Raw genomic sequence first — 112,269 nt, forward strand, 5'->3', positions numbered from 1 at the left:
TTTGCCGGAACTGCTTTCAGAAAGGAAATCCCATGTCATTGCTGAAGCCGAAACTCAGCCCGGAAGTTTTAGAGGCTCTCGCAAACGGCGGCGCCATCGTGGCGCTCGAATCGACCATCATCACCCATGGCATGCCCTACCCGGCCAATCTGGAGACGGCGCTTTCGGTCGAGGCTGTCGTGCGTGAAAACGGCGCCGTGCCGGCAACCATCGCCGTCATCGACGGTGAACTCCGCGTCGGCCTCGAGCACGATGAGCTGGAAAAGCTGGCCCAGGCCAAGGGCGTGGTCAAGGCCTCCGGCCGCGATCTCGCCGTTGCCATGGTGCGCGGCCAGACGGCGGGCACGACGGTGTCCGCCACCATGCTTCTGGCAGAGCTTGCCGGCATCGAGATCTTCGCAACCGGCGGCGTCGGCGGTGTGCATCGCGGCGCCGAGCAGACATTCGACATCTCCGCCGACCTGACCGAGCTTGGCCGCACCAGGACAGCCGTGGTTTGCGCCGGCGTGAAATCGATCCTCGATATTGCGAAGACGCTGGAATATCTGGAAACCCAGCGCGTGCCGGTCATTGCCTACGGCACCGAGGACTTCCCGGCCTTCTTCACCCGCCAGAGCGGCTACAAGGCCGATCACCGGCTGGATACGGCAGAAGAGATTGCAAGCGCCATGCATTTCCACCACCAGCTCGGCACCGGCACTGGCCTCCTGATCGCCAACCCGATCCCGGAAGAAGCCGCCCTGACCCCTGACTTCATCGACGGCACGATTGCCGATGCGGTGCGCGAAGCAGATGAGCGCGGCATCGGCCGCAAGGAACTGACCCCGTTCCTGCTCGCCCGCATCAACGAGCTGTCGAAGGGCGAAAGCCTGAAAGCCAATATCGAGCTGGTCCGAAACAACGCCCGCCTCGCCGCCAAGATGGCCGTGGCCTATGCGGCGCTGAAGAAGGGCTGACATCACGTGCGGCGGGGTGCGACAGCATCCCGCCCTCTAACGCCCCCGTAGCGGAGCTGGCCGCTATCGGCGAACCTGTCCCGGCCCGCAAGCCTCCGCCATCACCAGGCGCCCGAAAGCGCATTCCCCAGCAACGGTACGCTCTTTCCCGGCTCGCTCGCGATGGACAGTGACTTCGGCATCTGCTTAGGCGACTTCCGGAACCAGTTTGCGGCAACCGAGGCGAGATCACCGATCATCGCGTGCTTGTGCCAATCCGCGAAGCGCCTTGCGCTTGCTTGCGGCTCCGACTGATAGAAGAAATCGCCGGATTGCTCGAGATCGTTGATGCTTGAAGCCATGGCCGAAAGAGGCCTCTGGAACATCTTAGAGGGCACCCGAAGCTCGGACGCGCTCTGCGAAAACGCCGGCGCCATGAAATCGATCGCCCAGCCGTCGGCCTCCACCCAGCAATGAAAATTCTCGCCAGCACCCGTGACATACCCGTCTTCGCGCTGGTCTGCGAAGAGAATGCGGGTGCCGCCGAGGTTATAGGCAGCCAGCCCACTCTTCGGCGTGGCCGTGACCCCGTAATGCTGGCGCAGGATGAACGCGCCGAACGTGCTGAAATACATTCCGGCAACGGCGGTATTGGCGTTCTCGTTGACGAGCAGGCTGTTGATGACCCGGTAAATGCGGTGATAGTCGCTCTGCTTGATCAACATGATCCGTAACCTGCCCGTTCCTGATATGGCACCCTGCCTAGGCGGCCAGCGCGGCAATGTAAACTGCAGCGTTGCAGTGGGGTTTGAACCGGTTGGAAAGGGGCAGGAGCTTTGAACCAGATTGGGGTCAATTTTCTGATTGACCCTTTTTTGGGTAAATCGTAGATTTGACCCATGATAGGGTCAAACAAAAATCCTCTTGCGATCATCATGGGTGATATCGTTCAAAGCGAGATCAGCCCATCTATCGAACGCCTCCATGAACAATTTAACGCAGCGATCGACCGTCAGAACACCGAATCTGCTCGAATCCTGGCCTCGCCGCTTACGATCACCTTGGGAGACGAGTTCCAGGGTTTCGCGACCTCGCTTGCTGGTGCGATGCGGATTGCCCGCAAGATTCGATACGATTTGATGCGCGATTCCATCGACTGCCGGTTTGCAATCGGAGTTGCCGCGTTGAAAACGCCGCTCAACCCAGAGCGCGCCTGGAACATGATGGGGACGGGTCTCGCCGCCACGAGGGCGAAGCTCAACGAGAAAGCGGCCACCACCTATTACCGGTTCCACATTCCAGGCTATCAGGTGCTCGAGACCCTGCTGGAGGCAGGCGGCGCAACGCTGACCGCCATCGAACGTCGATGGACGCCGACCCAGCGTCACGACATCCAGGCCTTTCTGGCGGGAAAGACGGCAAGCGAGATCGCGAAACTACGCAATGTTTCCGTGCACAGCATCTACAAGGTCAGAAACTCTGGAGACTTTGATCTTTACCTGCTTCAATGGAATGCCATTCAAGAGGCCCTTGCCGAACTGGACGGTTCCTTGTCGCTCGAAAGGCAGCACGCATGATCCACGCACTCGTCTATACGGCTGTCGCACTGGGCTTGCTGACTTACGGAGGCAACTGGCTATGTCGCAAGCTTTTCGATCTGACCGGCCTGAAGGACATGGTCTCGGAAAACCCTCCCTCGACCATCAGCGCCGGACGAGTGATCGGCATTCTGGAGAGGCTGATACTCGCGGCCGGGATCGTTGTTCACAGTTGGGAGATCCTCGCCGCCGTGATAGCACTGAAAACGGTCGCCAGGTTCCAGAAGCTGGATCAGCGTGAATTCGCCGAATATTTTCTGGTCGGATCCCTGTTCAGCGTCCTATGGGCACTTATTATAACCAGCGCATGGGCAGCCTACGACCACAGCCTCGGCATAGATCTTCGACAGACCATTGCCTACATGCTGGTGATCGACTGAGCGGTTTGGCGAAATCCACCATCCCTGCCCTACCATTCACCCCCTCATCTCACCCAGCTTCGCCAGCAGTGCAGCACCGGTGCGGATGCCGGCGTGGAAGAGGTCGAGCTTGAGGTTTTCGTTGGGGGCGTGGTTTGCCTGGTCGGCATTGGCATAGGGCACCACGAAAGCGGGCTTGCCGAGGATTTTGGTGAAGACGTAGTCCGGGAGGCTGCCGCCGAGGCTTGGGTAGAGAAGTGGTTCGACGCCGCGGGCTGCGACGATCGCTTCGCGGATCACGGATGCGAACGGGCTGTCCATCGGCGTCTTCGACGGCAGCATTGAGTTTTGCGGCACGAACTCCACGTCGGGAGCATATCTTTCAACATGCGCCCGGACCTTTTCGAAAACGTAGTCCGGCGTCAGGCTCTCGACGAGGCGGATGTCGCATTTCGCATAGGCTTCGCTCGGAAGAACCGTCTTCTGCCCCGGCCCGCCATAGCCGCCATGCAGCCCGTTGATGGTGAGCGTCGGCTGGAACATCAGCCGCTCGTAATAGGGACGATCCAGCGGCTCTTCGATCGCCGTCATGCCAAGCTCGGCCTTGATCTTCTCGACGTCGAGCGGCAGCGCGGCCATCGCCTGCAGTTCCAGATCGGTCGGCGGCACCACCGGATCGTAGATACCATCTATGGTAATCTCGCCGCGGTCGTTCTTCATGGTTGCGAGCAGATGCACGAGCTTCCAGATCGCGTTCGGCATGACGCCGCCGAAATTGCCGGAATGGGCGTCGCGGTTGGCAGTCTTTGCACGTAGCTCGAAGGAAGCGACGCCGCGCACGCCAAACGTGACGACCGGGCGGCCGCTGTCATGCAGCGAGCCATCCGAGGTCACGACGAGATCGGCATTGAGCTTGTCGGCATGTTCGGCGACGAATTCCGCCATATGGGGACTGCCGATCTCCTCCTCGCCTTCGAGCAGGAAGATGACATTGCAGGGCAGCTCGCCGACGACCTTGAGATAGGATTCGATCGCCAGCAACTGCGCGAAATGCTGGCCCTTGTTGTCGCCGATGCCGCGCGCATAGATCCGGCCATCGCGGATTTCAGGCTCGAAGGGCGGGCTCTTCCAGAGGTCGAGCGGCTCGGGCGGCTGCACGTCGTAATGCCCGTAGAGCAACACGGTCGGCTTGCCGGGCTGGTTCTCCATCCGGCCGATCACCATCGGGTGGTTGCGGGTGGTGATCGCCTGGGCCTGCATGCCGAGACCATTGAGGATGCCGACGAGGATATCGGCGGCTTCCGTGATCCCCTCGTTGGAGGCGCTGATCGACTTGTGCTTCACATACTCCATCACCCGTTCGACGAAACTGTCGCTGTTGGCGTCGATATGGGCGAGAACGCGGGCGAGATCGGTGTTTTCAGGTGTCATGCTCAAAAACTCATGCCGGTTCGAACAGGGTCTGGATCTGCATTTCCGGCACCAGCACGAGGCCCTTGTCGGTAATGCGGATATCCGGAATGACCGACAACGGAATGAGATTGAAGCCCATATAGGCGATCGTGCATTCGGCCTTTTCCCATTCGAGCTTCAACGCCTTCACCTCGTCGGCGACCTCGTGGACGCGCTTGTCGGACAAGAGCCCCGCGATCGGCAGCGGCACCATGGCGGTCAGCTTGCCATCCATCACCACGCAGACGCCGCCCTGGACCGCCTCGATCGCATCGAGCGCCACCTGCATGTCGCGTTCATTGGTGCCGGCGACGATGATATTGTGGCTGTCATGCCCGACCGACGAGGCGACGGCGCCCTTTTTCAGACCAAAACCGTTGAGCAGACCATGCGCGACATTGCCCGGCGATTTGCCGTGACGTTCCACGACCGTGACAAAGCAGAGCCCGTGGCGATCGAACTGGGTCTGCCAGTCGTTGGCGGGTTCGAGCGTGACGGTGACATGGCCGAGCGTGATGCCGGGCAGCTCCGTCTTGATCGTGTGGGCAATGACGGTCTCGGTCGGCAGTTCAGGCGTCAGCTTGAGGTTCTTCGGCAGCTTCACCGTATGATAGGCGGCTTCCGGATAGCGATAGGGCTTGGACAAAGCCTCATCCAGAACCGGCGTGATCTTCTTCTGGTCCACGACCAGTTCGCCGCCGTACCAGGTACTGACCGGCTCCAGGTTGTCGGAGAGGAGCACCAGATCCGCCCTGCGTCCGCCGCCGAGACCGCCGATCTCGTTTTCCATGCCGAAGCGGGTGGCGCCATGCAGCGAACCCATCGCCCAGGCCTGTTCCGGCGTCATGCCATATTTGACCGCCTCGCGGGTCACCCAGTCCATTCCGAAGGCGAGCAGATCCTCGGCGTCGCGGTCGTCGGTGCAAACGGCGACGCGCTTGTGCGAGGCGCCAAGCTCGGTGATGGTCTTGATCGCCTGTGGCAGCGAATGCCAAGGCGTGGTCGGCGGGCCGCCGCGCAGGAACAGCCAGACGCCCGCCTCCAGCAGATCGTCGGCAATATCGCGGTCGATCGCCTCATGGGTGTCGGTGACGCCGGAGGCGGCATAGGCCGCGACGAATTCACGGCCGTAGACATGGCCCGATACGGGACGGCCGCGTGACAGAGCGGCAGCGAGGATCGCATGGCTGCGTTCGTCGCCCATCGCGACAGGTACGAAATCCATCTTTTCGCCGAGCGCCACCGCTTCCGGCCATTTGTCGAACAGCGCTGCAATCTTGTCCGGCGTCAGGTCGCCGCCGGCGGTTTCCAGCTCCGGCGAGGTGGCGGGAACCGTGCTCGGCACCGTCAGGAAGATCGACAGCGGCGCCATGCGCGCGTCTTCCAGCATCGCCTCGACACCGGCGACATCCATGACATTGCCGATCTCGTGGCTGTCGCAGAAGATCGTGGTGGTGCCATTGAGAAGGGCAGCCTCCGCATAGGCGCAGGCCGTCACCATCGAGGATTCGATATGGATATGCGGATCGACGAGGCCAGGCGCGAGAATGCCGCCCTTTGCGTCGTAAATCTTGGCCGATGTTCCCTTGTAGGAACCGGTGGGCTTTACCGCGGCGATACGGCCGCCGGAGAGCCAGATTTCCCGCCCGGGCAGGATGCGCTCCGAATAGGTCGACAGCATCCGTGCATCCCGGATGACCAGATCAGGCTCGCGCCGTGCCGACGCGACGTCGGCGAGCAATCGCGTCATGGATGCCAGCGGGTGAACGGAGAAACGGTTGAGAGTGCTCATGAAATTCGGCCTCGCGGATCATCGGACTGGGGACATGGTAGGGAATTTTGTTCCCGCACGGAAGCACGCATTGGCGCTAAAGGCACACGGCAACCACTGAAACGTGAAAGGCCGCCGGTTCCTCAGGGAGCGGCGGCCTTCGATCAGTCTTTCGGAACGTGCCGCAATTTAGCGCGGCACGCCGGGAATGGCATCCTTGTAATAGGACGAGTAGCTCGAGTGCAGGCGCTCGGGCGCGCCCGGATCGGCATATTTGCGCAGCTCGCCCATCTCGGTCTTGTTGAGAATGACGCCGATCGTCTTTGCGGCAATCTGCGGTTCCGACTGAAGCACGCTCTGCACGGCCTTGACCGGGGTGACACCCCATTCGGTGACGAAGATGAAGCCGTCGACATAGGGCTCGAAGGCCTTCGCATCGATGACAGGGATCAGCGGCGCCAGGTCGACGATGATGACGTCGAACGTGTCCTTGATGCTTTCGAGGAACTGGCTCATGCCGGTCGAGGCCAGGAGCTCCGATGTATGGGCCAGCTGACGGCTGCGAGTGGTCATCGGCAGGATCGTCAGGCGCGAGCGGCGGTCGACGCGGGCGGCAGCCGTCCATGGAACCTTCTGCAGCACGACGTCGATCAGGCCGACATCCGGCTCGCTCGCCAGCATCTTGGACAGACCCGGATTGCGCAGATCGCCATCGATGACCAGCGTGCGAACGCCGTTGGATGAGATGAGGCCGGCAAGGTTTGCCGCAACCATCGACTTGCCTTCGCCGGGAAGGCAGGAGACGACGCCGATGACAGAGCATTTGCGACCCTGCAGCACGATATCGGCGGCAAGCTTGGCATTGCGCAGCGTTTCGGCAAACTGCGAGCGCGGTGCTTCGACGGCGACACGCATCTTGCGGCGAAGCGCGATCGGATCGCCCTCCGGCAGGATCTGGCCGTCGATGGCGTCGGCTGGCTTGTCGGAGCCGTTGTCGTCGGTCTGGGCGCTGCCAATCTTCGGGAGGTAACCGAGGAAGCGGACGCCGAGCTTGTCCTGCACGTCGGCGCCGGTGCGGAAGAAGCGCTCGCGGAATTCTAGAAGCGCTGCAAGTGCGCCGCCGAGCAGCAGTCCAAGCACGACGGACAGAGCCATGGTGAGCGTCTTGCGCGGGCTGGACGGCGAGATCGGCACGCCGGCTTCCGAGATGACGCGCGCCTTGGCGATCGGCAGCGATTGCAGCTGCGACGCCTGTTCGAACCGCTGCAGATAGGACTGGTAGAGCGTCTTCAGAGCATCAGCGCGCTGCTGCAGTTCCTGCAACTGCACCATGGAAACATTGGCATCCTGGTTGCGGCCGGCCACGCTTTCGATGCTGGCACGCAGCGACTGCTCGCGCGAGCTTGCGACATCCAGCTCGTTGCGGAACGAACCGGTCAGCTGCTGCAACTCGCGCAGGATCTGTTGCGCCAGGTCCTGCTTTTCAGAGCGGAGCGCTACTGCCTGCGGGTGATCGGCGCCGAACTGCTCGACCACGCCCTTTTCACGATCGTTGACCGTCGTGTAGCGCTGGCGAAGGTTCTGCAGCACCGTGTTGTCGGTATCGCGGTTGGCAACGACGGCGTTTTCGACGGCTGCTTCCGAGCCCTTGTCGATGATCACCTTGTACTGGTTGTAGCGGGCCTGGGCGCTGGCGACTTCGGCCTGCGCCGAGATCAGCTGGGTATTGAGATCGGACAGCTGCTGGGCCGACATCAGCTCGCCGCGCGGCGATACGAGGCCGTTGTCGCGTTTATACTGCTCGACCGTCAGCGATGCCTGCTGTGCGCGGATGTTGAGGTCGTTCAAACGTTCCTGGAGCCACACGGAAGCGCGCTCGGTCGCGTCGAAATTGGCATTGAGCTCTTCCGTCAGGAAGGAACTGGCATAGGTCTTGGCAAGCTGGGCGGAAAGAACCGGGTCTGGCGAGCGGACGGAGAGCGAGATGACCGAGCTGCGTCCGACGCGCTCGACGGTGATCGACTGCTGAAGGATGGCGGCAGCCTTTTCACGGCGTCCGGCGCGCACCTGGTCTTCGCTCGGCAACGGGCCGCCTGATGACACCAGCGAGACAACGCTTTTCACCATGTCCTTGGCAAGATCGACCGGCGATTTGGGCGGATCGACGATCAGGTCGTTTTCCGCAAACTTGCCCTTGTCGACGACGCTGAGCGCCAGCGCCTTGGATTTCAGGATCTCGACCGAACTGGACATGCGGTTGTCGATCTGCTGCGCGGTCTGGCCTTCGGTTTCCTCTTCCGCATAGCGGGACAGGTTGTCGTCCACCAATATCTGCGTCGCGGCCGTGTATTTCGGCTGCGCCGTAAACAGATAGGCTGCCGCAAGCGCGACCATGGCGACCACGCAGATGATGATCACGCCAAGCCGACGCATGGCTGCCGACCACAGCTTGTCGAGGTCGATGAACGTGTCAGTTTCTTTTTGCTCGTTCGGGAAGATGTTCATCGGCCTATAATTAACCTGGTCCATGGCTTTGTCCGCTTTCCGGAATTGTCGAGAGGAACGGCAGAAATGGACTGCCGTTCCTCGGGCTTTGGTCTGACTGCGACGTTGGAGCGGCCCTTAAGCCGCCTTAACCTTCGTTTCGTGGTTGGCGAGAAGCTCCTTGACGGAGTGATAGATCTCCTCGCCCATATCGCTCCGCAACATCGCGAAGGCCACATTGGCTTCGATGAAACCGCGCTTGGAACCGCAGTCGAAGGTCCGTCCGGTGTAGGGCTGTGCGTGGAACGGCTGCTTCTGCAGCAGTTTCTGCATGCTGTCGGTCAGCTGGATCTCGTTGCCGGCTCCGCGTTCCTGGCTTTCCAGCAGTTCGAAGATCTGCGGCTGCAGGATATAGCGACCATTAAGGTAATAGTTCGACGGTGCATCGGCAGGTGCCGGCTTTTCGACCATGCCGGTCACTTCGAAGCCGTGCTGCTTGTTTTCCCCGATCGCGACGACGCCGTAGCTGGACGTCTCCTCGGGCGCGCACTGCTCGACGCCAAAGACGTTGCCGCCGACTTCCTCGTAGAGATCGACGAGGCCTGCCATGCAGCCGCGGGCGCCATAGGACACCATATCCGGCAAAAGCAGCGCGAAGGGCTCGTTGCCCACCAGTTCGCGGGCGCACCAGACGGCGTGGCCGAGACCGAGCGGAACCTGCTGGCGGGTGTAGCTGACGGTGCCGGCGAGCGGCAGCATCTTTTCGAGCTGCGTCACCTGAACAGTCTTGCCGGCGCGGGTGAGGCTGGCGATCAGTTCGGGATTGCTGTCGAAATAGTCTTCGATCGCAGTCTTGTTGCGGCTGGTCACGAAGATGATGTGCTCGATACCGGCCTGCATGGCCTCATCGACCGCATATTGCACGACGGGCCTGTCGACGATCGTCAGCATTTCCTTTGGCATCGCCTTGGTAGCCGGCAGGAACCGTGTTCCATTGCCTGCAACCGGAATGACCGCCTTGCGAACAGGTCTCATTTCCATAGTGTCGTTGTCCTTTCCGGGACGCCCCCGCCCCGTCGATCGGATTGTCAAGAAACGCCGGCAGCTCTTGCGAACCGGCGCATACGGACGGCAATCGGCATACGCAGGTGCTTGAGCGCCCGCGGGTTGTCGATTGCCGTTTTCAGAATCCCGCCGAAAGATCGTTTCTTGATCTCGTCGACGAGTGTGAGGAAGGAAGCCGCTTCGCGAATGCTCTGCGTGCGACGGCGCTGTGCGCTCATTGCCCGCGGCTCGAGAGAGAAGCGCTTGAGGAACTTCTCGTCGCCGGCAAGCATCGCCGTGAGATGTTCGGGTTTGAGGACCCGTGAGATCGAACCGTGGCGCAGATGGTAGACGTAACCGGCCTCGGGCTCGATGGCGCAGACGCCGCCGCTCGCGATCGCGGACGCCAGCAGGATGTAATCCTCGCCGATCCGCAGGTTCTCATCAAAGCGCAAGCCGTGCTGATTGAGGAAATCGCGGCGGAAGATCGGCTTCATATAGCCGAAATTGAACGTGCTTTCGAAGATGATGTTGGATTCGATGAAATCGGCGAGCTCAAGCGTCTTTCGCGCTTCAAGATCGGCGCGCGAAAACATCGCTGTCGGCTGGCCACCTTCGAGCGGGACGACGTCGATATTGTCGACCACGATCCGTGCATCCATCGCCCCGGCGCGTGCGATCATCCGCTTCAGGCGCTGCGGATGGATCGTGTCGTCGGCATCGAGCACAGCGATCCAGCGGCCGGTTGCGGCATCGAACCCGGCATTGCGTGCGGCCGCAGGTCCGCCATTGACGGGCTGGACGATAAGCTTCACGCGATCGTCGCGATCGCGGCAGCGAAGCGCAAGCTCGCGGGTGCCGTCGCTGGAGCAGTCGTCGACGACGATCACTTCCAGGGACACGTCGACCTGGGCAAGCGCGCCATCGATCGCGCCTTCCAGCGTCTCCTCAGCATTGTAGGCGGCGATGACGAAGCTGACATCGGGTGCGGTAACAACGGAAGTCATGTGGCCTCCACCATGCCGTACTGGCGGATCTCGCGCATGCCGAGCGTCCCCATGACCGAACCGGCGTGAAGTGCTGCGCGCAGGGCATAGCGTGTACGGGTGACAGGAACGGCGACCGCACCCACCGTCACCACGGCGCAATAGCCAAATTTCACCGCAGCGATTGCGGCCTTCTTGATCCGCGACAGACCGGCACTCTTTGCCGCAACGATGCGGCCATGGGTCTGACCGGAGCGGAAGCGGCGTTTGGCAAGCCACGAGAAGCTGGCGCGCTTCTGCGGCACAGGCTCTTCCAGCAGGGCGTCACGGGCAAACTCGATTTGTCCGCCGGCATCGGTCAGCTGGGTGAAATAATGCGTATCCTCGCCACCGCTCTGGCCGAGTGACAGCGCGAACTTGCGCGCAGCAAGCTTCGGCGAGCGCATGTCGAGAAGCACGTTGCAGGTATAGCCGGTGACGATACGGCCATTGACCCAGACGGGATTGGTCGAGTGGAAATCACCGCTGCGCATCCAGGCCGGAACATCGTCCGGATAGATGGCGCGCACGGGTCCGAGGATAGCATCGGCCGACGTCGCTTCGGCGCGGTCGACAAGCGCTGCAAGCCATCCAGGACCGGCCGTCTCGTCGTCGTCGATAAACGCCAGATAATCCGCCTGGCAGGCAGCAAGGCAGGCGTTGCGCGCAATCGAGATGTTCGATTTCGGGCAATGGACATACTCGATCTCGAAGGGCGAGACGGCTTTCAGCCGCTCCACCAGCGCTTGCGCACTCGGCTCCGCGTCGTTGTCGGCGACGATCAGCCGGACCTGCGTGTGTTCAGGCACGTCGAGCGCAAACAGCGACCGCAACGTGACCTCCAGTTCCGGGCGCCGATAGGTGCAGATGCCGATATCGATGCGGAGCTTGCCGCTGCCAGCCACGATCATGCACGCCTCCTCGATTTGATGCCGATCAGTTCCAGCCAGAAGCCTGCCGACCAGGCGAAATGCATGATCATCGCCGACACCGCGGCAAGCGGACCGAGCGGGTTATTTTGGCCAACAGCCATCCAGACGCCGTAGCCGAGGCAGGCGACCGCCCAGACAACCAGCGGAATGGCCGCCCACCAGTAGAGGACGGCAAGCACGGCGCCGATCACGACAGGTGCGACCGCCAACGGAATGGCCTGGCGGATCTTGGGGATCGACCGATGCTTCAAAAGGTTCTTTGCCCGGCCGCGGCCATAGCCGAGATACTGCCGGAACAGCGCCGAGGCGGTGGAGCGCGGATAATAGGTCATGTAAGTCTTGCCGGTCATCCAGATGCGGAAACCGGACTGGCGAAGGCGGAAATCCAGTTCCGCATCCTCGTTATGGCTGAAGCTCTCGTCGTAACCGCCGACAGCCTGAAACGCGAAGATGCGCATCAGGGCGTGGTGGCCGTGATCGACCCACTCGCCGCCGCCGCCGGCCCGGTGCTTGGAGCCGCCATTGCCGAGCTTGGAGTTTTGCGCCGCAGCCGTTGCCCGCTGGAACAGGCCAAAGCCCACCGTTTCCATGCCGACCACGATCGAATCCGCTTCCAGCGACACCGCTTCCTGCAAAAGCGTCCGGCAGTAATCGTCGGGATAATCGCCATGCGCGTCGATGCGGATCAGATATTCGAACTCCGCGCCGAACCGCTGGACGGCGAGATTGATCGCCGCACTCTGGATGCGCTTGGCATTGTGCATCAGCGCCACGTTCGGCAGTTCCTGCGCGACGCGAAGGACGATCTCCTGCGTGCCATCCTTGCTGCCGCCATCGGCAACGACGATCATGTCGCTGGCCGAGCTTCGCTGCTGGTCAAGCTTGCGTAAAAGCGGCTCGATGGTCTTTGCCTCATCAAGGCACGGGACGACGATCAGTGTCCGGATCAAGGACAGGTCGCCATGGGAAACATCGGCATTCGAAGGCACACGCATGACTATCTCACCTCACGACTGCACGGTTGAAATGGCCGGTACCGACGGTACGGCCAGCGAAATATTGCGATTGAGGCCCGCAAGCCTGTCGACCAGCGCGCGGCAATCGTCAGCATCGGTAACCCACTGGCTCCGATCGAGGGTCGCAAGCCGTGCGAAGCGATCGAAGTAGAGTGCGTCGGTCATGCCGGAGAACAGGGTTTCCAGATCCCCCGGCGTCGCGTTGTCGAGAAGAATGCCGATATCGCGCTTAGCCACAAAGCGGCCGGTCTCGGTGCGCGACAGCGCGATGGGAACCGCGCCATGCAGCCCGCCTTCATAAAGACGGTTCGGCAAAAGCCACTCGGAGTTCAGCCCTTCCTCGAAGAAATCGATCGCCCAGGTGAACTGGACCTCGTTGTAGATCTCCGCCAGATCCTCCGGATTGCGGTAGGGACCCTCGAAACGCACGAACGGCGCGTTCTTCACCTGCGCATCGAAATCGGCAAACTCGCTATAGGCCGGCCGTCCCCGGATGATGACCTCGACCCCGCCGTTCATCTTTTCGGCAAAGGCCGTCAGGATATCGAGCGACTTGCGGCAGCGGATCGCACCGAACCAGCCGATCTTCCAGGGCTCACCCTGCTTGGGCAGACGCGGTTGCGGCTTTGCGACGGACGCTTCGCCCAGCTGCAGAACCTTGTTCTCGAGCAGAAGGACCGGAAGATCGAGCCCGGATTTCGGCTTGAAGAAGTTTTCGACAAAGGCCGGCGAGCTGGTGATCAGCAGCCGGGCCGACTTTGCGAAATGCCGCTGCACGGCACGCAGCACCCGGCCCTTGGCGCCCTCGTCGAGAAGCAGCCGGTGGATATCGAGACATTCGTAGACGACAGGCACGTCGCCGCCGAACAGCGACGCGGCGCCATCGGCGAGAACCAGCATTTCGAGATTGCGGGCAATGATGACATCCGGCATGGGAACGCCGGCAAGTCTCTTTTGCAACTGCATCCGGGCACTAATCACGGCCTTGATGCGCTGGCTGAACTGTCCGTCCTGCGTTGAACCGAGATCGATGGAGCGCACGCCTTCCTCCTGACCCAGCAGGTTTCCCGCGCGCCTGAAGCCTGCGACCGTGACGCTGGCGCCGCCGGTCTTCAACGTCAGCACCCGCCGGCGAATGGCCGGGTCGGCAAGATCATGGGCCAGATAGAGGACCTGCAGTGTCACGTCGTTCAACTCCCTGTCGAAAGATCAGTCGAGCGTGCAGAGCACGGATTGCGGGAAAGCACAGTCTTCGCCGAGCGCCGTATAGGCGATGCGATCGACTTCCATCGTGGTGGGGCCGGAATAGGCGAACGGGCCCATCCAGGATTTCAGCGTATCACTGCCCCACAGGCTCAGAAAGATCTTCTGGGCGTTCTGCGGGATCTTCGACGGGTCGGTGACTTCCTGCACGAGCTTGCCGTTGAGGAAGTAGCGCAACCGCTCCGGCTCCCAGATGAAGGCGTAGTCGTTGAAGCCCTTGTCGGCGCCACCGGCGACGGGAACGATCTTCTCGTTCTTGCCCTTGCCATTGATATACTGGTTGAGCTGAACCTGATCGACATTCTTGCCGAGCACCTCGAAATCGATCTCGTCCCACGGCTTTTTGTCGGTCGGGCCGATATAGGTGAAGAAGGCTGAGTTGAGGCCAGGACCGGTCGCCGACTTGTAGCGCGCCTCATAGGTACCGTAACCGAAGCGGGCGCGGGTCTGGATCTCGCCGCAGACGTTTTTGCGGTCCTTGTTCTGGCGCTCCTCGAAGGTGAGCTTCAGATTGCCGCCATCGGTCGTCACCTGGCGCTGCGACCAGGTGCAGTTCTGATGAGCGCCATTGTTCCAGCCGTTCGAAACGAACCAGAACGACCGGTCGAGCCGATCAAAATTCTCGACGAAAGACGTGCCCTTGGCATCCGGCTGCGGCTTGCCGCCCGGATGGGGTTTGGTATCAGGACGGTGCTTTGCGGCCGGATCCTGCGCTTGGGTCGCCGGAGCTTCGGGGGCTGGCGGTGCCTGGGCATAAGCTGGAGCGCAGGCGAGCACTGCCAGCGCGGCGAATGCCCTTGCAGCGGCTCGGAAAGCGGGTCGAATCTGTCTGGCTGGTGCCGTCATGTTTCACCTCTTCTGTGGGTCAGGGCGGGCTCGCGGCCATGCGCGGAATGCCCGGACGAATTGGAGTTCTGTGTCTGCGCAAGCTTTGCCTTGCGGCCGCGACTGCCCGTCAGCGTCTGGTAAAGGCCGGGCATAAGGCGCGACACCAGCGCATTCGAAATCACCAGGATGATGAGGGCCGAGGCAATCGCGCCGACATAGAACAGCGGGTAGAGCTGATCGCCGGCGATGCGGTTCCAGACCATCCACATCACCACGAGCAGCGGGTAATGGGCGCAGAAGATCCAGAAGCTGAGGCTGCCGGTGGCGGCCAGCCGTTTGCCGAGCGTCGAGCGGATAGCAAGTGCCGACATCAGCCAGAATCCGCCCGCACCGATGATCGACAGCGCGTTGCGCAGAAGCTCGAGCGACCAGGAATAGTCCGGTCCCGTCTGATAAAGCGCGATCGACAACAGGACGGCGGCGGCGACAACCAGTGCCGTTCCAGGAATGGCGAAACGGTCGAGCGCCGAGAGATCGATGCGGTTCAATGCGAGGAAGATGCCGAAGGTAAAGGAGAACAGGATCGACTTCTTCAAAACGATGAAGAGCGTGAGATCCGGCAGGATCGCCACCACGAACAGGATGACCAACGTCGGCACCGCAGCCTTGCGCACGAAGAAGGCAAGGATTGGCGACAGGGCGATGCAGACGACAAGATCACGCAGGAAATAGAGCGGGATGTCGACGGGAAAATTCTCGCTCGCAAACGCATAGTTCGCCAGTTCACGGGAGGATGCATTCCACAGGTCCGGGAAATACCCGATGCCCATGCCGGCGCGCTGCACCAGAAGGACGACGGCGAACAGGCCGAGGTTCCACAACAGGAACGGCACAAGCACGGTCCGCGCCTTGGATTGCATCACCTTGCCGTAGTCGAAAGCATCCCAGCCACGGCGAAACAGCAGATAGCCGGAAATCGCGCTGAGGCACGGCACGCCGATACGAAACAGGCTGTCGCCAAGAAACACGCGGAGCCAATCGAAGAAACCGTTCTGGCCGAGGAACGGGCTGGTCTGCGGATCGAACGGGACGTGGACGAACACGATGCCCGAGATCAGAAGGATGCGCATCAAATTGATACGGGAGGAAATGGTTTGATCAACAGTCAAACGAACTACCCTTTTTGGGCGGCGCCTCCCGTCACCACCGTTTCAATCAGAGCAGACTTTGAGCCCGCATTTTCGAGTGCCAAGGATCAGGTGCAGTTTGGCACAAAATGTGGCGGCGCAGCGAAAAGCCGGGATCCGACCGGCCCGCAGCGGCATCCCCTTACCCGTTCCATTCGCGAGTTCTACTTTCGCGAGTGCTGAAACGCTATGGATTCCGGGGGGATCACCGATTTCTTATGCTGCACTGCACAACAGAGAAAAAAATCAATTCGTCGTGAAAATAACTTCGACCTCAGACGACACTCAATCAAATCGGTTCGCATCCTCGCCCGATTGCGGCGCGATTAAGGCGAAAATGCGTCTCAACGATGAGGCAAGGGCATCCTTCGTTATGCAGGAGGTGCGTCCGCAACCGACCCACCACGACGCCGCTTGACCATGCCGATTATTTTTTTGACGAGCGCCCTTTCCGTCACGAGGAACATGGCGCCGTAGAGCACGCCGCCCACGACAGCGCCAACGAGGAGCTGGAGATAGGGACTGGTGAGCTGTGCTTCGAAGGTGGAAAGGGTCAACCGGACCCCGACGCCCATGACGAGCGAGGTGAGCATCGACCGGCTGCTGGTCATCAGACCCCAAAAGAACGGAATGCCGTCGACCCGGAACACGGCCCAGGAATAACCGACCAGAGTGATGGCGTTGACGACGCAGAGCGCCACCATTGCATCGACAAGGTTGCCATAGGTGGCACCGAGGATGATGGCGAGTGTCGTTGCAACGGCCCGCAGCACCGCCGACCAGAACAGCACCCGGCTTTGGCCGGTGCCCTTGAGATAGGGTATGAACGTGCTGCAGGGCGTCACGATTGCCTTCGACAGCGCGAGCAGGCCAAGCACCGGCCAGGCATAGGCCCATTGCGGCCCGAACAGCACCAGCATAGCCGGTTCCGCCACTGCCCACAGCCCGAACATGGCCGGCGCCAGCACCACCGTCATCACCTGGGTGGACAGCATCAGCGCGTCGGTGCGGCGCTTGCGGTCGTCGCCCATCAGACTGAAGGCCGGGAAGAGCACGCCCATCACCGCGGACAGCACGACCTGGTTCGGAATGCTGGCAAACCGGTTGGCGGCCGAATAGGCGCCCGCATCGGCAAGCGTCAGCATCCGCGCGATCACCACCATCGGCGCCTGAAAGGTCACGAAATTGGCGATCTCGGACCCCATCAGCCCTGAAGAATAGCGCACCAGCGGCCCCATCCGATTCGGCTTAATGACGAAACGCGGCACATAGCGCGTGATCGAGTACAGGCCGACAAGTCGGATCACCGCCGAGGAAAACAGCTGCACGACCAGCGCCCAGATGCCGAACCCCATGAAGGCGAGCGCCAGGGCGACCAGCGCCGCCGTGGTTTCCGATACGGTGCTGAGGATCGCGTCCTTGCTGAAATTCATCTCACGGGCGAGCAGCGAATAGGCGACATCGGCCGTCAGCTGCAGCGGAATGAGAAAGGCCATGATACGCAGGAGATCGGCGCTCTGGGCCGCACCCATCCAGCTGCCGATGCCGTTTGCGCCGAGGAAAAGGATCACCGACATGATCAAAGACATCGCGAGATTGGCCCAGAAAACGGTGTGCACCGTATCCATGCCACTGTCCCGATCGACGATCAGTGCCGACGTCAAACCGGCACCACCGATCATCGCCAAAAACTGTACGACGGTGAGTGCGACAGCCACCGTTCCGAAATCTTCCGGGGTCAACAGTCTTGCCAATATCGGTACAGTGACAAATTTCAGCCCGAATGTGGCGGTCTTTGACAGCACACTCCAACCGACATTTGTCGTGATCGTCTTCACGCCTTGGGTTGGGGCCATCTTTGAATTCCTATTGTTGGATACTGATTGAGAGCCAGCGTGAAGCCGCAATCCAAGCCGTCCAGGCGGCTAGCGGTTTGCAATTCTTGAAAAAAGCAGGGGCAGAAACATGGCGACATTCACCGTAATTATTCCATTTTATCAACGGGAACCGGGTATCCTTACCCGGGCCCTGCAATCTGTTTTCAGCCAGAGCTTCGTGGATTTTGATATCATCGTCGTGGACGACGAGTCACCCCATAACGCAAAAATCGAACTTCAGGACGCCGATCCGACCTGGCTCGAGCGCATCCGAATCATCGAACAAAAGAATGGCGGGCCGGGGGCGGCGCGCAATACCGGGCTGGACGCGGTGCCCGCCGAAACGCGTTTTGTGGCGCTTCTCGACAGCGACGACGTGTGGCTTCCGGATCATCTCACCAACGCATTCGAGAGCATGAGCCGCTTCGGCGCCGAGTGCTACTGGGCCTCGATGCAGGCGAGCGAAGAGTTCTATTACCACTTCGGCATGGCGCAGCTGGAGAAGACCGAAGGCGGCACACGGCTATCGGAAAAGCCGCTCATCATCGAGCTTCAGGACCTGGCAAGCGTCATGCTGCGCAACTGGAGTTTCCTGCATCTCACCTGCATGGTGATGTCCCGCCCGGTCTTCGAGGCTGTCCGCTTCGACCCTGAATTGAGACTGGCTGCCGAAGACGTGCTGTTCTTCTGCGACTGCATCCTGAAATCGAAGCGGACGATCCTCTGCGACGAGCCGGGCGCTGCGCGCGGCATGGGTATCAACATTTTCCACTCGATCGACAACCAGTCACCGGAATTCCTGCGCCAGCAGTTCAACACGTGGGTGGCGCTCGATACGCTGGAACAGCGTTTCAGCAACAGGCCCGGCGACGTCGCCTCGATTGCAGGTTATAAGAACACCGCAAGACGGCAGGCATTGTGGAGCCAGGCCGGGCGGATGAAGCGGCGCCAGAGCCCGGAATTCGGCCTTCTGGCCAAGTGGGTGATGCGCGATCCGGCACTCATCCGCGCGGCCTTCGAACTGGGCGCGGGAAAACTCGGTATGGGTGCGCGCGAGCGCTCGGCGACGTAAATTTCGCATTCTTTCACAAAGACTTCACTCCCATCAGGAGGCTTGCATGCAACCTTATTACTGGGCATCCCACCACGGCAATTTCGGCGACGACCTCAATCTGTGGCTCTGGGATTATCTTCTTCCGGGCTTTCGCGACGTCCACGCCGATACGATGCTGGTCGGCGTCGGTACCGTTCTCAACCCCGTCCTGCTTCCGCCCGGGCAGAAAAAACTGGTGATCGGCAGCGGCTATGGCTATGGCGAGGCACCCGATATCAATGATCCCGAATGGGACGTGCGCTGCGTGCGCGGACCATTGACGGCGGCGAAGCTCGGTCTTCCCCTCGACAGAGGGATCACTGACCCCGCGGCTCTCATCCCCGATATGCCGGAATTCCAGAACCTGCCAAAGATCCACAAGAAGACCTTCGTTCCCCATTGGGAATCGGCGGAATTCGGCATGTGGCAATCGGTCTGCGAGCCCGCCGGACTGACTTGGCTCGACCCGCGCGGCGAGGCGAAATCGGTCATCCGGGCGATTGCCCAGTCCGAGATGATCGTTGCCGAATCCATGCATGGCGCGATCCTGGCCGATGCATTCCGGGTGCCGTGGATTGCGGTGAGCACATCCAGATCTATCAACAATTTCAAGTGGAACGACTGGGCACAGTCCGTCGGTGCGACCTACAATCCGCACTTCGTGCCGGTTTCGACACGCGCCGAGGCAGTGGCCAAGAAAACCAAGTTCTGGGGAATGAGCTTCGACGGCGGCGGCGGCCAGCAGCAGCCGGCCCATCACGAACCTGCAAGCGCAGATGCATCGGTAATGACGCGGACCGCTGCCCCTGCGGCTCCTGCTCAGTCAGGCCTTCGCGGCATGGCGAAGCAGGTCCTTGCGGCACCGTCGATCCTGGCGCTCTGGCAGGCCAGCCGGACCGAGCCACAGCTCAGCCCGGATGCGATGCTTCAAGACAAGAAGCAGCGTTTTCGCGCTGTTCTGGACGAGATCCGCCGCGACTACTTCTGAACGGCGGCAGGGTCCGCTGCGGCCGGAACCCCGGCAAGCAGATAGCGCATGGCATGCGGCGTGGCGACCGGAACCGGTCCGCCACGTCTTGCCTCCATCTTGTCCAGCAGGATCGCCTGCGCGACATAGGGCAGGAACTGCGGCCGGCCGAACATGTAGCTAGCGGCCGCGACAATTCCCGAATTCGACTTGGTATCGAGGAAGGCGCGATGCTCGTAGCGTTCCCGGATGTGGTCGCGGTGACGGGTAATCACCGCCCTGGCCTGCGTCGGCAGCAGCGGATCCGACAGGATCGCCTCGTCCGCTTCGTATAGCGTCTTGAGGTCATGGGTGCGGTGGCGGCTGCTGAGCGAATCGGCCCTGACGACGGCGCCGTAGCCGCAATGCTCGATCACCTTGTAGCGCGCACCCTTGGCCAGAGCCCGCAGATAGAGATCGTAATCCTCGCCAAGCCTCAGGCCCTCGTCGTACCGAAGACGATGGGCATCGAGGAACGAGCGACGAATGATCGGCTTCAGAAACCCTGTCTCGCCGCGCGGCTTTCCGCGCTCGGAAATATTGCCCTCGACGAATTCGATGAGCGAGATCGTCCGCGCCCTCGACTCGAACTTTTCGGGCGGCACTGCGGCGGCAGGATCGGAGATGAAGGCGATGTTGTCGGCCAGCATGTCCCAGTCGCCGAGCGCCAGCATTGGCTCGAACCGTCCAGGAAAGAAGAAATCGTCCGCATCGAGAATGGCGATCAGCGGTGCACTGGAGGCGGCGATCGCCCGGTTTCTCGCAGCAGACGGGCCCTGGTTCTTCTCCAGCGAGATGATCTGCAGCCGCCCGCTGCCATCATCCGCACTGCGGGCAGCGCCGGCCGTGTCGTCGCTCGAGCCGTCATCGACCACGACGACTTCGCTGACAAGCGCTTCATGCAAGGCGGACCGGACGGCGGTGGCGATCGTGTCTGCTGCGTTCTTGGCTGCGATGACGACGCAAATCGTCTGAACATCGGGGTGGGCCGTTGCGCTCTCCATGAGACTGTCTCCATCGTTCGTCGTGCGAGCACCTGAACGCAGGAAGATGGCCTCCATATGGAAGCACTGCAACAAAAACCGAAATGGGACTGAGAGCGCCGGCTAGATATCCCGGGCAGGCAGGTGTGACGTCACGTCGGACGGAAGGTTGGAAACCTCTCTGGAGCGCGCAGCGACGGCGGTATCTGTCCGACCCCTGCTACCCGCGAGCTTCTCGCGGTGAACGAGGTAAACGATGCCAACGAAATAACCCACCTGGATAATAACCGCGCAGAGGAGCGTGTGTATAAATGCTGTGTAGACGGACCCGCTGATGAAAAAGGACGCGAGCGCGAAAACGACCAGGACGCAAAGGATACTTATAAATACGCGCGGCGCATACATGATCGCCCTCCCGAGCAGCTTATAGTTCTTGGCTTCTAGACGCAGGCTCCTCCCTGCACCGTCACGATAGGACCGGCAGTAGTCGGATGCAAGCAATACAGCATCTGCTATGCCGAGTATTAATGAAACTTTCGTAAGGTTTGCCGGTTCCCTGCCCCGCCTTGGCAGTTCCTTGCGATTAGCGTGAATGGATTCTTACCTTGGTACCACAGCGCCCAATCGCATTTCCGCCACAATTTGGACGTGAAGCTCGCCGTCTGGAACATTCCGCTGCTGGATGTCGCAGACTCAGGGTCACCGGCGTTCAACTTTTGTTACAAAGGTGACGAGGCCCGACGAAGCCATATTGCACTGCATCATTGTATTGCGGTGCGAAATGCGTAGGCCTTTGGTCTTATACCCAAGCTACTTCCTGGCCCTGCTCAAAGAAGCAATCACAGGTTTAGCTCTGGACTGGCCCTGCGCAGAAGCCCCCCAATACGCTAATGGCACGGGTATTATTCTAACTCCGGGTATAGTTGCCAGAAAAGAACAGTAGACCTGGGGTCGCTATTCAATCGATTGTAAAAAAATCGGAGTGTTGATCGGATTTCGGCGCGCGTCGACCCGCATCGGGACAGCGCTCCCGGAAAAAATTGGCTGGCATCAAATTCCGAACACAGACTTATTATCAAATTGTCGACGAAAAGACCCGCCGAAAGGCATCACCGACTATCGCAAAACCTAAATGGAGTTACCCTCTATGAAGTCAGCGACACGTTCGGCTAGTTCGCCGTTTGTAGACTCCGACCAGGCCTTCGGTACCCTCCCGATCGGTGGCCTCGCTAAACGCAGCTTCGATATGACCGCAGCTGCATGCGCGCTGATCCTGTTCAGCCCGCTATTTCTGATGATCATGGCCCTGGTGAAACTCACCGATAAGGGCCCGGCCTTTTATGGCCATAGCCGTATTGGCCATAACGGACGCATTTTCAAATGCCTCAAGTTCCGGACCATGGCGACCGACGGCGACGAATTGCTGCGCAACTATCTGCGTGACAATCCGCATGCCGCGGAAGAATGGCGTCTGACGCGCAAGCTGAAAGACGACCCACGCGTGACGTCTGTAGGCAAAGTCCTGCGCAAGCTCTCTCTCGACGAGCTGCCGCAGTTGCTCAACATCGTGCGTGGCGAAATGAGCGTGGTTGGACCGCGTCCGGTCGTGGACGAGGAACTGAAAGTCTATGACGCGTTTGCCGTCTATTACCTTCGCACCCGTCCTGGCCTCACAGGCCTGTGGCAGATCAGCGGTCGCAACGATGTGTCCTACGAGACGCGCATCGCTTTCGACACGCAATACGTCCAGAACTGGTCGCTGGTTCGCGACATCGCCATCATTGCAAAGACCATCCCTGCGGTCTGCTTTGCCCGCGGCAGCTATTGATCTGAGTTTCTTTTGATAGCCTGAGAAATCCTGGTCGGTCACCGGCCGCAAAAAAAATCAAGAACAAGTCACCAGACGAACTCAACAGTCGAAACAAGCGCGAGCCGACCTCCCACGGATTTGCGTTTGAATGCGATTGAAGGACCCGTAGATGTTGAAGAACGATCATTCGAAAAGCGGTTCGCCGGCGCTCCTTTTTGCAGCCGGCGCCCTGCTGCTGAGTTCAGTCGCGCCAGTCCTGGCGCAGGACAAAGCCCCGAAGACCACACAACAGACCTCCACTGAGGCCGAAACCGCAACACCTGGCAAGGCTGCGGCACCCAAGACCCCTGCAGCGGTTGCCGCAAGCGGTCCTGCCAGCGGCGGCTATAAGCTCGGCGTCATGGACAAGCTGCGCATCCGCGTGGCCGAATGGCAGCCGGCCGATGGCACGGTGCGCGACTGGGACGTGGTTGGCGGCGAATACACGGTCGGCCCGTCCGGGGCGCTGTCGCTTCCGTTTATCGGCGATCTCGACGCAGCCGGAAAGACGACCGCCGAAGTTGCCGGTCTGATCGGCCAGCAGCTGCGCGACAAGTTTGCGCTTCGAAACCTGCCCTCTGCCTCGGTTGAAATCAGCCAGTACCGGCCGGTCTATCTCGCAGGCGACGTCACGACCCCGGGAGAGTTTCCCTATTCCCCGAACCTGACGGTGCTGAAGGCGGTAAGCCTTGCCGGCGGCTTGCGCCGTTCCGACGCGGGTCAGCGCTTTGCCAAGGACTTCATCAACGCGCAGGGCGACGTTGCCGTCTACGACAACCAGCGCGGCCGCCTGATTGCACGTCGGGCACGGCTTGTGGCCGAGGTTTCCGGATCGCGCGATCTGCCGATCCCGGCGGAGCTGAAAGACGTGCCCAATGCCGCGCAGCTGATTGCCAGCGAGACATCGCTGATGAAATCACGCCGCGACCGCTATGAGCTGCAGCTGCAGGCCCTCAACGAGCTGCGCAGCCTTCTCGAAAGCGAAGTGAAGTCGCTCGCGCAAAAGACAGAGACGCAACAGCGCCAGCTCGATCTCGTGTCGGAAAACCGGGACAAGATGTCCCGGCTCACCGAACAGGGTCTGGCTACCAGCAGCCGCCTCCTGACCATCGAGGAGCGCACGGCCAGCATCCAGTCGACCCTGCTCGACATCGACACGTCGACCTTGAAGGCAAAGCAGGATATCAGCCAGGCGAACCAGGACGAGATCAACCTGCGCAACGACTGGGAAGCAGACCGGGCAAAGGAGCTTCAGGATACCGAAGCGGAACTTGAAAAGCTCGGCCTGCAGCTGACCACCAGCCGCCAACTGATCTCGGAGGCAGTTGCACAGTCCGCCGAGGCGCTGCGCTTCGACCCGAGCAAGACAGCCGCGACGATCAAATACACCGTCGTGCGCGACGAAGGCGACGGCCCCAAGGAAGTGGCTGTGGACGAGAATGCCCGTCTGATGCCGGGCGATGTGGTGAAGGTGACCTCCGAACTGCTGATGCAATAGGGGTAACCGGATGAAGATTGCCAAGTCGTCCCTGATCGACCCGGAGAAGAACGAGATCTACGGGATTGCTGCTGTCGCGCTGTCCTTTTTCGTCTTTGCCTATTCGAGCAGGTTCGGGCAGATCTCGATCCTTGCCTATTACGGCGTATGGTTCCTTCCGGTCGTGACCGACTACCGACGGGTGCTGGGCCGCTATTCCCGGTTTCTCTGGATCTTCTCGTTCGGCATCTTCTGCTTCATCTCCGCTTTCTGGTCGCCAGCCTTTGGCGTGTCGCTGCGCACGGCCATCCAGTATCTGACGCATATCGTCTGCGCATTGATTGCCATGCGGATGCTCAGCACAAAGACGCTGCTGCGCGGCGGCCTGATCGGAACCGGGATCGTGCTCGTCTATTCGATCCTGTTCGGCACCTATCTGATGGACGCGATGGACAATACGTTCAGCTTCGTCGGCGCATTTTCCTCCAAGAATCAGCTGGGTTTCTTCGCGTCGCTCGGCGTGATCTTCTCCTATGCGGCGGTGATGCTGTTTCGCATGCGCGGCATCTGGATGATCGGTGCCGGCGGCAGCGCGCTTCTGTCGGCCTATTGCCTCCTCGCCTCGCAGTCTGCGACCTCTGTCATCACCACGGCCGGTGTCGTGGCGCTCTGCATCGGCCTGCAGGGGTTCATGTTCTTTTCGCCGAAGCACCGACGCGGCTTCTTTGCGATTGCGCTCGTGTTCGGGCTTGCCGGCATCGTCGGTGCGCTGCAGTTCGGCGCGATGGATGCGATCCTCGGCGTGTTCGGCAAGGACTCGACCCTGACGGGCCGCACCTATCTATGGCAGCAGGGCATTGCCGCCGCTGCACAGTCTCCCATCATCGGCATGGGCTACCAGGGATACTGGGTTCCAGGCGCCTCCGAGGCCGAACGCCTCTGGCAGGAATTCTTCATTACCGGCCGCAGCGGATTCCATTTCCACAACACCTATATCGAAAGCATGGTGGAGACTGGAATCATCGGCACGGGCCTGCTTGTCTTCATCCTGATCGCCTGCCTCACCGGCCATCTGAAACGGCTGCTGACCATCTCGCGCACGCCGGAATCGCTGCTGTTTGTCGGGCTGTCGACCCTGCTTGTGATTCGGTCCTTCGTGGAGATCGACATCCTCAACCCATACCAGGTCGGGTCTTTCCTGTTCTACTTCATGGCCGGTCGCCTGACGCTGGCGGTAAGACCGGTCAAGGCAAAGGCGGACCGCCCTCAATACGGTTTCATGCCGAATTCACCCACGGGGCCTGAGCGCGGGCAAAATGGCGAACCGGGCATTCCGGCAGGCTGACACGCCCAAACGGGCGTCGAAGGACGTGAAGACAATGCCTACTCTCTATTCGATCCAGTATCTAAGAGCCTTTGCGGCGCTGGCCGTGGTGCTGTTTCATGCCGGCGAGAAAAGCGGCCTGCACTTCACCATCGGTGCGGCGGGTGTCGACGTGTTCTTCGTCGTCAGCGGCTTTATCATGATGGCGATCAGCGACGCCCGCTCGGCAAGTCCCGGCAAGTTCTTCAAAAACCGGCTGCTGCGCATCGTGCCGATCTACTGGGCGGCGACACTTCTGATGATCGCCGGCGCCCTCGCCGGTGCGTTTCCAAACCTCGTGCTGAGCCTGCCGCATGTGCTGGGCTCGCTGCTGTTCCTGCCCGTTGCCTCGCCCAGCACCGGCGCACTCTGGCCTGTCCTCGTGCAGGGCTGGACGCTGAACTACGAGATCTTCTTCTACGCCGTGTTTGCGCTCACCCTGTTTGCGCGCCCATCGGCCCGGCTTCCGTTGCTGGCGCTGGTGTTCGGAACGCTTGTCGCAATCGGCCTCGTCATGCCGCCCGAAAATCCGTCGGTTGGCTTCTACACGGCCCCGGTCATTCTGGAATTCGTGGCCGGTGCAGCACTTGCGAAACTCTGGCAGCGCGGCGCGGTCCCGCCGGCCACGATCGGGCTGGCGCTGATCTGCCTGTCGATCGCCGGGTTCGCGGCGATCCAGATTTTCAAGCTTGAATTCGATGCGTGGTCCTGTGGACCGCTTGCGATCATGCTGGTGACCGGCGCGCTCAGCCTTGAAAAGAGCCGCTCGGTCCCAAAGATCCCTGCCCTCGCCTATCTCGGCGATGCGTCATACTCAATCTACATCTGGCATACGTTTGCGGTCTCGGTCGCCGTCAAGATCCTGTCGTCTGCATCCCTGCCGCCTGTCGCGGCAACCACGATCGCCGTAGTCGCCGGCACGCTGGTCGGCGTCCTCGCCTATGAAGCGCTGGAGCGGCCGATGCAGGCACTGGTGAGGGGAAAGCGGACGGGCCTGTGGCGCCTTCCGGCGAAGCAGACAGAAAGACGACCGGTCCCTTGACCGGCCGTCCGTTCATCGTGGTGAGCCGCTAACTCAGGCGTATTGCGGCGGATCGTCGTTTTCATCCGGGTTCGGCACCGGATCTTCGTCCGGCAACCTGTCGGGCTCCGGCTCACCGATCGGAGGGACCGGCGGAGCGGGTGTTGGCGGGATTGGGCCGGGTACGGGTTCAAATGGATCCTGGGCCATGGGCACTCCTCTCTCTGTTGACTAAAGGGAACATCGCAGCCTCAGGCTGCCATGCGTTCCTCGACCGAACGCCAGTTCACGAGCTTGTCGAGGACAGCGCGGATATGCTCCGGCTTTCGGTTCTCGTAATCGACGTAATAGGCATGTTCCCATATATCGATGCCGAGATAGGCGGGACGTCCGACAGCAATCGGGTTCTTGCCGTCCTCATAGCCGATCAGCGCCAGCTTGCCGGCGTCATCCCGAGTGAGCCACACCCAGCCGGTGCCGAACACGGTATCCGAGATATCGACGGCGCGCTTGATGAAGCCATCATAGTCGCCGAACGTCTCGTTGATCGTCGTCGCAACCTCGCCCTGCGGCCGGTTCGGGCCACCGGGTACGAACTGATCCCAGTAGGCCACATGGTTCCAGGCCTGGGCGGCGTTGTTGAAGATCTTCTTGTCCGCATCGGCATCGGACTTGGCTGATTCCACAACGATCGCCTCAAGATCCATGTCGGCATATTTGGTGCCGGTCGACAGCGTGTTCAGCTTGTCGAAATAGGCCTTGTGATGCTTGCCGTAGTGCAGGCCCACGGTCTTTGCGGAAATGACCGGCGCCAGATCGCCCTCGCCGAATGGCAGCTTCGGCTGTGCAAACGGCGCGGCGGCCCGTGCGATATTGGGAATTGGAAACACCGCAGCGGCCGCTGTGAAAGCGGTTGCGGTGAGAACGGTTCGACGGTTGAGTTCCATGAATTGAGCTCCTTCCCTGTTACCTCTAGGAAAGAACAACCCCCGAGACGCGGATCGGTTTCCCGATCCCGCCTGACAATTGCGTGTTGCGGAGCACGGACGTCATGCGTCCGGCACGTTGTCCTTGAGCTCTTTGATCCAGATCCGGCCATTGCCATCCGACGGTGCCCGCCAGTCGCCGCGCGGCGAGAGCGAACCGCCCGACGTGACCTTCGGCCCGTTCGGCGAAGCCGAGCGTTTGAACTGGCTGATGGTGAAGAAGCGGAATAGGAACGTCTCCATCCAGCGCTTGATGACGGGCAGATCGAACTGCCGCTTTTTCTCCTCCGGGAAATGCGACGGCCAGGCGCCAGCGCCGGCATCCTTCCAGGCCTGCAGCGCCATATAGGCGATCTTCGACGGCTTCAGGCCGAAACGGGTGAGATAGTAGAGCGTGAAATCATGCAGATCGTAGGGACCGATCTTGTCTTCCGTGCTCTGCATGGCGCCATCGGCGCCCGCCGGCACCAGTTCCGGCGAAATCAGCGTATTGAGGATGCGCTGCAGCGTTGCATTGGTTTCGTCATCGAAGCTCTCGGCCTCGATGACCCAGCGGATGAGGTGCTGGATCAGCGTCTTCGGTACCGAAGCGTTGACGTTGTAATGGCTCATCTGGTCGCCGACCCCGTAGGTCGACCAGCCAAGTGCGATCTCCGACAGGTCGCCGGTGCCGAGCACAAGCGCATTGCGCTGGTTGGCAGCGCGGAACAGGAAATCGGTGCGCAGACCCGCCTGCACATTTTCAAACGTCACGTCATAGACCGGCTCGCCGCCGCTGAACGGATGTTTGAGATCGTGCAGGAGCTGGGTCGAGAGAGGCTTGATGTCGACCTCTTCGGCCGTAATGCCCATGCCGCGCATCAGCGCCCAGGCATTCGACTTCGTGTCGTCGCCGGTGGCAAAACCCGGCATGGTAAAGCCGAGAATATCGGTGCGCGGCCAGCCGAGCTGGTCATAGGCCTTGGCTGCGACCAGCAGCGCATGGGTCGAATCGAGGCCGCCTGAGATGCCGATGCAGAGCCGCTTGATGCCGGTCGATTTCAACCGCTTCATCAGGCCCTGGACCTGGATGTTGAAGGTCTCGTAGCAATCCTGATCGAGCCGTTTCGGATCTGATGGCACGAACGGATAGCGCTGGATGGCCCGCTCCAGATCAAGCGTTTCTTGCGGCCGCTCGAAGTCGAACAGGACGCGCCGGAACGTCTTGCCTGCCGTCAGATGCAGCGTTGCGGCATCGTTGAACGTGCCGGTGCGCATTCTCTCGAGACGCAGCCGCTCGACATCGATATCGGCGACGCACATCTGCGGGCCGGCCGGAAACCGCTCGGTCTCGCCCAACAGATCGCCCAGTTCGTAGATGCAGGCCTGGCCGTCCCAGGCGAGATCGGTGGTGGATTCGCCGGGGCCTGCGGCCGAATAGAGATAGGCGGCAAAGTTGCGCGCCGACTGGGTGGCGCAAAGCAGCTTGCGCATCTCCGCCTTGCCGACGGTGATGTTGCTGGCCGACAGGTTGGTGAGGATCAGAGCACCGGCCATGGCGCCGAAATCGCTCGGCGGCGCTGGCAGCCAGACGTCTTCGCAGATCTCCACGTGGAAGATGAAATCGCGGATATTTTCAGCGGCAAACTGCAGATCGATGCCGAAGGGCACCGATTGTCCGGCAACCGAAATCATCATGTCGCGCACGCTGCGGCCGGATGCGAACCAGCGCTTCTCGTAGAATTCGCGGTAATTCGGGATATGGGTCTTCGGCACGACGCCGAGAATGCGGCCTGCATGGATGACGACGGCGCAGTTGAACAGACGTCCTTCGTGACGCAGCGGTGCGCCGACAAGAAGCACGGGAAGCAGCGCCTTGCTTTCCTCGACGATCGTTGCAAGCGCGCTTTCGACCGCATCGAGAAGAACGTCCTGGCCGAGCAGGTCGTCGATCGAATAGCCGGAAATGCCAAGTTCCGGAAACACCATCAGCGCAACGCTGCGCGCGTGACCTTCACGGGCCAGATCCAGCGTCGCACGCGCGTTGAAGTCCGGGTCGCCGAGTTCGCAGACGGGCGTGCAGGCGGCGCCGCGAATGAAGCCGTGGCTATAGGGCGAATGGAAATTCATCTGGCACTCCGAAGGCATGGTCATTGGCCGCGATCGTGACGTCTCGCATTTGCGACTGCCCGAGACGCCTACCTAAATCATTGGCCTGTATAGCACCTCTGTAAACACGCGCCAGCATAGCGACATCAGAATCGGGTGACGTTGGAAATGGCGACGGCGATTGGCAAAATCGAATTTCCGTGACAGCTTGTCCGAACGTGTGACCGCACACGGTTTTTCCCGCATGCAATTTTTCAAGAAAGCCAAATTCAAACGTCATATTTTGGAGCGTTGTCATGTCCGTACTGGATGATCTTCTTCGCCAGAAAGCTGAGATCGAGGCACGCATTCTCGATGCCCGGGCGCAGGAAATCGATCGCCTCAAGCTGGAATTTGCCTTCCTCGCGCTCAAGCTGCGGGAGCTGAACGGTCTGCCGAAGCCGCTTGTGGACCTGTTCACCGACAAGGGAGGAACGTTCAACTCATTCCGGGCGCTGAACGTCAAGAAGCCATAGCCGCCGGCGTCAGAGGGCCCTGCAATGGACCTGGCGCAGCTTGCGAAAAATTTAGCTCTCACCGAGCGGACACGACTGAAGATACTGCGTTCGGGCTTCACCATCAGCGGACACAAGCTCTGGACGGATGAGGAAGACCTGATCTGCCGGATCTTTCATCCCGATTACTTTGCCATAAGCCAGGTTCTGCATGCCCGGTCGAAAAAGGCCATACAGACACGCTGCCAGAGACTGGGTCTTGCACCACGCCGGCAGGCCTGGGGATGGTCGGCCCGGCAGAAATTGCGCAGGCTCTATCCCGACGCAGACCGGAAAGAGATCTGCGACGCGTTTCCGGGCGTCAGCTGGGACCGGATCCAGGCGGCGGCCCGCTATTACGGTTTTCGCCGCAGCCGGAAGCCCTACAAGCTGACAGGCATTCCGGCGCTCGATCAGCTGCGAAGCCGCTGCTACGCGATCCGGTGGATCATGCGCGATATGGATGAAGAGGCCGGCACCGGCCAGTATTTCCAGACCCGCGGATACAAGAGCCGCTACCCGGATTTCAAAGCCATCGACAAGGGCGTCCGGGCGCTCGGCGGCCATCTGGAAGTCCGCTGGGACGACGCAAAAGGCGGGCATGTCCCGCCGGACATACCCGCCTTTCAAACCAGCCTTGGGAGGCTAACTCGTTAGGTCGTTCAGGCTGCGGCCTGGGCGCTCGCATTGAGCGGGATCTCGACGTCGATCTCCAGGATAGTGCAATGTTCGTCGCGATCCATCTTTACCGTTACGCGGTCGGCGTCCAGCTGGACGTGCTTGGCGATGACGGCCAGAATTTCCTCGCGTAGCACGGCGACCAGATCGGTGCCGACAACCATGCGTTCATGAGCAAGCAGTACCTGGAGACGCTCGCGGGCCGCGGGCGCCGATTTCGGCCTGTTGAAAAGGCGGAACATGTTCATGCGGCCTTCCTTCCGAAGATCTTGCCGAAGAGACCGCGCTTTTCGCCCGGGATGGTCATTGGCAGGACCTCGCCGGCGAGACGCCGCGCGGCATCGAAATAAGCCTGGGCCGGAGCGCTCTTGGCGTCGGCCAGCGTCACCGGTGCACCGATGTTGGAGGCACGCAGCACATCCATGCTTTCCGGAATGATGCCGATCAGCGGGATCGACAGGATTTCCAGAACGTCGTCCACCTTCAGCATGTCGCCACGCTCGGCACGGTTGACGTCGTAGCGGGTCAGCAAAAGATACTTTTCCATCCGCTCACCGTTCTCGGCCTTGAGCGTCTTGGAATCGAGAAGACCGATGATGCGGTCGCTGTCGCGCACCGAAGAGACTTCCGGATTGGTGACCACGACGGCCATATCCGCATGGCGCATGGCAAGCGTTGCACCGCGCTCGATGCCGGCAGGGCTGTCGCAGATGATCCAGTCGAAGTAGCGCTTCAGATCGGCCATCACGCGCTCGACACCTTCGGATGTCAGGGCATCCTTGTCGCGTGTCTGCGAGGCGGGCAGCAGGAACAGGTTGTCGAGGCGCTTGTCGCGGATCAGGGCCTGCGGAAGCTTCGCATCGCCCTGGATGACGTTGACGAGGTCGTAGACGACCCGGCGCTCGGCACCCATGACGAGATCGAGGTTACGCAACCCGACATCGAAATCGACGACGACGACCTTTTCGCCGCGGCTGGCGAGCGCCGCGCCGAGGGCCGCGGTCGAGGTCGTCTTGCCGACCCCTCCCTTGCCCGAAGTCACAACTATGACTTTCCCCATACCAATCTCTCCTGTGTCCTGCCGGCCCGTTATCATTTGCTTTTTTTCATTTCTTAACTGAGCGTTTCTGCCATGATGATGTCGCCGTCGAGCCAGAGCTGGACCGGCTGCCCGCGAAGGCTTGCGTCCATGTCCTCGGCCATCTTGTAGATGCCGTCGATCGCGACCAGTTCGGCCTCGAGCTTGCGGCAAAAGATCCGCGCCGTTGCATTCCCCAATGATCCAGCCATGACTCGGCCGCGTATTGCGCCGTAGACATGCACCGAACCGCCAGCAATCACTTCGGCACCGGAGGCAACCGAACCGATAACGGTCACGTCACCTTCCGCGAAGATGACCGACTGACCGGAGCGAACCGGCTCGTTGATCACCAGCGACTGGATGACCGGCCGGACCTCGGCAACCTTGATCGGCTCGTTGCGGAGCTGACTGTCGGTATCCGTTTCCGGCTGCTTGGCACCTTGCTTGGTAGCAACGCCAACTTGTCCGGAGCTTTCTTGAGCCGACTTATCCTCGGACTTTTCCGGGACTTCGAAATCGGATGCAGCCTTGCCGCCCCGCATCGCCGGCGGCATGCCGGGGCCAAGCATCGACGGGCGAGCGCCTTCGATACCCATGATCCGGACATTGCGTTCGGCCAGCTGTTCGAGCAGGTCCTTCAGCTCGATCTTGTCGATCGAGACCTCGGAAATATCGAGCACGACCGGCCGGTCGAGAAAGAAGCCGGCCGAGCGGGCAGCCAGATCGTCAAGGCGCGCGAGCCAGTTGTCGAGCGGCAGATCGGGGGACAAGACGACCGCCAAAAACGAGCGGCCCTTGATACGGATTGAGCGAGCGTCTGTTAGCACTTTGGTCATCTACGTAAACAAATCGTTGACGTTAGATGTAGCGCCGGGGTGGTTAACAAAAGGTTAACGCACCCCTCCAAAGCTTTAACGAAGACCCCTTCTAGGTCAATTTCAGCCCCGCCGTTTCGGCAGCCTCGATCGCCTCGTCATAGCCGGCATCCGCATAGCGGATAATGCCGAGCGAGGTGTCGGTGGTGATCGAATGTTCAAGCCGTTCGGCGGCTTTTTCCGTGCCGTCGGCAATGATCGTGACACCGGCAGATGTCATGTAACCCGCATAGCCACCACCGCCCGAATGGATGACGACGAGATCGGCCATCGACGCACACATCGTCATCGCGTTGATCAGCGGCCAGTCGGCGATCGCGTCCGATCCGTCCTTCATGTTCTCGGTCATGATATTGGGATGCGCCATGGCGCCTGCATCGAGATGGTCGCGCGAAAAGGCAATCGGCCCGGCAAGTTCGCCGCTTGCGACCAGCGCGTTCACGGCCAACGCGAGCTTGGTGCGTTCGCCATGCCCGAGCCAGGCGATGCGTGCTGGCAAGCCTTCGAAGGGCACGTTTTCGCGCGCCAGCCGGATCCAGTTGGTGACGATGAAATTATCCGGGAAAAGCTCGAGCACGAGATCGTCGATGCGGGCGATATCGCTTTCCTCGCCCGACAGCGCCATCCAGCGGAACGGCCCGATCGCCTTGCAGAAGAGCGGCCGCAGATAGGCTTCGGTAAAGATCGGAATGTCGAAGGCGTTGGCAACGCCGCCTTCGCGCGCCTGGGTGCGGATCAGGTTGCCGTTGTCGAACACTTCCGCACCCTTTTCCTGCAGGCTCAGCATGGCGCGGACATGGTCGGCGATCGAGGCGCGGCTCGCTGCCATCAACTGACCCTGGCCCTCCTTGCGAAGACGCCGCACTTCCTCAAGGCTCATCCCCCTCGGGACATAGCCGTAGACGAGATCATGCGCCGAGGTCTGGTCGGAGACGATATCGGGCACGATGTCGCGCTTGACAATCTGCGGGTAGATGTCGGCGGCATTGCCGACGAGGCCGATCGAGACGGCACGTTTCTCGCTGACCGCCGCATCGATCATCGCAAGCGCCGTATCGAGATCTGATGCCACCTCATCGAGAAAACCGATCTCGCGGCGTTTGGCGACCCGTTCCGGATCGATATCCACCACCAGGATCGCAGCGCCCGCCATGCGACCGGCGAGCGGCTGCGCGCCGCCCATGCCGCCGAGACCTGCCGTCAGGATGAAGCGACCGGCAAGCGAGCCGCCGAAACGCTTCTCGGCGATCCGCATGAAGATTTCATAGGTGCCCTGAATGACACCCTGGCTGCCGATATACTGCCACGCTCCGGCCGTCAGCCCGCCCCAGCAGATCAGACCCTTTTCCTGCAGCGCGTAGAAATACTCGGCCTTCGCCCACTGCCCCACGATGTTGCAATTGGCCATGATGACGAGCGGCGCCTTGTCATGGGTCTTGAGCAACCCGACCGGCTTGCCGGACTGGATGATCAGCGTCTGATCCTCGTCCATCGTCTTCAGTGTGCGCACGATCGCCTCATGCGCCGCCCAATTGCGCGCCGCCTTGCCGAGCGCCGCATAGACGATCAGATTGTCCGGATCCTCGCCCACTGCCAGCACGTTTTCCAGAAGCCGCAGCAGAGCCTCCTGCCGCCAGCCCTTGGCACGCAGTTCGGGCCCGCCGGGGATCGGGAAGTTCGGATGGCGCGGGTTGGGCTTTGGCATGTGGATCGTGTCCTCTTTGATGTCGGGGACTTAGCCCCTCACCTGTTCTCTCGTCGCGTTGCTGCCCCTCACCCTAACCCTCTCCCCGCTCACGGGGAGAGGGGACGTGCCCCGATTCGGGCAGGGAGCGAGCGGCTTGCGTCCTTCTCCCCGCGCGCGGGGAGAAGGTGCCGGCAGGCGGATGAGGGGCAAGCCAAAACCCCCTCTGGCCTGCCGGCCATCTCCCCCACAAGGGGGGAGAAAACCTGCTGCACGCTCCCTGCCCGAATCGAGGCACGTCGCCTCTCCCTGCTCGCGGGAGAGGGTTAGGGTGAGGGGCAGCCAGACCCCCTCTGGCCTGCCGGCCATCTCCCCCACAAGGGGGGAGAAAATCTGCGGCACTGTCGCGTCCCAAAAAGGCTGTGACAGTGCGGCAGGTTAAGCCCCTCCCCCTTGTGGGGAGGGGTTTGGGGCGGGGTCTGCTCCGCCCTATCCCAGCGCATAATCCGCAATGCTGATTCCCAGCGCCGTCTCGCAGATCGGGTAAACCGACGGATCCTTGACGCTGGACGACAGCGGAATGAGCGTCTTTGGCACATGCAGCAGAAACACCGCCATGCCGACCTCGAGTTGACCGACGCTCATCGGTTCGCCCTGCGGAGAGAGCGTCGTGATGATATCAGGGAAGGTTGCGAGCCGGTTGCCGCCGGCATCGTCCACCGCCATGTATTCGTTCATGACATGCAGCGTGATCGCCCCGTCGCCTGAACCGACCGTGATCGTGCCGACATCGAAGGCTTCCTTGGTATAGACGACCGATTTGGCGGTTACCTCGGCCTCTACCAGGATCGTCCCGCCGGTGGTCCTGACGATCGCGTCGATGACGGCAGATCCACCTTTCGCATCGGCTTCGATGATCGCCTCGCCGAGCGTCAGCGCCAGGCTGATGCCGCCCAAGGCTGCATTCTTGCGTACATAGGAGGCGCGCAGCGGATTGCGGCAGGAGGCGATGAAGCCGCCGGACATGTCCGAAGCCGTGCGCAGGATCGGCGAGACCTTGGCGGTGGCGCCGCGCACGACGAGTTCGATATAGCGGTTTTCCGCCCGGTTGCCGCCGACTGCCGTCTGGATCATCTGCTCGGGCGAATTCGCCATGCCGATCGAGCCCATGTCGCCGGTCGGATGGGCGCGCACGTCTCCAACAGCGTCGAGCACCTTGGTACCGAGAATGGCCGATGGCAGCCAGCCGTTAAGCGTCGAGGACTTGCCGTTCTGGCCGATCATCAGGGCCGCGACCTTTTCGCCGAGCGCATCCTGCAACAGCTGCACCGCCTTGACGTAGTCGATGCCCTGCATTTCCCAGGCGGTGGTCGAGGCCGGTGCGCCGATCGCGGCAGCCGTCGCCACCCAGTCGTCGTCGGACAGTTCGTCGATCGACACGAGTTCGGGCCGGCCGATCGAGACGGCGGCATAGCCAAGCATCCGTCCATGATCCGACCAGCCGCCGCCGCCCGCCGCATAGACCGAGCCGCCGCGCACCGCGGCCTCGACATCCTTCTCCGTCAGTATGCGACCCATCCCAGGCTCCCTTTATCGTTTGTCCAGTTCCAGCACCGCTTCAAAGAGAACGGCAGCGCCGAGCGCGATATCGTCGTTGTCAGACCATTCTTCCGCCGCGTGACTGCGGCCATCCTTGCTGGCGATAAAGATCATCGCAGCCGGCGCCACCTTTGAGAGAAAGGCCGCATCGTGACCGGCGCCCGACACCATCGGTCGGCTGGTCGCGCCGATCCGCTGCGCACTTTCGGCAAGCACGCCGGTCACCATGTCCGACATCGGCGTCGGCGCCGCGTGCGAGACCCGGCGCGGGTCGGCGATGGTTACGCTACGCTCACTCGCGGTCTGTGCACAAAGCGCGGTGACGGAAGCGACGAATTCGTCCATCACGGCATTATCGACGGCACGCGCATCGATCAGCATGCGCACATGCGAGGGGATGACGTTGGCGGCGTTCGGCTCCATCGAGAACTCGCCGACCGTGCCAGCGAAATAGCTCTGACCCGACGCAAGCTCCCGGGCGATCTCCTCGATGCCGAGCACGATGATCGATGCGGCCCCTAGCGCATCGTAACGGGCATTCATCGGCGTGGTACCGGCATGATCGGCGCGGCCCTCGACAAGGATCTCGAACCGCGAGATGCCGGTGATGGCGCCGACGATGCCGATATCGACGTTTTCGCGCTCCAGCACCGTGCCCTGCTCGATATGCAGTTCGAGGAAGACTTTGATATCGGTGCGCGTGAAGACGGTGTCGGGATCTCCGCCGACCTGACGGATGCCGTCTGCCAGCGTGACACCATCGGTGCTGCGCTCCAGCCATTCGGGCGGGCGAACGCCGGTCAGGCCGCGGCTGCCGATGCAGGACACACCGAAGATCGACACTTCCTCGGCCAGAAAATCGACGATTTCCAGATCGTGTTCGAGCTTGATGCCGGCGTCGGCAAGCGAGCGCGCCACTTCGAGACCAGCAATCACCCCGGCGATGCCATCGAACCGGCCGCCGTTCGGCACCGTATCCGTATGCGAGCCGAGCATGATCGTGCCCTTGCCCTCCACCGTTCCCTTGCGCCGCCCGGTCAGGTTGCCGGCGGCATCGATGTGGGTTTCGAGCCCGGCCTCGCGAAAGATCTTCTCGACATAGGCGCGGCCTTTGAGAAACATCGGCGTGAAGGCACGCCGCGTCCAGGGCTGGTCTGGCTCGGTGATATCAGCCAGCGCTTCGATATCGGCAGCGATCCGGTCGGCGTTGACGGCGAGATTGGAGGTCATGCGATCAAAAATCCTGAAGTGAAAGGTTGGCCGGGGGCCGCACGAACCGGCCGGTGCCGGGCTGCGCCAGCACCGTCGATCCGTCATAGGCGAGTGTGCCGCGAAGATAGGTTCCGGCCACCTTGTAGGGCAAGGTCATTCCGTCATAGGGCGACCATCCAACGACGTTGTTGCCGGTCTTCGACGCGTCGAACACATGCTCTTCCGCCGTCAGCACCGCGATATCCGCGTGTTTGCCGACTTCAAGCGCGCCCTTGACGTGATCGATCCGGAAATGCCGGGCGGGATTGAGCGCCATCAGCCTCGCGGCCCAGGTGAGCGGCACACCGCGCTCCAGCGCACCCTTGATAAACAGCGGCACCATCGCTTCGAGACCCGGCAGGCCGGAGGCATTGGCAAGCATATCCGGATTGGTCTTGCGGTCGAGCGACCAGCTGACGTGATCGGTGGAGAGAAGCGTGACATTGCCGGCCGCCAGATGCCGCCAGAGCTTTTCCACCTCCGCCCGCGGCCGGATCGGCGGATTGCATTTCGACTTGCCGCCGAGCCTTCTCGCATCGGTTTCCTGGTCGAGCGTCAGGTAGTGGATCAGGCATTCGACCGTGGCGCGATGCCCTTGCGCGCGGTAACCGGCGGCAATCTCGTAACCGCGACCAAGCGAGCAATGCACCACATGGGCCGGACAGCCGGTGGCCGCACCGATCTCGTAGATCTCGGTCATCGCCAGAAGCTCGGTCAGTGGAGGACGCGACATTTCGTGGGCACGGTAATCGGTAATGCCGGAGGCCTTCACCTCAGCCATCGCCCAGCGGACATATTCGTCGTTCTCGTTGTGGACGCCGGCCGTCAGGCCGGTTGGCGCGATCGCAGCAAAGCACTCGGCCATCAGCGGCGCGAAGATGCGCGGAAAGCGCTTCGGGTCTGTCCCGAAGGTGGAGAACTTGAAGGCCGCGACACCGGCATCCACCTGTTCGCGGATGCGCACCGCGCCTTCCTGCGGATCGACGGTGCCATAAAGCGCAAAATCGACCCGCGCTTGGCTTTCCGCATGAGCAACTTTGCTTCGCACCGCATCCGCCGAGCAGACCAGATTGCCCTCGTCATAGGGCATGTCGACAATGGTGGTGACGCCACCGGCAGCTGCCGAGCGGGTCGACCAGATGAAATCCTCCTGGTTCTTCTGGGAAAGCGAATGCACCTGCGCATCCACAGCACCCGGAAGGATCAGCGATGCGCCGAGATCGTGGCTTTCGCGGGCGGACGGCATCTGGCCCTGACCAACAGCCGCAACCAGACCGTCGCGGACTGCCACATAACCTTGGGGAACGATGCGGTCGGCAAGGACCAGCGTGCCTTTCAGAACAAGATCGAAATCCGACATCGGCCTGTCTCCTTGAAGCCTTGAAGCCTTGAGCCCTTGAGCCTTGAGGCGCGCGTTCGATCGGAACCGCTTGGGAGGGCAGACTAGGAGAATTTGATGGGCAGAGGGATATCCCATATCGTGAACGCACGATATCATTGCTGTCATCCTCTTATATGCTCACCCGGAAGCCGCCATGGACCTTGCCTCGCTGCTGATCGCCCATCATGTGCTCGCCTTGGGCGGCATCCGTGAAACGGCGAAGGTGCTGGATCGGCCTGTCTCGAGCGTCTCTGCCGCGCTGGCACGGTTGCAGTTTCATATCGCCACACCGCTGACGACGACATCCGGCAACCGCATCCAGCCAACGCTTGAGGGCGTCAGGATCGGTCGCGATCTGCAGCGAGCTGCCATGCTGGTCGGCGAGCTCTCGGGTCTCGGCGACAAGGACGGCTCGCCCGAAGACGGAGCCCGGCTTTCCGTACCGCTTCTGGCGCTGCAGCGTTTCCTCGTGGTCGGCCGCAGCGGCAGCATAAGGCGGGCGGCGCAGGAGATCGGCATCGGCCAGCCGCAGCTGACGCGGCAGATCCGCAGTCTGGAGCGCGATCTCGGCCTTCCCCTTCTCGACCGGGCGGCCGCCGGCGCCGTTCCCAATGCGAGCGGGCAACGGGTGATCGCTCTCGGAGAAGAGCTCGAAGCGATCTGGCTGAAAATTTCTGACCATGCCGGCGACCGTTTCCGGCGTGCCGCATCGACGACCCGCGTCGGCTCGGTGACGCCGCTCGGACGCGAAAGCCTAATTGCCCGGATCCTCGCAAAGCTCGCCGCCGACTGGCCGAAGCACATGCCGCGACGGCCGCTCTATATCTCCAGCACCAATGCCGAGGAGCTGCTGTCTGGTATCACCGACCGGACGTATGATCTCGTGCTGGTCGACACGCTCGACATGCCGCCCGGCGTCGAGCACCGGGTGATCTCACGCAGCGGACTTGCCATGGTGGGAGCAGCCGACGTGATCGCTGACCATCGTGGCGACCTGCGGCAATTGCTGTTGCGTCATCCGATCGCGCTTCCGAGCCTCAAAAGCGGGTTGCGGCAGAAATTCGGAACGCTGACCGAGGACATCCTGACCACGGACGAACGGGCGGCACTGACCTTCGTCGAAATCGATTCCATTCCCGTCATCGCAAATCTGGTCAGCGATCACGGCTATATCGCGCTTCTGCCGCTCTGGGCCATTCCGCAGCCGGACGAGCGGATGGCGGCGATCGCGCTTCCCGAGGCCTACGACATGCATCTGTCGCTTGCGTGGAAAAAGGGAGCGGCCGCCGAGACGATCGCTCGCACGGCCGAACACATTCTGGGCTCGATGGCTTTTCCGGTTACAGGACGAAATCCACCAGCAGCTTGATGTTGAGGGCGCCGATGACGATGGCGATCAGCCAGGCAAAGGCGCGCAGCCAGAGAGGTGCAACGAACACGCCCATTTTGCGCTTGTCGGACGTGAACATCACCAGCGGAAAGACCGCGAAGGAGAGCTGCAGACTGAGCACGACCTGCGTCAGGATCAGAAGCTCCGCCGTGCCGCCATCGCCATAGAGTATGGTGACCGCTGCCGCCGGAATGATGGCGATGCCGCGGGTGATCAGCCGCCGCACCCAGGCTGCCAGCCGGATATGCAGGAACCCTTCCATGACGATCTGGCCCGCCAAGGTCGCTGTCACCGTGGAATTCAGGCCGCAGCAGAGGAGTGCGATCCCGAACAGCGTCGGCGCGATGGCATAGCCGAGAACCGGTGAGAGAAGATTGTGCGCGTCGCCGAGTTCCGCCACCGCCGTATGGCCGTTGGCATGAAAAGCGGCGGCCGCCAGAATGAGGATCGATGCGTTGATCAGCAGCGCAAACATGAGGGCGACGGTGCTGTCGATCGTCGCGAACTTGATCGCCTCCCGCTTCTCCTCGACGCTGTCCCCGTAATTACGGGTCTGGACGATGCCGGAATGCAGATAAAGGTTATGCGGCATGACGGTGGCGCCGAGAATACCCAGCGCCAGATAGAGCATGTTGGGATTGGTGACGATCTCGGTGGTCGGCGCAAAGCCACGAATGACCTCGCCCCAGTTCGGGTCCGCCATGGCGATCTGGATGGCAAAACAAGCGGTAATGACGCCCAGCAAACCGATGACGAAGGCTTCCAGGAACCGGAATCCGAGCTTCTGCAGGTAGAGAATGAGGAAGACATCGAGCGCGGTGATGAGAACACCGATTTCCAGCGGAATGCCGAAGATCAGGTTGAGACCGATCGCGGTGCCGATCACCTCGGCGATATCGGTGGCGATGATGGCGATTTCGGCAAACAGCCAGAGCATGTAGGCGACGGGACGCGGGAAGGCGTCGCGACAGGCCTGTGCGAGGTCTCGGCCGGAGGCGACCGCCAGCCGGGCGCAGAGCGATTGCAGCACGATCGCCATGATGTTCGACAGGAGTGCGACTGACAGAAGCAGATAGCCGAACTGCGAACCGCCGGCGAGCGACGTCGCCCAGTTGCCCGGATCCATATAGCCGACCGCAACGAGATAACCGGGACCGAAGAACGCGAACGCCCGCCGGAGCTTCGATCCCTGGCCGCGCACCGGGATCGAGCGATGAACATCCATCAGCGAGGCATCACCGCCGCTTTTGAGCCAGCCGCTGGAATTCATTCGGGATCGGATATCCATCGTCGATCGTGCTCTCGTTGTTGCAATTGCAATTCATTCGCACATAAAAATCGTAGTTGCAAATTATTCGCAATAAAAAATCCGAAAAGCGGGAAACTGTTCCGCGCAGCTTCACATTTTGCGAAACAGCAGTATTTCAGCCATGCTGGGGAGATCTGGCTGCTTCGCGAAACGTGACGCAGGACCGGTTGATCGGAGAACGACATGGCGCATGATAACGGCATCCGCGAGAACGAGGTTCAGGTGACGCCGCCGGAGGCGAACGATGCGGGGCTGATCTTCATCGGACGCATTTCGACCCCCTGGACCGCACGCAGCGAGACGCCGCGTCAGGGCAGCCATAGCGGACCGATCTGCCGGATCGAGATATTCGAGCCCTGGGTTGCGGCCCTGAAGGGCGTCGAGACATTTGAGAGGCTGGAAATCCTCTACTGGCTGCATCAGGCGCGCCGCGATCTGGTTCTGCAGAGCCCCGCCAGCAGCGGCAAGGTGCACGGCACCTTCTCTCTGCGCTCTCCTGTCCGGCCGAACCCGATCGGGACGTCGATCGTGGTTCTTGAAGGCGTCGAGGGCAATGTGCTTCTGGTGCGCGGCATGGATTGCCTCGATGGCACGCCACTTCTTGATCTCAAGCCCGACCGGAGCCTGTTCAAGCCGATCGTGTCGCCACAGCCAGGCGAAGCCGAGCCTGACAGTAATGCACCGACGGCGCATTACTGTCAGAAGGCGTGAGGGGTCAGCCCTTAAGTGCCGGGCTGAAACGGATCAGGCTGAGGATTTCGAACAGCATCTGAGCGCCCGCATGGGCCGTGTTGGTGGTCGTATCGTATTGCGGCGCCACTTCGACGACGTCGCCGCCGACGAAATTCAGACCTTTGAGCCCGTGCAGAATATCGAGCGCCTGGCGGCTCGTCAGCCCGCCGATTTCAGGCGTGCCGGTGCCCGGCGCATAGGCCGGATCGAGGCTGTCGATATCGAAGGAGAGATAGGTCGGGCCATCGCCGACGATCTCGCGCGCTTTGGCGATGACGGCGTCGATGCCCATCTTGCCGATCTCTTCGGCATGAATGACGGTCATGCCGCTTTCGAAGGAGAACTCCCAGAGATACTCGGCTGCACCGCGAATGCCGATCTGGATCACCCGTGTCGGATCGAGCACGCCGTCGAGAACCGCATTGCGGAACGGGCCGCCATGGTGGAACTTGGTGAGGTCGTAGGCGCCGCCCGTATCGCAGTGCGCGTCGATATGGATCATCCCGACCGGTCGGTCGCGGCCGACCGCCTTGAGGATCGGATGCGTGATCGAATGATCGCCGCCGACCGACAACGGGATGACGCCCGCATCGACGACCTTGTTGAAATGCGCCTCGATATCGTCATGGCTCATCTCCAGCCGGTAACGGCTGCGAAACGGCACGTCGCCGATATCGGCCACCTTCATCTCGAAGGTCGGAGCAGTCTTCAGGACATGGTTATAGGGACCGACGCGCTCGATCGTCCGCAGCGCCCGCGGCCCAAAGCGGGAGCCCGGACGGTTGGTGACGCCGAGATCCATCGGCACGCCGATCAGCGCCACCTGAAGATCGCCGAAATCCGGCTTGTCCGCATCGATGTGGACGAGCGGCGCATCGAGAAGCGTCGGCACGCCCGCATAGGGCGCCGAGCGCGTGCCGCTTGCGGAAAAGATCCGGTCCGCAACGGCGCGAAATTCCGGATCATGGATGCTGCCGCCGTGGCCTTCGCCGTATTTTGCTCGAAGCTCTTCCAGCTTTTTCGTGTCGAACGTCATGTCGGTTTCTCCAGGTCTTTCTTAAAGCTCTGCGCGGGCCGCTTCCAGCGCGTCGAAATGGTCCGATATCTCGGCGCCGGTGGCAATCCAGACATCGGTTCTGCTTTGCACATGCATGAGGAAATCGCGCAGCAGATGCCAGCGCATCGGCCGTCCCGAAACCTGCGGATGGAGGACCAGCGTCGTGACGCCGCCCCAAGCATGTGTCGCCTCGAATTCGTCAATCCACAGCTGCAGCACCGCGTCGCGTCCGAAGATCGGCCGTGAACTGGTGCGGCTCGTCATGCCGAAATTCCAGTCGTCGAAGGCGAAATTGACCGGAATCTCAATGAGGCCGCGCAAGCCGCCATGATCCGCATGCCGATAAGGCAGGATGTCGTCGCGGAAGGAGCTGGAATAGCGCATGCCGGATTTCGAGAGATAGGCGAGCAGTTCCGGGAAATTCTCACCCGATGGTGCACGGTAGCCGATCGGCCGTACACCAAGCACCTGGTGCAACGCATCATAGCCGCGATCGATTTCCTCGTAGGCCTCGTCCAGCTTGTCGCGGTCGGGCAGCTTGTGGAGATAGCCGTGATGGCCGATCTCGTGGCCGGCCTTGAGGATCGCTTCGCACTGGGCCGGATGCGCCAATGCCGTCCAACCGGGAATGAAGAACGTCGCCGGCAGCGCCAGTTCATCCATCAACGACACGATCTTCGAAATGCCGACGCGGGCGTCGTAGCCGCCATGCGAGGTGGTGACCATGCGATCGACATTGGACGGATTGTTGCCGATCCAGGCGGTTTCCGCATCCACGTCGAAGCCGATGAAGAGAGCGCTTTTCGCGCCGTTCGGCCAGACCATCTCGGGTGTGGCAGGCGCCGGATTGAGCGGACGGGGAGAAAGGTCGAAGGGCATTATAAAACCTCCGGTCAGGAAGAATGCAAAGCCGGGCCACCGCTGAACAGATAGCCCGGCTTCCGATGCAAAACGGACTGGTCCGCCGACCGTCCGGCCTGAAGGAGATCAGGCCGGAGGCATCCGTTCTGCGAGACGTGAGAGCTTACTTCTGGGCTTCGCTGTTGACGTAGATGCTGTCGAGGGCAGCCGATTCCAGGTTCCACTTGGCAAGGATCGTCTTGTATTCGCCGCTGGCCATCAGGGCCTTCATCGCGCCGATATAGGCGTCGCGCAGTTCGGTATCCTTCTTGGAGAAACCGATGCCCTGGTAGATGGCGGTGAACGGCGCGCCGATCGACACGTAAGCACCCTTTTCGAGCGTCATCAGGTAGGGAACGGTTTCCGAACCCTGCACGGCGGCATCGACGCGGCCCTGCTTCAGCTGGGTGCGGGCATCGGCCGAACCTTCGGTTCCGACGACCTTGACGGCCGGCAGACCCTTGGCTTCGCAGTTGGCAGCGCTCCACTTTGCCGTCTCGTCCGGGAACGAGGTGCGGCGGCTCATGCCGACATTCTTGCCGCAGAGATCGGTTTCGGACTTCAGTTCGTCCTTGCGGGCCGCCGTCGTATAGAACTGGGCGCCGGACTTCATGTAATCGACGAAATCGAGAGCGTCGCGACGCTTCGGCAGGTCGCTCATGCCCGAATGGATGATGTCGACGCGGCCGGTGGCAACCGAAGGGACCATCTGTTCAAAGCCGATATCCGACCATTCGACAGTCACGCCGAGCTGCTTGGCAAGCGCCAGGCCGAGATCGATATCGAGGCCCATCAGCGTGTTGGTGGCCGGGTCCTTGTATTCCATCGGCGGATAGTTCGGCGTGTTGGCAACGACGATCTTGCCGGCGGTATTGATACGCTCCGGCAGGGCCTGAGCTGAAACCGAGCTGGCCGCAGCAACGGCTGCGAGGGCGACGATTGCGAATGTCTTGGTCATGATATCCCCTGTTCTCTTGTTTTTGGTCGACTGGTTGAACGTGAAGGCGGTCAATTATGGACTGCCCGGATGAATTCCGCGGTGCGCGCGCTTTTCGGCGCCGACAACACTTCCGAAGCGGGGCCGGTTTCGACGACCTTGCCCGCTTCCATGAACGTGACGGTGTTCGCAACGTTGCGTGCAAAACCCATTTCGTGGGTGACGACGATCATCGTCATGCCGGACGCGGCCAGATCCTTCATCACATCGAGCACCTCAGACACGAGCTCCGGATCGAGCGCCGACGTCGGCTCGTCAAACAGGATGAGGTCTGGTTGCATGCCCATGGCACGGGCGATCGCGACGCGCTGCTGCTGGCCGCCGGAGAGTTCCGAAGGGTAATGGTTCGCCTTGTCGGACAGGCCGACGCGGGCGAGAAGCGCGAGCGCATCTTCGCGCGCCTTGGCAGCCGGCTGGCCGAGAACCTGGACCGGTCCTTCCATGACGTTTTCGACAGCCGTCTGATGCGGAAACAGGTTGAAGCGCTGGAACACCATGCCGATGCGGCGACGCTGGCGGGAAATTTCCTTGTCCGCCAGTTCATGCAGGTTGTCGCCTTCGCGGCGATAGCCCATCAGCTCGTCATTGACCCAGATCGCACCTTCGTCCATCCGCTCCAGAAGGTTGATGCAGCGCAGGAACGTGCTCTTGCCGGAGCCGGACGGGCCGACGATGCACGCGACTTCGCCGCGCCGGACTTCGAGGCTCACCTTGTCGAGCGCCTTGAACGCATCGAAGCTCTTGGTGACGTCGATTGCCTTGACCAGAATATCTTTCGTCATGTCCAACCTCACATCGATGCTCTGATAGATTTCGATCCGCGGCCATAATAGCGCTCGATGCGCTGCTGGATGACGGACAGAACGGACACCACGACGAGATACCAGAAGCTTGCCACCAGCAGCAGTTCGAGAACGCGGGTGTTGGCGTAGTAGATGACCTGCGCATTGTGCAGGATTTCGGAAAACTGGATGACGCTGGCAAGCGAGGTGAGCTTGACCATGCCGATCACTTCGTTACCGACAGGCGGCACCATGACGCGCATGGCCTGCGGCAGAACGATGCGGCGCAGCATCTTCATCTGCGTCATGCCGATCGTGCGGGCTGCCTCGTACTGGCCGCTATCGACCGACAGAAGACCGCTTCGCACCACTTCCGACGTGTAGGCGCCCTGCTGGATACCGAGACCGAGCATCGCCGCCACAAACGGCGTCATGATATCGACGGTGCGGAATTCGAACAGGCCGGGAATGCCGAGCGTCGGAAAGATCAGCGCCAGATTGAACCACAGCATCAGCTGCAGCAGTGCCGGCGCGCCGCGGAAGATCCAAAGATAGCCGATCGCGATCCACGACAGAACCGGGTTGCCGGAGATGCGCATGATGGCGATGACGACGCCGAGCACGATGCCGATCGCCATGGCAGCAACCGTCATGACCAGCGTGTTGACGAGGCCCTGCAGAATGACGGGCGCAAACAGGAAGTCGCGCACATAAGACCATTCGATCTGGCCGACGCTGAAGGCGCGGATAAGCGCTGCCATCAGCAGAATGACGATGCCGGCGGCCACATTGCGGCCGATATGCCGCTTCGGCACCAGCTTCAGATGGGCGACCTCGTATTTTGCGCTGTCGTCTACAGCAACGGTCGTGGGTGCGCTCATCGTGTGCCAGCCTCCGCAGAGTTTGCGGCAACAGCCGTCTTTGCGCCGATCTCTTCCAGCGCGAACTGACGGCGGGCGTCGATTGCTACCTCGAACCGGCGGATCTGGTCGCGCACCGCAGCGGGTGCCGTGCAGCCGTAACCGGTGCGGCTGGCAAGCGCATGTTCGAGCGTGATCGCCTCAAGCAGGCCGGGGCCGAGGCGCGGATCGATCTTCGGCAGATCTTCGACGGTCAGCCCTTCAAGATCATGGCCGCGCTCTTCGCAGTAGCGCACCACAGCGCCGGTGATTTCGTGGGCTTCGGCAAAGGTGACGTTCTGGCTGACCAGCCAGTCGGCCACTTCCGTTGCGAGCGTAAAGCCGCGCGGCGCTTCTGCCCTGAGCTTCTCGACGTCGAACTCAAGCGTCGCGACCATGCCGGCAAAGGCGGGAAGGATGAGCTGCAGCGTATCGATCGTCTCGAACAGGACCTTCTTGTCCTCGGCAAGATCGCGGTTATAGGCGAGCGGCATCGCCTTCATGGTGGCCAGGAAGCCGGTGACATTGCCGATCAGCGTGCCGGACATGCCGCGCGTCAGCTCGGCGATATCAGGGTTCTTCTTCTGCGGCATGATCGACGAGCCGGTGGAATAGCTGTCATGCAGGCGCACCCAGGAGAACTGCTTGGAGCTCCAGATGCAGATCTCTTCGGCCAGACGCGACAGGTTGACGCCGATCAGCGAGGCGATGAACAGGAATTCGGCAACGATATCGCGCGAGGCGACCGAGTCGATCGAGTTTTCCGCAGCTGCCGAATACCCGAGCTCAAGTGCCGACAGGTCCGGCCGGTTGACGATGCCGGAACCGGCAAGCGCTGCCGCACCAAGCGGCGACCGGTCGAAGCGGCGATCGAAATCTCCAAAGCGTTCGAGATCGCGCAGCAGCGACTGCGCATGCGCCATCAGGTGATGACCAAGCACGACGGGCTGCGCCGGCTGCAGATGCGTGAAACCGGGCATGACCGTTTCCACATGCTGTGCCGCCTGCTCGCGGATCGCGTCCTCGACGTCGATCAGGCCGGCGGAGAGCTCACGCGCCATGCGGCGGAGATAGAGACGGGTGTTGTTGGCGGTCTGGTCGTTGCGCGACCGACCGGCGCGCAGCTTGCCGCCGAGAGCGCCGAGACGGGCCATCAGCAGCCGCTCGAGAAACGTATGCACATCCTCATCGCCGGCTACAGGCGTTTCGCGGCCTGCCGCGACATCGGCCTCGATCGTGTCGAGCGTCGAGCGGATGGCCGAAAACTCGGCGGCATCCAGCACGCCGGCGCGCTTCAGCTCGGACGCATGCGCCCGGGAGCCGGCGATGTCTTCGCGATAGAGACGGAAATAGGAGGCAGGTGCCCGTGAAAGATTGGCCAGAGCTTCGGAAGGGCCGGACTTGAAACGTCCACCCCAGAGCTGTGCGGATGCCGACATGAGCAAACCCTTCTGTTCAGATAATGGGCAGGGATCCCATGTGCACCACGAATGGGCAAGCGAACTTATTTCCTTGGCCCTATGACAAAAACGACTAGCGCAAAACGGCGCGCTGGCGATAATGGATCGAACGCATCCCGACAAAACAGCGAGACCCTGATGGAGCAACGTCGCAGGCGCCTGCCGTCCACCGCATCGCTTCAGGTTCTGCTGGCGGTGGCCGAACGCGGATCGACGAGTGCTGCCGCGGAAACGACGGCGCTCTCCCAGAGTGCTGTGAGCAAGCAGCTGCTGGCACTTGAGGAACTGATCGGCAGCCCCGCCTTCCTGCGCACGCCGCGCGGCATGGTGGCGACCGAGGCCGGCCGCATCTATATCGACCACGCGCGCACGGCACTGAAAGCAATGGAAGACGCCGCGCTTCTGGTGGCCCGGCTGAAACCCGGCCCCGGCGTGCTGCGCCTGCAGGTCCTGCCGATTTTCGGCGATCGCTGGCTGTTGCCGAAGTTTCATCTGTTTGCGGAACAGCATCCCGATATCGAGGTGCAGTTCACGACCTTCATCTCGCCGTCGCAGTCTGAAGTCCCGGACGGCATTTTCGAGTTTGCGGCGACGCCACAACACCGAGACAACAGCACCTATCTCTTCGGTCAGGACGTGCTTCTGGTGAGCGCACCGAACTATTTCGCCAAGGCCGGAACGCCTTGTGACATCGACGACCTTGCCGAACACGTGATGCTCGAACATCCCCAGACGCCGTTTCACTGGCAACATTTTGTAGCTCATCACAACCGCGACGGGGCCACTGTTCGCCACATTACCCGCTTCGGCTATTACACGATGGTGATCCGCGCCGCACTTGCCGGCCAGGGCTTGGCACTGATCCCACGCGGCCTGATCCTCGACGAGATTGCTACCGGCAGGCTCATCAATCCGGCCGGCCTCGGTTACCGGAGCGATTTCGGCTACTGGTTCAGCACGCCCCATATCCATTCCAGCCCGTCCATGCTGACATTCAAGACATGGCTGACCGCGCAGCTGGGACCTGAACTGGACCGCCCGTAACCGCGACTGTCCACAGCCAGATCTGGCATGCCTGCCCCATACCCGCACACTTCTGTCGCAAAAAAGGACGGCACGAACAGTCGTGTCCAGAAATGGGAGCAGCTTGTTCAGCCCGCCAGCGGTTCGCGCTGTGCGGTGCAGCATCGACGCGGTAGCCTGAAACAGGGAGCTCTAACGAAACGGAGGAGAAGACCAAAGGTCAACGTTTTTCAAACAGGAGACACTTTGATGACCAAAACCGTTTTGAACGCCCTTGGCGAAACCTTGTATTACAGCGGCACATCCAAAGCCTGGATTTCAGCAACAGGTGCCGGCACCGCACTATCAGGCACAGCGGCCAATGATTCCATGTACGGCGACAGCGCCGTCAACGTGACCATGCGCGGCGGCACCGGCGACGACATCTATTACCTCTATTCCAGCATCAACCGGGCCGCTGAAGCGGCAGGCCAGGGCATCGACACGGTCGATACCTGGATGAGCTACACGCTGCCGGACAATATCGAAAACCTGCGCGTCACAGGTGACAACCGCTTCGCCTTCGGCAACGATCTCGACAACATCATCTCGGGCTCGTCCTCGCGCCAGACCTTCGATGGCGGCGCAGGAAACGACGTGCTGACCGGTGGCGGCGGGGCCGACACATTCATCGTCGCCAAGGGCAATGGCAGCGACCTGATCACCGATTTCAGTGCCGACGACAAGATCCGCCTCGATGGCTACAGCTTCACTTCCTTCGAACAGGTGGGCAACAGCCTGACCCAGGAAGGCGCCAATCTGCGGCTTGACCTCGGGGACGGCGACAGCCTCGTGTTTGCGGGCACGACAGCCGATGACCTGTCTGCCGACCAGTTTGCGCTCAGCCTCGACCGCTCGGTCCTGACGAAGACATTCGGCGACGAGTTCAACGCGCTTTCCCTGAACAACGGCACGAGCGGCACCTGGGACGCAAACTTCCACTGGGCGCCGGACCAGGGCAGTTCTCTGCCGACGAATGGCGAAAGCCAGTGGTACGTCAACCCGCTTTATGCCCCGACCGCCGGCTACAGCCCGTTCTCGGTCTCAAACGGCGCGCTGACAATCACCGCCAAGAATACTCCGGATGCGATCTCGGACGCGGTCAACGGCTACGACTACGTGTCTGGAATGTTGAACACCCATTCGACATTCTCGCAGACCTACGGCTATTTCGAAATGCGCGCCGACATGCCGACCGACCAGGCGACATGGCCAGCCTTCTGGCTGCTGCCGGAAGACGGATCGTGGCCACCGGAAATAGACGTGGTGGAAATGCGCGGCCAGGACCCGAACACGGTTCATGTTTCCGCGCATTCCAATGAGACCGGCAAGCAGACCACCCAGACCTCTGCGATCAGCGTTCCCAGCACCGAAGGCTTCCACACCTACGGCATGCTGTGGACCGAAGAGGAAATCGTCTGGTATTTCGACGACGTGGCGATTGCCAGCGCCGAGACACCGTCAGACATGCATGACCCGATGTACCTTCTGGTCAATCTGGCCGTCGGCGGCGCGGCCGGCAAGCCGGGCGATCTGTCCGGCGGAGCCAAGATGGTCATCGACTATATCCATGCCTACGAAATCGACGACGACGCAGCGCCTACGTCGTCGATCTCGAGCGCTTCGGACGACGGCCTCGTATAGGCCGTCTGCTGCTGCCGCATGATGGCGGCCGCACCAAGCACTACGTCTGCGACCTGCAGCAACTGCTTGGCAAGCGGCGTCGAATTGCGCCAGATCATGCCGATGCTGCGGGCCGGTGGCGGTGAATCGAACCGCGAAATGGAGACCCGCGCGGAGCGGGTCTCGACCGGCACCGCCATTTCCGGAATGAGCGTGACGCCGATGCCGGCACCGACCATCTGCACCAGCGTCGACAGCGAGCTTCCCTCCATGATTTCCCGAGACAGGATCTCGCGCGGGCGGTTCGACCCGATGCCGCAGAAGGACAGCGCCTGATCGCGGAAACAATGTCCCTCCTCAAGAAGGAGAAGCCGCATTTCCTTCAGCGCATCCGGCTCGGGTACCGGCTTTGCCCCATCCTCCCGGCTCCGCACCAGCACGAATTCCTCGTCGAACAGTTTAAGCTCCGTCAGCGACGGTTCGGACACCGGCAGCGCGACGATCGCCACATCGAGCCCGCCCTGCATCACTTCCTGAACCAGCCTGGTCGTCTGCGTCTCGCGGATCTCGACCCGGATACCATCGAAGGCGCGGTTGAGCTCGTTGATAACAGACGGCAGCAGATAGGGTGCCACGGTCGGAATGACGCCGATGCGAAGCCGCGATAGAAACCGGTCCCGCGAGGCACGGGAGAGATCCGCGAGTTCGTCGGCAGCCCGCACGATGTCGCGGGCCCTCAGAGCAAAAAGCTCGCCGAACGCGGTCAGCCGGACGTCGCGCGTGCCCCGATCGAACAGGGCCCGGCCCACCTGATCCTCAAGTTCCTTGATCTGCATCGACAGCGCAGGTTGAGAGATCGCGCAGGCTTCCGCCGCCTTGCGGAAACTCGCCTCGCGCGCCAAAGCTTCGAAATAGCGGAGCTGCTTGAGAGTGAAATTAGTCATAAGGTGAAATTATCGCAACCATCAGGAAATCCAACTTAAATTTATCGAAGTGTTCCTGTAGAACTCTCGGCAACGGGTTGAGACACACAATCCTCCCCTTTTCATGCAATGCACACAGACAATCTAAGGAGAATGTCATGGACACGAAAACTGACACTGCGGGCAAGTGTCCCGTTGCACATGGCCAGAACCCCCAGGGCAATACGCCGCGCGGTCGCTCGAACCGCGACTGGTGGCCAAGCCAGCTGAACGTTCAGATTCTGCATACCCACACGGCACTGGCCAACCCGCTGGGCAAGTCGTTTGATTATGCCGAAGAATTCAAGACGCTCGATCTCGACGCCGTGAAGCAGGACCTTCATGCGCTGATGACCGATAGCAAGGACTGGTGGCCGGCCGATTTCGGTCATTACGGCGGTCTTTTCATCCGCATGGCCTGGCACAGCGCCGGCACCTATCGCATCACCGACGGCCGCGGCGGCGCCGGCATGGGCCAGCAGCGTTTCGCACCGCTCAACAGCTGGCCTGACAACGTCAACCTCGACAAGGCTCGCCGCCTTCTGTGGCCGATCAAGCAGAAATACGGAAACAAGATCTCCTGGGCCGACCTGATGATCCTGACCGGCAACGTCGCGCTGGAATCGATGGGCTTCAAGACCTTCGGTTTTGCCGGCGGCCGTGCCGACGTGTGGGAGCCGGAAGAACTTTATTGGGGTCCCGAAGGCAGCTGGCTGGGCGACGAGCGCTATAGCGGCGAGCGCGAGCTGGCCGAACCCCTCGGCGCCGTGCAGATGGGCCTCATCTACGTCAACCCGGAAGGCCCGAACGGCAACCCGGACCCGCTGGCCTCGGCCCGCGACATCAGAAGCACGTTTGCCCGCATGGCGATGAACGACGAGGAAACCGTGGCGCTGGTCGCCGGCGGCCACACGTTCGGCAAGACCCATGGCGCCGGTGATCCGTCGCTGGTCGGAACCGACCCGGAAGGCGGCGAGCTGGAATCCCAGGGCCTCGGCTGGGCGAGCAAGCACGGCACCGGCATGGGCGCCGACACGATCGGCAGCGGTCTCGAAGTCACTTGGTCGCAGACGCCGACCCAGTGGAGCAACTACTTCTTCGAAAACCTGTTCGGCTTCGAATGGGAACTGACGAAGAGCCCGGGCGGCGCCCATCAGTGGCAGGCAAAGAACGCCGAAGCTTCGGTACCCGACGCGCATATCCCCGGCCGCAAGCATGTCCCGACCATGCTCACCTCCGACCTGGCGCTGCGTTTCGACCCAATCTACGAGCCGATCTCGCGCCGCTTCCTCGAAAACCCGGCTGAATTTGCCGACGCGTTTGCCCGCGCCTGGTTCAAGCTGACGCACCGCGACATGGGCCCGAAGGTTCGCTACCTCGGCCCGGAAGTGCCAGCCGAAGACCTGATCTGGCAGGACGTCATTCCGCCGGTCGATCATCCGCTGATCGACGATGCTGACATCGCCAACCTCAAGGAAAAGGTTCTGGCAACCGGCCTTTCGGTTCAGGAACTGGTGTCCACCGCCTGGGCTTCGGCGTCCAGCTTCCGCGGTTCCGACAAGCGCGGCGGTGCCAACGGTGCCCGCATCCGTCTGAGCCCGCAGAAGGACTGGGAAGTCAACCAGCCGGAACAGCTTGCCAAAGTTCTCCGTCAGCTGGAAGACATCCAGACCGCCTTCAACACGGCCCATGCCGGTGCAAAGAAGGTCTCGCTTGCCGATCTGATCGTGCTGGCTGGCGCTGCCGGCGTTGAAAAGGCGGCGAAGGCTGCTGGTCACGATGTCGTCGTGCCCTTCTCGCCCGGCCGGATGGATGCCTCCGAGGCGCAGACCGACGCCCTGTCGTTTGCAGCACTCGAGCCGCGCATCGACGGGTTCCGCAACTACGTGAACGAAAAGCGCACGCAGTTCATGCAGGCGGAAGAAGCACTGGTCGACCGTGCCCAGCTTCTGACCCTGACGGCACCGGAAATGACCGTTCTGGTCGGCGGCCTTCGTGTTCTGAACGTTGGCACCCCTGAGCATGGCGTGTTCACGACTGCCAAGGAGACGCTGACGAACGACTTCTTCGTCAACCTCCTCGACATGGGCACCGTCTGGGCACCTGTTGCCGGCGAGCGTGGCGTCTATGAAGGTCGCGACCGCAGCACCAGCGCGCAGAAGTGGACTGCCACCCGCGCCGACCTGATCTTCGGCTCGCATTCGCAGCTGCGCGCGATTGCCGAAATCTATGCCCAGGCCGATGCCAAGACGAAGTTCGTCAAGGATTTCGTGGCCGCATGGGTGAAGGTGATGAACGCAGATCGTTTCGACCTGCGCGCCTAAAACAAAACCGGCCGGACGCAACACACGTTGCGCCCGGCCGATCTCTTTCTGGCGTCAGCGCTGGCTGAAGAACGCCGAGAGAGCATCGATATCGTCGTCCTGAAGATATTTTGCGGCATTCACCATCAGATGGCTCGATGACGTGCCGCCACGAACGGCGCCTCGAAACAGATCGAGCTGCTGCTTCAGATAGGCGGCATTCTGCCCCGAAAGTTTCGGATAGGCAGGGTTCGCACCGTCCTTGTCATGACAGCTGAGACAGACGGGGATCTTGTCCGCTGACCGTCCCTTTTCGGCAAGCTCGCGGCCTCTTTCCACAAGCGCCTGGTCCTTCGGCGGCATATCGCGTTTCGGACTTTGCTGACCGGCATAGTAGCGCGCCAGTTCCGGCAGGCTTTCTTCCGGGAGCGTGCCGACTGCGACACCCATGATGCCGCTTGGCCGCCTGTTGTCGTGATAGGCCTTGAGGCTTTCCAGCAGATAGGTCTCCGACTGTCCTGCGAGGCGCGGAATTATGCTGCCGTCGTTGAGTTTTGCCTCCGCATGACAGCTTTCGCAGGTGATCGGCAGCGGCGATACTTCGCCCGCGGTTCCCATGCCGTGCAGACCTGATGCTGCGATATAGGCCTTGCCGTCCATCTCAGGCAGTTTGCGCAGAAACGCCACCATCGCCCAGACTTCGTCGTCACGCGTCTGCACCGGCCAGGCCGGCATGCCGGTAAAGCGAACGCCGTGCTTGACGATCTCGAACAACTGCGCGTCGGTCCAGGTCGGCACGACTACTTTCAGATCCGGCGGCGGCGGAAGCATCGACAGCACGGCATCGGACCGGCCCTGTGCCGGCGACCCGTGACAGGTGGCGCAGCCGCTTTCGAAATGGCCGGCGCCCGCAGGCACCAGGGCCGGATTGTCGAGCGGTGGCGGATCGACGGACATTGAGGCAGTGCTGACCGAATTGCGCATTACCCAATGCAGGAACCAGTCGGTCGCCGCCCAGTGTCCGGTCGAGGCGCGCACGCTGATCAGGCCCGACCACGCGACGCCGAGGCCGAGGATCGGCGCAAGGATGGCAAGAATGATCAGATGCTTCCAGCGGATCGTCATCATGCGTTCCCCTCAAGCTCAGGAGCCGGATCATGCCTCAGCATGCCGGCGAGCAGCGCCACGCCGCCTGCAAGATAGACGATAGCACCAACCAGCAGCATCACCACACCGCCTGTCTGCTGATCGGCGAGTGCCGTCAGCGAAATGCCGAAACAGCTCACCTCGCCCGCCCCGTATAGCGGCCGCGGCGAAAGCGACAGGAGCGCGCCGAGCAGCGTCATATGCATCGAGGTAAACAAGAGGCCGAACGTGCCGGCAAGTCGACGCGCCTCGCGTCCCGATGCCGCACCGCCGAGACAGGAGAGCCACAGCGTCAGCCCGGCCGTGAGAAATACCATCTGCTCGAGAGCGGCGAACGGGACCGACCCTTCCGATAGCTCGCGCATGGCCGGAATATGCCAGCCCCAGACGGCAAACAGTTCCAGCACCGAGGCGAGCATCGGTGTGAGCCAGAGATGACCGGCCGTGAAATCGAAGCGGCTTCCGGACATGCCGAACGCGATCAGCGGCGACGCGATGGCAACGACACCCATATGGGCGACCATATGCACCGAGAACGAGCCGCGATCGGAAAACGGCAGGATGCCGAACCAGAGCAGACCGAGGACCAGCGCCCCCGCGATCAGCGCAAGGCGTTTCATGGCTGGCACTCCGCAATGAAGATCAGCGGAATGGCCGCATAGACGACCGACACGAAGCTCAGGCCCGACAGCAGCAGCGTTGCAAACCCTTGGAACAGCGTGCGCGACGAGCGCGTCGGTTCGTCATGCGGCGCGTCCTTGGCACCGAACCCCCACTGGCGCCAGGCGAGATAGGCAGAAAGCACGATCATCGCGAGCGCGGCGAGTGTCACGACGACAAGCACGATCCGGACCGTGTCGAAGCTGAACGACGCCGGCAGACGCTTGGCGCAGAAAACCGCGACCGTCGCATAGCAGATGATGAAATGCAGCGCCCAGACCACTGGCGCCGTAAACAGGGTCCAGAGAGTTTCGACCTCGCGGGGGATAACGCTCTTCATGATGCCACCAGCGGAAAGAGACCGAGCACGCCGAACGTGACAACGGCGGTAAACGCCATGAAATGCCAGTAGAGCGTGACGTTGCGGATATCCTGATCGTATTCGCCTGTCATGTTGCCGGTGAGGCTGCGGGCAAGGCAATAGAGCTGCATCACGACGCCGACCACGCCGTGGATGACGGTCCAGAGGGCAATCACCCAGACGGTGGCCGGATAGACGTTGGAGGTCGGGTCCATGCCGGTAAGATATGGACCGGCGAGACCGGCAAGCGAGGCGGCGATGGTAACGGCTGCGGCTGCAACGAGGGCCAAGCGGCAACCCGTTGGGCCCTTCTCGTTCAGCTGCCGGGCCAGCATCGTCAGGCCCCAGGCCGCTAGATAAAGCAGTAGTGCCACCATCGGCCAGAACACGCCGGGCCCGGCACTGACGCCGGTATAATCGTCATGCACCGTCCAGTAGAAGAAATAGCCGAAGATCAGGCTGGCAAAGGCGGTACCGTCACCGACCATAGTGATGAACATCGCCCACCATCCGACAGACGCGGGCCCGGAGACATAGACCGGCAGGCTTAAGCCCAGCCCGACATCGGTCTCAGCCGTATCCGGGATCTGCGCCGTGCCCGTCCACAGCCAGTAGATGATGGCGACAAAGGTGATGATGGCGCAGATGATGGTGGGGATCCACCAGTGGAAGGTGAGCGCGATAAACACGCCACCCAGCGACAGCGCCGCGATGATGGTGACATAGGAGACGCCGCCGACGCGCAGACACTGGATCGGCTTTGCATCGAGCACCGACGTGACCAGCGTCTCGCGCCGACCGGATTTCGCATCCGGCAGATAGAACCGGCCAGCCTCGATATCGGCCTGCAGGTTCGGCTGGTCCCACAGCGGGTAACGGCTGGTGATGATCGGCACGGAGCGCATGCCCCAGCTCTCGTCCGGATCGTTGGTCCATTCCAGCGTTCCGGAATTCCACGGGTTGAGATTGCGTTCCGCGGGCTTGGGTTTCGGGCGGAAGATGTCGATCACGAAGGTGGCGACACCCGCCGCAAAGATGAAGGCGCCGATGGTCGAGATAAGGTTGAAAATATCCCAGCCGAATTCTTCCGGGTAGGTGAAGACGCGTCGCGGCATGCCCCGCAGCCCGGAAAAATGCATCGGGAAGAACGCGGTGTTGAAGCCTGTAAACATCAGCCAGAACGACACCTTGCCCCAGCTATCCGACAGCTTTTTGCCGGTCACGAAAGGGAAGTAATAGTAGATGCCGGCGACGATCGGGAAGAACATGCCGCCGATCAGCACGTAATGCAGGTGCGCCACGATGAAATAGGTGTCATGCGCCTGCCAGTCGAACGGAACGAGCGCCACCATGACGCCGGTCAGCCCGCCGATCACGAAGATGATCAGCCCGCCCGCCCCAAACAGCATCGGCACGGAAAAGATCACCCGGCCCGCAAGCATGGTGGCAATGAAAACGAAGATCTGCACCCCGGTCGGGATCGCCACTGCCTCCGATGCCGCCGAGAAGAAGGCGAGCGAAATCTGCGGCAGGCCGGTCGCGAACATGTGGTGGACCCACAACCCGAAACTCAGGAAACCCGTGCCGACAGCCGCCAGCACGATCCAGGAATAGCCGACGATCGGACGCTGCGAGAACGTCGGCACGATCATCGCCATCAGCGCGATGGCCGGCAGGAAGACGATGTAGACTTCCGGATGCCCGAAGATCCAGAATAGATGCTGCCAGAGCAAGGGATCGCCGCCGCGCGAGGGATCGAAGAACGGCCAGTTGAACATCCGCTCCATCTCGAACAGGATGTCGCCGGCAATCAGCGGCGGGAAGGCAAACAGAATCATGCCCGCGACGATCAGCAGATACCAGGCAAACATCGGCATCATGTTGATGCGCATGCCGGGGGCGCGGCATTTCATGATGCCGACGATGATCTCGACGGCTGCGGCAATCGATGCCACCTCGATGAAGGAGAGGCCGAGCAGCCAGATGTCGGCGCCGATGCCGGCATATTCCTTGTCGGTGGCAAGCGGCGGATACATGAACCAGCCGGCATTGGGTGCTGCGTTGAAGAAGATCGAGCCGCAGACGAAGATGCCACCAAGCAGGAAGCTCCAGTAGCCGAAGGCCGATAGCCGCGGGAACGGCAGTTCGCGTGCGCCGAGCATGGACGGCAGAAGAAAGATCGCGATCGCCTCAAAGATCGGCACCGCGAACAGGAACATCATGACCGTGCCGTGCAGGGTGAAGACCTGGTTGAACAGCTCGGCCGACATGAAATCGTTGTTGGGGACGACGAGCTGCATCCGAATCAGCAGTCCGAGAACGCCGGCAAACAGCATGAAGACGAATGCCGTGACGCCGTACCAGAGGCCGATCTCGCTGTTGTTGACCGACGTCCAGTAGCGCCAGCCCTTGGGCGTTTCCCAGGTGTCGCGCAGCCTCTTTTCCTGGGCGGCGCGCTCCTCGGGCGAGAAATTTCCGAGTTCAACGCTCATCGAAGCCCCTTCAGATACTGTGCAATGCGATCGGTTTCGGCTTCGGGCAACATGTTGTAATGCGGCATCCGCACACCGGGCTTGATGCCGGCCGGATCGCGCAGGAAGCGGGCGATATCGGCGGTGGTATTGCCAAGCGTGCCGGCCCCGACCGAACCGCGTTCGCCGAATGCCGTCAGATCCGGGCCGATGACGCCGCGCGCCTCGGTGCCTGAAATCGCATGGCAGGCGGAACAGCCGTTTTTCAGAAACAGCGCCAACCCCTCGGCATCCCCGCCACCGGACGCGCTGCGGCGGGATGCGAGCCAGGCGTCATAGGCCGGCTTTTCCATCACCTCCACGGTAAAGCCCATCAGCGCATGCGAGGTGCCGCAGAATTCGGCGCAGACCCCGCGATAGGAGCCGGGCTTGTCACCCTCCAGCGTCAGCACGTTTCGACGGCCGGGGATCATGTCCATCTTGCCGCCAAGCACCGGGATCCAGAACGAATGGATGACATCGGGTGAGGTCAGCTGAAACGCCACCCGCTCGCCGACCGGCATGCGGATCTCGTTGGCGGTCTCGAAGGCGACAGAGCCGTCCGGATCGAGATAACGGACGCGCCACCAGTACTGCTCGCCGGTGACATCGATCTGTTGCAGCCCCTCACCGCCTCCCGAGAAAAACGGACGGACATTCGGCATCAGCCACATGGCGTAGGATAACAGCGCGCCAAGAACGATGCAGGGCATCACGGCGCCGCCCCATAGGATCAGTTTGCCCGCCCCCTGTTCGGAATGGGCGTTCTTCTTGCGCGCCGCATAAAACAGAAGCGCCACGACGCCGACCCAGATTACCGCGCCGCCGATCAGCATCGCGAAGAACAGTGTCGCGACACCCGCGGCTTCCCGTCCCGCGGGATCAAGCACCGACTGCACGCCGGAGCAGGAAACCATCAGCGGACAGAGGAGAATTAGGGAAAGGACTGCTTTCGCCGCAGGCAGAAGGGCGCGGACGATGACATCGTCGAAATAGGTTTGAGATCGGGTTGGCCGGCTGTCGCCGGTCACGCGGTCATCGTTCATTCTGCTCTTCACCCCCGGCTCGAACAGGCGCAATGCATGACTTCTAATTTTGTTCCCACCCCAAACGAATTTTTTTTACACGGTGAAAACGATGAGCGTTAAGGGCCGCGTCTCATCGAACTTCATGACAACCGCTCGCGAAAAGGAACTATCGCCCTCTGGCTCCGTTACGTCACGTTCGTTGACGATCTCGCCGTCAAGCAAGGGAGCAGGTTGATATGAGTGCACCACGTGCCAACTGGAAAGGTCATATCAAGTTCGGCGAGGTGAGCTGCCCTGTCGCGCTCTACACAGCGGTTTCATCGTCGGACCGGATCAGCTTCAACATCCTCAATCGCAAGACCGGAAATCGCGTGCGCCGCGAGTTTGTGGACAGCGAGACAGGTGACCCCGTCGAGCACGACGACCAGGTGAAGGGCTACGAGACCGGCAGCGGCAAATACGTGGTGCTGGAACCAGACGAGATCGCCGCCGCTATCCCCGAGAGCGACAAGACGCTCGATATCGACGCGTTCATCTCCTGCGCGGAGATCGACGACATCTATTTCGACAAGCCCTATTATCTCGCGCCCCAAAAGCTCGGCGAGGAAGCCTTTGCGCTTCTGCGCGACGGCATGAAGGAGGCGGGCGTCGCAGCGATCGCGAGCACCGTGCTTTTCCGGCGGTTGCGGACAGTGCTGATCCGTCCCCACGGCGACGGGCTGATCGGCACCACGCTCAATTTCGATTACGAGGTCCGCTCGACGGACAAGGCCTTCGAAGACGTGACAGAGGTCAAGATCGACAAGGAGATGCTCGAACTCGCCTCCCATATCATCGGCACCAAGAAGGGTAGCTACGACCCGACCAAGTTCGACGACCGGTATGAAGAAGCGCTGGCCGAACTGGTGAAGGCGAAGCTCGAGGGCAAGAAGATCCCGAAGCGGAAGGCCCCGACAGCCTCCAAACCATCCGATCTTCTGCAGGCCCTGCGTGAAAGCGCCGGCATGGGCGGCAAGTCCGGATCAACGGACAAGCCGAAGGCAAAGACCAAGGCGCCCGCCAAGCCGAAATCCGCCAACACCAACAAGACGCCACGCAAGACTGCCAAATCCGCACCATCATCCTCGACAAGCACGCGCCGCAAGGCCGGTTAAGGGAAACGACAGCCATGGCAATACGTCCCTACTGGAAAGGCTATCTGAAGCTTTCGCTCGTCACCTGCTCCGTCGAGATGACACCGGCGACCTCGGAAAGCGAGAAGGTGCGCTTCCACACGCTTAACCGCGAAACCGGCAACCGGGTGCAGAGCCACTACGTGGATTCGGTGACCGGCAAGCCCGTGCGCGATGACGATGAAGTCAAAGGCTATCAGCGAGGCGAAGACGACTACGTGATGCTAGAAGACGAGGAGCTCGACAATGTCGCGCTCGAAAGCACCAAGACGATCGATATCTCGACCTTCACGCCGCGTTCCGACATCGACTGGATCTGGCTCGATACCCCCTACTATCTGACGCCGAACGAGAAGGTCAGCGAAGAGGCATTCTCGGTGATCCGCGCCGCCATGGACAGCCAGGAGATGGTCGGCATTTCGCGACTGGTGCTCGGCCGGCGCGAACGGGCCGTTATGATCGAGCCCCGCGGCAAGGGCATCGTTCTCTGGACGCTGCGCTTCGGCGACGAGGTGCGCGAAGCCAAGGACTATTTTGACGGACTGGACAAGGCCGAGCCCGAGAAAGAGACATTGCCGCTGATCCGCAAGCTGATCGAACAGCAGACCCGCCCCTGGGACGCGAAATTCGTGACCGATCCGGTGCAGGACAATCTGCTCGACATCATCAAGTCGAAAAAGAAACAACGCCGCCCGACACCGAAAATGGCCGAGAAGGAAGAGTCGGACAAGCCCAGCAACGTCATCGACATCATGGATGCGCTGAAACGCTCGCTGGCGGCAGACAAGCGGAAAAGCAAGTAGGCTAACGGCTTTTGGGGAACGGTGGCCTCAGGCTGCTGACAACCACTGAAGAAGCTACTGCTCAGGATGCAGGCGATACCTCGGTCGCGCAGGCCTTGAAAGTCCCCCAGCCGCGCGTTGCTTGACGAGAGCGACGCCCCACTTCCCTCATCCTCACCCTTGTGGCGGGGATCCAGCGACACGACGCCTGTCGGGTCGAAGACTCTTGTCAGCTCAAGGACTTGAGCTGACTGGATCCACGCCACAAGGGCGAGGATGAGGGGCGTTTGGGACTAGGCTCACTTTTCCAATTGACTGTAGAGTTGTTCAATAACAGCATTGTCAGCTGCGTGAGTAGGCCGAACGCCGGCCTACTGTCCTCACCACTCAACCTCGAGCCTCAACCTTCTTCAACCGCTTGATCGCCTCGGCAAGCGGCCGTTCGGCGTCGCAATAGTCTTTCCACGCTTCGCTTTTCGCAATCAGCGCCGGCACCGTATGAATGGTGAAGCGATGCGGGTCGAGGTCGGCTTTGACCTGGGTCCAGGTGAGCGGCATGGAGACCGTCGCACCCTCGCGCGCACGCGGCGAAAGCGGCGCGACGGCTGTCGCCATGCGGTCGTTTCGCAGATAGTCGATGAAGATGCGGCCTTCACGCAGCTTCTTCGACATCTTGATGAGATAGAGATCGGGATCGTCCTGCGCCATCAGGTTGGAAACCCGGTGCGCGAAATCCTTGGCCTCATCCCACGTCAACTCCTTGCGGCCGCCCGTCTTCAGCGGCACGACCACATGCAGGCCCTTGCCGCCCGTCGTCTTGCAAAAGCTCATCAGCCCCAGTTCGTCGAGACGGTCCCGGATTTCACGAGCGGCCTCGACTACCTTCGGAAAGGCGACATCGGGAGCGGGATCGAGGTCGAAGACGAGCCTTCCGGGAACCTCGGGCTTGTTCGGCTGGCAGTTCCATGGGTGCAGTTCCAGCGATCCGACCTGCGCGAGAGCTGCCAGTCCCTCGATGCGATCGACCTGCAGATAGGCCTTCTTGTCGCCATGGACCTTGACCAGTTCCAGAAGGTTCGATGTGCCCTGCATGGCATGCCGCTGGAAGAACTGCTCGCCGCCGATCCCGTCGGGCGCGCGGATGACCGAGCAGGGCCGACCCTTGATGTGCTCTATCATCCAGCCCGCGACCGATTCGTAGTAATGGCCGAGATCCTCCTTGGTAACAGGCGTGTCACCGTTCTGGGCATCGCTTGGCCAGAGCGGCTTGTCGGGATTGGAGAGCATCACGCCCATCACTTCCGCCTTGCCGCCCCTGCCGCGCGGCACCTTCGTGGGTTTCGCGCCGCTGGCGGTCTTTTCCGCCTTTGGCTGCGGCGTCTCCTGATCCGGTGAAGCCGGCTTTTCCGCCTCAACTTCATCAGCCGGCTTGTCTTCGCGCAGGCCCTTGAATGCCGCCTGGCGCACCTGGCCATCATTCGTCCAGCCCGCAAACTGGATCTCGGCAACCAGCTCCGGTTTCACCCAATGCATGTCCTTGGTCTTCTTGGGCGCCCCGATACCGGTAAACGGGCTTTTCTCGGCAGAAAGCGGCTCGAGCTTGGACACCAGATCCGCCGCCCTGCCCGCGCCAAACCCGGTTCCGACACGACCGACATAAACGAAATGGTTGTCGCGATAGACGCCGGCGAGAAGCGAGCGGAACTTGCCCTCTGTCGTCGCATAGCCGCCGATCACCACTTCGTGGCCGGCCCGGCACTTGGCCTTGACCCAGGTGTCGCTTCGCCCCGACCGGTACGGCGCGTCCGCCTGTTTCGAGACGATGCCTTCGAGCGAGAGACGGCAGGCGGAACGCAGAACCGCATCGCCACCGGTTTCGAAATGGTCGACATAGCGGATCCGGGCGCCCGCTTCCGCCTCGGCAATCAACTGCGAAAGTCTCGATTTGCGCTCATCGAGCGGCATGTCGCGCAGGTCTTGGCCCTCGTGGAAGAGGAGATCGAAGGCGAAATAGACGAGGTCGTCTGTCTTGTCCTCGGAAAGTGCCGCCTGCAGCGCTGCGAAATCCGGCGCACCGTCATGATCAAGCGCGCAGATCTCTCCGTCGATGACCGTATCTGGCAGGACCGCAGCATCTTCGGCGATCTGCGAAAACCGCTCCGTCCAGTCGAGCCCCTTGCGGGTTCTCAAGATGATCTTGCCATCCTGCACGCGCATCTGAACCCGATATCCATCGAACTTGATCTCATGCAGCCAGCCTTCTGCCGATGGTGGACGGTCGCGGATCTGGCAGAGCTGCGGTGCGATGAAATCCGGCATTTTTTCCGAGGCCGGATTCGCCTTATCTGCGCTCTTGCCCTTACTTGCACTCTTGCTCCCAGCCTTCCGTTCGTCAGCCGCCAGCCCTTCGCTGCTGTCCCACACAGCATCCGCATCGACCGCGCTGCTGGTCAGCATGAAAGGTTTCGGCTTGCGTCCCTTGCCCGCAGCAATCGTCGCCATGTCGCGACCGGAAGCGACCGAGGTTTCCATCTCTTTCAAGACCGCATCGCCGTCCTTGTCGACCGAGTGATCGTCGTGATGCTTGATCAGCAGCCAGTTGGTGCGCTTGCCGCCATCTCGGTCCTTTTTCATCCGCACCAGCACGAAGCCGCCCTGCAGCCTCTCGCCATCCAGGATGAACTTGAAATCGCCCTTGGCGAGCGCCTTTTCGAGTGGAAGCGCGCCATCGACTTCCCAGTATCCCCGATCCCACAGCATGACCGTGCCGCCGCCATACTCGCCTTTCGGAATGGTCCCTTCGAAATCGCCGTAATCGAGAGGATGATCCTCGACCTCGACCGCAAGGCGCTTGTCCTGAGGATCGAGCGACGGGCCGCGGGTCACCGCCCAGGACTTGAAAACGCCGTCCATTTCCAGCCGCAGATCGTAATGCAGCCGCGTCGCATCGTGCTTCTGAATGACGAAGCGGCCGCGCTTGGACGGCCGCACTTTAGCGGCGCCGCTCGGCTCCTTGGTCTTCTTGAAATCACGCTTGCTGCGGTAGGTTGAAAGAGTATCGGACATGGAACGCTCCCGGCACGGCTAGGGAGTCCGAATGTCCCACCGGCGCAATAGTTCCACAACGCACGGTGGACGGATCGAACACCGTTAATCACCTCAACAGCAGGTGACAGAATGCCCTCGCCTTGCTGCCTAACTCTCTTTTCGATACAAACGCACTCAAGGTCGACAGCAGGGGACACGCCGCCATGAGCATCCAGCAGAAGCCGGTCTTCACGGCGGAAGACGTGGCGCGGGCAGAGAGCTACAAGGCGCGCGACTATCCTGATAATGTCGATCCGAAGGTGGAAGACCTCGTCCGCCAGATGATCTCGGGCTTTGCCGACAAGTGGACGGTGGTCATCCTCGATACGCTGTGGGACGAAGGTATCTTGAGGTTTTCCGACCTCGCCCACCGCGTCACCGGCATCAGCCAGAAAATGCTGACCCAGACGCTTCGGCGCATGGAACGCGACGGTCTGGTCATCCGCAAGACCTATGCCTGCGTGCCGCCGAAGGTGGAATACAGCCTCTCGCCGCTCGGCCTGACGCTCGGGGCAGCCTTCTGCAATGTGTGGATCTGGGCGGTCGAGAACCACGATGCGGTGGCAAAGGCCCGGACAGCATTCGACGACGAAGGCTGAAGGCCCCGGCGATACCGGCGCCTCCACATCGTTCCGCCTTCAGCTCGGGTTGATCATCGAAAAGACCTTGTCGAAGTTGCCAGTGGCTTCCGCCGTGCGCTGCCGCATCACCCGCTCAACCATCACTTCCGAGGGCGTCGGATCGGCGCAGAGCAGCCCGACGGATTCGGACACAAAATCAGCCAGCGGCATGGCCGTCGCGAACTTCGACTGGCCGGGCGTCAGCTCCGTCGCCACCTGCGGCGGGGCAAGCTCCACCACGGCAATCTTGGTGCTGCGCAATTCGTGCCGCAGGCTCATTGTCCAGGAATGGATGGCCGCCTTGGTGGCGCTGTAGGTCATGGAATCGGTGCGCGGCACGAAGGCGAGACCCGAAGAGACGGTGACGATCGCTGCTTCCGGCTTCTGGCGCAAATGTGGAAGCAGTGCCGAGGTCAGCAAGATCGGCGCGAGAAGGTTCGTGGTGATGGTACGCTCGGCGACATCAACGTCGTAGACGTCAGCGAGCACGTTCTCGCGCTCCATGATCCCGGCATTGTGGATGACGACATTGAGATCCGGATGATCCGTCACGACCGAAGCGGCAAACTCGTTCAGGCCGTCCTTGTCCGTGACATCGAGCTGGCATCCGGAAAGCGCCGGATTTTCCTTCAGCGTTTGATTCAGACTCGCCTCGTTGCGCCCGGTGACGATCACCTTCGCGCCGCGTTCGGAAAGGGCGATGGCGAGACCGCGGCCGATGCCGGAATTGCCGCCGGTAATCAGGATTGTTGCTTTCGTGAAATCCATTTGCATTCTCCAATGCTGCTGATGCGCTTCAATATCATCCATAGTAACTTCTAGTAAGAAGGCACCTTTTCGTAAGAAATGGGAAATCGGATGGGGCCATCACGGCAATGTGCCGCACGCGGCGTGTCCGGCAAGGGGCGCACGGTTTACAGGATGGCCGGTTCTGATTTACAGCTTCGCCCGAAATCTCGTCGGGAATACAAGGATAAGCCGATGGCGCTGACAGCTTCCACCACCCATGCCCGTAAAGGCCTCGGCCATGCGGTCATCGTCACGCTCGGCATGGCGGCAACCGTCGGCACGGCGCTCGGCTTCCAGTATCTCGGCGGCTATATTCCCTGCGCGATGTGCCTCCTGCAGCGCGAACCCTATTACTACGCAATTCCGGTCGGCATTCTTGCCATGGGTGCCCTGGCATTCGGCATGCCCGCCTGGATCGGCCGCACGCTTCTGATCCTCGTCGGCCTGATGATGCTGGTCGGTGCCGGCATGGGCGTCTATCACGCGGGCGTCGAATGGGCCTTCTGGGAAGGTCCCGCAAGCTGCGGCGGCGGCGCGGGTGTCACGACCAATGCCGGCAGCCTTCTCTCCGATCTCAACACGGTGCACGGACCATCCTGCACGGAAGCAGCACTCCGCGTGCTCGGTCTGTCCTTTGCTGGCTGGAACGTGATCGCCAGCGTCATCCTCGCGGCTATCGCCTTGATCGGCGCCAAGAAGGCCGCGTGAGACGTAACCCTTACGGCTGCAGCTCGGAATCCCAGTAGAGATAGTCCATCCAGCTTTCGTGCAGATAGTTGGGCGGAAACAGCCGGCCGTTGTTATGCAGGTCCTGCACGGTCGGCGCATAGGGCTTCTGGTGTGGGAACATGCCGGCCTGCTTGGGAAGCTTGCTGCCCTTGCGCAAATTGCAGGGCGAACACGCCGCCACAACGTTCTGCCAGGTCGTTTCGCCGCCATGGGCCCGCGGGATGACGTGGTCGAAGGTCAGATCGTCATGATCGCCGCAATACTGGCACTCGAACTTGTCGCGCAGGAACACGTTGAAGCGGGTAAATGCGGGATTGCGGGTCGGCTGGATATAGGTCTTCAGGCTGACGACGCTTGGCAGTTTCATCGAGAAGCTGGGCGAACATACCGAATGATCATATTCGGCAATGATGTTCACACGGTCGAGGAATACCGCCTTGATCGCGTCCTGCCAGGACCACAACGACAAGGGATAATAGCTCAGTGGCCGATAGTCAGCGTTCAACACGAGCGCCGGTAAGGCCTGCGGGGAGACTGCAATCGTCAAATGACGCTCCTAACGGATTCGGCATCTATCTCCTCTATATTAGGACCGTTGTTACAGGATTGTGAAGCCCTTTAAATACAAGCGGCTCCGTCACTCAAACTTCACAAAATCGGAGAGACGTCCCGCTTGGTCCGAACCCCGTAATAGGACCAGAAAAGCCTCGTCGCGACCGAGCGCCAGGGACGCCAGATGAGCGCGATGGCGGCAAGTTGCTTTTCTGTCGGGCGCGCTTCCATGCCAAGCCCATCGGCAACCGCTGCCTGCAGCGCCACGTCGCCAGCGGGGAAGAAATCCGCGTGACCTGCGGAAAACATCATGTAGCACTCTGCCGTCCAAGGGCCGATGCCCGGAAGTGCGATCAGCTGCCGCGTCGCCTCGGACGCCTCCAAGCCTCCGATTGCATCAAGATCAAAGCCCTTCTCAGCAATCGCCGTCGCAAGATGCGTGAGCGTCGCAGCCTTAGCTCGCGAAAGCCCGAAACTTGAGACGACCTCGGGATCGAGTGCTGCAAAAGCCTCAGCTTCGGTGGCACCGACAGCTGCCATGCGCTTCCAGATCGCGTCGGCGCTCGCCCGCGATACGACCTGCGAGACGATGATGGAGGCAAGGCCGGCAAAACCCGGTTCGATGAGCCGCAGTGGCAGCTCGCCGGACATCGCTATTATGGGGGCGAGGCGCGGATCGGCAATCACCAGTTCGGCTAAGCCCTCGTCGATATCCGATCGGTCGCGGATGATCCGCACGGTTTTCTCCATGGTTGCGCATCACAAATCATGGCAGAAGGAGGCATGCCAGCCGCCCAAATCGCCACCGATCCTGATAGACCAATCCTGCGTTTCGCGCCAAGCCCGAACGGACTGCTGCATCTCGGGCACGCGCTGTCGGCCATCCTCAACCACGACATGGCCCGGGACATGAATGGCCGCTTCCTGCTGCGGATCGAGGATATCGACCTTGCTCGCTCGACGCCTAACTACGAGGACGCCATCTACCGCGACCTTCACTGGCTTGGCCTTTCCTGGGAAGAACCGCCGCGCCGCCAGTCCGAGCATTTCGAGACCTACCGCCAGGCACTTGCTGAATTGATGGAGATGGGGCTCGTCTATCCGGCCTTCATGACGCGCGGCGAGGTGAAGGCAAGGGTCGCAGATTTCGAGGGCGATGGCGCGACATGGCCGCGCGACCCGGATGGGTCACCGCTCTATCCCGATCATGACCGGCACCTGAGCGAGACCAAACGAAAGACGCGGATCGAAAGCGGCATCCGCCACAGCTGGCGGCTCGACATGGACAAGGCGCTGGCGAGAGTTTCGGACGCTTTGACATGGCGGGAGATAAGCGACGGCGCCGAATGGCTAGTCCCGGCGGATCCGGCAGCCTGGGGCGATGTCGTCCTGTCGCGCTCCGATGCCCCCTCGAGCTACCATCTCTCCGTCACCGTCGACGACGCGGCGCAGGGCATTACCCACGTGGTGCGCGGCATGGATATCTATCACGCAACCTCGGTTCACAGGCTTCTGCAGGAACTGCTCGGCCTGCCGCAGCCGATCTACCACCATCATCGGCTGATCCTTGGCGAAGACGGGCGAAAACTGTCGAAAAGCGAGGGATCAACCGGGCTTGCGGCCCTGCGCGACGCGGGTCTCAGCCCGCTCAACATTCGCGGCCTCCTCGGCCTTAAGGGCTAGAGCCGAAGCATCGCCCCGGCGGCGACGCTCTTTCCGGACGCGGGAGAAGACCGAATAGATCCGGTACTTCATCAACGCCGCATTGAACTCGGCGCCGAGCATGAAGATCACGCCCACCATATAAAGGAAGATGAGCACGATCATGATCGACGCCAGACCCGCGTAGGTCGCTGCGTAATTGGCGAAGGTCGAAAGATAAGCCGCGAACCCGAAGCCGAAGCATGTCCACAAAAGCACCGTCAGCGCCACACCCGGCATGATGTCGATCAGCCGGCGATCTCCCGCCGGAAGGTATTTGTGCGACCCGAGCAGACCGATCATCAGGAGAAACGCCGTGCCGACGAGACCCCAGTTGGCGGCCGCGTTGAGATCGCTGATCAGCCACGGAAAACGGGTCTGGGCAAACCGCGATGCGACGGGCACCGCCAGCAGAAGAATGCTGATGACCGCAAAGATCACCACCGCCAGGATGACGTAACCCAAACTAGCAAGCCGCGTCACATACCAGGGCCGCGTTTCGGTGACCCGGTAGGCGCGGTTGAGCGAGATGCGCAGCGCCTCGACGCCGTTCGACGCAAAGTATGCAGCCGCCAGCACCGATACGGTCAGCAATCCGCCGCGCGGTATTTCCAGCACCCGCTGCAGTTCAGACGCGATCGGATCGGCGACATCGGCCGGCCACGTATCAAACAGGAGGTGCACGGTCGTTTGCGAAAAGCCGCCGGCACCGAGAAAGCCGGCAAGTGCCGTGCCGAAGATCAGGAATGGAAACAGCGCCAGTAGCCCCGACAGCGCCACGTGGCTCGCCATCGCCCATCCATCGTCCTCCGAGAAATGCCAATAGGCATCCCAGAGCACCTTGAACGCCAGTCTCGGCCACCTGACCGGGGAGTTTTCTTCCAAAGGCGGCATCTCCCTGAGGGCTTCGGTGGAGGATGAGTTGAGGCTTATGACAAAATATGGAAGGTAGGCGGCAACTTGTACAGAGAGACCTTAACGGTATGCAATCGGCATGACAGACGGAAGAACGATTATCGTGACAGGCTGTTCCTCAGGGATCGGCGCTCATTGTGCCCGCGCGCTGAAATCCGAGGGATGGCGGGTGTTCGCGACCGTGCGCAAAGAGGCCGATCTGGCAGCGCTGGATGAGGCCGGCATCGAAGCCCTGGTGATGGACTACACCAAGCCTGAAACGATCGCGGCGTTGGTCGACACCGTTCTCGCCCGCACCGGCGGCCGCATTGATGCGCTCTTCAACAACGGCGCCTATGGCCAGCCAGGTGCTGTGGAAGACCTTTCGACCGACGTGCTCAGGATCCAGTTCGAGACCAATCTGTTCGGCTGGCATGACCTGACGACCCGCATCATCCCTGTCATGCGGCGACAGGGTCATGGACGCATCGTCAACTGCTCCTCCATTCTCGGCATCGTTCCCTACCGCTACCGCGGCGCCTACACCGCCTCGAAATTCGCGCTGGAAGGTCTGACCGTGACGATGCGGATGGAGCTTTACGGAAGCGGCATCCATGTGAGCCTGATCGAGCCCGGACCGATCGACACGCAGTTCACGGCCAACGCGCTCGCCAAGGTCAAAGAGAATATCGACCTGGTCAATTCGCCGCATGCCGAACAATACAAGCGGCAATTGCAGCGGCTGGACGGGAGCGGGCCGGTCAACCGCCACAAGCTGGGTCCGGACGCCGTTCACACGGTACTGAAGCATGCCTTGACCGCCGACAACCCGAAGCCACATTATCTGGTGACGAAGCCGGCCAAGCAGGGCGCGTTCCTGAAACGTATCCTGCCGGCAGCGCTCTTCTACAAATTGATGCAACGGATCGACTGATCGCCCGCAAGCGGAAAGCAAAATCTCGATGGCCACCTTTACCACCGTTCTGACCGTGATCGTCATCGGCCTGGTCGTGCTCGTGCTGATCAAGGGCCTGTTCAACATGGTGAAGGGCACCGATGCCAACCGGTCGAACAAGCTGATGCAGTTGCGTCTGCTGCTCCAGGCCGTGGCCGTCATCCTCATCATGTTCACGCTCTGGCTGACCGGCGGCGGCCGGCCGAGCTAGAGAAATGCCGAACTAAGGAAATTACAGTCTTCATGGTCAAGCTCAACAAGATCTACACGCGCACCGGCGACGACGGCACCACCGCACTGGTATCAGGCCCGCGGCGCGACAAGCACGACATCAGGGTCGAGGCCTATGGCACGGTCGACGAGGTCAACTCGACGATCGGCATGGCGCGGCTTCATACGGCAGGCATGGGCGAAGTCGATCAGATGCTGTTTCGCATCCAGAATGACCTGTTCGATCTCGGTGCCGATCTTGCAACGCCAGATACCGGCGAAAAGCCCGAATACGAGCCTCTGCGCATCATCGAAGCGCAGGCGACACGTCTGGAAACCGAGATCGACACGCTGAACACCGATCTCGAACCGCTGAAATCCTTCGTCCTGCCCGGTGGTTCGCCGGCTTCCGCCTATCTGCATCTCGCCCGCACCGTATCGCGGCGTGCCGAACGGCTGATGGTCGAGCTTTCGAGGCATGAGGCGATCGGCCCGGCTGCGCTCAAATATATCAACCGCCTGTCGGATTTCCTGTTTGTCGCGGCCCGCGTCGCCAACGAGAATGGCAGGACCGACATTCTGTGGGTGCCCGGCAAGAACCGATAGGCGAAAGCGCGACCAAGGCGCGACGGACGGGAGGAGAGGAAGCGACGCATGTTCATTCCCCTGCATGATGCCGTCGCGCTGAAATACATCCGCGTGCAGTGGGTGACGTTCTCGCTGATCGCCGCCAACATACTCATGTGGCTGTTCACGAGCCTTGCTCCATCGGAAACGACGGAGATCGCCTCGCTGGGTCTCGGCTTCATTCCGGCGATCATCTTCGACTATGCGGTGCTCGATCCCTCGGCCGTTCTGGTCCCGGAAGACGCGACCTTCGTCACCTACGCCTTCCTGCACCTGGATTTCTGGCACTTTGCATCGAACATGCTGTTTCTCTGGGTGTTCGGCGACAATGTCGAGGACGCACTGGGGCATGTGCGCTTCCTGATATTCTACCTGCTTTGCGCCGCAGCCGGCGCGCTGGTGCATGGGCTGGTCGGCCCGATGTCCGAGGGGCCGCTGATCGGCGCGTCGGGCGCGGTCTCCGGTGTCGTCGCCGCCTATTTCCTTTTGCATCCGCGCGTCCGGGTATGGGTGCTCGTTCTGTTTCGAATACCGTTGCCGCTTCCGGCCTTCATTCCGCTGACGCTCTGGATCGTTCAGCAATTCGTGATGCTTTGGCTCGAAGCCGATAGTGCGGTGTCCTGGGGCGCGCATGTCGGCGGAATTCTGGCGGGCGCCGCACTCGTCATCGTGATGCGGCGCCGGGGCGTTCCCCTGTTCGACCGCGAGATCGTCACGCCGAAGGCCGTGCTGCACAAGCCGAGCATATCGCAAGAGACGCGACCGGCCGAATAGGCCTATGAGAAAACCGCAACCCAGATGGGATAATCCACGTTGTCATCAGGGCAAAAATGGGTATCCATGTCGCCCACTGACAAATGGATAAGCCGCAAATGTCGCAATCTGCGGCTGGAGAAAAGTCAAGGAAGGACCCCATGAAGATCCTGGTGCCTGTAAAGCGCGTCGTCGACTACAACGTGAAGATCCGCGTCAAGCCGGATGGATCCGGTGTCGAGCTTGCCAACGTCAAGATGTCGATGAACCCGTTCGACGAAATTTCCGTCGAGGAAGCCCTGCGCCTGAAGGAGGCTGGCAAGGCAGAGGAAGTGATCGTCGTATCGATCGGTCCGGCAAAGGCTGAAGAAACGCTGCGCACGGCGCTTGCGATGGGCGCCGATCGGGCGATCCTGATCGAGACCGACGAGACGGTCGAACCGCTTGCCGTTGCCAAGCTGCTGAAGGGTGTCGTTGACGCCGAACAGCCGGGCCTCATCATCGTCGGCAAGCAGGCGATCGACGACGATTCCAACCAGACCGGTCAGATGCTGGCAGCATTGCTCGGAACCGGCCAGGCGACCTTTGCCTCGAAGATCGAACTTTCCGCCGACAAGGCTGTGGTCACCCGCGAAGTCGATGGCGGCCTGCAGACCGTCGAGGTCAAGCTTCCAGCCGTCGTCACCACCGACCTGCGCCTGAACGAGCCGCGCTACGCGTCCTTGCCGAACATCATGAAGGCGAAGAAGAAGCCGCTCGACAAGAAGACGGCAGCGGATTTCGGCGTCGATATCGCCCCTCGCCTCAAGGTTCTGAAGACCGAGGAGCCGGGCGGCCGCAAGGCAGGCATCAAGGTAAAGTCCGTCGAGGAACTGGTCGGCGCCTTGAAGACCGCCGGCGTGATCTGATTTTAGGGAGATAAACTCATGGCCATTCTTCTTCTGGCAGAACACGACAATGCCAGCCTCAACGACCAGACCGCCAAGGCGCTGACGGCAGCTTCGCAGATCGGTGGCGAGGTCCACCTTCTGGTCGCCGGTTCGGGCGCGCAAGCCGCAGCCGACGCGGCGGCGAAACTCTCCGGCGTCTCGAAGGTCCTGCTTGCCGACGACGCAAGCCTTGCCAACAGCCTTGCCGAACCGCTTGCAGCACTGATCGTGTCGCTGGCCGGATCCTACGACGTCATCATGTCTTCGGCGACAGCGTCCGCCAAGAACGTCATGCCGCGCGTTGCCGCGCTGCTCGATGTGGCGCAGGTTTCGGAAATCATCGAGGTGATTTCGCCGGATACATTCCGTCGTCCGATCTATGCCGGCAACGCCATCCAGACCGTCCAGGCAACCGATGCCAAGAAGGTGATCACCGTGCGCACGGCATCCTTCGCGGCAGCCGGCGAAGGCGGTTCCGCTTCCGTGGAAACCGTGGCAGCCGCAGCAAACCCTGACGTCTCGTCCTTTGTCTCCGATGCGCTTGCCTCCTCGGACCGTCCTGAACTCGCATCCGCCAAGATCATCATCTCCGGTGGCCGCGCACTCGGGTCCTCGGAAAAATTCCAGGAAGTCATCCTGCCCGTCGCCGACAAGCTGGGTGCCGCGGTTGGCGCTTCGCGCGCAGCGGTCGACGCAGGCTATGCTCCGAACGACTGGCAGGTCGGCCAGACCGGCAAGGTGGTTGCTCCGCAGCTCTACATCGCGGTCGGGATTTCCGGTGCCATCCAGCATCTGGCCGGCATGAAGGATTCCAAGGTCATCGTTGCGATCAACAAGGACGAGGAGGCACCGATCTTCCAGGTGGCCGACTTCGGTCTCGTGGGCGATCTCTTCGAGATCCTGCCGCAGCTCGAAAAGGCCCTGTGAGGCCGACCGGCTTTTTCGCACCGCAGTTCGGCGACGCGAAAATGCTGGCAAAAAACACGCTAGCAGACTAGAAAAATGCCGGGCTGTCTCACGCAACCCGGCATTTTGCTGTGAGACGCCGTACGGTTATGATGAATGCGAGACGCGGGCGAAAACCGCACCCAGGGAGCGAGTGAGATCATGAAGAATATCGGCGTCATCGGCGCAGGCCAGATGGGCTGCGGAATTGCACATGTTTCGGCGCTCGCCGGCTATCACGTGCATATCTATGATCTCTCCAAGGACCGGATCGAAGGCGCACTTGCAACGATCAATGGCAACCTCGCCCGCCAGGTTTCCAGCAACAAGCTTTCCGACGACGATCGTAACGCGGCCCTGTCCCGCATCACCGGCTCCGCCGACGTCAACGACCTCGCACCGATGGACATGGTCATCGAAGCTGCGACCGAAGACGAAAGCGTCAAGCGCAAGATCTATGCGCAGGTCTGTCCGGTTTTGAAGCCCGAAGCGCTTCTCGCCACCAACACCTCGTCGCTGTCCATCACCAGGCTTGCCGCCGCGACCGACCGTCCCGAGCGCTTCATGGGTATCCATTTCATGAACCCGGTGCCGCTGATGAAGCTGGTGGAACTGGTTCGCGGTATCGCCACCGACGAGCCGACCTTCCGGGCCGCCAAGGAATACGTGGTCGCGCTGGACAAGACCGCGACCGTTGCCGAGGATTTCCCCGCCTTCATCGTCAACCGCATCCTGCTGCCGATGATCAACGAGGCGATCTATACGCTGTATGAAGGCGTCGGCTCGGTCGAGGCGATCGATACGGCCATGAGGCTTGGTGCCAACCATCCGATGGGACCGCTGCAGCTCGCCGATTTCATCGGCCTCGACACCTGCCTGTCGATCATGCAGGTGCTGCATGACGGCCTCGCTGACAGCAAATACCGCCCCTGCCCGCTTCTCGTCAAATATGTCGAAGCCGGCTGGCTCGGCCGCAAATCCGGCCGCGGCTTCTACGACTATCGCGGCGAAGTCCCGGTCCCGACGCGGTAAGGATCAGCCTTGTGGCGGTCCGCTCCGCAACCGCTTGACTGCACGCTAGAAGCGGTCGGCTGAGGTGAAGGGCAAGACCTTCATCCGCAGCCCTCAAGCGCCCTTGGCAGCCGTCACCAGCGCCTTTGCATCGTCGCTATCCCATGCGGCGGGGCCGTTCATGGCGCCGATCAGGCAGCCCTTCTTGTCGAGGATCAGCGTTGCCGGCAGGCCGAAGGCGAGGCCTTCCTTTTTAAGGGCGTTGAACGTGCCCATTGAACTGTCGCGGTAGAAGCCGAGCTTGTCGATCTTGTACTCTTCAAGAAAAGTCTTCGGTTTCTCGTCGGTGCCGGTATCGATGTTGATGGCGACGACCTCGAAATCAATGCCACCCATCGCCGCCTGCAACCCGTTCAGCGCCGGCATCTCTTCGCGGCAGGGCACGCACCAGGTGGCCCAGAGGTTAAGCAGCACCGTTTTGCCGGCGAGATCTGCGGTCGTCATGTCCTGTCCCGCCGGTCCCTTGAAGGACAGGGAGAGCGGGCGCGGTGGCTGTGCCTCGACCATGGCGGCAACCTGGCCCTTTGAAAAGGCGCCGACGGACTTCGCCAGGTCCGCGGAGCCCTCGCATTGCCCGGCCGACGGGGAGAGTGAGGCCTCTGCCGCCCCATCCAAACCATTGCCAGACCCCATGTTCGTCACGTATACGGCGACGGTGCCGGCGACGATCCCGAGGACGGCGGCAATCAGGATCAATCGGACAGACGGAAGGCCAAGCGGTCTTTTGGACGTCATCAACTACTCCAGGACTGAATTCATGGCCGACACGAAGGACGCGACATCTTCCAACCAGATGTGGGGCGGACGCTTCGCTTCCGGGCCGGATGCGATCATGGAGGAGATAAATGCCTCGATCGGTTTCGACAAGAAGCTGTTCGCCCAGGATATCCGCGGTTCGATCGCCCATGCGACGATGCTGGCGGAACAAGGCATTATTTCGCACGAAGATAAAGACAAGATCGTTTCCGGCCTGAACACGATCATGTCAGAGATCGAAAGCGGACAGTTCCAGTTCTCGCGCAAGCTTGAGGACATTCACATGAACATCGAGGCGCGACTGGCAGACCTGATCGGTCCCGCCGCCGGTCGCCTCCACACCGCCCGCTCCCGCAACGACCAGGTCGCGCTCGATTTCCGCCTCTGGGTCAAGGAAGAGCTTCTGAAGACCGAGAAGATGCTGACGGCGCTGATCGCCGCGTTTCTCGACCGCGCCGAAGAGCATGCCGACACCGTGATGCCCGGCTTTACCCATCTGCAGACGGCACAGCCGGTCACTTTCGGCCATCACTGCATGGCCTATGTGGAAATGTTCGGCCGTGACCGCGCCCGCGTTCGCCATGCGATCGAGCATCTCGACGAAAGCCCGATCGGTGCCGCAGCGCTTGCCGGCACGCCCTACCCGATCGACCGCCACATGACGGCGAAGGCCCTCGGTTTCCGCGAGCCGACCCGCAATTCCATCGACACCGTCTCCGACCGCGATTTCGCGCTGGAATTCCTGTCGCTGGCTGCCATCTGCGCCGTGCATCTGTCGCGTCTTGCGGAAGAAATCGTCATCTGGTCGACGCCGCAATTCGGCTTCGTGCGCCTGTCCGACGCGTTTTCGACCGGCTCCTCGATCATGCCGCAGAAGAAGAACCCGGATGCCGCCGAACTGGTGCGCGCCAAGACCGGCCGCATCAACGGTTCGCTGGTCGCGCTGCTGACAGTCATGAAGGGTCTGCCGCTCGCCTATTCCAAGGACATGCAGGAAGACAAGGAGCAGGTGTTCGACTGCGCCGAGAACCTGGAACTGGCGATTGCCGCCATGACCGGCATGATGCGCGACATGACCATCCGCGCCGACAAGATGCGCGCCGCAGCAGGCGCCGGCTTCTCGACCGCGACCGACCTTGCCGACTGGCTGGTTCGCGAAGTCGGCCTGCCCTTCCGCGAAGCGCACCATGCCACCGGCCATGCCGTGGCGCTGGCGGAGAAAAAGGGCTGCGACCTCTCCGAACTCACGCTTGAAGAACTGCAGGCGATCAACCCTGCCATCACTGACAAGGTCTTCGACGTTCTCTCGGTGGATGCATCGGTCGCAAGTCGCGTCAGCTTCGGCGGCACGGCTCCCTCCGAGGTGCGCAAGCAGATCGCCTGGTGGCGCGAGAGAAACTGACGCCTGCGCGACGAATGAAGCGGCAAGGATACTGCACAAGCGCGCGGAACTTCGCTATGAAGTCTGCGTGACCGTGCCGGAGAAGGAAGAGAATGTCGAAATCCCTGGTGAAAATCGCCCATGTCAGCCTGATCCTGGGCGTCGTCAGCCTCGTTGTCGCCGGCTGCGGCCGCAAGGGCGACCTCGACCGCCCCAGCACGCCCGTCGAACAGCAGAACATCCGCAAGAGCAGCAAACCCGGTGACGCCAACAAGGAACCGGTTGCCGAGCGGCCGTTCGTCCTCGACCCGCTTCTGTAGTTCCCAGACCCCTTCAGTTTTCCGAGTTTTGACGTGAATCATTTCCACTACATCGACGGCGTCCTTCACGCCGAAAACGTCGCCATCCCGGAAATCGCAAAAGCCGTCGGCACGCCATTCTACGTCTATTCGACCGCCACGCTGGAGCGCCATTACAAGGTGTTCGCGCAGGCGTTTTCCGATGTGGACACGATGGTCTGCTACGCCATGAAGGCGAACTCCAACCAGGCCGTGCTGAAGACGCTGGCAAAGCTCGGCGCCGGCGTCGACGTGGTCTCCGGCGGCGAATTGCGGCGTGCGCTGGCGGCCGGCATCCCCGCCTCCCGCATCATGTTTTCCGGCGTCGGCAAGACCGTTGCCGAAATGGATCTGGCGCTCGAGGCCGGGATCTACTGCTTCAACGTCGAATCCGAGCCTGAACTGGAAGTGCTGAACCTGCGCGCTCTCAAAGTCGGCAAGCGTGCGCATGTCTCCTTCCGCATCAACCCGGATGTCGATGCGGGCACCCATGCCAAGATTTCGACGGGGAAGAAGGAAAACAAGTTCGGCATCGCTTACGACCGGGCCCGTGACGTCTATGCCCATGCGGCAACGCTTCCCGGCATCGAAGTCACCGGCATCGACATGCATATCGGCAGCCAGATCACCGAGCTCCAGCCGTTCGAGGATGCCTACCGGCTCCTGCGCGAACTCGTCGATGTCCTGCGCGGCGATGGCCACACGATCAGCCACGTCGATGTCGGCGGCGGTCTCGGCATTCCCTACAAGGACGACAACACCCCGCCGCCGCTGCCCGACGCCTATGCGGAAACGATCAAGCGGCAGCTGCGCACGCTCGACTGCAAGATCGTCACCGAACCCGGCCGCCTGATCGTCGGCAATGCCGGCATTCTGGTGACCGAGGTCATCTATGTGAAGGATGGCGGCGAAAAGACCTTCGTGATCGTCGATGGCGCGATGAACGATCTGATCCGCCCGACACTCTACGAAGCCTATCATTCGATCCGCCCCGTCGTGGTACCGCCGGCCGATGCGCCGCGGATCAAGGGCGACGTTGTCGGTCCCGTCTGCGAGACCGGAGACTATCTGGCGCTCGACCGCGAGATGGCGGAACCGAAGCCCGGTGACCTGATCGCCGTCGGTTCTGCCGGTGCCTATGGCGCCGTGCAGGCCGGCACCTACAATTCCCGCCTGCTGGTGCCGGAAGTGCTAGTGAAGGGCTCCGAGTTCCACGTGATCCGCCCGCGCGGCTCCTATGATGACCTGATCGGACTGGATTCCGTGCCTGCATGGCTCGGCTAGCCCCGCGCAGAAACGTTCACTTTTGCGGCAAACCGCCTGGAAATATCGGGGCCGGCATGTCGCCGCCCTCGTCTTCGCCACAAACATTGTTATGTTGATAGCTTGATTTGGGCCGCCACGATCGGAGACGGACCGCATGAGCTTGATCCGCAAAGGTGCATTCGAAACACATCCGGCGCTCGCAAGACGCGTTGCGCTGAAACGGTCGTTTGCCCGTTTCGTGCTGTTTTCCGAACGCCTTCTGCCGAAGCTTCTGGCCCCGCTCGCGGTCGTCGCCCTGTTCTTCTCCGTCTCCTGGTTCGGCCTTTTTCGCGTCACGCCCGATCTGCTGCGCTGGATCCTGCTCGGCTTTTTTACCTTCGCGTTCCTGACCTCTCTCCTTCCCTTGGCGAGACTTCGCTGGCCCGATGCCGCCGATGCGGACCGGTTGCTGGAAGATCGTAACGGCCTGCCGCACCAGCCTGTCGCCGTGCAGGAAGACCAGCCGGCGTTCGAGACGCCGTTTGCGCGAGCACTGTGGAAGGAACACCAGATCCGCATGGCCGAGCGGATCGCAGCGCTCGATACGGGAATGCCGCGCCCGGATATTGCCAGCCATGACCGTTTCGCGCTGCGCGCCGTGCCGGCGCTCATGTTTGCCGTGGCGCTCGGCTATTCCTTCTCGAACGGCGGCGGTTCGCCCGCAGACGCCTTCCGTCCGGCACCACTGGCTGCAAGTACCAACCCAGACCTTCGCATCGACGCCTGGCTGACACCACCATCCTACACCGGCCGCGCCCCGATATTCCTGACCGGCCGCGACACGGCGCCCGCAGCCGCGGGCGATACGGCCGGCAACACGGCATCTGTGCCGCAGAATTCGGGCCTGACCGTGCGCGTAACCGGTGGCGAGGGCGAGGAAGCGGTCGTCTTCACGCCGAAATCCGGCGGCGAGCCCCTGACGCTGATCACCGAGGAAGCGCGCAAGGCAGCCGAAGAGGCGAGCAAGCAGGCACAGGGCAACACCGCAGGCACACCCGCGCCCGAGGGCCAGCAGGCCAAGCCTCAGCCACCTGTCAAACAGCCGCAGACCGCACAGACCGTGCCGCCGCGCAGCTACGCCTTCAATGTGGACGAGAGCGGCGAACTGACGGTCAACGGTCAGACATGGGCCTTCGACGTCATTCCCGACCGCCCCCCGGAGATCGCCTTCGACGGTCAGCCGAAGCGGTCCGTCAATGGCGCGCTGGAAATCGGTTTCCGCGGCAAGGACGATTACGGCATTCGGGAAGCCCATGCGCTGATCGAACCCGTCGGCCCTGTCGACCCGGCGGCCACGCCGCTTTACCCGAAGCCAGAATACCGCCTCGACCTGCCGCGCCAGAACCGCGGCCAGGAGGTGAAGGCCCTGACCAGCCGCAGCCTGGTCGAGCATCCGCTGGCCGGAAAGCGGGTCAGGATTACGTTGATTGCCAAGGACGGCGCCGGTCAGACCGGCCGCAGCCCCGCCCATGAAATGGTAATGCCGGGCCGCGGCTTCTCGGAACCGCTGGCAGCAGCCGTTGCCGAACAGCGCCAGGTTTTCGCGCTCGACACGCGCCAGGTGCCGCGCGCGATCGAGCTCAACGACGCGCTGGCGATCCGTCCCGACGAGACCATTCCGAACCTTGGCCACTTCCTGGCAATCCGCTCGGCCCGCGAGCGCATGAAGATTGCCCGCAACGAGGAACAGCTGAAGGACGCCGCCGACTACCTCTGGGAAATCGCGCTCGGCATCGAGGACGGCGATCTTTCCGCCGCCGAACGCCGTTTGCGCGATGCCCAGCGCAATCTGTCGGACGCGCTCGAGAAAGGTGCCGGGGATCAGGAAATCGCTGCCCTCATGAAGGAACTGCGCGAGGCGATGCAGCAGTTTATGAACGAGCTCGCGCAGCGCATGCAAAACGCACCGCCGGGCCAGCAGAACATGCAGGCGCAGAATGTCATTCGCCAGCGCGACCTGCAGAACATGATGGACCAGATCGAAAACCTCGCTCGATCCGGCAATCGTGACGCGGCCAAGGAGATGCTGTCGCAGATGCAGCGGATGATGAACAACCTGCAGGCCGGACACCCGCAGCGGGGCCAGCAGGGTCAGCAACAGCAGCAGAACAGCCAGATGCGCCAGCAGATCGACAAGCTCGGCCAGATCATGCAGGAACAGCAGCGGCTGATGGACCAGACATTCAAGCTGGACCAGGCATTGCGTGATCGCATGCAGCGCGGCGACCCCGATCCGCAGAGCGGTGAACAGGGCGAGCAGCAGCAGGGCCAGAACGGCCAACAGGGTCAGCAGGGCCAACCGGGTCAGCAAGGCCAGCAGGCACAGCGCGGGCAGCAGGGCCAGCAAGGTCAGGGTCAGAACGGCCAGGGCGGCGAACAGAATACCGCCCAGATGACAGCCGAGCAGCTGCGTGAGGCGCTGAAGAACCTGCGTGCCCAGCAGGAAGGCCTCGGAAAACAGCTCGGCGAGCTACAGCAGGCGCTGAAGGGCATGGGCATGGATCCAGGCCAAGGCTTCGGGGAAGCCCAGAGTGAAATGGGCAGCGCCGGCAAGGCGCTCGGTGACGGCCAGGGCGAACAGGCCGTCGAAGGCCAGGGCAACGCACTTAACGCGCTTCGCCAAGGCGCCCAGAGCATGATGCAGCAGATGATGCAGGCGATGCAGCAGGGCCAGGGCCAAGGCGAAGGCCAGCAGGACGGCCAGGGACAGGGCATGGCCAACCAGGGCGGCCAGAACGGTCGCGATCCCCTAGGTCGCCCCCGCGCAACGTCAGGCCCGGACTTCGGCGATCAGGTGAAGGTGCCGGATGAAATCGACGTGCAGCGCGCCCGCGAGATCCTCGATGCGATCCGCGAGAAGCTGGGCAACGCCCTATCAGGCGATGCCGAGCGGCAGTATCTCGAGCGGCTGCTCGAGATCCGCTAAATCCACCTGCGAGAGATCAGGCCGCGCAGGAAGTCTGCACGGCAAGCGCCATGGCGACAGCCTTGCGGATTTCTGGCAATGCGAAAGGCTTCTGCACCACATCGACGATCTTCGACGACAGGTCATCGGCGCGTTCGCGCTGTTCGGCATAGCCGGTCATCAGCAGGATCTTCATGTCGGGATACTGGGCGGCGGCTTCGTGCGCCAGCGCAATGCCATCCATGACAGGCATGCGTATGTCGGAAAGCAGAAGATCGAACGCGCCCTGCTCGAGCTTTTCGAGGCCTTCGGCGCCATCGCCGGCCTCATGCGTCTCATGGCCATCCATCCGGAGAGCGCGCGCAACAAACATGCGCAACGTGTGTTCATCCTCGGTAATAAGGATCTTGGCCATAGCGATCATCGCTCCCGTTTTGTGTATCAATCCGGGAGCAATTCACCAGAGTTTGGTTGTCGAGGAGTAAACAGGCGAGGCTCAAACCGCGCCATGGTTAACACCTTGCGACCGGATGGCGGCAGATTTCTGCCCCCATCCGAACCAAAATCAACTCACGCGTCGCCAGTCACGACGCCGACGAAAGGCAGTTCGCGGAACGCGTAGGCGACGTCCATGCCGTAGCCGACGACGAAGTAGTCGGGGCATTCGAAGCCGACGTAATCCGCCTCAAGCTCTTCCTTGCGCTTCACCTTCTTGTCGAGAAGAACGGCCAGCGAAACATGGCGGGCGCCGCGCTCATAGAGCAGTTCCTTGGCGAATTTCAGCGTGCGGCCGGATTCCAGGATGTCGTCGATCAGAAGAACATCGCGGTCCTTCACGTCGCTGTCGATATCCTTGACGATGCGAACGCCCTGCGAGACCGTGCCGGTGCCGTAGCTCGAAAGTGTGATGAACTCCACTTCCGGTGCAAGGCCCGTCTCATGCAGCGCGCGCAGAAGATCCGCTGCGAAAATGAACGAGCCCTTGAGGACGGCGATGACGAGCAGATCCTTCGTGGGACCGGTCGCGATCTGCGCTGCGATTTGGTGATTGCGCTCGGCGATCTGTTCGGCAGTGAAAAGCGGCTCGATGTTTTTGCCGCGGACGACGGGCATACGGATACTCCTGATAGATCGGAAGCGCCGCGATAACACAATCAGAGGCGGGACGCATCCCGTTCCGCAAAGGTGAGGCGCAAATCCGGGAGTTTTCCGCCGGGATGCGGCACCCGCGCCGAAAATCCGCGGCTTTGGCCGGCGGCAATGGCGGATGCCGGCGGCGCAATCAGCGTCGAGGCGACGAGCTTGTTGCCGGCCATCAGTTCGGCCCGGATCGCGGGCATGGTCGTTGCATCGCTGGTGCGGTTCTCGACAATCCCGTTGATCAGCAGAACCCGCATGCCGTCCGCATCGCGCGGCATCATGGTGATATGGGTGATATCGAGCGAAGGCTCGGCTTTCGCCTCGCCGCTTTCGTTGAACAGAAACGAGAAGCCACCGGCACTCGCAAACACCAGCACGAATGCCGCCGCCACAAGCGCGCAGAAGAGATCGGCCGAAAGCGTATTCAGCACACGCTCGACCTTGCCCACGAAGCCATTCGGCACCGAGGCGGCCGCAGCACCGGACCTCACGCTCTCTGCAGGCTTGCCGGTCGCACGGTTCGTGGTCCTGTTGTCTGAATTGTCGTTGTGCGAACGCGGTCTGGACCGTTGCCACCCGCCATCGGTGACGGGCACGAATTGCGCATCCACCACGGGACCACGCGCCTTCACCCGGCCCTTGGGGCCTGTCGTGGGTTCGGGCGGCAGGATGTCCATGCGGACGATCGTCTTGCCAGCGCGGCTGCGGAACGTGTTCATCGGACCTCTTCGGCGCCGCTTGTCCCCCGATATCGAAAGAGGCGGCCATTGAAACGAATCCCCCCTAGTCGTAAATTCGATTGGTTAACCGTTTGCAAACAGCGCCCGAAATAAGCCCTTTTCGGCCGGCGTTTTACCTTTCGTTTACCTTCATCGTTAAGAGATGGTCAGGTGCGAATCTGAAGGGTTCAGGGATTTGGTCTTCCGTTGATTCATTTCGAAAATGTTGGATTGCGATACGGCATGGGCCCGGAGATTCTCCGGGACATGACGTTCGACATCCCGAAACGGTCATTTCAGTTCCTGACCGGCCCATCGGGTGCCGGCAAGACGACGCTTCTGCGCCTGCTTTTCACCTCACTCTACCCCACCCGCGGCATCATCCGCATGTTCGGCCGCGAGCTGTCGCAGATCCCGCGGAGCGAGCTGCCGATGCTGCGCCGGCGAATCGGCATCGTCTACCAAGACTTTCGCCTGCTCGACCATCTGACCACCTATGAGAACGTCGCCCTGCCGCTTCGGGTGCGCGGCAAGGACGAGGCGTCCTATCGCAATGACGTGATCGAGCTCCTCAAATGGGTCGGCCTCGGCGAGCGCATCAATGTGCTTCCCGCGGTGCTTTCAGGCGGCGAAAAGCAGCGTGCGGCGATTGCCCGTGCCCTGATGGACCGGCCGGAAATACTGCTCGCCGACGAACCCACCGGCAACGTCGACCCGCCCATGGCCCGCCGGCTGCTCAGCCTGTTCCTCGAGCTCAACCGGCTCGGCACCGCCGTCGTCATCGCGACGCACGATCTGGCGCTGATGGATCAGGTCGATGCACGGCGGATGATCCTCACCGAAGGGCGGCTCGATATCTATGAATGAGCCGCGCCCTCCCAAGAAGACCAAACCGGCTAAGACGGAGAAAGCCCCGGCACCGGCAAACGCTTGGCAGGAGAAAGGCGCCGAGACAGCGACCGACCAGGGTCCGCGCCGCGCCTCGATGCGGGTGCGCCCGACAGCCCCGATCCTGCCTCCCTCCAATATCCAGGGCAATGCGCTGATGGTGGTGATCGCCATCATGGCCTTCCTCGCATGCCTGACGCTCGGCGGGGTCAGCATGGTTCGCGCCACCGCGGCCGGCTGGCAGAGCGAGATCGCCCGCGAAATCACCATCCAGATCAAGCCGGACGATGGCCTCGACATGGATGCGGCGCTGAAGAAGGCGCGCGATGTCGCACTGACCTTTGTCGGCACCCGGGACGGCACGATCATGGATGACAGCGCCACCGCGCGGCTGCTGGAACCTTGGCTCGGCACCGGCCTCGACCTTGCCGACCTGCCCGTGCCGCGGCTGGTGATCATCACGATCGACGAGCAGAACCCGCCCGATTTCGCAGCCATGCGCGACCTCCTGAAGACCGAGGTGCCGCAAGCCTTTCTCGATGACCACCGTACCTGGGTGGACCGGCTGGTCTCGATGGCGCGCACCACGGTGCTGATCGGCATGGGTGTGCTGATCCTCGTCTTTACCGCGATGATCCTGACCGTCGTGTTTGCCACCCGCGGCGCCCTGTCCGGCAACCGGCATATCATCGAAGTCCTGCATTTCGTCGGCGCCGAAAGCGGTTTCGTCGCCCGCGAATTCCAGAAGCATTTCCTGAAGATCAGCATCAAGGGATCGGCAGCCGGCGGCGCGCTGGCCGCACTGCTGTTTGCAGCTGCCAATCTGTGGCAGTCGAATTCGCGCGCAACGCCCCAGAGCGAGCAGGCGACCGCCTTGTTCGGATCCTTCACGATCGGATTCGGAGGCTATCTCGGAATTTTTGCGACGATCCTCGTGATCGCCCTTCTGACGACGCTGACCGCCCGCCTGACGGTGATGAAAACCATCGACGAGATCGACCTGATCCGCTCCGATCCGGCACGGGCGGATGGCGCGCCGAAATCATAACCCGCACGTGTTTTTTGAAGTGAACCCGTTGTGGGACTAGGCGACAACGAAATCTAGGTCTATCAACGAAATCATGACACTCGGCCAGACCCCTCCCGATGTGACGGACGACCGGACTTCGGACCGGAGACGAAGGGCTTTGCTCTCGCGCCGGAGCACGTTTAGACGAATAGCAAGACGGATCGTCATGGTGGCGTTTATCTGCGTTGCGATCGTCGTCGGCGGCTTCCTCTGGTTCGCGGACGCGGTCACATCGTTGCGAGCGCCCGATGGCGTCAAGGCCGATGCAATCGTTGTTCTGACAGGTGGATATCTGCGCATAGAACAGGCGCTCGGTCTGCTGCGCGACGGGGCCGGCAGGCGGCTTCTGATTTCCGGCGCGCATCCATCCACCACGCCGACGCAGATCCGCAAGGTCACGCAGGCCTCGCCCGATCTCTTCAAGTGCTGCGTCGATATCGGCTATGATGCGATCGATACGATCGGCAATGCCAACGAGATCTCGCGCTGGATCCACGACAACGACTACAAATCCGTGCTCGTCGTGACCAACAACTACCACATGCTACGCAGTCTGCACGAACTGCGCCGCGCAGATCCCGCGACGGAATTCATTCCCTATCCGGTCATCAATGCAGATCTCGCTCGCCGCGCCTGGTTCGCCGAGCCGGATACGCTGCGCACGATGCTGTCGGAATACGTCAAGGTGGTGCTGGCAACCATTCGCGACTGGGTGGGCATGCAGAAGGGCAGCGGGCTTCGAACCGACGGCGATCCGACCGGGTCGGTGCCGAAAAAATCTCCCTGATCTGAGCAGGCCGTCGATCTCGCGCTTTTGTCCGCTCGAGTTCTCGTGTAGGCAACGGGCAGTCTGCAAGAAAGCCCGTTCCATGCTTCTCATCCGCTCCGTCGTGTTCAATACCGCCTTCTACGCCAACATGATCCTGCGGATGATCGTGTTTGCTCCCTATTATTTCCTCGCATCGCGCAAGGCCGCATTCAGCGTTCCCAAGGGCTGGGCTTCGTCCAGCAACTGGCTGATGGGCAAGATCGTCGGTGCCACTTTCGAAATCGAGGGCCTCGAGAACATTCCGGAAGGCGGCTGCATCTTTACGCCCAAGCACCAGTCTGTGTGGGACACCTTTGCGCTGATGCCCCACTATCCCGACCCGGTCTATATCCTGAAGCGCGAGCTTCTGTGGATCCCGTTGTTCGGATGGTACCTGGCCAGGCAGCGGATGATCCCGGTCAATCGCGGCGCCCGCGGCAAGGTCATGGTCGAGGTGATGAAGCGCACCAAGGAAGAGATGGCGAGCGGCCGCCAGCTGATCATCTACCCTGAGGGAACCCGTCGCTCGCCTGGCGCCGAGCCGGACTATCGCTACGGCATTGCCCGCATCTATCGCGATGCGAAGGTTCCGGTCGTCCCGGTCGTTGCCCATTGGGGACTGTTCTGGGGACGCCGCAAGCTGGTGAAATACCCCGGTCATTTCAAGGTCCGCATCCTTCCGGCCATCCAGCCGGGGATGGAGCCGGATGCCTTCTACAAGCACCTGATCGAAACGCTGGAAACGGCAAGTGACCAGTTGCTGATTGAAACCGTGGCGGCGAACCCGCATCTGCCACTGCCTCCGACCGCGTCGAAACGACTGGCGGAACTGAAGGCCGAACAGAAGACAGAGCAGACGTCGGTTTGACCGGGTAGCCTCACGCGGCTAGCGCTGCGGCGACCCCTTCCAGCCACAGGTCGCGAATGCCGATCTGGGCCAGATGCTCGACCGTGTTAAACACATAGGCATCGTTGGGCCCCGACTGGCCGGCCGCGTGCCGCACGATCTCGGTGGCTCTCTCGACGCCCATCGCACCGGCATATTGCCGGTGTGAGCGATCGACGACATAGGTGACGGCCTTCACCTGCCGTCCGTCGATAAGCGTGATCGGCACGATCTTTTCACGATAGACATTGGTGACGAGTTCGCGACGACGCAGGTAGTCGATCGCGTCGTCCCAGGCGTCACCTCCCACCCTGAAGGCTGCACCCTTGCACGATCCGCCGAGATCGAGACCCATCACCAGGCCCGGATGATCCGGCGTTCCACGGTGCACTGTCGACCAGATGCACAGCGACCGGCGAAAGCCGTAAACGCGGGCCTGCGCCTTCTCTTCGAACGGAAAGCCCGGGTTCCACATCAGCGATCCGTAGCCAAACACCCAAAATTCGTCCATATCGCACGCCATGCCGTCATCGAGATTTGCGAAAAGACCATTGGGAGAACAACATGGCAGCGTCAAGCCGAAGCGGCGTCAGCAGAAAACTATGGATCCTGGCGAGTGCCGTCATTCTGGCGATAGCCCTTTATACGGCAGGCTGGTTCTATGCGGCATCGGTCCTGAAGCAGAATACGCTGGCGCTGCTGGGTAGCCAGCAGAAGCGCGGCATCGTCGCCGAATGCACGGATGCCGAATATCGCGGCTATCCGTTTCGCATCGGCCTGTTCTGCTCCAAGGTCACGGTCGATGACCGCGTAAACGGTATCTCGGGCACGTTCGGCGCGCTGCGCTCGGCAGCCCAGATCTATGCGCCCGGCCATATCGTCTGGGAACTCGACGCACCCTCTGAAGTGCGCACCAGCCACGGCTTTTCCGTTTCCAGCACCTGGAAATCGCTGCAATCCAGCATCGCTGCCAAGCTGAAAGGCGTCGAGCGGGCGTCGATGGTCATCGAGGGATCGCGCGCAAGCGTCGTTTCCGCGGCAAACACCCAGCCCGTCGACATCACCACCGACCGGACGGAAATCCATCTGCGCCAGAACGGCGACGATCTCGATGCCGCGATCTCGCTCGACGGCACCTCCACAACGGCCGAGGGCATCGCCCAGCTTCTGCCCAAGATGAACGCTCTCGTGGACGTAACGCTTGCCGGTCGCGCCGGCATGATCGACGGCAGCGATCCGAACGGCACCGCACTCTACAATACCAAGGGCGAGCTTCGTTCCCTGAGGGCCGATCTCGGCGAGGGACGGGTGGCGAATATTTCCGGCCCCTTCTCCTTCGATGACGAAGGTCGCATGTCGGGCAAGCTGAAACTGCGCGTGGAAAAGATCGACGCGTGGCAGCAGAGCCTGGGCGAAGTGTTTCCGGATCTCGCATCGACCATCAAGACCGCGGCAAACATGCTGGCAGCGCTTGGAGGTGGTGAAAATGCCTCACTCGACATCACCATCCGGCGCGGCAAAGTTCTGGCGGGCGGGCTGATCCAGATCGGCGAAATTCCGCGGATCTAGTGCAGACAGACCTGCTTATTTCTTCACATCCAGTGCGTGCCGGCCAAAGTCCGGCGCGTCCACATCCTGGCCGGCCTGAACGATGGAGCGGCGGATGGTGCGGGTGCGGCTGAACAGTTCGAACAGCTTGTCGCCCTCGCCCCAACGGATTGCCCGCTGCAGGTAGGCGAGATCTTCCGAGAACCGGGCGAGCATTTCCAGGATCGCATCCTTGTTGTGCAGGCAGACGTCCCGCCACATGGTAGGATCGGAAGCAGCAAGACGCGTGAAGTCGCGGAAACCGGAAGCGGAATACTTGATGACTTCCGATTCCGTCACCGTTTCCAGATCATCCGCCGTGCCGACAATATTGTAGGCGATGATATGCGGCAAGTGCGAAACGATCGCGAGCACCTTGTCATGGTGTTCGGGATCCATCTCGTCGATGCGCGAGCCGAGCGCTACCCAGAAGGCCTTCAACTGGTCGAGCGCCGCCTGATCCGTTTCCGGCAGCGGCGTGAAGATGCACCAGCGATCGCGAAACAGACCCGGAAAGCCCGCATCCGGACCGGACTTCTCGGTACCGGCCAGCGGGTGACCGGGAATGAAATGCACGCCATCAGGCATATGCGGCGCCATCTGCGCGATGACAGACGCCTTGGTCGAGCCGACATCGGTGACGATCGCGCCCGGCTTGAGGCTGCCCGCGATCTGCTTGGCGACCGCTTCAGACGCACCGACAGGAACGGAGACGATGACGAGGTCGGCATCCTTCACCGCATCGGCTGCAGACGCGGTATATTCGGTGCCAAGCTCCAGCTCTTCGGCCCGCTTCAGCGTCTCGCTACTGCGTGTCGAGATGACGACGTGATTGGCGAGCCCGAGCTCCTTCACGTCGCGCGCAATAGATGAGCCGATCAGGCCGATGCCGATCAGAGCGATCCGATCGAACTGCGGATGGGTCATGATATCAGTCCCGTTGCTGTCAGCGTGCCAGAAATTCGCCGAGCGTTTCGATAACGCCGCGATTGGCCTCTTCCGAGCCGATCGTCATGCGCAGCGCGTTCGGCAGGCCATAGCCCTTGACGACCCGCAGGATATAGCCGCGGCTGGTGAGGAAGGCATCGGCATCCGGCGCACGCTTGCCGTCCACATCAGGGAAATGGATCAGCACAAAATTGGTGACCGACGGCGTGACCTTGAGCCCGAGCGTTTCAAATGCGTGGGTCAGCTTGTCGAGCCAGAGCGTGTTGTGCTCGACGGCCTTCTCGACGAACGCCCGATCGCGGATGGCCGCAGCACCTGCGGCAATCGCCGGCGCATTCAGGTTGAACGGTCCGCGGACGCGGTTGAGCGCATCGAGAATGGCGGCCGGGCCGTACATCCAGCCGATCCGCAGCGCCGCAAGACCATAGGCCTTCGAGAAGGTCCGGCACATCACGACGTTCTTGCTGTTCGAAACGAGCTCAAGACCGGCCTCGTAATCGTTCTTCTTCACGTATTCCGCATAGGCCGCGTCGAGAACGAGGATGACGTTTTTCGGCAGGCCGGCATGCAGGCGGCGGATGTCGGAAACCGGGACATAGGTGCCGGTCGGATTGCCCGGATTGGCGATGAACACCATCTTCGTGTTTTCCGTCACAGCCGCGAGGATCGCGTCGACATCGACGGTGCAATCCTTCTCCGGCACTTCGATCGCCTTGGCGCCGGCACCGGTGATCTGGATCTTGTAGACCAGGAACCCGTGCTGGGTGATGATCGCCTCGTCGCCGGCACCGAGATAGACATGGCACAGCAGGCCGAGCAGTTCATCCGAACCATTGCCGCAGATGATGTTGGCAGCGTTCAACCCGTGCACCGAGCCGATCGCTTCGCGCAGCGCCAAGGCCTGGCCATCCGGATAGAGTTCGAGGTGACCGGCTGCCTCGCGAAAGGCTTCGATCGCAGCGGGGCTCGCACCAAGCGGCGTTTCGTTGGACGAGAGCTTGAACACGCGCGCAACGCCGGGAGCATGATCCTTGCCGGGCACATAGGCGGCGATATCCAGAATGCCTGGACGCGGAACGGGCTCACTCGCAACGATGCTCATCGATTGGACCTTCTCGGTAATGTCTGTGGGCAGGGTATGCTCAGGCATTAAAGCTCAAAAGGCCCAATGTCGAGCCGGTTTTAAGAGCCTTTGGGTGTCTCGGGCTGCGTCCGCGTCGTCGGCACGCCGCGCGGTGCCATGACCGGCACGAACACACGTCTCGACGCGCGGGCTGCCACCGGCAGACCCTGATACAGCCGCTTTTGCGCCTCCAGCACTATGACGCCGGAAAACACCGGCCAGAAGCGGCGACCGATACGATCGAACACCTGCCGCATCTTCATGATCGTCCGCGCCTTCGACGGCGGGAAAAACAGTGCCTCTGCGCTGGCGCCTGGCGTGAAGTTCGTCTCGCGCATCAGCGTCGTCAACTGCCCGCGCGAATAGGGGCGACCGGAGCCGAAGGGCGTATGTTCCATGCGGGCCCAGACGCCGCGACGGTTGGGAACGACGATCACCAGGCGCCCGCCTGGCGCCAGCACCCGCCAGATTTCCTTCAGCGTCTCACGCGGATTTTCGGCAAATTCCAGCGAATGCACAAGCAGCACGCGATCGACCGAACTGTCCGGCAGCGGCAATTCCTCGTCGAACACCAAAGCCGTGCTCGAAAGCTCGCCCGGCGGCCAGTTCACCGCCCCCTGCCCGGCCGGCATGAAAGCGAAGGTGCGCTCGGTATCGGCCCGGAAGTGATCGAGATAGGGCACTGCGTATCCAAGCCCGACCAGACGCTCCTCCGGCAGGCGCGCCCAGAGCGACGACAACGCCACGACGATCGACTGCTCGGCAAACCGGCCAAGAGCAGAATGATAGAACTCACGCAGATCGACGATATCGACGGACAAGATAAATTGCTCGCTGAAGGTGGTTGGACTTCAAGGCACCAGTCTCTACATTGTCTGCCAAGTGGAATTGAGCAAGAGGTGAGGCAGAATGAAGCCGTTGGAACTCGAAGTTTTTCCCTGCCGGAGCGATAATTTCGGCGTCCTCGTGCACGATCCGGAAAGCGGACTGACCGCTTCGATCGATGCGCCGGAAGAACAGCCGATCATCGATGCCGCCGCCCGCCGCGGCTGGACAATCACACACATCTTCACCACTCATCACCACACCGATCACGTGGAAGCCAATCTGGCGTTGAAGGAGAAGTTGGGCCTGGAGATCATCGGCCCCGTCAACGAGGCGGTGGCGATCCCCGGCCTCGACCGGACAGTCGCAGATGGCGACGAGTTCCATTTCGGCGACCATCTCGTTCGCGTCATCGAAACGCCAGGCCACACGGCCGGCCATATCTGCTTCCATTTTCCGGACGACAAGATCCTGTTTGCCGCCGACACACTGTTTGCGCTCGGTTGCGGTCGCCTGTTCGAACGCTCCGCTTCCGACATGTGGTCTTCGCTGCAGAAACTCGCGGTCCTGCCGGATGAAACGGCGATCTACTTCGGCCATGAATACACGCTTTCCAACGCCCGTTTCGCGCTGACGATCGATCCGGACAACGAGCGGCTAAAGACCCGCGCCGCCGAGATCGAAGAACTGCGCGCCGACGGAAAGTTCACCATTCCGACGATGATGGGCCTGGAAAAGGAAACCAACCCGTTCCTGCGCCCCGCCGATCCCGCGATCCGGCGCAACCTGATCATGGAAGGCAAGACCAACGAAGAAGTGTTTGCCGAAATCCGCAAGCGCAAGGACAATTTCTAAAACGATGACTGCGCAAGAGATCATCACTACTCTCGGCATGCAGCGCCACCCGGAAGGCGGCTGGTATGCGGAGACGTTTCGCGATGGAGACGGCACCGGGCGCGGTGCCTCGACGGCGATCTACTACTTGCTTCAAGCCGGCGAGAAATCGCACTGGCATCGGGTGCCCGATGCAGCGGAAGTCTGGCACTATTATGCCGGCGATCCGCTGCTTCTGAAGATCTCGGATGGAAAGACCGTCGAGGAAATCCGGCTCGGTGTGGATCTGGCCAGCGGCGAGCGGCCTCAAGCCGTGGTGCCGGCCGATGCCTGGCAGGCAGCAGAACCACTCGGCGCCTACACGCTGGTGGGCTGCACGGTCGCGCCGGGATTCGAGTTTGCGAGCTTCGAGATGGCAGCGCCTGGCTGGGAGCCGGGTTAAGGGCGTGCACAAACCCGAGCACAAACCGGTGTGGAGCGCCTAGTCTTCCTTGCGCTTGCCATACTTCCGTTCGTGCTGTCGCACTGTGAAATAGGCATAGGCCCATCCCAAAGCCGCGATCGAGAGCGGAAGAACGATGAACGCATATATCTGCAAACCTGTCATAGCAGTTTCCTCAATATACGCTTGCCGCCCCAGTGTAGAATAGCAGCGGCAAAAAGCCAACCGGGTCCCACAACCGAAAGTATAAAAGCGTTGCCAGTCGAGACCGAAGGCGCATAGATCGCCGCGGCAATCGGAGCGAAGACACCAACCGTGAGACAGGACGTCGACGCCCGGTCGAAGGAATTGGCGACGTACTTGGTTCGTTCGTTATGGATGATCGACATCGTCGGCAGATCACTCGCTGTTGCGATGGCAATCTAGCGGATAAGTTGCAGGCAACACACCCAAAGCCTGACGCTCAGGCTGCTAATCTGTTTCGACAGCTTTCGATTTCGGCCGCAGCATATCACGTGCAGCGAGCACCGCTCCACCGGTGATCAGTACGCAGGCCGCGAGGATGCGCCAGTCCGGTTCGGCAAAGCCGGAAAGCACCAGGATCAAGGTCGAGAGCAGGGGCGCGGCATAACTTGCGGCGCCGATCACCTGGATATCGCCGTTCTTCACGCCGTAATCCCAAGCGTAGAAGGCAGCGCCAACCGGCAGCAGGCCAAGGCCGACGACCGCCGCCCACTGGCTGGCGTCCGCCGGCCATATCGTCGTCTCCAGCGCCAGATGGCACACAAGCGACAACAGCGATGTGGCGAGGCAGAACCCCGTCACCACGTCGGTCGAGACACGATCGAAGCTGCGGGTAAGCAGCGAGTACCCCGCCCAGGTGAAGGCGCAGATGAAGGCTGTGCCATAACCCAGCGTATAGGCGCCGTCGAACGACAGGCCGTTGCGCGAAACGATGGCAATCGTGCCGCAAAGCCCGGCAAGCGCACCGGCGACGTGGTACCAGCGCAGCCGCTCGCCCGGCAGGAGCGCCGAGCCGACGACGATGAGCAGCGGCCAGAGATAGGCGATCAGACCCGCCTCGACCGCCGGCGCATTGCGCAGCGCGGTGAAATACAGGAAGTGGTAGCCGAACAGTCCGCCGATACCGATGATCCAAACCTTGGCAGGTTGCTTTAGAAGCTGGATGCGCTGCGGCCTGAAGGCGAAGAGGATCAGCCCCGGCAGACTGCCGATCGCAAACGTCATAGCGTTCATCTGGAAGGGCGGAACCTTGCCGGATGCCGCCGTCATCAGCGCCAAAAGCGACCACATCAGAATGGCCGTAAAACCGATCAGCGTACCCCGGATCTTCACTATGCCTCCTTCGGCATGAGCCGATCTGCTAATCGCCAATCTTCACGGCCGTCACGTATAGCGGCCCCATCCTGGTCGGGATACGGGCATAGACGGGAGCATATACATTTGCTCCCTCGGCCTTGGCAAACCAGATTTCCATCGGCGTCTTGCGCAGATACTCGATATCTGTGCGTCCGCGACGGAACCCGGATTTGGGCGTATAGCGGATCGAGCAGACGATGGCCTCTCCCTTGAACCCTTCCGCCGCAAACGGCTTGGTGCCCATCGGCGACAGCACCAGATCCATGCGCGATTCACCGTCATAGATCGGCAACCGGTTCGGGCAGATCTTGGCATCCGCCGGAAAGATCAGGCCGCTCAACGGGTCGAGCACGGCGCGAAGATCCTTGTCCGTCACGGGCACCCAGTTTTCCCGGTTGCGACGCGGCGGCGGGGTGACCTTCGTATCGGTCACATTACCGTTGCTGTAGGAGATATCGTAGACGCGCTTCCTCTTTCCGACATTGTAGACAAGATTATAGCGGTCAGCCTGCAGCTTCTGGCCCTCGATGCGACCCGTCACGCTGGTTTCCGCCGAAACCTTGCTGATGATATCGGCGATACCTGACGATTTGAACGTTCCGTTGATCTTGTACTGGCCGCCGTCGAATTCGCTCGAAAAGCTCGCCGTCGCGATCGGCAATATCCCGAGCGTGATACTGTAATGGCTGACCTGCCGGGTTTCGGCCGCCATCGAAGGCGTTGCTGCACCGAAACTCACAAGAGAGGACAGGGCGACGGCGAAATATGTGCGAGAAAGCATGAACGGCCCTGACGGATGAGATGGAAGCGACTTGCCTGGCGATAGTGACTGACCATAATGGCAAGAAAACAGCGACGCGCCAGCCGCAAAAGCACCAAGCGACGCCTTGAGAGTCGGAAACACAAGGTTTTGGCTTGACGCGCCGGACCTCACTGACTATAGAACCGCAACTTTCCAATCAGGACCAATTGGATCGGCATGTCGGGCATTGCCCGGAAATTGCTTCCGATTGCAGAATAGAACAAAGGTGTATCCCATGTCTCGTGTATGCGAACTGACCGGCAAGGGCGTAATGACCGGCAATAACGTCAGCCATGCCAACAACAAGACCCGTCGTCGGTTCCTACCGAACCTGTGCCAGGTCACTCTGATCTCCGATTCGCTCGGCCAGCGCTTCCGTCTGCGGGTTTCCGCTCACGCGCTTCGCTCCGTTGAGCATCGCGGCGGTCTTGACGCTTTCCTTCTGAAGTCCAGCGAGACTGAGCTGTCCATGCGCGCTCGTCTTCTGCGTCGCCAGATTGCCAAGAAGACTGCAGAAGCAGCGACTGCTGCTGCTTAATCAGCACCTTCGACATCACCGGCTTTGAAGAGGGCTTGACCGGATAACCGGACAAGCCCTTTCTCATGGTCATATCCGCAACTGGTGGCATACCCCAGGATAAAAAAATGCAAGCGAAACGCTATACCCTTATCTATGCCCTGCTGATGGCAGCGGTCGTCGTCGCCTCGAACTTCCTCGTACAGTTCCCTGTCACAGGAAGCCTTATCGGAGTAGCCCTTGGCGATCTCCTGACCTGGGGCGCTTTCACCTATCCCTTCGCCTTCCTCGTCACTGACCTCACCAACCGCCAGTTCGGAACGACAATCGCACGCCGTGTGGTTCTCGTCGGCTTCATCTTCGGCGTGACGCTGTCGCTCTGGGCATCCGCTCCGCGCATCGCCATCGCCTCGGGCACCGCCTATCTGATCGGCCAGCTTCTGGACATCTCGGTGTTCAACCGCCTGCGTCGCCAGTCCTGGTGGCAGGCGCCGCTGGCAGGCTCGCTGCTCGGATCGGCGCTTGATACGCTGCTGTTCTTCTCGCTGGCATTTGCCCCGATCTTCGCCTTCCTCGGCGCCAATGACGACTTCGCCGTCGGCTGGTCTCCGATTCTGGGCGCACTCTCGACCGAAGCCCCGCGCTGGGTCTCTTGGGCGCTCGGCGACCTCGTGGTCAAGATCCTAGTCGGCATCGTTCTGTTGCTGCCCTATGGCGCGCTGATGACCGTGTTGCGGCCGATGCCGCAGGTCACTGCAAAGACCGTGTGACATAATCAAGGGGAGCCTGCAGCTCCCCTTTCTTATTCCGCGAGCCGAAATTCCAGCATCAGATTGCGCTGCAGGAAGTTGCCGTTGTCGTCCGAGACGAGGATGAGATGCGGGCGGCCGTCCGGCGCTGTGATCACGTCCAGCCCCTCCATATTGTCGACCGCGTAGGTCACGTCCGCTTCCAGCAGGACTTCGCCGTCGATTAGGGCACCCGGACGGATCTGCGCGCCATCGAAGCGGCGGATGCGCATGCCGAGGCCGCCGAGGAAGCTGAAACGGCGCTCCAGCAGCAGAAAGTCGCCGTCAGGCAGAAATGCGCCATCGGTCGCGTCATAGGGGTCGTGACGGACGATCTTGAAAACGCCCTTCAGCGGTCCCTCGAGAATTGCCGCAAACATGTTGCCGTTCTGATCGAGGCTGCGTTCCGTGACCGTCACGAGCGAGCCCTTGAGCGGGCTGTCTTCAGGCGAGAGTGCCAGCGTTTCCATGCCGGCATTCATCCGCAATTCCCTACGGGGAAAGACGAAGTCTATGGTGCGCGTCGGGCCTGAAGCCTCGAAACCGGGATCCGGATAGGTTTCGATGCGGTGCAGCTGCTCGAAGCTTACCACCGCCTCGCCCTTACGCAGGGCAAGACCCTCCGCATCCGAATGGAACTTCGACCCCGGCCGCCCGCCCCTGTAGAGCAATGGCGACACCTGCAGTCGACTGAGACCCGACAGCCGTCCTTCCGCATCCCGTTCGATTTGGCCGGTCAGCCAATGACCGGTATCGAGCACCGAAACGAAGCTCTTCCCGTCCGGCCGGAATCGGATCGCTGATAGCGATTGCAGCGTGCTGTCGTTTGACGAGAACTGCAGCCCGCCCAGAAATTCGAGCTTGCCGAAACGCGCGGCGTCGGAGCCCGTCTTGAAACGGGAAATAGTATGGACGGTCGCTTCTATATCAGGACCGGCGGCACCGGCCGGCGGAGCGAACACTGCGGTCGACATCAGAACCGCAGCAGCGGCCACGCAGAAGGATTTCACCGAAGCCCTCAGCTTGCGCGTCGCATACGGCCACCGCGGGCACCGCGCGCGCCACGGCCGCCCTGTGCCGACGACTTGTCGGCAAACAGTTCAGCCAGTTGCTCTGTCATCGCGCCGGCCAGTTCGTCTGCATCGACGATGGTGACTGCATTGCGATAGTAGCGCGTCACATCGTGGCCAATACCGATCGCCAGCAGTTCGACCGGAGACTTGGTCTCGACCTGTTCAATGACGGCGCGCAGATGCCGCTCCAGGTAATTGCCCGGATTGACGGACAGCGTCGAATCGTCGACCGGCGCACCGTCCGAGATCATCATCAGGATCTTGCGCTGTTCCGGCCGCGCGATGAGACGGTTATGCGCCCACATCAGCGCCTCGCCGTCGATGTTTTCCTTTAGCAGGCCTTCGCGCATCATCAGGCCGAGATTGCGGCGCGAGCGGCGCCACGGTGCATCGGCGGACTTGTAGACGATGTGGCGCAGATCGTTGAGACGGCCGGGCGTCGCGGGCTTGCCGTTCGCAAGCCAGTTCTCGCGGCTCTGGCCGCCCTTCCAGGCTTTGGTGGTGAAGCCGAGGATCTCCACCTTCACACCGCAGCGTTCCAGCGTGCGAGCAAGAATGTCGGCGCAGGTTGCCGCAACCGTGATCGGACGGCCGCGCATCGAACCGGAATTGTCGATAACAAGCGTCACGACCGTATCGCGGAACTGCGTATCGCGTTCTTTCTTGAAGGAAAGCGGCTGCATCGGGTCGATGATCAGGCGCACCAAGCGGGCCGGATCGAGATAGCCCTCCTCCAGGTCGAAATCCCAGGAACGGTTCTGCTGCGCCATCAGGCGGCGCTGCAGCCGGTTGGCCAGACGACCGACGGCGCCCTGCAGATGCGCAAGCTGCTTGTCGAGGAAGGCACGCAGCCGCTCGAGTTCTGCTTCGTCGCACAATTCTTCGGCGGTGATCTCCTCGTCGAATTCCTGCGTGAAGATGTGATAATCCACCTTCTCGTTAAAATCGTCGAACGGGCTGTTGGGGCGGCGGGTTTCGCCCGGCGTCTCGGAGTGATCGTCGCTTTCGTCGGACATCTCCTCGTCCGACATTTCGGCGCCGTCCATCTCGCCTTCGTCCATGTCGTCGTCGGCAACGTCGCTCTGTTCGGCGGGCGCGGCGTCCGATCCGGCTTCTTCCTCGACTTCCTCGTTCTCGGTCTCGCCGCTGCTCGGCTGTTCCTCGTCGTTCTGGTTGTCGATTTCCTCAGGCTCGCTGTCGTCGCTGGCGAGATCCTCGGCCATCTGCATGGATGACAGCATGCGGCGCACGACCTTGGAAAAGGCCTGCTGGTCCTCGATGACATTTCTCAGATTGTCGAGATCGCCCGACGCCTTGTCCTCGATGAACGGACGCCAGAGGTCGAGCACCTTGCCGGCGCTTTCGGGCGGCTTCACGCCGGTCAGCTTCTCGCGAACCAGCATGGCGATCGCTTCGCCGATGGGTGCGTCTTCCTGACGCTCGATGCCGGTGAAATTCGCCTTGGCGTATTTTTCCTGATGCATCGAGTTGAGGTTGGAGGCGACGCCGGTCATCCGCAGCGCGCCGATCGATTCGATCCGGGCCTGCTCGACCGCATCGAACACGGTGCGCGCATCCGATCCCTGTGGCGCCAGATTGGCGTGCACGGCCGTATCGTGGCAGGCAATCCGCAGCGCCATAGAATCGCCGAGGCCGCGGGTGACGGCCAGTTCATGGGCCGTCGGGCGCCTGGAGATCTCAGGCAGACGAATGCGATCACCGGCAAGTCCGGGGCGCTCGTTGGCGAACGACACCTCGACCTCGCCATTGGCGGCAATCGACCGGACGCAGCCGGTGATCGCCCGGCGCAACGGCTCGGTATCGACCATGCCGCTGGACTTGGGCTTCGAATTGTCTCCACGACCTGACATGGCCTGCATTTCCTTCGCTTGGCGCGTTAGGTCACGCCCCTGTCGACGTTAAGCGCCAAGAACCATGTTGGCGGCACTTTCCTTGAGCTCGACACCGAAGGCGCGCTGATACTGTTCGGCCACCAGCGTACGCTCGAGCTCGTCGCACTTGTTGAGGAAGGTGATGCGGAAGGCGAAGGCGACATCACCGAAGATCTCGGCATTCTCGGCCCAGGTGATGACCGTACGCGGGCTCATCACGGTCGACAGGTCGCCGTTGATGAAGGCCGAGCGGGTGAGATCGGCGACGCGCACCATTTTTGATACGGTTTCGCGACCTTCAGCCGTCTTGCCGAACGACTTCACCTTGGCGGCAACGATATCGACTTCCTTTTGGTGCGGCAGGTAGTTCAACGTTGTCACGATCGACCAGCGGTCCATCTGTGCCTGGTTGATCTGCTGGGTGCCGTGATAAAGGCCGGTCGTATCTCCGAGGCCAACCGTGTTGGCGGTCGAGAAGATGCGGAATGCCGGGTGAGGACGAATGACGCGGCTCTGGTCGAGAAGCGTCAGGCGGCCCGACGATTCCAGCACGCGCTGAATGACGAACATCACGTCCGGACGACCTGCGTCGTATTCGTCGAACACAAGTGCGACATTGTGCTGGTAGGCCCAGGGCAGGATGCCGTCCTTGAATTCGGTGACCTGCTTGCCGTCCTTCAGCACGATCGCGTCCTTGCCGACGAGATCGATACGGCTGACGTGGCTGTCGAGGTTGACGCGCACGCAAGGCCAGTTGAGGCGGGCGGCAACCTGCTCGATATGGGTCGATTTGCCGGTTCCGTGGAAACCGGACACCATGACGCGGCGGTTATGGGCAAACCCTGCGAGGATGGCGAGCGTCGTGTCGCGGTCGAACAGGTAGTCCGGATCAAGGTCCGGAACGTAAGGGTCGCCGTGGCTGTAGGCCGGAACCCTCAAATCGGTATCAATGCCGAAAACATCCCGGACAGATACTGTGGTGTCGGGAAGGTTGGAAATGTCTAAGTCGATCTTGCTCATCATAACTCCAGGGCACGGGCAAATGCCCGGCCTTCATCCTCGCTGCCATATGTTTTTACGGCTTAGCAGAAACCCGCCTGCTTCAACAACTGGTATGCTTGAATGACAGCGCGAAAACGGTCTTCAGAACCGCGGTCTCCGCCATTGGCATCCGGGTGGTGCTTCTTGACCAGTTCCTTGTAGCGCCGCTTGATATCGGTCGAATTCGAGTTTGCCGCCAGTTCCAGCGTATCGAAAGCCTTGGCTTCCAGCGTTTTCAGCTTTCGTCCCTGCGTTTCGAACCGTCCACCGGTGCCCGCCCGGGCCTGAGAAACGAAACCGAACGGATCCTTGAAACGCTGCTGCGCGTAAGCGGTTCCGCTGGCACCGCCTGCACTGGAGCGCGCGCTCGAATGCAATGGGCCGTCTTTCGCCGCCTTATTGACGCCAACCGTCCATGTGGGGCGATGACCGGTGATCGCTTCCTTCTGGTAGCGCGCAATCTCGCCATCCGACAGGCCGGAGAAATAATTGTAACCCTTGTTGTATTCCTTCACATGCTCGAAGCAGAACAGGAAGAACTGTCCCTCGGCATTTCGACCCACGGGCGCGCGGTGGGCGCCGGGCTTGTCGCACCCGTCCCACTGGCAGGTCGGAGCCTGCGCAGCCGTTTCCTGCTGCCTGTTCCGGCGCGTCCGGATACGGTCGAAATATTTGGAATCGAGTTTCATAAGGCTCCTATTATGGGGCCGCCTTCAGGACGGGACAAGAATTGACAAACCGGTTTGTTGCTGGTTTCTGAGATGCCCTTCTGCGTCGCCCTGTCTGCCATCAAAGGAAACCGAACATGACCGTAAGAGCCCGCATCGAAGCCACGCTTCGCGACAACCTTTCCCCCGATCGGCTCGAGGTGATCGACGAGAGCCAGCATCACGCCGGACATCAGCCGGATATTACAGGAACCGGCGAGACCCATATGCGGGTGCGGATCGTGTCTCCGGCATTTGCGGGAAAGAGCCGGCTCGACCGGCACCGGGCGGTGAATGCGCTGCTGAAGCCCGAACTTGACGCAGGCCTGCACGCGCTGGCCGTGGAAGCCGCAGCACCGGGCGAAGCCACCCGCTGGTAGCGGAGACTTATTCGCCTGGTAGAGCCGTCTCAACTGCCGGGCGGATTCTGAGCCGCGTGATGCGGTTCTTCTCGCGCTTCAGGACGATGAAACGCTTGCCGTGGAAGGTGAAGGCCTGACGCTCTTCGGGGATGAGCTTTGATTCGTGAATGACGAGGCCGGCGATCGTCGTCGCCTCTTGGTCGGGCAGGCTCCAGCCAAGCGCCCGGTTGAGATCGCGGATCGGCACCGAGCCATCGACCAGGATCGAGCCGTCGGCTTCCTGGCGCACGCCACGGACCTCGATATCATGCTCGTCTGCGATATCGCCGACGATTTCCTCGAGAATATCCTCCAGCGTGACGATGCCCTGTACCTCGCCATATTCGTCGACCACGACGGCGAAATGCACCTTGCGCTTCAGGAACGCTGCAAGCTGATCCTTGAGACTGGTACTATCGGGCACAAACCACGGCCGCTGGGCGATCTTTACGACATCGACAGGGGCCCCGTCGGCCTCCACGTCGGCAAGTGTGCGCAACAGGTCCTTGGCATGCAGCACACCGATAATGTTTTCGGTCGAATTGCGCCACACCGGCATGCGGGTATAGGGGCTTTCGAGCACGGTGCGCACCAGAACCTCAGGCGGATCGTCGGCGTTCAAGGCGCGCATGACGGTGCGGTGCCGCATCACGTCGGAGACTTCGAGCTCCTGAAGCTCGAACAGACCGCTCAGCCGGTTGCGGTCCCGCTGCACCGGATCGCGCTCGCGGTGCCTGGCCTCGAGTGCGGAATGCAGATCGTCGCGGTCCGCAAAGACCAGCGTTTCCGGCGACAGCGTCAGGCCGGACATGCGAAGCAGGCGGCGGATGACCGCGTTCAGCAAGCGCGATGGCAGGCTGCGTTTCGCGCTCATCGGCTCCGCTTTTCGTCAAGAAAGCTCAGCACTTCGGAAGACGGTACATCGTCGGCAACAAAGGACTGGCCGATCCCGTGGGTGAGGATGAAGGTGAGCTTGCCGCTCTTGACCTTCTTGTCCTGCGCAATCGCATCGAGAAGCCTCTGCGTCGGCGGCAATTCGCCTGGAATGTCGCTGATCCGGGTCGGCAGGCCGACGGCTTTCAGATGCGCCTCGACCCGGCTGGCATCATCGGGGCTTGCAAGGTTCATGCGGGCCGAGAACTGGTAGGCCAGAACCATGCCGATCGCGACACCTTCGCCATGAACGAGGCGCTTTCCATCATAGTCGACGGCAGCCTCCAGTGCATGGCCGAACGTGTGACCGAGATTGAGGAGCGCGCGACGGCCGGTCTCGCGCTCGTCTTCGACCACCACATCGGATTTCGACTGGCAGCTTCTGGCAATCGCCTCGATCCGCTCGGGCGCACCTGAGAACACGGCCTTCCAGTTCTTTTCCAGCCAGTCGAAGAAATCCGGCTGGTCGATCAGCCCGTATTTGGCGACTTCGGCGTAACCTGCCCGAAACTCCCGCTCGGACAGCGTGTCGAGTGCTGCGGTATCGGCGAGAACCAGATCCGGCTGGTGGAAGACGCCGAGCAGGTTCTTGCCGTGACGGGTGTTGATGCCCGTCTTGCCGCCGACGGACGAATCCACCTGCGCCAGAAGCGAGGTCGGGATCTGCACGAAGCGCACGCCGCGCCGCACGATGCCCGCCGCAAACCCTGCGAGATCGCCGATCACGCCGCCGCCAAGCGCGATCACCGCATCGTTACGTTCAATCCGCGCCGACAGAACCATGTCGCAGACGGTTGACAGGTGTTCGAGGCTCTTGGTCTTTTCGCCAGCCGGCAGCGTCAACGACACGGCTTCGATGCCGTCGGTCTGCAGACTGTCCATCAGTGCTTCGAGATAGAGCGGCGCCACATTTTCGTCCGTGACGATGGCTGCACGGCGACCTTTCAGCCGCGAGGTGATCTCGCCGCCGGCGCGCTCGATGAGGCCGGGGCCGATCAGAATATCGTAGGCGCGCCCTTGGAGCGGCACATGCACCAGGCGTTCGGAAGCACGGGAGAATTGGTTCATGGCATGTCACCTGTCTTTGCAAGGCCGGCCTTGGGAAGCCCGGCCAGCGCTTTTAGCACCTCGTTGACCATCACGTCCTTGCGGACATTATGCGACAGCACGGTGAGATCGGCTTCGGCATAGATCGGGTAGCGCTGGATCATCAGGTTCTCCAGCGTCTGCTTCGGGTTTTCGGTTTTCAGAAGCGGGCGGTGATCGCGTCGGTTGACGCGCTCCCACAGAACATCCAGATCCGCCTTCAGCCACAGCGAAACGCCGCCGGCCTTGATCTGCGCGCGGGTCGCCTCGTTGATGAAGGCGCCGCCGCCGGTGGAGACCACCCGCGGTCCCTGCTTCAGCAACCGCTCGATAACCCGCGTTTCCAGCGCCCGGAACTCCGTTTCGCCGTATGATGCGAAAAGCTCCGAGATCGTCATGCGGGAGACTTTTTCGATTTCCGCGTCGGTATCGACGAAGGGCACGTTGAGCGCCTGGGCGACCAGCTTTCCGATCACCGACTTGCCCGCACCCATCAGGCCGACAAGGGTCAGGTTGCGGCCACCGAGTGCCGCGCTCGCCCGCTGCTTGAGCGACTGTTCCGCAATGGATGCAACTTCGTTCATCGTCTCGTCCGTTTGCGAAACGGTATCGACAAATGCGGCATGGGCGTCAAGCCGGGACAGGTCCGAAACACTGCCGTCACCGTTTCTTCTTGTCGATCTATAAACATTTACGGATATAGTGCAGCGCAACCATGCGGAGTTCTTGATGCCTACCCTGTTCCGGTTTCTATTCGTGCTCGCGGTGATCGCTGGCATCATCTACGGAAGCATGGTGGCACTGGTCTTTCTGGTGGAGCCGCGCGAACGCGATGTCACCGTGCGCGTGCCCTCCGAACGGCTGAACCCGCCCGCCCAGAAGCCCTGACCGCCTGACAAGGATAGGACGAACCAATGGCCGACCTGTCTCGCGCTCACATCGAAGCCTTTCTGGAAATGATGAGCGCCGAGCGCGGTGCGGCGGTGAACACGCTGTCCTCCTATGAACGCGATCTGGAGGACATGCATTCCTTCCTCGCGACCCACAAATCGACGCCGTCGTCTGCGCAAAGTGCCGATCTGTCGGCCTATCTTAGCCATCTCGGCAAGCAAGGCTTTGCGGCTTCCTCGCAGGCACGGCGGCTATCCGCCATGCGGCAATTCTACAAGTTCCTCTATGCCGAAGGCCTGCGCACCGACGACCCCACATCCATTCTCGACGCCCCGAAGAAGGGTCGGCCGCTGCCAAAGATCATGACCGAGGCAGACGTGACCCGTCTCTTAAGTCTTGCCATGGAAGAAGCGGCACAGCCGGGGCCCGACCAGATTTCCCGCGCGCGCATGCTGGCGCTGCTTGAACTTCTGTATGCAACGGGGATGCGGGTGAGCGAACTCGTGTCACTGCCGGCAAAGGTGCTGGACCAGGAAGGCCGGTTCCTGATGGTGCGCGGCAAGGGCAACAAAGAACGGCTGGTGCCGCTCTCCCGCTCGGCCATCGCCGCGATGAAGGTTTATGGCGAGATGCGTGCCGGCCGCGAAAAAGATGCGGACAGCATCTGGCTCTTCCCTTCCAGCAGCAAGGAAGGTTATCTTCCCCGCCAGGTTTTCGCCCGCGACCTCAAGGGACTGGCGGCGCGGGCGGGCTTAAAAACCGCTGCGATCTCGCCGCATGTGATGCGTCACGCCTTTGCAAGCCATCTTTTGGCAAACGGCGCCGACCTTCGAGTGGTACAGGAACTGCTTGGACATTCAGACATTTCCACCACTCAAATATACACTCATGTCCTGGAAGAACGGCTTCGCCAGACGGTGCAAACACATCACCCTCTTGCAAAACAGGCCAAAAACCGGGATTAGAAGCCCCGATCGAAAATTGGAACGCTACGTTCCTCAAGAGAAAAACAACCGGAAACCGGATCTCATGCAAACGTATCTCGACTTCGAAAAGCCAATCTCTGACCTCGAGGGCAAGATCCACGAGCTCAAGAAGCTCACGGACGAGAATGAAGGCATAGACACGACCGACGAGATTACCCGCCTTGAAGGCCGGGTGAAGGAAGCGGTCAAGGACATCTATTCCAAGCTCGGCGCCTGGGAGAAGACGCAGGTTGCCCGCCATCCGCAGCGCCCGCATTTCGTCGATTATGCCGCAAAGCTGTTTACCGATTTCACGCCGCTTGCCGGCGACCGCAATTTCGGTGAAGACGCGGCGATCCAGGCAGGCCTTGCCCGTTTCAACGGTATGCCTGTCGCGCTGATGGGCCAGGAAAAGGGTCACGACACCAAGAGCCGCCTGAAGCACAATTTCGGCAGCCCGCGTCCCGAAGGCTATCGCAAGGCGATCCGCATCATGGAAATGGCCGACCGCTTCGGTCTTCCGATCATCTCCCTGATTGATACGGCAGGCGCCTATCCGGGCGTCGGCGCGGAAGAGCGCGGCCAGGCGGAAGCCATCGCCCGCTCGACGGAAATGTGCCTTGGCGTGAAAGTCCCGTTGATCTCCATCGTCATCGGCGAAGGCGGCTCCGGCGGTGCGATTGCCATCGCCACCGGCAACCGGGTCTATATGCTCGAGCACTCGATCTATTCGGTCATCTCGCCGGAAGGCGCCGCCTCCATCCTGTGGCGCGATTCGACCCGCGCCCGTGAAGCTGCGACTAACATGAAGATCACCTCCGACGACCTGAAGGGTCTCGGCATCATCGACGAGATCATTCCGGAGCCGATCGGCGGCGCGCATCGCGACCCGGAAACCGTTATTGCTGCCACCGGCAAGGTGATTGCTTCGGCTCTGGAAGAACTTGGGAAGCTCTCCGGCATCGAGTTGCGCAACCAGCGCCGGCAGAAATTCCTCGATATCGGCCGCAACCTGTAGGATTAGGCGTAAAACCGATCGTCTGCCCCTGAAATTGCCAAAATCGCCGGTATAGGACTTTGGCAATTGCCGGTGTGCGGTGAAAACCGCGGCGGTTTCGCTAGACAGCCGCGTGCAAGCGTTTAAGAAGATGTAAAGCTTACCGTCTTATTGATCGTGTCTCGTACGGTTTTGTTCGCCATTCCTGATATGTGGTTTGTCTCGATGCGCCTGAAACACATCGCCTTCGCCCTTCTTGTCGCAACGGCCCTTACCGGCTGTAACGATACGCTGGACTCTGCAAAGATCGATCTCTCGACCGTCAAGAACAAGAAGGAGCAGCCTCTTCCTTCCAGCATCGTTGCCGAGATGCAAAAGAGGAACATGCCGCGCCAGTCGCCGATCATGATCCGCATCCTCAAGGAAGAGGGTAAGCTCGAGATCTGGAAGGCGAAGGCCGACAACCGCTTCGACGTCATCAAGAGCTATGACATCTGCGCCTGGTCCGGAAAGCTCGGACCGAAGGTGAAGGAAGGCGACCGTCAGGCGCCGGAAGGCTTCTACAGCCTGACCCCTGCGCACCTGAACCCCAATTCGCAGTATTACCTCGCCATCAACACCGGCTTCCCGAACCGCTACGACGCCGCCAACGGCCGCAGCGGCACCAATCTGATGATCCACGGCGCCTGCTCGTCGTCGGGTTGCTACTCCATGACCGACGAACAGGTTCTGGAAATCTACGCCTTTGCACGCGACGCCTTTAAGGGCGGCCAGACCTCGATCCAGCTGCAGGCGCTTCCCTTCCGCATGAGCGCGGAAAACATGGTGCGCCACCGCGACAACCAGAACTATGACTTCTGGAAGATGATCAAGACCGGCTACGACAATTTCGAAGTGACGAAGCGCCCGCCGGAAGTGAACGTCTGCGAAAAGAAATACGTCTTCAACCAGCAGGCGGACAGCAACGGCAAGTTCGCACCGGCCGCCGCCTGCCCGACCATGTCGACGCCGCCGACGCTGGTATCCGCACTGTCGTCCTATTCCAAGACCTACGAACTCGCCTATCAGAAGGCGATGGACAAGTATGACGGCAAGGTCTGGTACGAACCGACGGAAGCCGAGCGCAAGGCCGTCGTTGCCGGCAAGCGCAAGGGCCGTGAACTCGCCTATGCGCCGACAGGCACGTCGCTGGAAGCCGGCAAGCTGCTGAGCCAGTCGGAATTCAAGCAGATGATGGAAAAGCGCATGGCCTCGGGCGGCGAGAAGCCGGCGACCACCGTGCTTGCCTCCGCTGGCCCGACGTCTGCCCGTCCAGCCTCGATCAACGAGCGTATGATGGTAAAGCAGGACCGCCTGCCTGCAACGACGACCGGCTCGATTGCCAATACGCAGTTGCGTGGCGCCCAGACCGCCAGCGTTCCATCGGCGCCGGCACCACAGGCTGCAACGCCGACCGTTCAGACAGCGCAGGGCACGACCGTTGCCGTTCCTGTGCCGGAACAGAACCCGCTTGCCTATACGGCAACACAGCCGGTGACCGAGACCGCCAAGAAGCCCGCCTGGAAGTTCTGGTCCAAGGACTGACGCCAGTGCCTGGGGAAGCCCTCGGAGAGACCTATGATCTTCGCGGGCTGAAATGCCCCCTGCCCGTGCTGAAGACCCGCAAGCGTCTGAAGTCCATGGAGACGGGCGCGTCTCTTACCCTGGAAACCACCGATCCGCTTGCAGGCATCGATATCCCGCATTTCTGCAGCCAGGACGGCCACGTCCTGCTCTCGTCCGAGCGGACCGAGACGGGCCACAGGTTCGTGATCCGCAAGGGTTGATTGCGCAACAGCATCAAATCGAAAATTGGAACTGGCGATGCAGCCTTAGAACTGCATGCCCGGCACGGCCAGCGGATTGTCTTCGAGCGCCGCACGATCCGGACGATCAATCTGCGGCTTGCCCGTGAAGGCCGCGAAAAGATCCTGCACGAACGCCTCCGGCAGATCCTGGGTGATCAGCACCATCCGCGTCAGCCGATCGGAGCCTTCAGGCCATTTCGCCAACCGTTCCGGCGGATGGAAAATGCTCTGCACGCCGTGCAGCACCAGCGGACGCTCGAGATTATCCGACATCGCCACGATCGCCTTCATGCGCAGAAGCTTTTCGCCATGCGCCGAACGCAGCAGATCCACGAACATGCTGAGCGCCATCGGCTCGATCGGCTTGTCGTGGACGATCGAGAAGGAGCGGATGTTGGCGCCGTGCCGGTTTACATCGTGATGATGGTGGCCGTGATCATGTGGATCGTGCTTATGGTCGTGATGCTCGTGGTCGTGCCCGTGCCTATGAGCCTCATGAGCGTGATCGTGCGCCACCTCTTCCCGCAACCAGCGGCCGACATCGGCGATCTTTGTTTCCGGATCGTAGAGCCCGTTGACGAGGATCGCGGCGGCGCCGGTGCTTTCGTCATCGCCATCGACGATGGGTGCCCGCGGGTTGAGCGCGCGCAGCCGGGCCCGGAGCGCGTCGCTCTCCTCCGGTGTCGACATGGAAAGCTTGGAGAGAACCAGCCGGTCGGCGACCGCGGCCTGCTTGACCGCTTCCGGATGACGATCGAGCGTCGAGATACCGTTGACCGCATCGACGACGGTGACGACGCCGTCCAGCTCGAAATTCTGCGCGATGACGGGATTGCCCATGACCGACTGCATGACAGGCGCCGGATCGGCAAGGCCTGTTGTTTCGATGACCACCCGGTGGATCGGCTTCAGCCGCCCGGTCTGCACGCCGTCCATCAGCGTGGCGAGCGTATCGATCAGTTCACCGCGCACGGTGCAGCACAGGCAGCCATTGGAAAGCTCGAGCAATGCATCGCCGGAGCTTTCGACCAGGAAATTGTCGATGCTCACATCGCCGAATTCGTTGATGATGACGGCCGTGTTGCTGGCGGCCGGATCCTTCAGGATCCGGTTGAGAAGCGTGGACTTGCCCGCCCCCAGAAAGCCGGTGAGGATGGAAACCGGAATGCGACCGCTAAAGGACATGTTTTCGTACCTTAAAGTTCAGCCAGCCCTTTAGAGATTGGCTGGGCGCGGCTGCGGGATCGGTACGGACTTCGTGCCCGTATTGGCATCCGGCACGTCTTCGCCGCCGAGGATCAGGCTTGTCACCGCATATTGCGGCGGCCGCGTCATCTCGTGAATATAGGGCGAATGCAGAACGGTTCGCCCGGCATCGTCGCGATTTTCACTGCGGACTTTGGCAGCCTTCGGATTGCAGATCTCGGCGCTGACATCATTCACCTCGGCCGTGTTTCCATAGGGCGGCAGCGAGGCGAGCGGCACGCCTTCGTTTGCCTGGGAGGTGAGCCCCTGCTGCAGAAGGTTCGCAGTATCATCCGCCCGGCCGGCGAGACTGTCGGACCCGAGCACGACCGAAATCACCGTGCGGCCGTTGCGGGTGGCCGAGCCGATCTGGTTGAAGCCGGCGGCACAGATGAAGCCGGTCTTCATGCCGTCGGCCCCATCAAAGCGGCCGATCAGCGTGTTGAAGTTCGGATACTGCTTCTTGCCGGTATCGATGCCTTCCAGCGAGAAATAGCTCTGGTACTGCGGAAATTCCCGCTTCAGCGCCAGCGTCAGCACGGCAAGATCGCGCGCCGTGGTAAACTGGCCCTTGCCGGGCAAGCCATGCGGATTGATGAAGTGGCTGGACGCCATGCCGAGCCCCTGCGCTTCGGAATTCATCATCTCCACGAACTGGTCGAGCGAGCCGCCCACCGTTTCGGCGACGGCCACGGCGATATCGTTGGCAGACTTGACGAGAAGGATCTTCATCGCATTGTCGAGCGTCAGCCGCGTGCCCGGTTTGAAATACATCTTGCTGGCCGGCTGGTCCGTCGCCTTCTTGCTCATCACCACCTGGGTTTCGAGCGAAAGACGGCCGCTTTTGATCGCCTTGAAGGTGACATAGGCCGTCATCAGCTTGGTCAGTGAAGCCGGATACCATTTCAGGAACGCATCCTGATGGGCGATGACCCGCCCGCTCTTCACATCAACGATCAGCCGCGGATTGGCCGCAGCGCTGCCGGCGGAAACGAGGAGGCCTAGTGCCGCAATGGCGGAGACCACCCGAACGGCGGTCGCGGATTTCAGATGCAAGAATGACAAGAGCGTTCCTCGTCGCTGGAGCCGGGAATGGAGGCCCGAAACGTTTGGCGCATATGTGGCCACTGTGGCCAAGCAATGGCAAAGATGATTGATTACGTCAATCAGGCGAGGCACACTCCCTTCGGGAGGATGGGTCACAACCTTATGAGCAGCAGCATAGGAAATCCGAATGCCCATCTTGAACCGAGCCGCCGAACTTCAAGGCGAAGTCAGCGAATGGCGCCGACACCTCCACCAGAACCCCGAAATCCTCTATGACGTCGTTGAGACCGCAGCCTTCGTAGCCGCTAAGCTGAAGGAATTCGGCGTCGACGAGGTCGCGACCGGCATCGGCCGCACCGGCGTCGTCGGCATCATCAGGGGCAAGGGCGGCGCAGACGCGGGTACAGGCGCAAACGCCAGCGGACGCACGATCGGTCTGCGCGCCGACATGGATGCGCTGCCGCTGACCGAGCTCACGGGCAAGCCATGGGCCTCGAAAACACCTGGGAAGATGCATGCCTGCGGCCATGACGGCCACACGTCCATGCTGCTGGGTGCCGCAAAGTACCTCGCCGAAACCCGCAATTTCGAAGGCTCCGTCGCGCTGATCTTCCAGCCCGCCGAAGAAGGTGGCGCCGGCGCGCTGGCAATGATCGAAGACGGCATGATGGAGCGCTTCGGCATCGACGAAGTCTACGGCATGCACAATATGCCGGGCATTCCCGTCGGCCAGTTCGCGATCCGCAAGGGCGGCATCATGGCAGCACCCGACCGCTTCACCATCACCATCAAGGGCCGCGGCGGCCACGCAGCCCAGCCTCACAGGACCATCGATCCGATCTTCATCGGCTCGCAGCTGGTGGGCAGCCTGCAGGCAATCGCCGCCCGCAATGCAGACCCCGTCCAGTCTGTGGTGATATCCGTGACCCGCTTCGATGCCGGCACGACACACAATATCATCCCCGACAACGCGATCATTCTGGGCAC

Annotated in this window: 109 protein-coding genes and 1 pseudogene (1 of these 110 only partly in view); 48 read left to right on the forward strand and 62 right to left on the reverse strand. The window is 61.4% G+C overall.

The genetic code is table 11. The features are described 5' to 3' along the window. Window positions 1-32 precede the first annotated feature (32 nt). Complete coding sequence (locus ACQY1P_RS20060; protein WP_430255117.1) at window positions 33-956, forward strand: pseudouridine-5'-phosphate glycosidase; 924 nt, start codon at window positions 33-35, stop codon at window positions 954-956. Between the two features lie 101 nt (window positions 957-1,057). Here the strand turns inward: ACQY1P_RS20060 and ACQY1P_RS20065 are convergent, their stop codons facing one another. Further along, window positions 1,058-1,660 (reverse strand): DUF2026 family protein, encoded by a 603-nt coding sequence (locus tag ACQY1P_RS20065; RefSeq protein WP_092659498.1) that lies wholly within the window; start codon window positions 1,658-1,660, stop codon window positions 1,058-1,060. Window positions 1,661-1,870: 210 nt separating this feature from the next. Here ACQY1P_RS20065 and ACQY1P_RS20070 point away from each other — a divergent pair, with 210 nt between their 5' ends. Both ACQY1P_RS20070 and ACQY1P_RS20075 read left to right on the forward strand, forming a co-directional pair. After that, complete coding sequence (locus tag ACQY1P_RS20070) at window positions 1,871-2,512, forward strand: SatD family protein (RefSeq protein WP_113111834.1); 642 nt, start codon at window positions 1,871-1,873, stop codon at window positions 2,510-2,512. Further along, window positions 2,509-2,913 carry a hypothetical protein gene (locus ACQY1P_RS20075; RefSeq protein WP_430255119.1) on the forward strand — a complete coding sequence of 135 codons (405 nt, stop codon included), beginning with the start codon at window positions 2,509-2,511 and terminating at the stop codon, window positions 2,911-2,913. The genes ACQY1P_RS20070 and ACQY1P_RS20075 overlap by 4 nt, the downstream gene beginning before the upstream one ends. Window positions 2,914-2,949: 36 nt before the next feature. Here ACQY1P_RS20075 and ACQY1P_RS20080 read toward each other — a convergent pair whose 3' ends face one another. From ACQY1P_RS20080 to ACQY1P_RS20130, 11 genes are all read right to left on the reverse strand, one after another. Then, window positions 2,950-4,323 (reverse strand): M20/M25/M40 family metallo-hydrolase, encoded by a 1,374-nt coding sequence (locus tag ACQY1P_RS20080; protein WP_430255121.1) that lies wholly within the window; start codon window positions 4,321-4,323, stop codon window positions 2,950-2,952. 10 nt (window positions 4,324-4,333) lie between these two features. Then, the gene (locus ACQY1P_RS20085; protein ID WP_430255123.1) at window positions 4,334-6,136 is read right to left on the reverse strand and encodes an adenine deaminase; all 1,803 of its coding nucleotides are present in this window, start codon (window positions 6,134-6,136) and stop codon (window positions 4,334-4,336) included. A gap of 168 nt (window positions 6,137-6,304) precedes the next feature. After that, window positions 6,305-8,644, reverse strand: coding sequence for a Wzz/FepE/Etk N-terminal domain-containing protein (locus ACQY1P_RS20090; protein WP_113166844.1), 2,340 nt, complete (start codon window positions 8,642-8,644; stop codon window positions 6,305-6,307). A gap of 93 nt (window positions 8,645-8,737) precedes the next feature. Continuing rightward, window positions 8,738-9,640 (reverse strand): UTP--glucose-1-phosphate uridylyltransferase, encoded by a 903-nt coding sequence (locus ACQY1P_RS20095; protein WP_430255125.1) that lies wholly within the window; start codon window positions 9,638-9,640, stop codon window positions 8,738-8,740. Between the two features lie 47 nt (window positions 9,641-9,687). Continuing rightward, complete coding sequence (locus tag ACQY1P_RS20100) at window positions 9,688-10,650, reverse strand: glycosyltransferase family 2 protein (protein ID WP_430255127.1); 963 nt, start codon at window positions 10,648-10,650, stop codon at window positions 9,688-9,690. Beyond that, entirely contained in the window at window positions 10,647-11,579 is a 933-nt protein-coding gene (locus ACQY1P_RS20105) for a glycosyltransferase family 2 protein (RefSeq protein ID WP_430255129.1), read from the reverse strand. Before ACQY1P_RS20105 ends, ACQY1P_RS20100 begins: the two co-directional genes overlap by 4 nt. Beyond that, complete coding sequence (locus ACQY1P_RS20110; RefSeq protein WP_174197067.1) at window positions 11,576-12,595, reverse strand: glycosyltransferase family 2 protein; 1,020 nt, start codon at window positions 12,593-12,595, stop codon at window positions 11,576-11,578. Before ACQY1P_RS20110 ends, ACQY1P_RS20105 begins: the two co-directional genes overlap by 4 nt. Window positions 12,596-12,607: 12 nt before the next feature. Next, window positions 12,608-13,801, reverse strand: coding sequence for a glycosyltransferase (locus tag ACQY1P_RS20115; protein WP_430255131.1), 1,194 nt, complete (start codon window positions 13,799-13,801; stop codon window positions 12,608-12,610). A gap of 24 nt (window positions 13,802-13,825) precedes the next feature. Continuing rightward, entirely contained in the window at window positions 13,826-14,725 is a 900-nt protein-coding gene (locus ACQY1P_RS20120; RefSeq protein ID WP_430255133.1) for a family 16 glycosylhydrolase, read from the reverse strand. Then, window positions 14,722-15,876 carry an acyltransferase family protein gene (locus ACQY1P_RS20125; RefSeq protein ID WP_430255135.1) on the reverse strand — a complete coding sequence of 385 codons (1,155 nt, stop codon included), beginning with the start codon at window positions 15,874-15,876 and terminating at the stop codon, window positions 14,722-14,724. Before ACQY1P_RS20125 ends, ACQY1P_RS20120 begins: the two co-directional genes overlap by 4 nt. A gap of 389 nt (window positions 15,877-16,265) precedes the next feature. Then, the gene (locus ACQY1P_RS20130; protein WP_430255137.1) at window positions 16,266-17,750 is read right to left on the reverse strand and encodes a lipopolysaccharide biosynthesis protein; all 1,485 of its coding nucleotides are present in this window, start codon (window positions 17,748-17,750) and stop codon (window positions 16,266-16,268) included. A gap of 109 nt (window positions 17,751-17,859) precedes the next feature. On the opposite strand from ACQY1P_RS20130, the gene ACQY1P_RS20135 reads away from it, so the two are divergent. Beyond that, window positions 17,860-18,843, forward strand: a complete 984-nt coding sequence (locus tag ACQY1P_RS20135; protein WP_430255139.1) for a glycosyltransferase family 2 protein — start codon at window positions 17,860-17,862, stop codon at window positions 18,841-18,843. A gap of 46 nt (window positions 18,844-18,889) precedes the next feature. After that, window positions 18,890-19,852 carry a polysaccharide pyruvyl transferase family protein gene (locus tag ACQY1P_RS20140; RefSeq protein ID WP_113111826.1) on the forward strand — a complete coding sequence of 321 codons (963 nt, stop codon included), beginning with the start codon at window positions 18,890-18,892 and terminating at the stop codon, window positions 19,850-19,852. On the opposite strand, the gene ACQY1P_RS20145 is transcribed toward ACQY1P_RS20140, so the two are convergent. Together ACQY1P_RS20145 and ACQY1P_RS20150 are read right to left on the reverse strand one after the other, a co-directional pair. Next, window positions 19,843-20,874 (reverse strand): glycosyltransferase family 2 protein, encoded by a 1,032-nt coding sequence (locus ACQY1P_RS20145; RefSeq protein WP_430255141.1) that lies wholly within the window; start codon window positions 20,872-20,874, stop codon window positions 19,843-19,845. The genes ACQY1P_RS20140 and ACQY1P_RS20145 overlap by 10 nt on opposite strands. Window positions 20,875-20,976: 102 nt before the next feature. Continuing rightward, complete coding sequence (locus tag ACQY1P_RS20150) at window positions 20,977-21,258, reverse strand: exopolysaccharide production repressor protein (protein WP_082472025.1); 282 nt, start codon at window positions 21,256-21,258, stop codon at window positions 20,977-20,979. Window positions 21,259-22,000: 742 nt separating this feature from the next. On the opposite strand from ACQY1P_RS20150, the gene ACQY1P_RS20155 reads away from it, so the two are divergent. The 4 genes from ACQY1P_RS20155 to ACQY1P_RS20170 all read left to right on the forward strand — a co-directional run bounded on the left by ACQY1P_RS20155 (window position 22,001) and on the right by ACQY1P_RS20170 (window position 26,584). Then, complete coding sequence (locus ACQY1P_RS20155) at window positions 22,001-22,681, forward strand: sugar transferase (RefSeq protein WP_062461596.1); 681 nt, start codon at window positions 22,001-22,003, stop codon at window positions 22,679-22,681. A 151-nt stretch (window positions 22,682-22,832) separates the two neighbouring features. Further along, window positions 22,833-24,200 (forward strand): polysaccharide biosynthesis/export family protein, encoded by a 1,368-nt coding sequence (locus tag ACQY1P_RS20160; protein WP_082471974.1) that lies wholly within the window; start codon window positions 22,833-22,835, stop codon window positions 24,198-24,200. A gap of 10 nt (window positions 24,201-24,210) precedes the next feature. Beyond that, a complete protein-coding gene (locus ACQY1P_RS20165) occupies window positions 24,211-25,524 on the forward strand; it encodes an O-antigen ligase family protein (protein ID WP_174197073.1) in 1,314 nt (437 codons plus the stop codon). A gap of 34 nt (window positions 25,525-25,558) precedes the next feature. Next, window positions 25,559-26,584 carry an acyltransferase family protein gene (locus tag ACQY1P_RS20170; RefSeq protein WP_430250960.1) on the forward strand — a complete coding sequence of 342 codons (1,026 nt, stop codon included), beginning with the start codon at window positions 25,559-25,561 and terminating at the stop codon, window positions 26,582-26,584. 33 nt (window positions 26,585-26,617) lie between these two features. Here the strand turns inward: ACQY1P_RS20170 and ACQY1P_RS20175 are convergent, their stop codons facing one another. From ACQY1P_RS20175 to ACQY1P_RS20185, 3 genes are all read right to left on the reverse strand, one after another. Continuing rightward, on the reverse strand, window positions 26,618-26,773 hold the full coding sequence (locus tag ACQY1P_RS20175; protein WP_092659468.1) for a hypothetical protein: 156 nt from the start codon (window positions 26,771-26,773) through the stop codon (window positions 26,618-26,620). A gap of 41 nt (window positions 26,774-26,814) precedes the next feature. Then, window positions 26,815-27,510: a superoxide dismutase gene (locus tag ACQY1P_RS20180; protein ID WP_062581865.1), complete on the reverse strand. Its 696-nt coding sequence runs from the start codon at window positions 27,508-27,510 to the stop codon at window positions 26,815-26,817. A gap of 102 nt (window positions 27,511-27,612) precedes the next feature. Continuing rightward, window positions 27,613-29,658 (reverse strand): NAD(+) synthase, encoded by a 2,046-nt coding sequence (locus ACQY1P_RS20185; RefSeq protein WP_430255144.1) that lies wholly within the window; start codon window positions 29,656-29,658, stop codon window positions 27,613-27,615. A 275-nt stretch (window positions 29,659-29,933) separates the two neighbouring features. Between ACQY1P_RS20185 and ACQY1P_RS20190 the strand changes: the two genes are divergently transcribed. After that, window positions 29,934-30,152 (forward strand): hypothetical protein, encoded by a 219-nt coding sequence (locus ACQY1P_RS20190; RefSeq protein WP_062461605.1) that lies wholly within the window; start codon window positions 29,934-29,936, stop codon window positions 30,150-30,152. A gap of 24 nt (window positions 30,153-30,176) precedes the next feature. Then, window positions 30,177-30,827, forward strand: coding sequence for a hypothetical protein (locus ACQY1P_RS20195; protein WP_430242105.1), 651 nt, complete (start codon window positions 30,177-30,179; stop codon window positions 30,825-30,827). Window positions 30,828-30,832: 5 nt separating this feature from the next. Here the strand turns inward: ACQY1P_RS20195 and minE are convergent, their stop codons facing one another. From minE to ACQY1P_RS20230, 7 genes are all read right to left on the reverse strand, one after another. Then, complete coding sequence (gene minE / locus ACQY1P_RS20200; protein ID WP_062461607.1) at window positions 30,833-31,096, reverse strand: cell division topological specificity factor MinE; 264 nt, start codon at window positions 31,094-31,096, stop codon at window positions 30,833-30,835. Next, window positions 31,093-31,908, reverse strand: coding sequence for a septum site-determining protein MinD (minD, locus tag ACQY1P_RS20205; protein WP_062461610.1), 816 nt, complete (start codon window positions 31,906-31,908; stop codon window positions 31,093-31,095). The genes minE and minD overlap by 4 nt, the downstream gene beginning before the upstream one ends. A 53-nt stretch (window positions 31,909-31,961) precedes the next feature. Further along, window positions 31,962-32,765 (reverse strand): septum site-determining protein MinC, encoded by an 804-nt coding sequence (minC, locus tag ACQY1P_RS20210; protein WP_062461613.1) that lies wholly within the window; start codon window positions 32,763-32,765, stop codon window positions 31,962-31,964. 91 nt (window positions 32,766-32,856) lie between these two features. Continuing rightward, entirely contained in the window at window positions 32,857-34,509 is a 1,653-nt protein-coding gene (locus ACQY1P_RS20215; protein WP_430255146.1) for a urocanate hydratase, read from the reverse strand. Window positions 34,510-34,977: 468 nt separating this feature from the next. Continuing rightward, entirely contained in the window at window positions 34,978-36,066 is a 1,089-nt protein-coding gene (locus ACQY1P_RS20220) for a DUF917 domain-containing protein (protein ID WP_430255149.1), read from the reverse strand. Between the two features lie 12 nt (window positions 36,067-36,078). Beyond that, window positions 36,079-37,317: a Zn-dependent hydrolase gene (locus ACQY1P_RS20225; protein ID WP_430255151.1), complete on the reverse strand. Its 1,239-nt coding sequence runs from the start codon at window positions 37,315-37,317 to the stop codon at window positions 36,079-36,081. Between the two features lie 4 nt (window positions 37,318-37,321). Further along, window positions 37,322-38,698, reverse strand: coding sequence for a dihydroorotase (locus ACQY1P_RS20230; protein ID WP_430255152.1), 1,377 nt, complete (start codon window positions 38,696-38,698; stop codon window positions 37,322-37,324). Between the two features lie 175 nt (window positions 38,699-38,873). Between ACQY1P_RS20230 and ACQY1P_RS20235 the strand changes: the two genes are divergently transcribed. Then, window positions 38,874-40,088, forward strand: coding sequence for a LysR family transcriptional regulator (locus ACQY1P_RS20235; RefSeq protein WP_430255154.1), 1,215 nt, complete (start codon window positions 38,874-38,876; stop codon window positions 40,086-40,088). On the opposite strand, the gene ACQY1P_RS20240 is transcribed toward ACQY1P_RS20235, so the two are convergent. After that, window positions 40,060-41,397: an Nramp family divalent metal transporter gene (locus ACQY1P_RS20240; protein WP_430255156.1), complete on the reverse strand. Its 1,338-nt coding sequence runs from the start codon at window positions 41,395-41,397 to the stop codon at window positions 40,060-40,062. The genes ACQY1P_RS20235 and ACQY1P_RS20240 overlap by 29 nt on opposite strands. A gap of 204 nt (window positions 41,398-41,601) precedes the next feature. Here ACQY1P_RS20240 and tsaA point away from each other — a divergent pair, with 204 nt between their 5' ends. Beyond that, window positions 41,602-42,129 (forward strand): tRNA (N6-threonylcarbamoyladenosine(37)-N6)-methyltransferase TrmO, encoded by a 528-nt coding sequence (tsaA, locus tag ACQY1P_RS20245; RefSeq protein ID WP_430255158.1) that lies wholly within the window; start codon window positions 41,602-41,604, stop codon window positions 42,127-42,129. A gap of 4 nt (window positions 42,130-42,133) precedes the next feature. Here the strand turns inward: tsaA and speB are convergent, their stop codons facing one another. From speB to argH (ACQY1P_RS20275), 6 genes are all read right to left on the reverse strand, one after another. Next, window positions 42,134-43,186, reverse strand: coding sequence for an agmatinase (speB, locus tag ACQY1P_RS20250; protein ID WP_430255160.1), 1,053 nt, complete (start codon window positions 43,184-43,186; stop codon window positions 42,134-42,136). A gap of 21 nt (window positions 43,187-43,207) precedes the next feature. After that, the gene (locus ACQY1P_RS20255; RefSeq protein WP_430255162.1) at window positions 43,208-44,086 is read right to left on the reverse strand and encodes a polysaccharide deacetylase family protein; all 879 of its coding nucleotides are present in this window, start codon (window positions 44,084-44,086) and stop codon (window positions 43,208-43,210) included. A 145-nt stretch (window positions 44,087-44,231) separates the two neighbouring features. Next, window positions 44,232-45,065 carry an ABC transporter substrate-binding protein gene (locus ACQY1P_RS20260; protein WP_430255164.1) on the reverse strand — a complete coding sequence of 278 codons (834 nt, stop codon included), beginning with the start codon at window positions 45,063-45,065 and terminating at the stop codon, window positions 44,232-44,234. A gap of 50 nt (window positions 45,066-45,115) precedes the next feature. After that, window positions 45,116-45,886, reverse strand: a complete 771-nt coding sequence (locus tag ACQY1P_RS20265) for an amino acid ABC transporter ATP-binding protein (protein WP_113166437.1) — start codon at window positions 45,884-45,886, stop codon at window positions 45,116-45,118. An 8-nt stretch (window positions 45,887-45,894) separates the two neighbouring features. After that, on the reverse strand, window positions 45,895-46,767 hold the full coding sequence (locus ACQY1P_RS20270) for an amino acid ABC transporter permease (protein WP_092659444.1): 873 nt from the start codon (window positions 46,765-46,767) through the stop codon (window positions 45,895-45,897). Beyond that, window positions 46,764-48,224 (reverse strand): argininosuccinate lyase, encoded by a 1,461-nt coding sequence (gene argH, locus ACQY1P_RS20275; RefSeq protein ID WP_430255166.1) that lies wholly within the window; start codon window positions 48,222-48,224, stop codon window positions 46,764-46,766. The genes ACQY1P_RS20270 and argH (ACQY1P_RS20275) overlap by 4 nt, the downstream gene beginning before the upstream one ends. Before the next feature lie 159 nt (window positions 48,225-48,383). Here argH (ACQY1P_RS20275) and ACQY1P_RS20280 point away from each other — a divergent pair, with 159 nt between their 5' ends. After that, complete coding sequence (locus tag ACQY1P_RS20280; RefSeq protein WP_062461655.1) at window positions 48,384-49,289, forward strand: LysR substrate-binding domain-containing protein; 906 nt, start codon at window positions 48,384-48,386, stop codon at window positions 49,287-49,289. A gap of 228 nt (window positions 49,290-49,517) precedes the next feature. Further along, entirely contained in the window at window positions 49,518-50,951 is a 1,434-nt protein-coding gene (locus ACQY1P_RS20285) for a family 16 glycosylhydrolase (protein WP_430255168.1), read from the forward strand. Here the strand turns inward: ACQY1P_RS20285 and ACQY1P_RS20290 are convergent. Next, the gene (locus ACQY1P_RS20290; RefSeq protein WP_430255170.1) at window positions 50,882-51,874 is read right to left on the reverse strand and encodes a hydrogen peroxide-inducible genes activator; all 993 of its coding nucleotides are present in this window, start codon (window positions 51,872-51,874) and stop codon (window positions 50,882-50,884) included. The genes ACQY1P_RS20285 and ACQY1P_RS20290 overlap by 70 nt on opposite strands. Before the next feature lie 137 nt (window positions 51,875-52,011). Here ACQY1P_RS20290 and katG point away from each other — a divergent pair, with 137 nt between their 5' ends. Continuing rightward, window positions 52,012-54,216, forward strand: coding sequence for a catalase/peroxidase HPI (gene katG / locus ACQY1P_RS20295; protein WP_430255172.1), 2,205 nt, complete (start codon window positions 52,012-52,014; stop codon window positions 54,214-54,216). A 54-nt stretch (window positions 54,217-54,270) separates the two neighbouring features. Here the strand turns inward: katG and ACQY1P_RS20300 are convergent, their stop codons facing one another. Genes ACQY1P_RS20300 through coxB form a run of 5 tightly spaced genes read right to left on the reverse strand, consistent with a single transcriptional unit; the run spans window position 54,271 to window position 59,918 of the window. Further along, window positions 54,271-55,323, reverse strand: coding sequence for a c-type cytochrome (locus ACQY1P_RS20300; protein ID WP_430255174.1), 1,053 nt, complete (start codon window positions 55,321-55,323; stop codon window positions 54,271-54,273). Beyond that, window positions 55,320-55,961 (reverse strand): cytochrome c oxidase assembly protein, encoded by a 642-nt coding sequence (locus ACQY1P_RS20305; RefSeq protein WP_430255176.1) that lies wholly within the window; start codon window positions 55,959-55,961, stop codon window positions 55,320-55,322. The genes ACQY1P_RS20300 and ACQY1P_RS20305 overlap by 4 nt, the downstream gene beginning before the upstream one ends. Continuing rightward, entirely contained in the window at window positions 55,958-56,341 is a 384-nt protein-coding gene (locus ACQY1P_RS20310) for a hypothetical protein (RefSeq protein ID WP_062461668.1), read from the reverse strand. Before ACQY1P_RS20310 ends, ACQY1P_RS20305 begins: the two co-directional genes overlap by 4 nt. Next, window positions 56,338-58,854: a cytochrome c oxidase subunit I gene (ctaD, locus tag ACQY1P_RS20315; protein WP_430255178.1), complete on the reverse strand. Its 2,517-nt coding sequence runs from the start codon at window positions 58,852-58,854 to the stop codon at window positions 56,338-56,340. Before ctaD ends, ACQY1P_RS20310 begins: the two co-directional genes overlap by 4 nt. Beyond that, on the reverse strand, window positions 58,851-59,918 hold the full coding sequence (coxB, locus tag ACQY1P_RS20320; RefSeq protein ID WP_430255180.1) for a cytochrome c oxidase subunit II: 1,068 nt from the start codon (window positions 59,916-59,918) through the stop codon (window positions 58,851-58,853). The genes ctaD and coxB overlap by 4 nt, the downstream gene beginning before the upstream one ends. A gap of 218 nt (window positions 59,919-60,136) precedes the next feature. Between coxB and ACQY1P_RS20325 the strand changes: the two genes are divergently transcribed. Together ACQY1P_RS20325 and ACQY1P_RS20330 are read left to right on the forward strand one after the other, a co-directional pair. Continuing rightward, complete coding sequence (locus ACQY1P_RS20325; RefSeq protein ID WP_184654547.1) at window positions 60,137-61,054, forward strand: Ku protein; 918 nt, start codon at window positions 60,137-60,139, stop codon at window positions 61,052-61,054. A gap of 14 nt (window positions 61,055-61,068) precedes the next feature. Next, complete coding sequence (locus ACQY1P_RS20330; RefSeq protein ID WP_430255182.1) at window positions 61,069-61,875, forward strand: Ku protein; 807 nt, start codon at window positions 61,069-61,071, stop codon at window positions 61,873-61,875. A 366-nt stretch (window positions 61,876-62,241) separates the two neighbouring features. Here the strand turns inward: ACQY1P_RS20330 and ligD are convergent, their stop codons facing one another. Then, window positions 62,242-64,920 carry a DNA ligase D gene (ligD, locus tag ACQY1P_RS20335; RefSeq protein WP_430255184.1) on the reverse strand — a complete coding sequence of 893 codons (2,679 nt, stop codon included), beginning with the start codon at window positions 64,918-64,920 and terminating at the stop codon, window positions 62,242-62,244. 185 nt (window positions 64,921-65,105) lie between these two features. Between ligD and ACQY1P_RS20340 the strand changes: the two genes are divergently transcribed. Further along, window positions 65,106-65,540, forward strand: a complete 435-nt coding sequence (locus tag ACQY1P_RS20340) for a winged helix-turn-helix transcriptional regulator (RefSeq protein ID WP_430255186.1) — start codon at window positions 65,106-65,108, stop codon at window positions 65,538-65,540. 39 nt (window positions 65,541-65,579) lie between these two features. Here the strand turns inward: ACQY1P_RS20340 and ACQY1P_RS20345 are convergent, their stop codons facing one another. After that, window positions 65,580-66,329 (reverse strand): SDR family oxidoreductase, encoded by a 750-nt coding sequence (locus ACQY1P_RS20345; protein ID WP_430255188.1) that lies wholly within the window; start codon window positions 66,327-66,329, stop codon window positions 65,580-65,582. 219 nt (window positions 66,330-66,548) lie between these two features. Here ACQY1P_RS20345 and ACQY1P_RS20350 point away from each other — a divergent pair, with 219 nt between their 5' ends. Beyond that, window positions 66,549-67,058, forward strand: coding sequence for a disulfide bond formation protein B (locus ACQY1P_RS20350; protein WP_062461996.1), 510 nt, complete (start codon window positions 66,549-66,551; stop codon window positions 67,056-67,058). Window positions 67,059-67,068: 10 nt separating this feature from the next. Here ACQY1P_RS20350 and ACQY1P_RS20355 read toward each other — a convergent pair whose 3' ends face one another. Beyond that, window positions 67,069-67,626 (reverse strand): HNH endonuclease, encoded by a 558-nt coding sequence (locus tag ACQY1P_RS20355; RefSeq protein ID WP_062461688.1) that lies wholly within the window; start codon window positions 67,624-67,626, stop codon window positions 67,069-67,071. A 101-nt stretch (window positions 67,627-67,727) separates the two neighbouring features. After that, window positions 67,728-68,381, reverse strand: coding sequence for a DNA-3-methyladenine glycosylase family protein (locus tag ACQY1P_RS20360; RefSeq protein WP_430255190.1), 654 nt, complete (start codon window positions 68,379-68,381; stop codon window positions 67,728-67,730). Between the two features lie 18 nt (window positions 68,382-68,399). Between ACQY1P_RS20360 and gluQRS the strand changes: the two genes are divergently transcribed. Further along, a complete protein-coding gene (gene gluQRS, locus ACQY1P_RS20365; protein ID WP_430255192.1) occupies window positions 68,400-69,314 on the forward strand; it encodes a tRNA glutamyl-Q(34) synthetase GluQRS in 915 nt (304 codons plus the stop codon). On the opposite strand, the gene ACQY1P_RS20370 is transcribed toward gluQRS, so the two are convergent. After that, window positions 69,237-70,226: a YihY/virulence factor BrkB family protein gene (locus ACQY1P_RS20370; RefSeq protein ID WP_062461693.1), complete on the reverse strand. Its 990-nt coding sequence runs from the start codon at window positions 70,224-70,226 to the stop codon at window positions 69,237-69,239. The two genes, gluQRS and ACQY1P_RS20370, sit on opposite strands and share 78 nt — an antisense overlap. 100 nt (window positions 70,227-70,326) lie before the next feature. On the opposite strand from ACQY1P_RS20370, the gene ACQY1P_RS20375 reads away from it, so the two are divergent. From ACQY1P_RS20375 to ACQY1P_RS20405, 7 genes are all read left to right on the forward strand, one after another. After that, window positions 70,327-71,160: an SDR family oxidoreductase gene (locus ACQY1P_RS20375; protein ID WP_092659416.1), complete on the forward strand. Its 834-nt coding sequence runs from the start codon at window positions 70,327-70,329 to the stop codon at window positions 71,158-71,160. Between the two features lie 28 nt (window positions 71,161-71,188). After that, window positions 71,189-71,392: a twin transmembrane helix small protein gene (locus tag ACQY1P_RS20380; protein ID WP_062461700.1), complete on the forward strand. Its 204-nt coding sequence runs from the start codon at window positions 71,189-71,191 to the stop codon at window positions 71,390-71,392. 32 nt (window positions 71,393-71,424) lie between these two features. After that, window positions 71,425-71,997, forward strand: a complete 573-nt coding sequence (locus ACQY1P_RS20385; RefSeq protein WP_430255195.1) for a cob(I)yrinic acid a,c-diamide adenosyltransferase — start codon at window positions 71,425-71,427, stop codon at window positions 71,995-71,997. Window positions 71,998-72,045: 48 nt separating this feature from the next. Then, window positions 72,046-72,792 (forward strand): rhomboid family intramembrane serine protease, encoded by a 747-nt coding sequence (locus ACQY1P_RS20390; protein ID WP_430255197.1) that lies wholly within the window; start codon window positions 72,046-72,048, stop codon window positions 72,790-72,792. 140 nt (window positions 72,793-72,932) lie between these two features. Then, window positions 72,933-73,679, forward strand: coding sequence for an electron transfer flavoprotein subunit beta/FixA family protein (locus tag ACQY1P_RS20395; RefSeq protein ID WP_062461709.1), 747 nt, complete (start codon window positions 72,933-72,935; stop codon window positions 73,677-73,679). Window positions 73,680-73,697: 18 nt separating this feature from the next. Then, a complete protein-coding gene (locus ACQY1P_RS20400; protein ID WP_430255199.1) occupies window positions 73,698-74,627 on the forward strand; it encodes an electron transfer flavoprotein subunit alpha/FixB family protein in 930 nt (309 codons plus the stop codon). Window positions 74,628-74,807: 180 nt separating this feature from the next. After that, the gene (locus ACQY1P_RS20405) at window positions 74,808-75,677 is read left to right on the forward strand and encodes a 3-hydroxybutyryl-CoA dehydrogenase (protein ID WP_092659409.1); all 870 of its coding nucleotides are present in this window, start codon (window positions 74,808-74,810) and stop codon (window positions 75,675-75,677) included. 93 nt (window positions 75,678-75,770) lie between these two features. Here ACQY1P_RS20405 and tlpA read toward each other — a convergent pair whose 3' ends face one another. Continuing rightward, complete coding sequence (gene tlpA / locus ACQY1P_RS20410) at window positions 75,771-76,451, reverse strand: thiol:disulfide interchange protein TlpA (protein WP_430255201.1); 681 nt, start codon at window positions 76,449-76,451, stop codon at window positions 75,771-75,773. A 22-nt stretch (window positions 76,452-76,473) separates the two neighbouring features. Between tlpA and argH (ACQY1P_RS20415) the strand changes: the two genes are divergently transcribed. The 4 genes from argH (ACQY1P_RS20415) (at window position 76,474) to ACQY1P_RS20430 (ending at window position 82,422) form a co-directional block, all read left to right on the forward strand. Further along, a complete protein-coding gene (gene argH, locus ACQY1P_RS20415; protein WP_430255203.1) occupies window positions 76,474-77,874 on the forward strand; it encodes an argininosuccinate lyase in 1,401 nt (466 codons plus the stop codon). 92 nt (window positions 77,875-77,966) lie between these two features. Further along, the gene (gene lptM, locus ACQY1P_RS20420) at window positions 77,967-78,173 is read left to right on the forward strand and encodes an LPS translocon maturation chaperone LptM (RefSeq protein WP_062581790.1); all 207 of its coding nucleotides are present in this window, start codon (window positions 77,967-77,969) and stop codon (window positions 78,171-78,173) included. A 33-nt stretch (window positions 78,174-78,206) separates the two neighbouring features. Continuing rightward, complete coding sequence (lysA, locus tag ACQY1P_RS20425; RefSeq protein WP_430255204.1) at window positions 78,207-79,475, forward strand: diaminopimelate decarboxylase; 1,269 nt, start codon at window positions 78,207-78,209, stop codon at window positions 79,473-79,475. Between the two features lie 136 nt (window positions 79,476-79,611). Then, on the forward strand, window positions 79,612-82,422 hold the full coding sequence (locus ACQY1P_RS20430; RefSeq protein WP_430255206.1) for a TIGR02302 family protein: 2,811 nt from the start codon (window positions 79,612-79,614) through the stop codon (window positions 82,420-82,422). Between the two features lie 16 nt (window positions 82,423-82,438). On the opposite strand, the gene ACQY1P_RS20435 is transcribed toward ACQY1P_RS20430, so the two are convergent. The 3 genes from ACQY1P_RS20435 to ACQY1P_RS20445 form a co-directional block, all read right to left on the reverse strand. Further along, on the reverse strand, window positions 82,439-82,816 hold the full coding sequence (locus ACQY1P_RS20435) for a response regulator (RefSeq protein ID WP_062462002.1): 378 nt from the start codon (window positions 82,814-82,816) through the stop codon (window positions 82,439-82,441). 155 nt (window positions 82,817-82,971) lie between these two features. Then, window positions 82,972-83,514: a hypoxanthine phosphoribosyltransferase gene (gene hpt / locus ACQY1P_RS20440; RefSeq protein WP_062461735.1), complete on the reverse strand. Its 543-nt coding sequence runs from the start codon at window positions 83,512-83,514 to the stop codon at window positions 82,972-82,974. A gap of 41 nt (window positions 83,515-83,555) precedes the next feature. Then, window positions 83,556-84,260, reverse strand: coding sequence for a hypothetical protein (locus tag ACQY1P_RS20445; protein ID WP_430255208.1), 705 nt, complete (start codon window positions 84,258-84,260; stop codon window positions 83,556-83,558). Window positions 84,261-84,467: 207 nt separating this feature from the next. Between ACQY1P_RS20445 and ftsE the strand changes: the two genes are divergently transcribed. The 4 genes from ftsE (at window position 84,468) to ACQY1P_RS20465 (ending at window position 87,893) form a co-directional block, all read left to right on the forward strand. Then, window positions 84,468-85,127, forward strand: a complete 660-nt coding sequence (gene ftsE, locus ACQY1P_RS20450; protein ID WP_062461741.1) for a cell division ATP-binding protein FtsE — start codon at window positions 84,468-84,470, stop codon at window positions 85,125-85,127. Next, entirely contained in the window at window positions 85,120-86,196 is a 1,077-nt protein-coding gene (locus ACQY1P_RS20455; RefSeq protein WP_430255210.1) for a cell division protein FtsX, read from the forward strand. Before ftsE ends, ACQY1P_RS20455 begins: the two co-directional genes overlap by 8 nt. 73 nt (window positions 86,197-86,269) lie before the next feature. Continuing rightward, window positions 86,270-87,004, forward strand: a complete 735-nt coding sequence (locus tag ACQY1P_RS20460) for a YdcF family protein (protein WP_062581780.1) — start codon at window positions 86,270-86,272, stop codon at window positions 87,002-87,004. Between the two features lie 82 nt (window positions 87,005-87,086). Beyond that, window positions 87,087-87,893 (forward strand): lysophospholipid acyltransferase family protein, encoded by an 807-nt coding sequence (locus tag ACQY1P_RS20465; RefSeq protein WP_430255211.1) that lies wholly within the window; start codon window positions 87,087-87,089, stop codon window positions 87,891-87,893. A gap of 10 nt (window positions 87,894-87,903) precedes the next feature. Here ACQY1P_RS20465 and ACQY1P_RS20470 read toward each other — a convergent pair whose 3' ends face one another. Continuing rightward, window positions 87,904-88,422 carry a gamma-glutamylcyclotransferase gene (locus ACQY1P_RS20470; protein ID WP_113111892.1) on the reverse strand — a complete coding sequence of 173 codons (519 nt, stop codon included), beginning with the start codon at window positions 88,420-88,422 and terminating at the stop codon, window positions 87,904-87,906. 53 nt (window positions 88,423-88,475) lie between these two features. Between ACQY1P_RS20470 and ACQY1P_RS20475 the strand changes: the two genes are divergently transcribed. Continuing rightward, window positions 88,476-89,480 (forward strand): DUF2125 domain-containing protein, encoded by a 1,005-nt coding sequence (locus tag ACQY1P_RS20475; protein ID WP_430255213.1) that lies wholly within the window; start codon window positions 88,476-88,478, stop codon window positions 89,478-89,480. Window positions 89,481-89,495: 15 nt separating this feature from the next. On the opposite strand, the gene ACQY1P_RS20480 is transcribed toward ACQY1P_RS20475, so the two are convergent. From ACQY1P_RS20480 to ACQY1P_RS20490, 3 genes are all read right to left on the reverse strand, one after another. Beyond that, window positions 89,496-90,425 carry a prephenate/arogenate dehydrogenase family protein gene (locus tag ACQY1P_RS20480; protein WP_430255215.1) on the reverse strand — a complete coding sequence of 310 codons (930 nt, stop codon included), beginning with the start codon at window positions 90,423-90,425 and terminating at the stop codon, window positions 89,496-89,498. 19 nt (window positions 90,426-90,444) lie between these two features. After that, window positions 90,445-91,548: a histidinol-phosphate transaminase gene (gene hisC / locus ACQY1P_RS20485; RefSeq protein WP_062581772.1), complete on the reverse strand. Its 1,104-nt coding sequence runs from the start codon at window positions 91,546-91,548 to the stop codon at window positions 90,445-90,447. 80 nt (window positions 91,549-91,628) lie between these two features. Beyond that, a complete protein-coding gene (locus ACQY1P_RS20490; protein WP_113111785.1) occupies window positions 91,629-92,390 on the reverse strand; it encodes a class I SAM-dependent methyltransferase in 762 nt (253 codons plus the stop codon). An 88-nt stretch (window positions 92,391-92,478) separates the two neighbouring features. Here ACQY1P_RS20490 and gloB point away from each other — a divergent pair, with 88 nt between their 5' ends. Then, on the forward strand, window positions 92,479-93,249 hold the full coding sequence (gene gloB / locus ACQY1P_RS20495) for a hydroxyacylglutathione hydrolase (RefSeq protein ID WP_430255218.1): 771 nt from the start codon (window positions 92,479-92,481) through the stop codon (window positions 93,247-93,249). 4 nt (window positions 93,250-93,253) lie between these two features. Further along, a complete protein-coding gene (locus ACQY1P_RS20500) occupies window positions 93,254-93,670 on the forward strand; it encodes a cupin domain-containing protein (protein ID WP_430250918.1) in 417 nt (138 codons plus the stop codon). A gap of 39 nt (window positions 93,671-93,709) precedes the next feature. Here the strand turns inward: ACQY1P_RS20500 and ACQY1P_RS20505 are convergent, their stop codons facing one another. From ACQY1P_RS20505 to ACQY1P_RS20515, 3 genes are all read right to left on the reverse strand, one after another. Continuing rightward, entirely contained in the window at window positions 93,710-93,835 is a 126-nt protein-coding gene (locus tag ACQY1P_RS20505) for a hypothetical protein (protein ID WP_256413811.1), read from the reverse strand. 306 nt (window positions 93,836-94,141) lie between these two features. Continuing rightward, the gene (gene yddG, locus ACQY1P_RS20510) at window positions 94,142-95,026 is read right to left on the reverse strand and encodes an aromatic amino acid exporter YddG (RefSeq protein ID WP_430255220.1); all 885 of its coding nucleotides are present in this window, start codon (window positions 95,024-95,026) and stop codon (window positions 94,142-94,144) included. Between the two features lie 28 nt (window positions 95,027-95,054). Then, the gene (locus ACQY1P_RS20515) at window positions 95,055-95,831 is read right to left on the reverse strand and encodes a DUF3108 domain-containing protein (protein ID WP_430255222.1); all 777 of its coding nucleotides are present in this window, start codon (window positions 95,829-95,831) and stop codon (window positions 95,055-95,057) included. A 256-nt stretch (window positions 95,832-96,087) separates the two neighbouring features. Here ACQY1P_RS20515 and rpmB point away from each other — a divergent pair, with 256 nt between their 5' ends. Both rpmB and ACQY1P_RS20525 read left to right on the forward strand, forming a co-directional pair. Beyond that, the gene (gene rpmB / locus ACQY1P_RS20520) at window positions 96,088-96,390 is read left to right on the forward strand and encodes a 50S ribosomal protein L28 (protein WP_062461777.1); all 303 of its coding nucleotides are present in this window, start codon (window positions 96,088-96,090) and stop codon (window positions 96,388-96,390) included. 107 nt (window positions 96,391-96,497) lie between these two features. After that, window positions 96,498-97,139 (forward strand): queuosine precursor transporter, encoded by a 642-nt coding sequence (locus tag ACQY1P_RS20525; RefSeq protein ID WP_430255224.1) that lies wholly within the window; start codon window positions 96,498-96,500, stop codon window positions 97,137-97,139. Window positions 97,140-97,171: 32 nt separating this feature from the next. Here ACQY1P_RS20525 and ACQY1P_RS20530 read toward each other — a convergent pair whose 3' ends face one another. From ACQY1P_RS20530 to ACQY1P_RS20545, 4 genes are all read right to left on the reverse strand, one after another. After that, a complete protein-coding gene (locus ACQY1P_RS20530; protein WP_430256752.1) occupies window positions 97,172-98,131 on the reverse strand; it encodes an esterase-like activity of phytase family protein in 960 nt (319 codons plus the stop codon). 44 nt (window positions 98,132-98,175) lie between these two features. After that, window positions 98,176-100,101, reverse strand: coding sequence for a cobaltochelatase subunit CobT (gene cobT / locus ACQY1P_RS20535; protein ID WP_430255226.1), 1,926 nt, complete (start codon window positions 100,099-100,101; stop codon window positions 98,176-98,178). Between the two features lie 48 nt (window positions 100,102-100,149). After that, window positions 100,150-101,142, reverse strand: a complete 993-nt coding sequence (gene cobS / locus ACQY1P_RS20540) for a cobaltochelatase subunit CobS (RefSeq protein ID WP_092660946.1) — start codon at window positions 101,140-101,142, stop codon at window positions 100,150-100,152. 62 nt (window positions 101,143-101,204) lie between these two features. Continuing rightward, window positions 101,205-101,852, reverse strand: coding sequence for a J domain-containing protein (locus ACQY1P_RS20545; protein ID WP_062461786.1), 648 nt, complete (start codon window positions 101,850-101,852; stop codon window positions 101,205-101,207). Between the two features lie 116 nt (window positions 101,853-101,968). Between ACQY1P_RS20545 and ACQY1P_RS20550 the strand changes: the two genes are divergently transcribed. Continuing rightward, a complete protein-coding gene (locus tag ACQY1P_RS20550; RefSeq protein ID WP_062581759.1) occupies window positions 101,969-102,250 on the forward strand; it encodes a BolA family protein in 282 nt (93 codons plus the stop codon). 7 nt (window positions 102,251-102,257) lie between these two features. On the opposite strand, the pseudogene ACQY1P_RS20555 reads toward ACQY1P_RS20550, so the two are convergent. The 3 genes and pseudogenes from ACQY1P_RS20555 to ACQY1P_RS20565 all read right to left on the reverse strand — a co-directional run. After that, window positions 102,258-103,121 (reverse strand): annotated as a pseudogene (locus ACQY1P_RS20555) (transporter associated domain-containing protein); the annotation flags it as partial. A 20-nt stretch (window positions 103,122-103,141) separates the two neighbouring features. After that, window positions 103,142-104,272: a 3-dehydroquinate synthase gene (gene aroB / locus ACQY1P_RS20560; protein ID WP_174197118.1), complete on the reverse strand. Its 1,131-nt coding sequence runs from the start codon at window positions 104,270-104,272 to the stop codon at window positions 103,142-103,144. After that, complete coding sequence (locus ACQY1P_RS20565; RefSeq protein ID WP_062461798.1) at window positions 104,269-104,874, reverse strand: shikimate kinase; 606 nt, start codon at window positions 104,872-104,874, stop codon at window positions 104,269-104,271. The genes aroB and ACQY1P_RS20565 overlap by 4 nt, the downstream gene beginning before the upstream one ends. Window positions 104,875-105,019: 145 nt before the next feature. On the opposite strand from ACQY1P_RS20565, the gene ACQY1P_RS20570 reads away from it, so the two are divergent. The 5 genes from ACQY1P_RS20570 (at window position 105,020) to ACQY1P_RS20590 (ending at window position 108,969) form a co-directional block, all read left to right on the forward strand. After that, entirely contained in the window at window positions 105,020-105,178 is a 159-nt protein-coding gene (locus tag ACQY1P_RS20570; RefSeq protein ID WP_092660944.1) for a hypothetical protein, read from the forward strand. 26 nt (window positions 105,179-105,204) lie between these two features. After that, window positions 105,205-106,146 (forward strand): site-specific tyrosine recombinase XerD, encoded by a 942-nt coding sequence (gene xerD, locus ACQY1P_RS20575; protein WP_430255229.1) that lies wholly within the window; start codon window positions 105,205-105,207, stop codon window positions 106,144-106,146. 64 nt (window positions 106,147-106,210) lie between these two features. Continuing rightward, window positions 106,211-107,164 (forward strand): acetyl-CoA carboxylase carboxyltransferase subunit alpha, encoded by a 954-nt coding sequence (locus ACQY1P_RS20580; protein WP_092659372.1) that lies wholly within the window; start codon window positions 106,211-106,213, stop codon window positions 107,162-107,164. 204 nt (window positions 107,165-107,368) lie between these two features. Beyond that, the gene (locus ACQY1P_RS20585; protein ID WP_430255231.1) at window positions 107,369-108,727 is read left to right on the forward strand and encodes a L,D-transpeptidase family protein; all 1,359 of its coding nucleotides are present in this window, start codon (window positions 107,369-107,371) and stop codon (window positions 108,725-108,727) included. A gap of 5 nt (window positions 108,728-108,732) precedes the next feature. Continuing rightward, window positions 108,733-108,969: a sulfurtransferase TusA family protein gene (locus tag ACQY1P_RS20590; RefSeq protein WP_062461809.1), complete on the forward strand. Its 237-nt coding sequence runs from the start codon at window positions 108,733-108,735 to the stop codon at window positions 108,967-108,969. 45 nt (window positions 108,970-109,014) lie between these two features. Here ACQY1P_RS20590 and ACQY1P_RS20595 read toward each other — a convergent pair whose 3' ends face one another. Continuing rightward, complete coding sequence (locus ACQY1P_RS20595) at window positions 109,015-110,175, reverse strand: CobW family GTP-binding protein (RefSeq protein WP_430255233.1); 1,161 nt, start codon at window positions 110,173-110,175, stop codon at window positions 109,015-109,017. A 30-nt stretch (window positions 110,176-110,205) separates the two neighbouring features. Beyond that, the gene (locus tag ACQY1P_RS20600) at window positions 110,206-111,291 is read right to left on the reverse strand and encodes a D-alanyl-D-alanine carboxypeptidase family protein (protein WP_244474111.1); all 1,086 of its coding nucleotides are present in this window, start codon (window positions 111,289-111,291) and stop codon (window positions 110,206-110,208) included. Window positions 111,292-111,469: 178 nt separating this feature from the next. Here ACQY1P_RS20600 and ACQY1P_RS20605 point away from each other — a divergent pair, with 178 nt between their 5' ends. Next, window positions 111,470-112,269: the 5' portion of a M20 aminoacylase family protein gene (locus ACQY1P_RS20605; protein ID WP_430255235.1), read on the forward strand. It continues 391 nt past the right edge of the window; only the first 800 of its 1,191 coding nucleotides appear in the window; it begins with the start codon at window positions 111,470-111,472; the stop codon falls past the right edge of the window.

Source organism: Neorhizobium sp. DAR64872/K0K18 (genome assembly GCF_050500175.1).
GTDB lineage: Bacteria > Pseudomonadota > Alphaproteobacteria > Rhizobiales > Rhizobiaceae > Neorhizobium > Neorhizobium soli.

What these genes read in the sequence shown, in the direction of transcription:
- ACQY1P_RS20525 (WP_430255224.1), top strand. Translation starts at nt 96,498, where the DNA reads ATGCAAGCGAAACGCTATACCCTTATCTATGCCCTGCTGATGGCAGCG.
- ACQY1P_RS20340 (WP_430255186.1), top strand. Translation starts at nt 65,106, where the DNA reads ATGAGCATCCAGCAGAAGCCGGTCTTCACGGCGGAAGACGTGGCGCGG.
- ACQY1P_RS20110 (WP_174197067.1), bottom strand. Translation starts at nt 12,595, where the DNA reads ATGCGTGTGCCTTCGAATGCCGATGTTTCCCATGGCGACCTGTCCTTG.
- ACQY1P_RS20500 (WP_430250918.1), top strand. Translation starts at nt 93,254, where the DNA reads ATGACTGCGCAAGAGATCATCACTACTCTCGGCATGCAGCGCCACCCG.
- minC (WP_062461613.1), bottom strand. Translation starts at nt 32,765, where the DNA reads ATGACCAAAGTGCTAACAGACGCTCGCTCAATCCGTATCAAGGGCCGC.
- ACQY1P_RS20180 (WP_062581865.1), bottom strand. Translation starts at nt 27,510, where the DNA reads ATGGAACTCAACCGTCGAACCGTTCTCACCGCAACCGCTTTCACAGCG.
- ACQY1P_RS20060 (WP_430255117.1), top strand. Translation starts at nt 33, where the DNA reads ATGTCATTGCTGAAGCCGAAACTCAGCCCGGAAGTTTTAGAGGCTCTC.
- ACQY1P_RS20190 (WP_062461605.1), top strand. Translation starts at nt 29,934, where the DNA reads ATGTCCGTACTGGATGATCTTCTTCGCCAGAAAGCTGAGATCGAGGCA.
- aroB (WP_174197118.1), bottom strand. Translation starts at nt 104,272, where the DNA reads ATGAACCAATTCTCCCGTGCTTCCGAACGCCTGGTGCATGTGCCGCTC.
- tlpA (WP_430255201.1), bottom strand. Translation starts at nt 76,451, where the DNA reads ATGACGTCCAAAAGACCGCTTGGCCTTCCGTCTGTCCGATTGATCCTG.
- ACQY1P_RS20400 (WP_430255199.1), top strand. Translation starts at nt 73,698, where the DNA reads ATGGCCATTCTTCTTCTGGCAGAACACGACAATGCCAGCCTCAACGAC.
- ACQY1P_RS20455 (WP_430255210.1), top strand. Translation starts at nt 85,120, where the DNA reads ATGAATGAGCCGCGCCCTCCCAAGAAGACCAAACCGGCTAAGACGGAG.
- ACQY1P_RS20565 (WP_062461798.1), bottom strand. Translation starts at nt 104,874, where the DNA reads ATGAACGAAGTTGCATCCATTGCGGAACAGTCGCTCAAGCAGCGGGCG.
- ACQY1P_RS20150 (WP_082472025.1), bottom strand. Translation starts at nt 21,258, where the DNA reads ATGTATGCGCCGCGCGTATTTATAAGTATCCTTTGCGTCCTGGTCGTT.
- minD (WP_062461610.1), bottom strand. Translation starts at nt 31,908, where the DNA reads ATGGGGAAAGTCATAGTTGTGACTTCGGGCAAGGGAGGGGTCGGCAAG.
- ACQY1P_RS20375 (WP_092659416.1), top strand. Translation starts at nt 70,327, where the DNA reads ATGACAGACGGAAGAACGATTATCGTGACAGGCTGTTCCTCAGGGATC.
- gloB (WP_430255218.1), top strand. Translation starts at nt 92,479, where the DNA reads ATGAAGCCGTTGGAACTCGAAGTTTTTCCCTGCCGGAGCGATAATTTC.
- ACQY1P_RS20390 (WP_430255197.1), top strand. Translation starts at nt 72,046, where the DNA reads ATGTTCATTCCCCTGCATGATGCCGTCGCGCTGAAATACATCCGCGTG.
- ACQY1P_RS20285 (WP_430255168.1), top strand. Translation starts at nt 49,518, where the DNA reads ATGACCAAAACCGTTTTGAACGCCCTTGGCGAAACCTTGTATTACAGC.
- ACQY1P_RS20360 (WP_430255190.1), bottom strand. Translation starts at nt 68,381, where the DNA reads ATGGAGAAAACCGTGCGGATCATCCGCGACCGATCGGATATCGACGAG.
- ACQY1P_RS20370 (WP_062461693.1), bottom strand. Translation starts at nt 70,226, where the DNA reads ATGCCGCCTTTGGAAGAAAACTCCCCGGTCAGGTGGCCGAGACTGGCG.
- ACQY1P_RS20475 (WP_430255213.1), top strand. Translation starts at nt 88,476, where the DNA reads ATGGCAGCGTCAAGCCGAAGCGGCGTCAGCAGAAAACTATGGATCCTG.
- ACQY1P_RS20280 (WP_062461655.1), top strand. Translation starts at nt 48,384, where the DNA reads ATGGAGCAACGTCGCAGGCGCCTGCCGTCCACCGCATCGCTTCAGGTT.
- ACQY1P_RS20195 (WP_430242105.1), top strand. Translation starts at nt 30,177, where the DNA reads ATGGACCTGGCGCAGCTTGCGAAAAATTTAGCTCTCACCGAGCGGACA.
- ACQY1P_RS20130 (WP_430255137.1), bottom strand. Translation starts at nt 17,750, where the DNA reads ATGGCCCCAACCCAAGGCGTGAAGACGATCACGACAAATGTCGGTTGG.
- ACQY1P_RS20570 (WP_092660944.1), top strand. Translation starts at nt 105,020, where the DNA reads ATGCCTACCCTGTTCCGGTTTCTATTCGTGCTCGCGGTGATCGCTGGC.
- ACQY1P_RS20465 (WP_430255211.1), top strand. Translation starts at nt 87,087, where the DNA reads ATGCTTCTCATCCGCTCCGTCGTGTTCAATACCGCCTTCTACGCCAAC.
- ACQY1P_RS20515 (WP_430255222.1), bottom strand. Translation starts at nt 95,831, where the DNA reads ATGCTTTCTCGCACATATTTCGCCGTCGCCCTGTCCTCTCTTGTGAGT.
- ACQY1P_RS20530 (WP_430256752.1), bottom strand. Translation starts at nt 98,131, where the DNA reads ATGTCGACCGCAGTGTTCGCTCCGCCGGCCGGTGCCGCCGGTCCTGAT.
- ACQY1P_RS20310 (WP_062461668.1), bottom strand. Translation starts at nt 56,341, where the DNA reads ATGAAGAGCGTTATCCCCCGCGAGGTCGAAACTCTCTGGACCCTGTTT.
- cobS (WP_092660946.1), bottom strand. Translation starts at nt 101,142, where the DNA reads ATGAGCAAGATCGACTTAGACATTTCCAACCTTCCCGACACCACAGTA.
- ACQY1P_RS20580 (WP_092659372.1), top strand. Translation starts at nt 106,211, where the DNA reads ATGCAAACGTATCTCGACTTCGAAAAGCCAATCTCTGACCTCGAGGGC.
- ACQY1P_RS20405 (WP_092659409.1), top strand. Translation starts at nt 74,808, where the DNA reads ATGAAGAATATCGGCGTCATCGGCGCAGGCCAGATGGGCTGCGGAATT.
- ACQY1P_RS20505 (WP_256413811.1), bottom strand. Translation starts at nt 93,835, where the DNA reads ATGACAGGTTTGCAGATATATGCGTTCATCGTTCTTCCGCTCTCGATC.
- ACQY1P_RS20080 (WP_430255121.1), bottom strand. Translation starts at nt 4,323, where the DNA reads ATGACACCTGAAAACACCGATCTCGCCCGCGTTCTCGCCCATATCGAC.
- ligD (WP_430255184.1), bottom strand. Translation starts at nt 64,920, where the DNA reads ATGTCCGATACTCTTTCAACCTACCGCAGCAAGCGTGATTTCAAGAAG.
- tsaA (WP_430255158.1), top strand. Translation starts at nt 41,602, where the DNA reads ATGGCGCATGATAACGGCATCCGCGAGAACGAGGTTCAGGTGACGCCG.
- ACQY1P_RS20155 (WP_062461596.1), top strand. Translation starts at nt 22,001, where the DNA reads ATGAAGTCAGCGACACGTTCGGCTAGTTCGCCGTTTGTAGACTCCGAC.
- ACQY1P_RS20305 (WP_430255176.1), bottom strand. Translation starts at nt 55,961, where the DNA reads ATGAAACGCCTTGCGCTGATCGCGGGGGCGCTGGTCCTCGGTCTGCTC.
- ACQY1P_RS20435 (WP_062462002.1), bottom strand. Translation starts at nt 82,816, where the DNA reads ATGGCCAAGATCCTTATTACCGAGGATGAACACACGTTGCGCATGTTT.
- ACQY1P_RS20105 (WP_430255129.1), bottom strand. Translation starts at nt 11,579, where the DNA reads ATGATCGTGGCTGGCAGCGGCAAGCTCCGCATCGATATCGGCATCTGC.
- ACQY1P_RS20220 (WP_430255149.1), bottom strand. Translation starts at nt 36,066, where the DNA reads ATGGGTCGCATACTGACGGAGAAGGATGTCGAGGCCGCGGTGCGCGGC.
- ACQY1P_RS20235 (WP_430255154.1), top strand. Translation starts at nt 38,874, where the DNA reads ATGGACCTTGCCTCGCTGCTGATCGCCCATCATGTGCTCGCCTTGGGC.
- katG (WP_430255172.1), top strand. Translation starts at nt 52,012, where the DNA reads ATGGACACGAAAACTGACACTGCGGGCAAGTGTCCCGTTGCACATGGC.
- ACQY1P_RS20090 (WP_113166844.1), bottom strand. Translation starts at nt 8,644, where the DNA reads ATGGACCAGGTTAATTATAGGCCGATGAACATCTTCCCGAACGAGCAA.
- ACQY1P_RS20300 (WP_430255174.1), bottom strand. Translation starts at nt 55,323, where the DNA reads ATGATGACGATCCGCTGGAAGCATCTGATCATTCTTGCCATCCTTGCG.
- ACQY1P_RS20430 (WP_430255206.1), top strand. Translation starts at nt 79,612, where the DNA reads ATGAGCTTGATCCGCAAAGGTGCATTCGAAACACATCCGGCGCTCGCA.
- ACQY1P_RS20215 (WP_430255146.1), bottom strand. Translation starts at nt 34,509, where the DNA reads ATGCCAAAGCCCAACCCGCGCCATCCGAACTTCCCGATCCCCGGCGGG.
- ACQY1P_RS20550 (WP_062581759.1), top strand. Translation starts at nt 101,969, where the DNA reads ATGACCGTAAGAGCCCGCATCGAAGCCACGCTTCGCGACAACCTTTCC.
- ACQY1P_RS20165 (WP_174197073.1), top strand. Translation starts at nt 24,211, where the DNA reads ATGAAGATTGCCAAGTCGTCCCTGATCGACCCGGAGAAGAACGAGATC.
- ACQY1P_RS20385 (WP_430255195.1), top strand. Translation starts at nt 71,425, where the DNA reads ATGGTCAAGCTCAACAAGATCTACACGCGCACCGGCGACGACGGCACC.
- rpmB (WP_062461777.1), top strand. Translation starts at nt 96,088, where the DNA reads ATGTCTCGTGTATGCGAACTGACCGGCAAGGGCGTAATGACCGGCAAT.
- ACQY1P_RS20185 (WP_430255144.1), bottom strand. Translation starts at nt 29,658, where the DNA reads ATGAATTTCCATTCGCCCTATAGCCACGGCTTCATTCGCGGCGCCGCC.
- ACQY1P_RS20255 (WP_430255162.1), bottom strand. Translation starts at nt 44,086, where the DNA reads ATGCCCTTCGACCTTTCTCCCCGTCCGCTCAATCCGGCGCCTGCCACA.
- ACQY1P_RS20460 (WP_062581780.1), top strand. Translation starts at nt 86,270, where the DNA reads ATGACACTCGGCCAGACCCCTCCCGATGTGACGGACGACCGGACTTCG.
- ACQY1P_RS20085 (WP_430255123.1), bottom strand. Translation starts at nt 6,136, where the DNA reads ATGAGCACTCTCAACCGTTTCTCCGTTCACCCGCTGGCATCCATGACG.
- ACQY1P_RS20395 (WP_062461709.1), top strand. Translation starts at nt 72,933, where the DNA reads ATGAAGATCCTGGTGCCTGTAAAGCGCGTCGTCGACTACAACGTGAAG.
- ACQY1P_RS20470 (WP_113111892.1), bottom strand. Translation starts at nt 88,422, where the DNA reads ATGGACGAATTTTGGGTGTTTGGCTACGGATCGCTGATGTGGAACCCG.
- ACQY1P_RS20175 (WP_092659468.1), bottom strand. Translation starts at nt 26,773, where the DNA reads ATGGCCCAGGATCCATTTGAACCCGTACCCGGCCCAATCCCGCCAACA.
- ACQY1P_RS20265 (WP_113166437.1), bottom strand. Translation starts at nt 45,886, where the DNA reads ATGACGAAAGATATTCTGGTCAAGGCAATCGACGTCACCAAGAGCTTC.
- xerD (WP_430255229.1), top strand. Translation starts at nt 105,205, where the DNA reads ATGGCCGACCTGTCTCGCGCTCACATCGAAGCCTTTCTGGAAATGATG.
- ACQY1P_RS20290 (WP_430255170.1), bottom strand. Translation starts at nt 51,874, where the DNA reads ATGACTAATTTCACTCTCAAGCAGCTCCGCTATTTCGAAGCTTTGGCG.
- ACQY1P_RS20065 (WP_092659498.1), bottom strand. Translation starts at nt 1,660, where the DNA reads ATGTTGATCAAGCAGAGCGACTATCACCGCATTTACCGGGTCATCAAC.
- ACQY1P_RS20260 (WP_430255164.1), bottom strand. Translation starts at nt 45,065, where the DNA reads ATGACCAAGACATTCGCAATCGTCGCCCTCGCAGCCGTTGCTGCGGCC.
- gluQRS (WP_430255192.1), top strand. Translation starts at nt 68,400, where the DNA reads ATGGCAGAAGGAGGCATGCCAGCCGCCCAAATCGCCACCGATCCTGAT.
- ACQY1P_RS20240 (WP_430255156.1), bottom strand. Translation starts at nt 41,397, where the DNA reads ATGGATATCCGATCCCGAATGAATTCCAGCGGCTGGCTCAAAAGCGGC.
- ACQY1P_RS20380 (WP_062461700.1), top strand. Translation starts at nt 71,189, where the DNA reads ATGGCCACCTTTACCACCGTTCTGACCGTGATCGTCATCGGCCTGGTC.
- ACQY1P_RS20170 (WP_430250960.1), top strand. Translation starts at nt 25,559, where the DNA reads ATGCCTACTCTCTATTCGATCCAGTATCTAAGAGCCTTTGCGGCGCTG.
- coxB (WP_430255180.1), bottom strand. Translation starts at nt 59,918, where the DNA reads ATGAACGATGACCGCGTGACCGGCGACAGCCGGCCAACCCGATCTCAA.
- ACQY1P_RS20270 (WP_092659444.1), bottom strand. Translation starts at nt 46,767, where the DNA reads ATGAGCGCACCCACGACCGTTGCTGTAGACGACAGCGCAAAATACGAG.
- ACQY1P_RS20095 (WP_430255125.1), bottom strand. Translation starts at nt 9,640, where the DNA reads ATGGAAATGAGACCTGTTCGCAAGGCGGTCATTCCGGTTGCAGGCAAT.
- ACQY1P_RS20330 (WP_430255182.1), top strand. Translation starts at nt 61,069, where the DNA reads ATGGCAATACGTCCCTACTGGAAAGGCTATCTGAAGCTTTCGCTCGTC.
- speB (WP_430255160.1), bottom strand. Translation starts at nt 43,186, where the DNA reads ATGACGTTCGACACGAAAAAGCTGGAAGAGCTTCGAGCAAAATACGGC.
- ACQY1P_RS20345 (WP_430255188.1), bottom strand. Translation starts at nt 66,329, where the DNA reads ATGGATTTCACGAAAGCAACAATCCTGATTACCGGCGGCAATTCCGGC.
- lptM (WP_062581790.1), top strand. Translation starts at nt 77,967, where the DNA reads ATGTCGAAATCCCTGGTGAAAATCGCCCATGTCAGCCTGATCCTGGGC.
- ACQY1P_RS20075 (WP_430255119.1), top strand. Translation starts at nt 2,509, where the DNA reads ATGATCCACGCACTCGTCTATACGGCTGTCGCACTGGGCTTGCTGACT.
- ACQY1P_RS20585 (WP_430255231.1), top strand. Translation starts at nt 107,369, where the DNA reads ATGCGCCTGAAACACATCGCCTTCGCCCTTCTTGTCGCAACGGCCCTT.
- ACQY1P_RS20545 (WP_062461786.1), bottom strand. Translation starts at nt 101,852, where the DNA reads ATGAAACTCGATTCCAAATATTTCGACCGTATCCGGACGCGCCGGAAC.
- ACQY1P_RS20480 (WP_430255215.1), bottom strand. Translation starts at nt 90,425, where the DNA reads ATGACCCATCCGCAGTTCGATCGGATCGCTCTGATCGGCATCGGCCTG.
- ACQY1P_RS20100 (WP_430255127.1), bottom strand. Translation starts at nt 10,650, where the DNA reads ATGACTTCCGTTGTTACCGCACCCGATGTCAGCTTCGTCATCGCCGCC.
- ACQY1P_RS20140 (WP_113111826.1), top strand. Translation starts at nt 18,890, where the DNA reads ATGCAACCTTATTACTGGGCATCCCACCACGGCAATTTCGGCGACGAC.
- ctaD (WP_430255178.1), bottom strand. Translation starts at nt 58,854, where the DNA reads ATGAGCGTTGAACTCGGAAATTTCTCGCCCGAGGAGCGCGCCGCCCAG.
- minE (WP_062461607.1), bottom strand. Translation starts at nt 31,096, where the DNA reads ATGAACATGTTCCGCCTTTTCAACAGGCCGAAATCGGCGCCCGCGGCC.
- ACQY1P_RS20445 (WP_430255208.1), bottom strand. Translation starts at nt 84,260, where the DNA reads ATGAACACGTTCCGCAGCCGCGCTGGCAAGACGATCGTCCGCATGGAC.
- ACQY1P_RS20225 (WP_430255151.1), bottom strand. Translation starts at nt 37,317, where the DNA reads ATGACCTCCAATCTCGCCGTCAACGCCGACCGGATCGCTGCCGATATC.
- ACQY1P_RS20160 (WP_082471974.1), top strand. Translation starts at nt 22,833, where the DNA reads ATGTTGAAGAACGATCATTCGAAAAGCGGTTCGCCGGCGCTCCTTTTT.
- hpt (WP_062461735.1), bottom strand. Translation starts at nt 83,514, where the DNA reads ATGCCCGTCGTCCGCGGCAAAAACATCGAGCCGCTTTTCACTGCCGAA.
- ACQY1P_RS20230 (WP_430255152.1), bottom strand. Translation starts at nt 38,698, where the DNA reads ATGTCGGATTTCGATCTTGTTCTGAAAGGCACGCTGGTCCTTGCCGAC.
- argH (WP_430255203.1), top strand. Translation starts at nt 76,474, where the DNA reads ATGGCCGACACGAAGGACGCGACATCTTCCAACCAGATGTGGGGCGGA.
- ACQY1P_RS20325 (WP_184654547.1), top strand. Translation starts at nt 60,137, where the DNA reads ATGAGTGCACCACGTGCCAACTGGAAAGGTCATATCAAGTTCGGCGAG.
- argH (WP_430255166.1), bottom strand. Translation starts at nt 48,224, where the DNA reads ATGTCGGCATCCGCACAGCTCTGGGGTGGACGTTTCAAGTCCGGCCCT.
- ACQY1P_RS20145 (WP_430255141.1), bottom strand. Translation starts at nt 20,874, where the DNA reads ATGGAGAGCGCAACGGCCCACCCCGATGTTCAGACGATTTGCGTCGTC.
- cobT (WP_430255226.1), bottom strand. Translation starts at nt 100,101, where the DNA reads ATGTCAGGTCGTGGAGACAATTCGAAGCCCAAGTCCAGCGGCATGGTC.
- ACQY1P_RS20595 (WP_430255233.1), bottom strand. Translation starts at nt 110,175, where the DNA reads ATGTCCTTTAGCGGTCGCATTCCGGTTTCCATCCTCACCGGCTTTCTG.
- ACQY1P_RS20070 (WP_113111834.1), top strand. Translation starts at nt 1,871, where the DNA reads ATGGGTGATATCGTTCAAAGCGAGATCAGCCCATCTATCGAACGCCTC.
- ACQY1P_RS20135 (WP_430255139.1), top strand. Translation starts at nt 17,860, where the DNA reads ATGGCGACATTCACCGTAATTATTCCATTTTATCAACGGGAACCGGGT.
- ACQY1P_RS20120 (WP_430255133.1), bottom strand. Translation starts at nt 14,725, where the DNA reads ATGACGGCACCAGCCAGACAGATTCGACCCGCTTTCCGAGCCGCTGCA.
- hisC (WP_062581772.1), bottom strand. Translation starts at nt 91,548, where the DNA reads ATGAGCATCGTTGCGAGTGAGCCCGTTCCGCGTCCAGGCATTCTGGAT.